Here is a 115,343-nt window from a genome sequence, read left to right on the forward strand (position 1 = left end):
CATAATTTCATTCGGCTTTCGTTCAGGTTCATATGGTAAATTCACTATATGAAAATACGATACCTTGCCCCCATTCTTGCCATTTCAACCCTGTTCTCAATTCCTGCACAGGCTGAAACAACTTTGGATTCTGCACAAAATTTGGTTGAAAATTATTATTCCGCCATAAATGCGCATAATTACAAAACTGCATTTGATCTTTGGCAAAAGGACGACAAGGGCAAAAATGCCAATGGGCAGAATTTAAAAAAATTCTCCCACGGGTTCGACAAAACCAAAAATGTAAGTGTGCAAATCCTTAATATCGAGCCAATCGATGCCGGCATGGGTCATGTTTACACTACGGTAAATGTGCAAATAACCGCCACCGATAAAAAGGGTAAAGTAAAAAACTTTGGCGGTTATTATAATCTAATCGCGTTGAACAATACTTTTGCGCCAACCGATTGGAAAATTATGACCGCCAAGCTAAGCGAGTATTAACCCGCCGCCTCAATTGCTTCGGCGATGGTGATGGTTTTTAATGCCATATCACGGTGCAGGATTTCCGCCATTTTCCCCTCAACCTTTAAAACGCCTTTACCAGCATTGGCAGGGTCGGCGAATGCGGCAACCACCGCACGGGCATAGGCGATTTCTTCTGGTTTTGGCGCAAAAATATTGTTGCAAACCTCAATTTGTGAAGGGTGAATAAGGGTTTTTCCATCAAAACCAAAATTTTTGCCCTGTATACATTGGCTTTCAAAACCCTCTGTGTTTTGGATTTCGTTAAATACGCCGTCAATCACGCTAAGGCCGAAACATTTACCACCATTAACCGCCGCCGATAATGCATAAAGGAATGGCGCACGCTCCACATCCAAAAGAGCACCGGTTTCTTTGGCAAGGTCGTTTGTGCCCATAACCAATGCTTTAAACGGCACGGTTTCCGCCGCCGAGCAGATGGAGAATATATCCAAAATTGCACGTGGAGTTTCAATCATTGCCCAAATATCAATTGGGTTGCCGCCGTTTAATTCGCGGATTTTGGCATCAATTTTCAAAACCTGATCTTTTGATGAAACTTTGGGAACAAGAATAGCGTCGGGTTTTGCCGCCACCGCACATTTCAAATCATCGTCAAAATATTCTGTATCTGTGCCATTGGTGCGGATGATAATTTCGCGTTTGCCATAGCCACCGCCAGCCAGTGCGGCAGTGATACAATCGCGCGCCTCTTGCTTCATTTCGGGGGCGACCGCATCTTCCATATCCATAATGATGGCATCACAAGCAAGGGTTTTTGCTTTTTCCAAAACTTTGGCATTTGCACCCGGCATATAAAGAACGGAACGGCGCGGTTTGATGGTCATAAAATCCCCCAATTATTAAAATTATGCTGCATGTGCTAATAAAATTTATTGGTGGCTTTATCAATAGGAATAATACCATTGTTTAATAGAAAATAATGAAAATCTTTGTCCCAATCGGGCTTAAAGGCATTGCGAAACTTTTGCAAAAGGTCTATTGCAACCGCAAATAAAATTTTAAAAGCACCTGTTTATTTCGGAGGTTTATTATGGCTCGTAAAAAAATCGCGCTTATAGGCGCAGGTATGATTGGTGGCACGCTTGCACACATTTGCGCACGCGAAGAATTGGGCGACGTTATTTTGTTCGACATCGCAGAAGGCACACCACAAGGTAAAGCGCTTGACCTTGCCGAAGCGTCAACCACTTTTGACAAAGACGTAAGCCTTAAAGGCGCAAATTCTTATGCCGATATCGCGGGCGCAGATGTTTGCATCGTAACCGCGGGCGTTCCTCGTAAACCTGGCATGAGCCGTGATGACCTTATTGGCATCAACCTAAAAGTTATGAAAGCCGTTGGCGAAGGCATCAAACAATATGCACCAAACGCATTTGTAATCTGCATCACCAACCCGCTTGACGCAATGGTTTGGGCACTTCGTGAATTCTCTGGCCTTCCACACAATATGGTGTGCGGTATGGCTGGCGTTCTTGATAGCGCGCGTTTCAACTGGTTCTTGGCTGAACATTTCGGCGTTTCTGTTGAAGATGTTCACGCATGGACCCTTGGCGGTCACGGCGATGACATGGTTCCAATGGTTCGTTATTCAACTGTTGGCGGTTTGCCGCTTCCTGTGCTTGTTGAAAAAGGCGAAATCACCCAAGAGAAACTTGACGCAATCGTTCAACGTACCCGTGGCGGTGGCGGCGAAATCGTTGCCCTTCTAAAAACTGGTTCTGCATTCTATGCACCTGCTGAATCTGCGGTTGTTATGGCAAAATCTTATTTGCAAGACAAAAAACGCGCGCTTCCGGTTGCGGCATATAACAAAGGCACTTATGGCCTTGACGGTCTTTATGTTGGCGTTCCGGTTGTTATCGGTGCGGGCGGCGTTGAGAAAATCATCGAATTCCCAATGGATGACGGCGAAAAAGCAATGTTCGCAAAATCTGTTGCGGCGGTTGAAGGTCTTCTTGTTGCTTGTAAAGAAATCGACCCAAGCCTTAAATAATTAAATCCCCTTTATTCCTCCCCAGTAAAACTGGGGGAGGTGTCACCGAAGGTGACGGAGGGGGCGTTTAAAACGAACAAATCAAAACAAAACCCCGTCACAATGTGGCGGGGTTTTTCTGTTTGCAATTTAAATTTGTTTCAATAATACTAAAATCATAATGATTTTTATGTTTTGAAATGGTTTAACATGGCTGAAATACCCGATGTGTTTTATTATTTTACCACAGTCGATAGTGCAAAAGATGATATAAAAAATCGACATATAAAAATTTCAGAAATAAGCAAATTAAATGACCCCTTTGAGTTTTATTGTGAAGACTTTTCTGATGAGAGAGTAAAAAACGGCTCATTATATTTAAAAAAATCCGTTAGTGAAAAATATGGAATAATTTGCTTCTCAGAGGATTGGCAACATCCTTTAATGTGGGCACACTATGCAAATAGAAGTACAGGAATTTGTTTAGGCTTTAAGTTTCAAGATAATTTAAAGCCTAGAAAAGTAAAATATGTTAAATCCAGAACTAGAGATACCATAGAAAGAATAAATAAAGGACAAAAGACAAAGCCAGAAGATCTTATAAAAATTTATTCTACAAAATTTGATGGTTGGTCATATGAAAAAGAATATCGCAGCTTAATTGAACTAGACCACAGTGACAAAAATGAAAACGGTTTATATTTTGTTGAATTTGGGACAGCAATTAAATTAGTTGAAGTAATCCTAGGTTTGGCTTGCAATATAACGCCTAGTGAGGTGCAAATTTGGCTAAATGATTATGAAGACCACATTAAGATAAGCGAGACTACAATTTCATTGAATGAATTTAAAATAATCAAAAAAAAACACTAACCCCTAACATCCCCCCAATGCCTTAATCCCGCCGATAAACCATCGACCGTCTTTTTGTGTGATGTTTACCTCTGCCTTGCCGTTGCATGTGCTTTTGGTGCCAGAATAATTATAGGTTACGCGGTATTTTGTGTCGGTGATTTTTTCTAAATTTTGAAGCAATATCGGGGTTTTAAGATTGCCGTAAAATTTATTCATACTGGTAATGCCAAATGCGCCCTTGTCACGCTTTTCGGGGGTTATGAATTCTTGTGCCAAATCCCCGCGCCCGACCTTAAGCGAATAATAAAAGGCGCGTATTAATGGCATTGGGGTTTCATATTCTTCGGTTATGTCATTGCCTTCGTCAAAAACCTTGCGTTTTTCGACATAATTTTTTGGTTTTATTGTCGTGCCATTTTGTGTGATGTTGACGATTGTTCCCAAAACCGGTGCGTGGTGGTGCCCGTTAAAACCAGCAAAAAGCCCGTCCAACTTTACCTTAACCACTGCCCCTTTAAACAAGGCATTGTTATAATCATAACCGTTCATAAGCTGAATATCGCTAAAACCCGTGCCATCAAAATCGCCACCCGTAAAACAAATGGGTTTTTCGAGTGATAAAAAATAGCCCCCTTCGTACCAATCGCCCTTATTAATATCCTCATAATTCGGTTGTGCCGGAAGAATGTGGAAAGATAATTTTCCCGTAAGCTCGATTTGGCTGTTGTCGGAAATTTGGGTGCAGGTAGCGGCATTGGCACTTGCCCCAAAAAACATCAAGAAAAACAATGGCGCAAATAGGTATTTTTTATTCATGGTGGCAGTTTCCTCAAATTCACCTACATATTACATGGAATTTTATAAGACATAAGCCCCATATTGATGTTTTTTTTGTGGCTTGGGGCAAATGTCCGATGAAACTATTTGTCAAAAACATTATCCGAACATCGATCGGAGGTTTTTATGACACAAAACGACCCTACCCCTAATAATGAATCAACAGAGATTAAAGTATTCGATATCCCAACGCGCATGTTCCATTGGGCATTTGCGATTTCAATTGTAATGGCGTTTTCAATCGGTAAATTTGCCGATGATGACAGCCCAATTTATCCATTCCACATGTTTTTTGGCGCAATGGCAATTACCGCAGTATTGTTCCGCATCGTTTGGGGCATAATTGGCACCAAATATGCACGTTTTTCAGCGTTTAATTTAAACCCGTTTGCGCTTCCTGCTTATTTGAAAAGTGCGTTTGATAAAAATGCCCCTTCAAGTGCGAAACGTAATCCGGCGTCATCAATTGCGGCAATTGCCATGATGATTTTCGGCATTATGATTCCGTTAAGCGGCTTTAAAATGCTTACTGCTGCAACCCGTGAACAGGGGCACCAATTCCACGAAATTCACGAAACTTTTGCAACCCTTATTATTCTTATCGCGCTTGTGCATATTGCGGGCGTAATTGTTTATAAAGTTGTAAAAGGTGAAAACCTTGGCCTTGCGATGCTTACTGGTAATAAAAAGGCCGCTGCGGGCGAAACCGGAATTTCCAATATTGCACCGGTTGCGGGCGTATTGCTTTTGACCCTTCTTGGTGGATCTGCATTTGCACTTGCATCAAATTATAATGCACAGGCTGGCACTGTGAACGTATTTGGTAAAACCCTTCAGGTTGCTGAAAACGAAAAAGGCGAAGGCGAAGAAGGTGACGAGGCCGAAGAAGCCGGCGAAAAAGGCGAACGCGGCGAATCCAAAGCCGAGGAAGCCCGTGAACGTGGCGAAAAAGGCTCAAACGAAGCCGAAGAAGCACGCGAACATGAAGGTAAATCTGCCGCCAGCAATGCCGTTGTTATCGACACACTTTCTGGTCCGGTAACACTAGATTCAAAAAATACTAAAGCTTATAAAGAATCAGAAGCCGAAGAGCGCGAAGAACGCGAACGCGGCGAAAAAGATGAACGTAATGAGAAAAAATCAAAATAGGCTTTGTAATGCAATTTAAAGAACGTATGGCAATTATTCTGGCACTTGCGATAATTGCCATATCGCTCTCCCTTGATATCTTTAGTGATGTCAAAATGGGGGCGGCATGGTGGCACGTCGCCACAGAGGTTGTGGTGGCAATTATTGCGATAGGCGGAATTTTTCTTTTGCTTCGTAATAGTTTGCTTCTTAAAAATCGCCTCGATAAAGCGAGCGTTGAACTTGCCGCCGAAAAAAAGGATGCCGCCATTTGGCGTGAACGCGCAAGCCTCCATATCGAGGGTTTGTCAAAGGCAATCGATGCGCAATTGAATGATTGGCAATTAACCCCAGCCGAAAAGGAAATCGCGCTTTTATTGCTAAAAGGTCTTAGCCTTAAAGAAATTGCTGGCATCCGCCATACAAATGAGAAAACCGTCCGCTCACAGGCGACGATTATTTATCAGAAATCAGGTCTTGGTGGTCGTGCCGATTTATCGGCATTTTTCCTAGAGGACCTATTGAAATAAACCCAAACTTTAACCCCCTCTTTGGTGTAGCGTTGAGGGGGATTTTTTTGTAAAAAAGCCCTGCAATGCAGGGCTTTTTATTTATACGTTGCAGGCAAGCTGATGGTGTTATCCGTGCAAATATTGCGTGCCGTTTACCGAAATGGTTGCACCATTAATAAAGCCCTGATCTTCGACCAAGAACACCACAACGCGTCCGATTTCTTCGGCTTCACCCAAACGGCCAACCGGAATTTGCGAAACGATTTTTTGCAAAACCTCGGGGGCAATTGCGGTTACCATATCGGTGGCAATATAGCCGGGGGCGATACAATTAACCGTAATGCCTTTGTTTGCACCCTCTTGTGCCAATGCTTTGGTAAAGCCAATAACACCTGCTTTGGCTGCGGAATAATTTACTTGTCCCGCTTGTCCTTTTTGCCCATTAATCGATGAAATATTGACAATGCGCCCAAACCCACGTTCGCGCATACCCTCGATAACCGGGCGGGTGCAGTTGAAAAGGCTGTCTAAATCTGTGGCGATAACTTCGCGCCATTGTTCAGGCTTCATTTTGTGAAAGAAGCTATCACGGGTTATGCCGGCATTATTCACCAACACCTCAACCGCACCGTGCTCTTCTGTGATTTTTGCCACCGCTTCGGCGCAAGATTGATGATCGGCAACGTCAAATTTAATAATATCGATGCCGGTTTTTTCTTTAAATGCTGCAGCTGCGTCATCGTTGCCGCCATAATTAGCGACCACTTTATAACCCGCATCACGCAGTGAGATTGATATTGCTTCCCCGATTCCACGGGTTCCGCCCGTTACCAGTGCCACTTTTGCCATTTTTTCCTCCAAGTTATTATTGTTGAAAAAATTGTGCAGTAGCGAAATAAAAAAATCAATTCGCCTAAAGTATGATTACGATACTTTTTAGGTAAGATTGATATTTAATATAATAGGTGTGTTATTTTGGTAACTTTTTTGCTAACCTTGCGTCAACGGATTTTTGGCTTTCAAGACCAAACACAACGGTTTGTTGTGGATTTAGTTCTTTTAGGCTTGTGACAAAGCATTCATTTTTGCCGCCCCCGCCCAAAAGGTAAAAGCGTGAAAACTTATCAATGCCCATACCATCGGTTTTAGTAGCAAGTGAAACTGCCGATTGTGGATCACCCATGCCAAAACAATTTAGCGGGCCACGATACCATTTTCCAAAGCCCTTGTTTAAATATAGAACATCCTGTCTGTCTTCACGGGTTACACGAAAACTATCAACCTGGCTTTCAAAAATTATGCGCGCTTCTGGTTGCTTATCAAGCTCTGCAACCGCCGCTTGGCGTTGGGCGATTGTTTCTGGTGTGGGCGGGGTTTGCGTTGTTGCGCATCCCGCACTTAATAATGCCAATGAAATAATTGCAAATGTACCGAATTTAAAAGATTGTTTCATTTTAAAATCTCTTTATTAAAACCATAAATTAAACTTAGTGGTTTTTGATAAAAAATCCATATGTAAACCAATATATTGCAAATATTTAATTGCACACCATATTGTGGCAAAGGGTTATCATGAGCGTGAATATACAAGGTTTTGTTGCAAACGGGTTTGAGGCGGTTTTAGAGCAATTTAAAGCCAATTTTGATCAGGGCCTTGAACATGGTGCAAGCCTTTGTGTGCAGCGGGCAGGCGAAACAATAGTTAACCTTTGGGGTGGTTATGCCGACCGTGCCAAAACCAATTTATGGCAAGAAAACTCGCTTGTACAATTCTTTTCGGCGACCAAGCCAATGTCGGCACTTGTACTTGGAATGCTGCAAGATAGGGGGTTCTTGAATTTTGACGACCCTATTTCCGATTTATGGTCAGAATTTACCCAACACGGTAAAGATATTACAATAGCCGAAGCTTTATCACATCAGTCTGGTGTTTGTGGTTTGGCAAAGCCAATGGAACAAACGGAATGGTTTGACCTTCACAAAATTGCCGAAAAAATCGCGGATGCCGAACCATTATGGGAACCAAAGACCGCATCTGGTTATCACCCTATGACGCATGGTTATATTGCCAACGAATTAGTTTATCGGGTTTTAGGGCAGGATTTAGCAGATGTTTTCGCGGCAGATATTGCCAGACCGCTTGATATTGAATTTTATATTGGCCTACCAGAAGAATTGCAAAACCGCTATGTACAATTCTTGCCGCCGCGCGAATTACCAGAAATGGGAAAAATAACCGAAATAAAGAAAATTGCCTTCCTTAAGAAATGGTCTGTTCCGCCACGTGTTGGTGTGGAGGCACTATCGGCAAAGATTCCATCCAACAATGGTTGCGGCACGACCAAGGCATTAGCAAGCCTTTACGGTGTTTATGCCAATGACGGCTATATAGAAGGGCAAGAAATTATTTCCAAATCAACCATGCAGGATATGACTAAAACCCGCATTCGTGGCGAAGATTTGGTTTTAAATCGCGAAATAGATTGGGCGGCCGGTGTAATGCGTAACACGACATTGACCTTTGGGCCTGAACCAAAAACGCTTGGTCATGCGGGGCGCGGTGGTGCTTGTGGATTTGGTGATCCGGTGCGCAATATCTCTTTTGCCTACGCCCCATCACAGCACTCAAACGCAATCGTTGGCGATGTGCGCGCTAATGCCCTTATTACGGCTTTATATGGCTGCTTGTAATAAAGCGCGCCAGTAATTTATCAAAGCAATATGGAAATTTAAAAACCCGCAAAACATGGCGGGTTTTGTTACCTATTAGTAAATCATAATTTCGCCATATTTATTACCAAAAATTAACACATTTACGCCAAAAATGGACGTAGTATTTTAAAAAATTAACGATTTAGCCCTTTATTTATTAAATTTCTCTTGAAAAAATTAACCAATTGTTCTATATACGTTCATAGAAATGACAAAATTGTAGTTTACTCTTCATTCAAGAATCAGGGAGTTCGTTATGAAAGCAGTGATCAACCCAAAATTTCCGCCAACGGATAAACAAATTTCATATCTTGGAAAATTGACCGGCATTCGCGGCAAGATGCAGCTTGGTCGCTTTGTTGCCCGTCGTCTTGGCAAAATCAGCCCTGAGATTGGTGGCCCACTTTTGACTAAATTCGACTTTTCGCGGGCGATTGATGCCGAATTAAAAGAACGTACTTTGGTCAATTAATAATCTAAACTCATATTGCCAAATTTTGTGTTCAAATTGGCAATTTGCGCTATAAAAAACTATGGGCGCAGCAAATTCAGAAAACCCCCACATAATCCGTGTTAAAGCCGGAACCGTATTATTTAGCCCTGGGCAAGAATGTCAGGGCTTTGTAAAGGTGCATTCTGGGCGTATAAAAGTGTTCTTAACTGCTGAAAACGGGCGTGAAATAATTCTCTATCGGGTTGAACGAGGTGATATTTGCCTGCAAACCTTTGGGTGTTTGGTAAATCAACAGCTATATTCCGCAGAAGGTCGTGCCGAAAATGATGTGGAAATTGAAATCATACCCCGTCCAGAATTTAATCGCCTTATTGTAAGCGATACGGCTTTTCGTGATCAGGTCTTTTCCGCTGTTGCCGCAAGGTTTAAATATTTTGAATTTTTGATTGAAACCGTCGCTTTATCATCGGTTGAGGTGCGTTTGGCGCGCATTTTACTTCGTCTTATGGATGATAATAAAAACGTACATGCCACACAAGAAATGCTGGCAAGTGAAATAGGCTCTGCGCGGGAGGTGGTAAGCCGACAATTAAATGTTTTTGCCGCCAAAGGGTTGGTAAAAATTATGCGCGGAAAAATTTTGCTAATTGCCCTTGAGAAAATTGAAAAAATCGCAAAGCAATCAGTTTGATTAATTATGTGTGACAAAGTCACAGACGGCGCGCTTTTTAATGTGTATCTTTATAACAGATTAAACGACATGAAAGGGAAATGTCATGAAGTGCAATGAAGGAACAATTGACCGCGCATTAAGAGTGATTGTTGGTTTGGCTTTAATTTCTTTGGTTTTTGTTGGCCCAAAAACCATGTGGGGATTAATCGGTATTGTGCCATTGTTAACCGGTGCAATTGGTTTTTGCCCAGCATATACACTTATAGGTTTGAATACTTGTAAGAAAAAATAATCTTGGATTGGCGGTTATTTTTTTGGTAAAATGACCGCCTGTGCCACGATATTGCAGCAAAGTGCCTGATTATAGGTTATAGATGGGCTTCCATAAAGTTCATAACCATCTTTAAGGGCTTGTGATACACGTTCACAAAAGTTTTTGTCGTCTTTTCCGGTTAAAAGGCGATATTGTAATTTTTCATCACTCATAATTAATGCCCCTTAAATTGTTGGAATGGTTTCAACCAAACCTGTTCCAAATCTGATAGGTTCAATGCGGGTACAAAGACCGGTTTTATTATCAATTTCGGCATAAACCCCACATGCCATACCGCGCCCCGTTGCAGGTTCATGACGCATAAAGGGAAGGCGCACTGATTGTCGTCTTACCGAAATTTCTTTGTTCATACCCAAAACACTATCATAATCGCCACACATGCCAAGATCGGTAATATACCCAGTGCCATGTTCCAAAATTCTTTGGTCTGCGGTGGGGACGTGGGTATGCGTACCTACTACAAGGCTAACGCGGCCATCAAGGAAATGACCAATGCCTTGTTTTTCACCAGTAGCTTCAGCATGGACATCAACAATAATGCAATCGGCGGCATCTTTTAACGGGCAGGCGGAAACTTCGCGTTCAAGCGCCGAATATGGGCAATCAAGGCTATCCATATAAAGGCGCCCCATGACGGAAACCACAAGGATGTTAAAGCCAGCGACATTAAATAATTGTGCGCCGCGTCCTGGTGGCTGGGTAAGTGGTGGGTAATTACATGCCCGAAGCATTCGGGTTTCGCGTTCAATCAAAGTAAGGTTTTCACGTTGATCCCATTCGTGATTGCCCAAAGTGATGCAATCAGCGCCGGCATCAAACAATTCGGTCGCAACTTTTTCATTGATACCAAAGCCGCCGGCAGAATTTTCGCCATTAATACAAACAAAATCGAGTTTTAAATTATCGCGGATGTTCTTTAGGCGGGATGATAAAATTTCCCGCCCCGAACGTCCAACAACATCACCAAAAAATGCAATCCGCAAAACTAAACACCAAATTTGAAACAGTTTTTGTCCGTAAGAACATAATCGAGTTTCTTATCATGCGCTTCAAACGGAATATTATCAATACTTTGTCCCGCAAAGCCCAAGCCAATTGTAATCAATTTACCTTTTTCTTTGCCAACGCTTATCGCCTTGTCATAATATCCGCCGCCATAGCCAAGACGATAACCATTTTTATCAAATGCCAAAAGCGGAACTAACATAATATTTGGGCGCACAATTTTGGCATCAAAGAGAGGTTCAAGCACCCCAAGAGAACCACTTTTTAATTCATCACCGAAATTATATTCATGGAAGTTAATTGAATTAGTAACCGTATTGAGGCGCGGCAAACAAAGCTGCGCCCCTTTTTCTTCTAAGAAACGCATAAGCGGTAAGGGGTCGATTTCGTTTTGAATTGGCAGATAGCCCGCAACCACGCACGACGAACCGATGAAAACCGGAAAGTTTTCAATCAAATTTTCGCCAGCTTTAGGCATTTCTTTATGTAAATCAGCACGCTTCTGTTTGTATAATTTACGCAGACCGGCTTTAAGTGTTTTTTGAGACATTAATAAAGTATTCATTTTTTATCGCCCGCTTAATAGGCTTTTTAAAATGATTAGTAAACCATTATATGCTTTTCTAGACTAAAAGATGAAACAAAACCCCGCAAATTGCTTGCGGGGTTTATTTGAAGTTGAATTTATTGATTAGGCTTTGGTATTCATCCCTTTACCGTCATCGCGTAGCGCGACATAAATTGCCGGAATAACCAAAACGGTCAAAAGGGTCGAAGACATCAAGCCAAACAATAATGAAATTGCAAGACCTTGGAAGATTGGGTCGGTCAAAATAACCGCTGCACCAATCATTGCCGCCACCGCAGTAAGCAAGATAGGTTTAAAACGAATTGCCCCTGCTTCTAACAATACTTCACGCAATGGTCGATGTTCATCGCTGGCATTACGGATAAAGTCGATAAGCAATATTGAGTTTCGCACAATAATACCCGCCAATGCGATAAAACCAATCATTGATGTTGCCGAGAATGGCGCACCAAATAATGCGTGGCCCAAGACAATACCGATTAATGTTAATGGAATTGGCGTTAAAACCACTAATGGAAGTTTGAACGACTTAAATTGTGCCACCACAAGGATATAAATCCCGATAATTGCCACGCCAAATGCCGCGCCCATATCACGGAATGTTACATAGGTAATTTCCCATTCACCATCCCATAAAAGAGTTGGTGTTGATTCAACGCTTGGTTGCCCGTGCCAACTAATATTTGGTTTTGGCAGATTGCCCCAATCATGATTTTTAATAGCATTGTTAGTATCAAAAATCCCGTAAATTGGCGCTTCATATTGCCCCGCAAGGTCGGCAGTTACCATTTCCGCCTCATGACCATCGCGACGGAAAATTGGATATGACGCTTTGGTTTCTTTGGCATTTACCACTTCGCCAAGGTCGACAAGGCGACCACCTGTTGGGGTTTGCACCATTGCCACCGGCATTGATGATAAGATACCACTCCAACTTCTGTCTTCCGTAGGTAGGCGAACATTTATTGAAAGTGGGTCACGGTTGCCATCGCGTTGCAATGTGCCAACTTCGGTTCCTGAAAGGGTTGCACCGATTGATTGCAATACCATGCCTTCATTGACACCCAAATAGTCCATCTGTTCACGGTTAGGAACAAGCAATGTATTAGGGCGCGGCACGCCATAATAATCGTCTATATCAACGACATATGGAATTTTTGCCATAAGTTTTTTTACTTCATCGGCAACCGCGCGACGGGTCTGCTGGTCTGGGCCGTAAATTTCTGCAAGAAGGGTCGAAATAACTGGCGGGCCAGGGGGAACTTCAACAACTTTTAAAGAGCCGCCTTGCGGAATTTGAATACCGCCAATTAATTTACGTGCCTCAAGCGCAATTTCATGACTTGCGCGTTTGCGATGTGATTTTTCTGATAAATTAACCTGTAAATCACCCATTTCGGCACGGTCACGCATGAAATAATGGCGAACCAAGCCATTAAAGTTAAATGGTGCAGAGGTTCCGGCATAGATTTCCATGCTTTCAACTTCTTTGATTGTGCCTAATTTATCTGCTGCTTCAATCAAAACCCGTTGTGTGGTTTCCAAAGAAGTACCTTCGGGTAAATCGGCAACCACTTGAAACTCTGATTTATTGTCAAATGGCAAAAGTTTTACGGTCACGGTTTTGGTATAGAAAAGCACACAGGCAAGAATAGTTGCCACACCAACCGCCAAAAGGAATGTCCATGCCGATTTTTTGGTGGCAATAATTGGGGTCGCAACCTTGCGATAAATTCGCCCCAATACACCTTCATCATGATCATTATGGGCATGAAGTGGGCCGTTTTTCGGTGCAAATTTAACCATCAACCACGGCGCAATTATCACTGCCACAAAGAATGAGAACAACATTGCCGCCGATGCGTTTGCTGGGATTGGTGCCATATATGGCCCCATTAAACCCGATACGAACATCATTGGCAAAAGTGCTACCACAACGGTAAGGGTTGCAACAATTGTTGGGTTGCCAACCTCTGCTACGGCCTCGATTGCGGTTTCTGTTTTTGGGCGATTGGGCGACATGGACCAATGTCGCGCGATATTTTCAATCATCACAATCGCATCATCCACCAAAATACCGATGGAGAAAATTAGCGCAAACAAGCTTACACGGTTAATTGTATAACCCATTGAATTTGACGCAAACATAGTAAGCAAAATCGTGGTTGGAATAACCACAAGGGTCACAAAACTTTCACGACGCCCGATGGTAAAGAATATCAATGCCACGATTGAAATTGTTGCCAATCCAAGGTGAAACAATAATTCATTGGCTTTTTCGTTTGCGGTTGCGCCATAATCACGAACCACATCGGCCCTAATACCAGTTGGGATAAGGTTTCCTTGTAGGCTTTCTAGTTTGGTATGTACTGCTTTGGTAAGGACAACGGCATTAACGCCAGGGCGCTTTGCAATTGCGATTGCAACGGTTGGGGTTTTATAGAAATTACCATTGTCATCGCGCTCGTAATGATAGGCGGCTGATTGATCATTTCGTGGCGCAAGGGTTACATCGGCAACATCCTGCACAAATACTTGTGAGCCAGAAATTGAGCGAACGACAAGTTTTTTAACATCCTCAACGCTTGAAAACTCGCGTCCGGCAATAACATCGCGTGATACCCCGCCTTGACGAATTGTGCCAAGTGGCATTGATGATGCACCAGACTTCAGGGTTTCAATCAATGAGCCAAGCGGCACGCCATATGATTTTAGTTTTGCCGGATTTGGTGTAATGCGCACCTCATTCGGGCGCCCACCAACCAAGAAGGTTGTACCGATATCTTTAACTTGGGTAAGTTCTGCTTGAACATCGACTGCAAGGTCATATAGCGCAGCGTCTGACCACCTGTCGGCAACCGCTTTTTCCGGTGACAATGTAACAACCACAATTGGCACATCATCAATCCCGCGTGCGGTGATAATCGGATCCATGGTGCCTGATTTTGGCAAAACATTTGGTTCACGCATTTTTTGTTGCACGCGTAAAATTGCGTCATCGCGCTTTGTGCCAACATAAAAACGTGCGGTAAGCATAACGCCATTGTCTTGTGTTTGTGAATAAACGTGTTCAACCCCATCAAGGCCGCGTAAAGAGGTTTCAACCGGATCTGTAACCTTGCGCTCAATGTCATAAGCGCTAAGACCAGGGGCGGGGATTTGCACCGTTACCATCGGTACAGAAATTTGCGGTTCTTCTTCGCGTGGAATTGCCAAAAGCGCCATAATGCCAACTGCAAACGCCGCCAAAAGCATCAAAAGTGTCAATGGGGAATTGATTGTTGCCTTGGTTAAAGCACCGGCAATTCCCAAATTTGTTTTTTTATCTTCTGTTTTATTGTCGTCTTGCATCATTTGCCACCAGAAGCCGGTTTAACATTTTGTGGGGCAACGATGATGTCACCTGCCTGAAGACCTGAAAGCACTTCAACAGCATTTGCGATTTTGTCGGTAGAGGTTTGAATCCCGCGCTGAATTGGAACTTCCAACGGTTTATTGTCTTTTAGAAGACGAACAAAATCAACGCCCTGACGGGTTATGACATAGCTTTGTGGAATAACTACCGCATCGCGGCGACCAAGTGGAACAATAAGATTAGTTCTTTCGCCAACAAAATGATCGCTGCTTGATGAGGTTAATTCAACTTCAACCTGTCCATTAACAACTTGCGGAAAAATTTTACTTATATTGGCAACACCAACCGCATTACCGGCATCATCGGTCATGGTCATTGATTGACCAATTTGTAATGATTTTGCGTCACGCTCTGGAACATATAGTTTTAAAACTGGTTGCCCAGCGGCGATAAATGCCACCACTTCACCCGGCATTAAAACTGCGCCTTGGGTAACTGGAACCGATACGACCCTACCAGAACGAGGGGCAACAATGCGTCCTTGATTTCGTACTGCAACCGCGACTTGCGCCTGTGATTGTGCGGCAACGCTTGCGGCTTGTGCCGCTTTGACTTGGGCATTTGTTGCCGCCATTTGTGCCTGCATGGCGTCAAGACGTGCTTTTGAATAAACACCCTGATCATAAAGGATTTTGGTGCGGTTATAATCGGCCATTGATTTATTGGCCATGGCACGCGCCGCTTCTAATTGTGCGGGACCCTGTTGTGCGTTTGCCATACCCGCCGCAACTTCGGCATTGTAACGGGCTTCGCTAATAACGCCAATGGTTTGCCCTTGGGAAACATAAGAACCTTCGGTAACATTCAGACTTACTAAAGTGCCGCCGATACGGGCGCGGGCATTGGTATCGTCTTTTGAGGTATAGGTTGCGCCCATTGGCTTGCTGTCAACAATGTTTACAACGCCAACCGCAAATTTGGTTGCCGGATCATATTGCGCAGCGGCGTTTTGTTCTTGTTTGCCCTTTTCATGTCCTGCTTCTTTTTTAGAGCAAGACACAAGCGGAAGCATTGCAACACCAATCAAAGCACCAAATACAAGTATGTTTTTATGTTTCATATTCTTATTGGATAAATCCAACCCCATTTTCCCAAGTTTTAAAGGCTTATAATCCTCTTATCTTCCAGATTTTATTGGTAAGCCGCTTTGCGACCAACCCATAATACCGCCTGAAAGGTTAGCAACATTTTCAATACCGGCTTTTTGCGCAATTTTTGCCGCCTGTGCCGAGCGCATTCCGCTTTGGCATTGGAATACGATGGTTTTACCCGCATCAACTTTTGGAAGGCTTGCAACATTGAATGAAGAAAGCGGAATATGTTTAGAGCCAGGGATGTGTGCAGCGGCGTATTCATGGTTCTCTCTTACGTCAATAAGAACAACATCACCTTGTTCTAAACCAACACTAACCTCACGTGGCGACATATTTTTTAATGGTTTTCCAAAAAACATTGGTAATCTCTTTCAATAGGTATTAATTGTAATATTAGGATTCACTGAACCTTACAAACAAATTGTGTAAATAATTACTTGCATATATGCAAATTTACTAATATATAGTTTATGCAAGGATTAAAAGTCAAGTGGGGCGCATGATTATTAAATATAATCTGCAGTTTCCACCCGCCAAAAGATTTTGAATTTTGGCGTGACATATAAAGGAGAGATATATGACGATTGATACAGCCGTTTTCCGTTTCGCGGGTGTTGTGGTTTTGGTTTCAGTTTTGCTTGGAATGTTTGTAAGCCCGCTTTTCTTCTGGTTAACCGCATTTGCCGGCGTGAATATGCTACAAGCGTCATTTACCGGTTTTTGTCCTGCGGCGATTGTTTTCAAAAAAATGGGCCTTAAAGAAGGAACACATTTTAAATGATCCGCGCATCTGTTTCCGGTCTTTTATCATTATTGATATTGGCGGCGGTTTCTCCGGCCACGGCAGGTGATGTAAGTGCGGACGAGGTTTCAATTGCAACCTATCAAGCAGCTATAAAAGTAAATTCACTTGATGAGGCCATTGCCGCAGCACTTGCCAATGAGCCACAATTACTTGCCAAGGATTCTATGGTTGGTCTTGCAGAGGCGCGTTTAAAGTCTGCAAAGGCTGATGGAAGATCACAAATTGGCATCAACGGTACATATGGCATTTCGCATGCGAAAATTGGCGTTGATGGCATGATACCATTCAAAGATTTTTCTGATATTTACCCACGTTCATTGGCGATTGCATGGGAACGGCGTCTTTACGATGGTGGCGCATCATTGGCCAAAGTTTCAGAGGCTGACTTTAATTTGGCTGCTGAAAATGGTGAGTATAAAAACGCCCGTAATCAATTGGTTGTTGATGTTGTTTCTGCTTATAGCGACGTTGCCGTTGCCTATCAGGGGCTTCAATTTGCCAAGGATAATCTAACCGCGGTTGAACGTTTTGCCCACGATGCAGGATTAATGTTTAAAGCCGGCGAAATTCCAGTTTCAGAAAAAGCGGGTGCCGATGCCCGCCTTGCACAAGCACAGGCACAATATGCAGGCGCCGAAGCCCAAGCATCTATGGCAAATGCCAATTTATTGCGCCTTACCAATCGTGCAATTGAAAACCCAGTTTTTGTGAACAAAGCCCCACAATTACCGGCATCTGAACAACATGCCCGTGAATTTGCGCTGGAAAACCATCCGCTTCTTGCGGCAGGTCGCGCACGTGTCGAGGCGGCAAAAGCAATGGTAAAGGCTGCAAACGCCAATTATTTACCGCAAGTTTCGGCGCAGGTACGTGGTGCAACAATCCGCGATCAATTCCTTCCTGGTTACAAACAGGATGAGGTTGGGGCGTATCTAAACTTCTCAATGCCTCTTTATACCAGTGGGAAAATTTCTTCTGGCGTCTCACAGGCAAGATATGGATTAGAAGCGGCAACAAGAGCCAATCAGGCAACGGAACGTGCCATTAATATGGGCATCTCGCAAAGTTATGCCGGTTTTTATGGTGCGATGGCACAGGTAAAGGCGGCAAATGCTGCGCTTGATGCCCGCCTTGTTGCAATGAAAAGCGTCGAAGCAGAAATGCGCGTTGGGGAGCGCCCAATGGCAGATGTGCTTGATGCACAAAAAAACCTTACCGAGGCAAAAATGGAAGTTGCCAAGGCCAATGCGGCACTTTTGGTCGCAAAATACAGAATAGTTGCCGCGATGGGTGGCGATATAATTAATTAATAGGGAAGGGAGTTAAATATGGCACATGTAGTTATTTTAGGTGCTGGTTTGGGCGGTGTTGTTGCCGCATATGAAATTAAGGATAAATTACGTTCACAGGATAAAATCACGGTTATTAACAAGGGCTCAGTTTACCACTTTGTACCTTCAAACCCGTGGGTTGCCGTAAAATGGCGCACGCGTGAAGATATTGAAATTAATTTGCCGCCAATTTTCAAAAAGCGTGGCATCGAATTTGAAGATGGTGGTGCAAAACGGGTTCATCCTGAAACCAATCAGGTTGAATTAAACGATGGTCGTATGATTGATTACGATTATCTTGTAATCGCAACCGGCCCAGAATTGGCATTTGACGAAATCGAAGGTCTTGGCCCACATGGTGGCTTTACACAATCGGTTTGCCACGTTGATCACGCAATTCCAGCTTCAGATGAATTTGAAGAGTTCTGCAAAAACCCTGGTCCAGTAATTATTGGTGCGGTGCAGGGTGCTTCTTGCTATGGTCCGGCATATGAATTTTTGATGATTGTTGAGACCGAGCTTAGAAAACGTAAAATTCGTGACAAAGTTCCAATGACATTTGTCACTTCTGAGCCATATGTTGGCCACCTTGGTCTTGATGGCGTGGGCGATACCAAAGGCTTGCTTGAAAGCGCAATGCGTGAACGCCACATCAAATGGGAAACCAATGCCAAAGTTCAAAAAGTTGAAAAAGGCAAAATGACCATTGAAGTCGTGAACGATGATGGCACGACCAAAGCGGTAAAAGAATTACCGTTTGGTTTCTCTATGATGCTTCCGGCATTCCGTGGTGTTGAAGCGGTGCGCGGTATTGAAAAACTTACCAACCCACGTGGCTTTATCATTGTTGATAAAAACCAACGTAACCCAACATATCAAAATATTTTTGCAATCGGCGTTTGCGTGGCAATTGCCCCACAAGCACCAACCCCGGTTCCATGTGGCGTGCCAAAAACGGGCTTCATGATTGAATCGATGGTTACTGCCACTGCCCACAATATTGGTGAGCTTTTGCGCGGTGGTGTTGCTGATGCCGAAGGTACATGGAATGCAGTTTGTCTTGCCGACTTTGGTGATAGTGGTGTTGCATTCATTGCCCAACCACAAATCCCGCCACGTAACCGTAACTGGTCAAGCTCTGGTAAATGGGTTCACATGGCGAAAATCGGCTTTGAAAAATATTTCATGAGCAAAATGAGATCTGGGGAATCTGAGCCATTCTATGAAAAAATGGTTATGGATATTTTCGGGATTAATAAATTAAAAGATTAATCCTTGGGCTGTTAGGCATCTTAAAACAAAAAGACCTTTGTGGATTTTCTGCAAAGGTCTTTTTTTGATTTTAGGCGATGATATCAGGTCGTAATTGGTCTTCAAAAAACTTGATTTGATCTTTTAATTGAAGTTTGCGACGTTTAAGACGCCCTAAAGAAATTTGGTCATTTGGGCTGGTTTGTGTTAAAGCATCAATGGCGGCATCAAGCGCGCGATGCTCTTCACGAAGTTCAAATAATTTTTTTCTGATTTCTAAATCCGCAACTTCTTCGGCAGGCGGTTGATAATCATTATCCATTTTGTAACCCAAACCCTTTTTGGAATTATTATAATTCAAATTATGTTTTTTTCATTAATTTTGTTGTTTTAATCTTTATATCTTCGCAATGCCTGTACATCTATATCAAATAGATCAAGTACGCGGGCAATTGATTGGGTAACCATATCATCAATATCTTTTAGATTGGAATAAAAATGGGGAACCGGTGGGTTAATTATCGCCCCCATTTGGGTAAGGTGGGTCATGGTGGTAAGATGACCATAATGTAGCGGGGTTTCACGCACCATTAGTACCAATTTACGTCGCTCTTTAAGGCAAACGTCTGCGGCGCGGCTCATTAAGCTTGAAGTTACACCCGTTGCAATTTCGCCCATGGTTTTAACCGAACATGGCGCAATTATCATACCCATTGTTTTAAAAGAACCGGAGGCAATAGATGCCCCAATATCTGAAACCTTGTGTGTAACATCGGCAAGGGCGGCAATATCCTTAGAGCTACCGATATTTTCACTTTGCATAGTTAGTTCGGCGGCTTTGGAAACCACTAGATGGGTTTCAATGTCGGTATCTTGCAAAAGTTCTAGCGCGCGTTTGCCATAAATCGCACCAGATGCCCCGCTTATACCGATGATAATTCTTTTTTTCATGAGTTTTGTTTAGCATTACGAAAAGAATTGGGGAAGTGGCTTATCATCACTTCCCCATTTAATTTAGTTTCTAATCAAATAATCAAATGCACCGAGTGATGCGGTTGCACCGGATCCCATTGCAATGATGATTTGTTTATAGGCTGAATTGGTGCAATCGCCGGCGGCAAAAATACCCGCGACATTGGTTGCGCCATGTCTATCAACCACAATTTCACCGAATTTGGTTTTTTCGACCAAATCGCCAAGGAATTCAGTATTTGGTACAAGCCCGATTTGTACGAAAACACCTTGTAATTCTATATGTTGCTCAGTGTTGGTGTCGCGCTCAATATAGGTCAAACCATTTACAACATCCGTGCCATGAATTTCTTTGGTGGCAACATTTTTAAGAACGGTAACATTTTTCAATGAATATAAACGTTCTTGCAAAACTGCATCCGCCTTTAATTCCGGCAAAAATTCAAGCACGGTTACATGACCAACAATTCCTGCAAGATCAATCGCCGCCTCAATACCGGAATTACCGCCACCAATAACCGCAACATGTTTCCCTTTGAAAAGTGGGCCATCACAATGCGGGCAATATGCAACACCCTTATTTTTGAATTCTTTTTCACCAGGGACGTTGATATTGCGCCAGCGCGCACCGGTTGAAACAATCAGGGTTTTTGATTTTAATTTTGCGCCATTTTCTAATTCGACTTCGATTAAATCACCCTTGGTAACACTTACCGCTTTTTGAAGGTTCATAACATCGACATCATAATCTTTGACGTGTTCTTCAAGACCCGCCACAAGTTTTGGACCTTCGGTCTTTTTAACCGAAATGAAGTTTTCAATTCCCAAAGTATCCATCACCTGCCCGCCAAAGCGTTCGGCAACCAAACCAGTTCTAATACCTTTGCGTGCCGCATAAATTGCCGCCGCAGAGCCAGCAGGACCACCACCTAAAACCAATACATCAAACGCATCTTTGGCGTTTAAATGTGCTGCTTCACGTGTGGCCGCACCGGTATCGATCTTGGAAATGATTTCTTCAATTGTCATGCGTCCTGCGCCAAATTCCTTACCATTAAGGAAAATGGTTGGAACCGCCATAATCTGTTTGGCATCAATTTCGGATTTAAATGCGCCACCTTCAATCATAACATGGCTGATACGTGGGTTTAAAACCGACATTGTATTTAACGCCTGCACCACGTCTGGACAATTGTGGCAGGTTAATGAGACATAGGTTTCAAAATGAAAATCACCTTGGATATTACGAATATTTTCAATTGCTTCGGCGCTTATTTTTGGCGCTCTCCCTGATACTTGCAATAATGCCAATACTAATGAGGTGAATTCATGCCCAAGTGGTACGCCCGCAAAAGTAACGCGCGGCGCTTCGCCTTTTTTGGCGATGGTAAAGCTTGGGGTGCGTTCCAATGTTTTGTGTTCAATCGCAACTTTGGACGAAATTTGTGCAAGCTCTTGAACCAATTCCACCATTTGTTTGGAGGTTTCATCATCACCAGCGCTTAGGCTAATGACGATGTCGTTTTCCATAAGGGTCATATATTGGCTTAATTGTGCGCGTGTGTCTGCGTCTAATGCCATGGTAATTCCTCCGATAAAGGTAATAAAAATCCTAAAGCGCATAGCAACCTTTGCACCTTGGGGTATTTATTATGTTGTACGGTGATTCTTGGGTGAAAAAGATGTGACGAAGTGGCGGGTGTTATTGGGGGGCAGGTGCCCACCACTTCGTCATCAAGTGTCATCCACTAAACGTGGATGTTCTTTTGGAAAGATTAGATTTTGCCAACCAAATCAAGGCTTGGTTTAAGGGTTTCTGAACCTTCTTGCCATTTTGCAGGGCAAACTTCACCAGGGTGAGAAGCAACATATTGTGCCGCTTTTACTTTGCGAAGAAGTTCTTTTGCATCGCGGCCAATACCACCAGCGTTGATTTCGATGATTTGGATTTTGCCATCTGGATCGATTACAAATGTACCACGTTCTGCAAGACCTGCTTCTTCAATCATAACGCCAAAGTTACGAGTGATTGTGCCGGTTGGGTCGCCAATCATTGGATATTTGATTTTACCAATAGCCGCAGAAGTATCAGCCCATGCTTTGTGGGTGAAATGAGTGTCAGTAGAAACAGAATAAATTTCTACGCCCAATTTTTGGAATTCAGCATATTCATCAGCCAAATCTTCAAGTTCGGTTGGGCAAACAAATGTGAAGTCAGCAGGGTAAAAGAATACAACAGACCATTTGCCTTTAAGGTCGGCATCGGTAACTTCAAAGAAGTCTTTACCAGCTTGGAAAGCGGTTGCTTTGAAAGGTTCAACTTCTGAACCGATAAGTGACATTGGTGTATAAACTACATCGCCAAAATTATTGAATGACATCTTGTTTCCTTTTCTGTGTTAAAAACATTCTCATCGACTTATGCCATTAGCCCGTGTCAGGGTTGTGACTGCAACGACAAAAAACCTTCTAAAGATTAAATGTATAAATGTCTAATCAATTGTTTTTGACTTTTGTATAGATTTTATCTATAATAGCGACATTAAAGAGGTTTTCATGCAATTACCATCAATGCGCCAATTACAATTTCTTGTTGCTCTTGCAGATAAAGGCAGTTTTGTTGCCGCCGCCGATTCGGTTTTTGTTACCCAACCATCATTATCGGCTGGTTTAAAAGAGCTTGAATATATTCTTGGCACGCAATTAGTGGAACGTGGACGCAAAGGCGGCGAATTTACACCGGCTGGCAAAGAGGCTGTGGCGCGCGCGCGGGTTATTCTATCCGAAGCGATAAATTTAAAAGAACAGGTTCGCGCCGCTTCAGAACCATTAACTGGCTCATTCCGTCTTGGCATAATTCCAACCATTGCGCCGTTTTTGCCGCCCGAAGCTGTGCCTATGGTTAAAAAGAAATACCCAAGCCTAAAACTTTATTTGCGCGAAGAACAAACCGCGAGGGTTATCGAGGGCATTAAAAACCATGAATTAGATGCGGGGCTTATCGCACTTCCCTATGAGGCATCTGGTATTGAATCCGAAGTTCTATTTGATGACGAATTCCTATTTATTTGTCCAAAGGGGCATGAATTATCTTATAAGAGAAATCTTACCCCCGCCGATATTGATTTGAATGAACTATTATTGCTCGAAGATGGTCATTGTTTACGCGATCACGCCCTTAGTGTTTGTGGATCTAGTGGAACAGGGGCGGAGGAAGTGCGCGCAACCTCATTATTCACAATGACACAAATGGTGGCGGGTGGTCTTGGGGTTTCATTGATTCCAAAATTGGCGATTGATGCGGGGCTGCCACTTGATGGGGTGACAATACGTGAATTTAACCCACCAATTTCGGGTCGCCAAATTGGTCTTGTTTGGCGCAAAGGCTCAAGCAGGATAAAAGAAGCCCGTATTTTGGCGGGGATTTTATGCCCGAAACCAGATTAATATTTTTTCCCCAATAATTGTTTTGAATTACCGGACATTTTATTTCACGAAATTCAGGTAAGACCCCAGTAAGACAATGGGATGCAAATCCACTATCACCAATCGATACTTTGCCCTTATAATAAATATGTCAGACATATTTGGTGAACTGATGCTTGGTTAATTGTCAGGAAATGTCAGGGTTTTGGGGCGGTATGTTAATTCACTTTTGAATTTTGCAAGCTTTGGAATGTCAACAAATGTCAACATTTCGCGGGAATTCGCGAAAATAAGTGCCTGTGATTAATATAACCAATTGATTAACAATGGTTTTATTGAAAAGGGCTTGTTGTTACACATTGTAAATATTGGTTAAAAGTGGTTACATTAAGCGCATTTTAGGCTTGAGCGATTTTCAAAAAAACGATGCTGGTGAAGGATCAAGAACCCTAATCTGTCTTACGTTCACTTGCACGTTTTTTCACGCTTTCTGAGCGTAATTGACCACAAGCCGCCAAAATATCCTGCCCACGTGTGCGGCGGATGGGGGCGGAATAGCCATTCGCAAATAAAAATTCCGAAAATGCTTTTACCTTGGCGCGGTCCGAACAAACATAATCCGAACCCGGCCACGGATTAAACGGAATAAGATTTACCTTGGACGGGATGCCTTTGATAAGTTTCAATAAATCTTTGGCGTCATCAATGCTGTCATTCACGTCCTTCAACATCACATATTCAAATGTAACGCGATTGGAATTTGACAAATCAGGATAGGCGCGAATTGCCGCAAATAATTCTTCTAATGGATATTTTTTATTAATCGGCACAAGTACATCACGTAATTTATCGTTACATGCGTGCAAAGACACCGCAAGCATTACCCCAATTTGCCCCAATCGGTTCATTTCCGGTACGATACCTGATGTTGAAACCGTAATACGGCGGCGACCAATCGCAATACCTTCCCCATCTGACAAGATTTCAATGGCGGTTTCAACATTATCGAAATTATATAATGGTTCACCCATACCCATAAAAACGATATTGGTAATTTGGCGGTTTTCAAACGGGGTTGGCCATTCGCCCAAATCATCACGTGCGACCATTAACTGCATTACAATTTCTTGGGCGGTCAAATTGCGCACCAAAACCTGTGTGCCAGTGTGGCAGAATGAACAATTTAGTGTGCAGCCAACTTGTGATGAAATGCACAATGCACCCGAACGCGCCACATCTGGAATATAAACAATCTCAACCTCAATGCCACGTTCCGGTCGGATAAGCCATTTGCGTGTGCCATCTTTGGAAACCAGACGTTCAACCACTTCGCAGCGTTCAAGTGTGAAGTTCTCTTTTAATTTGGCACGCAAATCCTTTGCCATGTCGGTAATGACGTCAAAATCCTTGATGCCATAATGATAAATCCAACGCCAAAGCTGTTTGGCGCGCATATTGCGCATTTTTTCAGGCACGCCAATTTCGCCCATTTTTTCTTTTAATTCAGAAAGCGAAAGCCCAACCAAAGACGGTTTATTATCAACCATCATTACTGGTTTTGATGTCGGCGTATTGTCAATTAATGTGTTCATTGCCGCGCAATATCAGAAAAACAGGAAAAATGTAAGGGGTGGGGATTTATTTACCCCCACTCGGCAAACAGTTTTGATAATTTAAGGCCTTGCCCTTGGTAATTATTACCCGATTGCCCGTATAATTTATCAGGCTTACCCGCAAGTTCTTCATAAACAAGTCGTGCCACCGGTTGCCCATGTTCCAAAACAAATGGCACATCGCGCCCGCGAACTTCCAACACGCCGCGCGCACCAGTTTTGCCATCTTTTGAACCAAAGCCGGGGTCAAAGAATCCCGCATAATGGGCGCGAAACTCGCCCAAATCTTCGGCACTTGCCACCATCTCGGCCGCCAAATTTTCCTCAATTGAAAGCCCCTGCTGGGAGGCAAGAATATAAAACTCACCGGGGTCGAGGATTAGTTTTTTTTCAGGCGCGTATAATGGCTCAAAAAACTTTTTGGGATCATGCCATGCAAGATTGCGAAGGTTTAAAAGTGGCGCATGGCGACGCGCACGATAGCCCACAATTTCCCCAATACTTGCAGGGTCAAGATCGAGTGCAAGATCAAGTTTTTTTACGGTTTGCGGGTTATTTTGCTTAAGGCGAAGTTGCGCCAGTTTTTCCCCTTCATGCACCAAAATTGGGAAGGTGCGCGGGCAAATTTCCATCCATAATGGGCCATGATAACCTGATTTAATGCGGTCAAATGCGGTGGCCTCATCACTTATGACGCGTACAAAAACATCAATCCGCCCTGTTGAAGATTTGGGGTTGGTGATGCCCGCAATATTTTCGGGCAATTCAAGATTTTCCATCAATGGCGCAAGGTAAACACAACCAGTTTCCAAAACCGCACCATCAGAAAGATTAACCTTGTGTAGCACAAGATCGCTGCTTTCAAGAACATTACGAACGCTTTTGCCAAGCCCCGGCAAAAAACTTGCACGCAGGCGATAGGCAAAAGAGCCAAGCCGTAAATCAAGGCTTGCGGGTTGGAATTGATTATCGCCAATCGGGCAATTGGCGGCAATGCCACCATTTTTCACCATTTGGCGCAACATATTATCAACGACTACGCCTGAGATTGCACCTGCTTGCGTATTATTATTGGACATTTAAATCACGCTTTCTGAATTCGTGGGCGGGGTAAACGCCAAGAATTTGTAAATCATCGCAAAAGAAGCTTAGTTCCTGCATCGCAAGCTGAACATTTGCTTGGTCGGTGTGTCCCTCAATATCGGCATAGAATTGGGTTGCATTGAAGCTGCCGCCGATTTGATAGGATTCCAATTTGGTCATATTCACGCTGTTGGTCGCAAAACCGCCCATTGCCTTATAAAGTGCCGCCGGAATATTGCGCACACGGAAAACAAAACTGGTGATATATTCCTTACCTTCCTCAAAAACGGCATCCATTGGTTTTGAAGAAACAATCACAAAACGGGTGGCGTTGTGTTTGGCGTCTTCGACATTTTCCATCAAAATTGGCAGGTCATAATTTTCAGCGGCAAGACGTGTGCCAAGTGCGGCATGATGCTTGTCACCTAATTCGGAAATTTCACGAACCGCACCTGCGGTATCGGCGGTTTTTATTGCTACCGCGCCCAATTTGGCGATAATTTCACGGCATTGGCCCAATGCCATTGGGTGTGAACGTATATATTTAATGTCTTCAAGCGTTGAATCTTTTGTGCCAACTAATTGGTGGGAAATTGGTGAAAAATACTCACCAACAATATAAAGATTTGATGCCGGCAAAAGATGGTGCACATCGCCAACGCGACCGGCAAGCGTGTTTTCAATTGCAATCATTCCACGTTCACATGTTCCGTCTTTTACCGCGTGGAATGCGTCTTCAAAGGTTTGGCATGGATATGGTTCATAATCAGGGCAGGCAATCAAAGATGCCATATGGGAATTTGCGCCAATTTCACCTTGAAAGGCAATTTTCTTATTAGACATTATTTTTCCTATAATATTCGCGCGCTATTTCAAGATGGTCTTGGGTATCAACCCCTTTTGGGAAGTCTTTTACCAAAGCGGCATAAATTTTCAAACCATTTTCCAAGGCGCGTAATTGTTCAAGCTTTTCACGCTTTTCAAGACTTGATGGCGGCAAAGAAACAAATTTTTCCAATGCTGCGCGGCGATAAACATAAAGACCGACATGGCGGTAAATTTCGCCATCGCCACTACCACACCATGGGGAATTGGCACGCGTGAAATATAAACATTCGCCACTTTTGTCGTCTTTTAATGAAATTATGCCTTTTACGACATTTTCATCGCGTTTTTCACCAGCATCATTCGATGGCGATAAAAGCGTTGCAATATCTGCTTGGGGGTATTTTTCCAAAACTTCTAGTGCATCATTAATTAAAGATGGTTCAAAGGTTGGCATATCACCCTGAAGGTTGATGATGGTATCGTATTTATAATCTTTATCAAAAATATCGATTGCCGCCTTTATGCGATCTGAACCAGATGGCAATGCGGGGTCGGTTAAAACCGCATCTGCGCCAAATTCTTTAACAACATCAACAATTTCTTCATCGCCGGCGGCAACCAAAACCTCATCAATGCCGCAAAGACGCGCGCGCTCTACCACGCGGACAATCATCGGTTTGCCGCCAATATCGGCAAGAGGTTTATTTGGAAGACGGGATGCCGCAAGACGGGCGGGAATCACAATAATGGGTTTCATATCAAGACCTGTTTTTGCCTTTATAAATTATGATTTAAGTGGGGCAAGTGCGGCAAATGTATTAAAGAATAACAAATTTAATGTAAGTTTCTACGATTTTAGGCTAAATGGGTAGGGTTTTTCACATTTATTACACTATTTTATTGAAATTCAATATTGCACGGGCATTAAAGCCATGCAATAAGGCGCAAATTAGCCAAACTTAATTTAGGGGAAGTTTGTCGGCATGAAAATTACAAAAATTCTAACTTTGGGCGGATTGTTCCTTGTTGGTACTGTCGCTGGTATTATTGGCATTAATTTATATTCAGGCGCATTATATGCCAGCAGTACAAAAGCTTCTGGCTTTCCGATTGACCCGAATGGTGGTTCTGCGGCGCCTGCTGCTGCAACACCTGACTTGCCACCTGATTGGGGCACATTGTTCGGCGACCCTGCTAAATTGGCGGAATTAACTACCAAAGGTGCAAATGCTGCAAAAGTTTGTGCGGCATGTCACGATATTACACCTGCTGGTGCAAATAAAACTGGTCCTGCTCTTGCGGGCGTTGTTGGTCGTACTGCTGGTACACACCCTGGCTTTGCATATTCTGATGCAATGAAAGGCTTTGGTAAACAATGGACTCTTGATGAGCTTAATACTTATCTAAAAGATCCAAAAGCAACTGTTCCTGGTAACAAAATGGCGTTTGCCGGCATCAAAAAACAAGATGACCGTGTTGCTGTTATTGCTTACCTTCGTTCAATTTCACCATCTGCACCTGCACTTCCTGCACCGGGCGCTAACGCTGCTCCTGCGGCTGATGCACCTGCTGATGCGGCGGCGAATGCAACTGCACCTGCTAAATAAGTTTATCGATATTAATATAAACAACCCCGCTTTTATGGCGGGGTTTTTTATTGCCTAATTTTCCGATACTGGCTAAAAGCTACCAAAACGCCAATAATAATCCGGAGTAAAAGATGACTTATTCTACCATTATCGCTGAAAAAGAAGATAATATCGCTATTATTACCCTTAACCGCCCCGAGGCTTTGAATGCGCTAAATTCAACCTTGATGAATGAATTAACTATGGCGGTTGAAGAATTTGAAAATGATGCCGAAATTGGTTGTATGATTATTACTGGCTCGCAAAAAGCATTTGCCGCCGGTGCGGACATTAAAGAGATGGCAGGATTTACTTTTGCCGATGCATATGGACAAGACTTTATTACCAAGAATTGGGAATCGGCAGCAAAAGCACGTAAACCAATTATTGCGGCGGTTGCTGGTTTTGCCTTGGGCGGTGGCTGTGAGCTTGCTATGATGTGCGACTATATAATTGCCGCAGACAATGCAAAATTTGGTCAGCCGGAAATTAAGCTTGGCGTAATTCCTGGTGCAGGCGGCACACAGCGCCTTGTTCGAGCTATTGGCAAGGCCAAGGCAATGGAATTAGTTTTAACTGGTGGCATGATGGATGCCGCAGAGGCCGAAAAGGCAGGGCTTGTGGCGCGTGTTGTTGCTCTTGAAGAATTGTTAGAAGTGGCAAAAAAATCGGCAAAAACAATTGCTTCTTATGGGCGGCTATCAGTGCTTGCTGCAAAAGAGGCCGTAAATAGCGCCTTTGAAAGCACCTTATCGCAAGGGCTTAAATTTGAACGCCGCCTTTTCCATGCCCTATTCGCGACCGAAGATCAAAAAGAGGGTATGGATGCTTTCGCAAATAAACGCAAAGCAGAATTTAAGGGTAAATAATATCTCGTGCTGTGCGGCTAAAGGTAAAATGTAGATTTCTTCTGATGAATCTTCACATGTTTGGGTGTTTTTGCCTTGACTATGGGCATTGTTTTAGGCATAGAGCCGCATTCAGATTAACTAGACCCCCAATGGCGGGGGCTTTTGGCGTGATTTAAACTGATGTTTTTACACTTTTGCCAAAAGACAATATTGAATGGATTATAAATGGCAAATACAACTTCGGCTAAAAAAGCAACTCGCAAAATTGCTCGCCGCACTGAAATCAATACTGCTCGTCGTTCACGCGTAAAAACTTTTGTTCGTAAACTTGAAGAAGCGGTTGCTGGCGGCGATAAAGAAGCTGCTAAAGTTGCTTTCACCAATGTTGAGCCTGAAATCATGCGTGCGGTTACCAAAGGCGTTATTGCTAAAAATACTGCTGCTCGTAAAGTTTCAAGACTTTCTGCTCGCGTAAAAGCAATGGCATAATTAAGTTTCACAAATTTGTAAAAGTTACCGCCTCAAAAGGGCGGTATTTTTTTGCCTAAAAATTATTCTGGTGGATAAGTGTGGGAATTAAGAAGTTTTTAAGACATTTTAATAGTGCTTACTATAAAAATGCGACACAATAACACTGTTTGTAACGCGCTGTTTTTATTATATTATTTTCAGTTAATATAATGGGCGGAATCTGCCGTTTTATTATGCAAAATTTTATCCACAGGTTTTATGACATTTTTTTCACAGGTGGAAAAAGCTAGAGTCTTGACGCCATTGGGATTCTTTTAGAGTCAATAAAATTTCTGCAAAAAAAGAATCATTTTAACTGTTGCAAGCGCGTTTTTAATGCGCTTAATTAAAATCGTTGCATGATGAGAGAGGCCAGTAATTGGCTTTTAAATCAGCGTTTAGCATAAATTTAAAATCTATTTGGGTGATGAATTAAGAATTTGATTTAGACTTTATCTTCTGGCGCCATAATGGTTCTGCTTAATTGATAAGTTTTCGATCTCTAAATTCTGATGCGGCAAATAGTTTTGGTTTTTGTGGGGCGCTATGGGTTTGTGAAATTATTTTGCAAACTTGTGATAGGGGGTAAGGAATTTGGGTTTTAAAATGGTTTACAAATCTCTTGTGGCCATAATTTAAAGTCCAACAATTAATTGATGTCTGAAATTTTTCTGGCAAAAATTAATTGCAAAATAGCTATTGGCGGGAAACAAAACTTCCATTGCTAATATCTAATCCAAAAATAAACATTCCTTTTGGAATGACGGGGGAATCGAAGTATCAAATATGTTTTCGACATAAGAGATACGGGCATAAGTGAATGATTTCTGATTGTTCATTATGTCTATAAATTGCAACATTCCGGATTGTAGAAATTTGATTGTTAATTCATTTTAGCAAGTAAATTTGTGCGCCCAAAATTACCATTTTTCGTTCTTATTATTAGGATAAGAAATGCGGAATGGATAATAGATTAAATTTATATGTGTGTATGTTTTGGATGCTTGGTGGGGTTAAATAATGGCAAACGATAAAGGCCAGTCAGTAGGAAAAAGACTTGTGGCAGAGTTCGTAAGTGAGAATATTGATCACGACGCACTTAATCATGATAATTTAGCTGAAAGCAATTTTTCGTCCCTGAAGAGCGGCGCCAATAATGAAACCAACCAATTGGCCGACAATCTTGCTGCGGCAAATAATATTTGGCAGAAACTTTCACCACGCCTCAGAAGTATTTTGGGCAATGGCGATTTCAAGGCATGGATTGCGCCTTTAACATTATACAAAGCAACCGAAAGCATCATTTGCTTTAATGCGCCAAATGACTTTGCGCGTTCACGTATTCGCACTGAATATTTGCATCGTTTACAGGCGGTTTGGAATGATTTTGATCCAATGCGCCGCCGTCTTGTTATAGATCACCATGCTACCAAAGAGGCAATCAGCCTTTCATATGATGAAGTGGTGAATATTACCAAAGAAGTTAAACACGAAGCGGTTGAAACAATTAATTCAACCCAACTTTTTGAACCAATAGACCTTAACCATTGTCCAAAAACTTTCGACAATTATGAAAAAGGTGCTTCAAACCAAATCGCAATTGCGGTGGCAAAGCGTATTGCCTGTGAAATGGGCGGTGGTGAAATTATTTATTTTCATGGCCTTAATGGGGTTGGTAAAACCCACCTTCTAAGCGCGATTGCCCATCATTCAATGGAATCTAATTCAAAACGCCGCGTAATTTCAATTACTGCACAGCGATTTTTAAATTTGTTCCAAAATGCTTTGCGCGATAAACAGCTTAATCCATTTAAAGAAGGATTGCGTGGTGCAGACCTTCTTTTGGTGGACGATATTCAAATGATTTGCGGCAAATCTGCCACCCAAGATGAGTTTTTTCAAACCATCATGGATTTGTTGAATATGGGTAAAACCGTGGTTTGTACTGCGGATGTTCCACCTGATGCTTTATTGGGCCTAACCTCACGGATGCAGGGTATTTTGATGGGTGGCTTCAATGTTCGTATCGAAGAACCGGACTTTGAGCTGCGACGAAAGATTGCATTGCGCAAGGCGCAAGAATTCGCAATAAAAAGACCGGACTTTAAACCACCGCAAGAGGCATTTGACATTCTTGCTGCGCGTATTATTGGTACTGGGCGTTCAATTGAAGGTGTGGTAAAGCAGATTTTTGCTTCATCGGCTTTGATTGGGCAGGAGGCAACAATGGAAGTGGTATTCGACACAATTGGCGACCGGTTCAAAGCACCGTCTAAAACTGTGCCTGTTGAAAATATCAAAAAGAAAGTTGCACAGCATTTTGATATCACCATAGAAGATTTGGTTGGTACACGCCGCCATATTTCTGTTGCGCGCCCGCGCCAGATTGCAATGTATTTCTGCAAGAAATTTACTAAACGCTCATTCCCTGATATTGCGGCGCGTATGGGTGGTCGTGATCACACAACTGTCATGCATGCAGTAAAACGTATCGAAGAATTGGCAAATAAAGACACCAAATTTGCTAATGAGCTTCAGATTATTGCCAATAAAATCTTGGGATAATCTTTTTGCAATTTAAAAATAATAAAGGCGTAATCGGTTTGGATTGCGCCTTTATTATTTTTAGTAATTTATTATGGCCTAATGAACCGCAACCGCATTGCCTTCGCGGCGTGAATCGGCAGCGCCAATAAGTTTGCCATCTTTAAACATAATCGCATGCAGGCCAGAATTTTCGGCACCGCCACCACCGGTAAATTTGTGCCCAAGTGCGGTTAAGCCGTCAAGTTTTGCCTTATCCATTCTTGAAAATTCCATGCTTACGGGTGTTGAACGGGCGATGATATTTGGTTGATCAAGCGCGTCTTGTAACGGCATGTTCCAATCTAAAATGCCAATCAATGCCTTGGTAACATATGCGATAATCGCATTGCCACCAGGTGAACCAATGCCCAATTCAAATTGCCCATCCTTGTCAAAAACAATAGTTGGTGACATTGATGAACGTGGCTTTTTGCCCGGTGCAACCGCATTAACAATTGGCACGCCATCGCTATCAACAGGAAGCATTGAAAAATCGGTCAACTGGTTATTTATGAAAAAGCCATCAACCATGGTTTGCGCACCAAAAAGATTTTCAACCGACGTGGTCATGGAAACCACGTTTCCTTCTTTATCAACGATTACGAAGTGTGATGTACCGTGTTCTTTGCCGGTTGCGTCTTTCCCGCGTTTTTGTGCGCCTTCTGGAGTTCCAGGCGATACGGTATCAAAAGAACTGCTATCAGAAAGAAGGTCCGCGCGGGACTTAAGATATTTCTTATCAAGCAAGCCTTTCACGGGAACGGCAACAAATTTATCATCGGCAACATAGGTGTCGCGGTCAATATAGCCAAGGCGTTGTGCCTCAATATAATGATGGATGCCTTCGATGCCATTGCCCATTTTTGGCATGTCAAAATTTTCAACAATGCCCATAATCATAAGCTCACCGATACCGCCTGATGATGGCATACCCATTCCGCAAATTAAATGTACACGGTAAGTTTGGCAAAGCGGTTCTTTGCGTTCAACCCGCACATTCGCCATGTCTTCCATGCTAAGGGTGCCAGGGATTGGTTTTGATTGAACTGCTTTTACAATATCTTGCGCGATATAACCTTTGTAGAAAACGTCAATGCCTTGGGTCGCAATATCATCCATAGTTTTGGCAAAAGCGGGGTTTTTCATCAATGTACCTGCCGCATATGGTTTGCCATCAGGGCCATAAAAATATTTTTTAACCCCTTCACCTGGTTCAGTCATTTTTGGAAGTACCTGCAATAATTCGGCGGTGCGCGGCGTTAATTGATAGCCATTTGTTGCAAGGGTTTTCGCATTTTGGAAACCCTGGTCCCATCCCAATTTGCCATGATCAGACCACGCAAGATGCAACATTTTTAAAACCGCAGGTGCCCCAGTTGATCTGCCAGATTTAACAGCGGTCCAAAATTCCATTGGCTTACCGGTCGCTTTATCCATAAACATATCGGGGGTTGCGCCCATTGGCGCTGCCTCACGGCCATCATAGGATTGGACATCACCTGTTTTGGCATCATAATAAAGCATGAATGCACCGCCACCGATACCCGATGATTGTGGCTCAATTAATGTTAGGACGGTTTGCACGGCAATTGCGGCATCAACCGCACTGCCACCTTTTTCCAAAATCTCAACACCAGCTTTTGTGGCAAGTGGGTTAGCAGATGCCACCATGCCGCCGCTACTCCAACTTTTTGCGGGTGCAGCCTCAAATTTGCGGGTGGTTGTGTTGGTGGCAGGTAAGGTTTGGCAAGCCACAAGTGATAGGCATGAAACAAGTGAAATTATACGGCGCATATTATTCTCCCGAGGACATAAGCTAATGTGCATATGCCAAACGGGCAATATCTTTATATGCTTTTTGCCGCTTTGAACCCCAATAGTACAATAAATATGGCAAATTGGGGTTTAATTGGTGAATTATGAATTTTCTTCGAGGTGTCGTCGTGCTTCACCGCGCGAAATAACAAATACCATTATTATTCCGAATATCCCCATAACCATAGTATAAAGGAAGAATGCACCATAACCCGCAGCTAGCGCTTGGGCGGTTACACCCATTTTTGCCGCCGCCAGCTCAAATGAACCTTTTCCAAGGTGGGTGAATTGGGGTGTCAATTTTGCCATAACGCCAGTGTGCGAAGAATGCGCCAAGCCTTCAACAATACGTCCCGAAAGCGCCATGATGATTTTACCAGGCAGGGCATAAAGCGAGGAGAACATTGCATATTGCATTGCCGTAAAGCCTTCATGTGTAAGGCGCGACATATAAACGATGAAAACTGTTCCTGCGAACGATGCCGAAATATTATCAATACCAATTGCTGCCCATAAGGATGGTTGAATTCCCATATTTGCAAAGAATGGAATATTTTGGTTGCCAAAATAGCAAATTGCCAAGAAACCAATGTGCGAAAGTGGCTGTGAAAACGCCCCGAATATAAGGCATTTGAAAATCCCAAATCGCATAATTCCCCATCCGGCAAGGCCTGCACCAACCGCATTAACAATCACACCAAAAATCTTTTGCGCATTGGCAATTTCTGCCTTGGTATAACCGGCATCAAGATACATTGCACCAGTTATATTAAGCAGGAATTCTGATAAGCGGTAAACACACATAAATACCAAAATCAGGGTTGCTGCATTTCCAAAACGTTTGAAATAATCTGCAATTGGCTCACCAAATGCGGATTTGAAATAGGCCGATGCTTTGGTTTTAAGATTTGGAAGCGGTTGGGCAATTAAATAAATAAAGAAAAGACCGGTTGCCGCAAATGCCACTTGTTGCCAAACCCCAAATGGTTTTGCCTCAAGTGATTTTTGCAATGCCTCAAGGCCACCATAAAATTCACCCAAAAACCATGCGACAGGTTCTGCACGTCCACCAAGACCCGCCGCCAAGAAACACGCCGCCAATACCAAAAGTAAAAGACGACCTCCCCATTCCAGTGCTTCAATTGCTGGATTTTGAATGGTATCATCGGGGGCACGCCAACGCGGCGCTGGTGCAACCTTTTCACGGTCGGCAACCAATGTTGCAATGATGGGAACAATCATGCACACACCCATCGTGGCATAGGCAACGCCCCAACCAAGATGTTGATAAACGTTACCGTTAAAATATTGGGCAATATACAAAGGCACCGCACCAGTTACCACAAAGGCAATACGATAGCCCCATTGATACATTGCGGTTAGAATTCCCAATTTATCATTGTTTTCAGCAACCTCAATCCGCCATGCGTCAACTGCAATGTCGTGGGTCGCACCAGTAAAGGCAAGAAAACCAGTTAATGTCGCAAATAATGCAAATTGTGAACCGGGGTCGAGCATTGATAAAATTATCAAAAACGCCATTGCCAATGATTGCGTTAGTAAGATCCAAGAACGACGTCTTCCAAGCCATTTATCAAGTATTGGCAAGGCGATTCTATCAACCAATGGTGCCCACAAAAATTTAAATGCATAAGAAAGTGTTGCAAGACCCAAAAGCGAAATAATGGTCAAAGAAACGCCTGCATCACGCATCCATGTTCCCATTGTAAAGCTGGTTCCGGCAAGTAAATTCGGCATACCTGCCGAAAATCCCAAACCAAACATAACTAATGAAGAACGCTCAAAAAATGCTTTAATATCGGTTTTCTTTTTTTCTTCTATTGTTGCTTCAGCCATCAAATGCCCCAAATAAAACCTCGAAATAAGTGGCAACCTTATTATGTTTGTGTAGCAAAGCAATATTTGAATTGTAAAAAATAACTGTCATTAAATTGAAAAATGCCCAGATTGCTATTGAAAACCCCCTGCCTTTGGGGCTAAAAGCCAACGCCAAAGCACTATTTTGCATTTGGTATAAATATTAATTTCGCATGAGAAAACGGAATCTAAATTATGGCAAATGTTGTGGTCGTGGGCGCTCAGTGGGGCGATGAAGGTAAAGGCAAGATTGTTGACTGGTTGTCCGATCGTGCTGATTTGGTTGTCCGCTTTCAAGGTGGTCACAATGCTGGTCACACCCTAGTTGTTGGCGAAAATGTTTATAAATTATCGCTTTTGCCATCTGGTGTGGTTCAAGGGAAATTATCATTAATTGGTAATGGTGTTGTGGTTGATCCCAATGCACTACTTGCCGAAATTGAACGTATTTCAAATCAAGGCGTCAAAATTGATCCGACCACTTTGGGTCTTGCCGAAAACGCGGCATTGATTTTGCCAATCCACCAAGATTTAGATGCCGCCCGTGAAAACGAAGCTGGTAAAAACAAAATCGGCACAACTGGTCGCGGTATTGGTCCTGCTTACGAAGACAAGGTTGGTCGCCGTGCAATTCGGGTTGCCGATTTATTTGACGAAGCATCATTAAAATCAAAAATCGAACGTTTAATGGCGCATCACCGCGCATTGCGTGCTGGTCTTGATTTGCCACCAATTGATGGCGAAAAATTATTTGCAGATTTAATGGCGCTTGCGCCGAAATTATTGCCTTATGTTCGTCCGGTTTGGCGTGACCTTGAACAAGCACGTAAAGATAATAAAAAAGTTTTATTCGAGGGTGCGCAAGGTATTTTGCTTGATGTTGATCATGGCACATATCCGTACGTTACTTCGTCATCAACTGTTGCAGGACAGGCGGCATCTGGTTCTGGTACTGGCCCTGGCAACCTTGACTATGTTCTTGGCATTGTAAAGGCATATACAACCCGTGTTGGCGAAGGTCCTTTCCCAACTGAATTATTTGACGATGTCGGCAAGGGCATTGGCGAACGTGGTCGCGAATTTGGTACGGTTACTGGGCGGGCGCGTCGTTGTGGTTGGTTTGATGCAATATTGGTGCATCAGGCATGTTGTGTGGGCGGTATAACTGGCCTTGCACTAACCAAATTGGATGTGCTTGATGGCGTTGAAACCATTAACATTTGCGTCGGTTATAAATTGGGCGACAAGGTTCTTGATTATTACCCATCTAATCTTCATGCCCAAGCAAATGTAGAGCCGATTTACGAAACTGTTGAAGGTTGGTCGGAAACTACATTTGGTGCGCGTTCATGGAAAGATCTTCCTGCCAATGCGATTAAATATATCCGTCGTATTGAGGAGTTGGTTGGTCGTCCAATCGCACTTGTATCAACTTCACCTGAGCGTGAGGATACAATTCTTGTAACTGACCCATTTGCAAAATAACAATATGCCACAAGATAACGATAATATCGAAGATATTGATGACGGAATGCGCACAATTTCCGATGAGGAATGGGACAATCCCAAGCCACTAGAAGGTAAGGCGTTACAAACTCACCAAGAGAATGTGATGAATGTGCGCAAACTTGTAATTTCGTTTGCGATATTCAAGGTTGGATTTCTTGTGCTTGTGGCGGCAATTCTATGGAAATTCTTTGGTCATGGCGCGCATCATTAAAACGCGTTTTTGATATGCTTTGGTAATTTCCAAGGGGCACAAGCAATTACGTCATAGCGCCATTGCTTCTGCCCTGCCCATTTGCGTGATTTACAAAAACCAATTGCCGCGTTTTTAATGCGTTCCATTTGTCTATGACTTATGGAAAATTGTGCGCTTTCGGTGGCTTTGCGTAATTTAACTTCGACAAAGACAAGTTTTTTACCACGCAATGCGATAATATCAATTTCGCCATAATTATTGCGATATCGGGTTCTTAAAACCAAATAGAATTTTAAGGTCAAAAGCAAAATTGCGGCAAATTCGGCAAGCCGTCCGTAAAATTCCGATTTTTGCCTTTTTTCACTCATTTTAGCTTTAGCGCCATTTCATATATATCGCGTGATTTTTGCCCGGTAATTTCAGCCACTTCTTTAGAAAGTGCTTTTAGAGGCATATTTTCAAGCCGCTCTTTAATCATGCTTTCAATATCTTTTTGTTCAAAACTTTGTTCGCTTTCATCGCGGGCAATGATTATAACAATTTCACCGCGTGGCGCACCGGCCTCATTATAATATTCAATCAGATTTTGAATATTACCGCGCCGCTTTTCTTCATATAATTTAGTTAGTTCACGGGTTACGGCAATTTTACGATTACCCAAAACCATTTTTAAATCTTTTAAACATTCCAAAAGCCTTGGCCCAGTTTCAAAAAAGGCGATAGCGGTTTTTAATTGTTTGAATTCGGTAAAGAATTTTTGTCTTGCCCCACTTTTATTAGGTGCAAAGCCCATGAATGAAAATTGCTTTATATCAAACCCTGATGCCACAAGCGCGGTTAAAACACTTGATGCCCCGGGGATTGCAAACACCTCATGGCCATTTTCAATTATGAAATCGGCAACCCTTTGTCCGGGGTCTGAAATGCTTGGGGTTCCAGCATCGGAAACCAAGACTACAATCTTTCCATCCTCAATTGCTGTTAGCGCAGCTTTGGCGGCATTTAATGCCACCTCTTCATCGGCACGGATAATTTTTTGCTTGATACCAAATTGTGAAAATAATTTTGCCGTAACACGTGTATCTTCGGCAAGTACTAAATCGCATTGTTTTAATATTTCGACTGCCCGATAGGTAATATCGCCAAGATTTCCAATAGGTGTTGCCACAAGATAAAGTGCGGGAATGTATTGGGATGTGCTTTTTGGATTTGTATTAATTTGCATTTTTCTAAATTCGGGCTTATCGATTTGTGTTTTTTATTTTATAGAATGTTTTATAACAATTCCAAGCCCATATTATTTGGGTAATAAAAATAACAAAAGCTGGTTGTGTTTTGGCTTAAACAAAAGAGGATTAAATGCCCCAATTTGATAAACGAACCCTTTTATTGGGTGGTTTTGCTGTTTTACTTAGTGCGTGTACAACACCAGGTGAAAATGACGGCGGTGGTGTGGTGCAAACCGGAAACACTGGTTCAAAATATTATGTTGCGCGTGGCACACCTTTTACGCCAGCAAACAAAAAGGGGCAAAAACTTGTACGTGTTGCATTGCTTGCGCCGTTTAATTCCCAAAACTCTGCAATACGTGCCGAAGCCGATACTTTAAAGGCCGCTGCCGAACTTGCGATAAATGAAAATGGTGATGGCTCAACAATTCTTATGCCGATTGATTCTGGCGATACTCCTGAAACTGCGGAAGCTAGTGCAAAACGTGCAATCTCAAGCGGCGCTGATTTCATTATGGGACCATTATTTTCAAGCGGGGTAAGTGCGGTTGCCCCTTATGCTCGTGCCAATAACGCAATGATGTTTTCATTTTCAACCGATACCCAAGACGCGGGGCGTGGTTTATTTGTAGTTTCATTCCTGCCGGAAGATGAGGCAAAGCGCATTGTAACTTATGCCGGAAAGCATGGCGTTAAAAAACTTGTCTTGCTTGTCCCGCAAAGCAAATATGGTGAGAAAATTGAATTAGCAGCAACCAAGGCCGCTGCCCGTAATGGCATTAAAATTCTTGGCACTGCGCGTTACGATTCAACCCAAAATGCTAGTGTGAATGGCGAAAATGCTGGCAAAATTGCTGCGCGCTATATTGCCGGATCAAACCGTGATGAAGTTGCGATTTTAATTCCTGAACGTGGTAATATGCTGCGCTATTTGGCAAAAGTTCTAAGCGTGAATGGTGCGTCAATGTCCAAAACCCGATATCTTGGAACCGGATTGTGGAATGATGACAATGTATTGCAAGATTCACGATTGTTGGGCGGCTGGTTCGTATCGCCCGACAATAGCGGTCGCAGTGCATTTGAAAACCGATTACAGGCAAAAAAAGGTAAAAGCGCAACCAGACTTGCCGGAATGGGATATGACACCGCGGCACTTATCGCGCGACTTGTAAAACAAGGCGATAAATCTGCAATAACCGCTCGTAGCCTTGAAAATGCGGATGGCTTTGACGGTGTTGATGGTCGTTTCCGCTTTGATGATGGTGTTATTGAACGCGGTATGAGCGTTATGGAAGTTTCACCAAATGGCGCAAAAACTCTAGAAGGCTCACAAAAAAAATTCTAAATTGGAATAATCATGAGTAAAGATAAAAACCTCCCCAATGATGCCCCACCCGCATGGATTGAAGCGGTGGGTGAACCAAAATCGGCAAAGTCTGTTACTGGTTGTCCGGTTCATAATGTTGAAAATGATGAAAAGTTTATAAAGGCCTATTCACTTGGTTATGACCCAACGCCGTCACGCCCTGCGCCGGCGCAACGCCCCTTTATGGACGAAACTTCAAGCCGTTTTGCGTACCGTTGCCTACCGCTTAATATTGCCAATCAATATGGGTGGGAGCTTTTAAGCCCATGTACTTTTGACGTGCAATGGAATGGTGGCTCGTCACCAGAAGATTTGGTGATTACAATTCTTGAAGATGGTTGGCCACAACCGGCAAGCCATTTTGGCCATGCGGTTATGACATATCATATTGCCCAGCTTTTCCGAACGCCACCGGGAATTCAACTAATGGTAACAGGCCCATTAAACCGCCCCAAAGATGGCATTTATGCCATGAGCGGGATTATCGAAACCGATTGGTCGCCTTATACGTTCACCATGAATTGGGTGGTAACACGCCCATTCTTTCCAATTCGCTTTGAAAAGGGGGAGCCATTCGCCCATATTATGCCGGTGAATTTGGCACAGATTGAACAATTCAAACCGGAATCCTTGCCGATGGCTTCGGATCCTGAGTTGAAAGAAAAGTTTGAAATGTTCCGCAATAGTCGCAATAATTTCAATGCCGAACTATATGATCCCGAATCCGAGGCATCAAAGGAGAGATGGCAAAAGGCATATTTCCGTGGCAACGCGCCGGATGGCTGCCCAGTTAATGCAACAGGCCTTGATCATTGGACAAAATTGGATGTTAAACCATTTCCAGATGGCAAAACCAAAAAAAAATAATTAAATAGTTTTTTTGTAAACCAAGAATTCAGTATCTTCGGCAACTTTATTATAAAGCGCCTGCGCGGTCTTATTGGTTTTATGGGTTTGCCAATAAACATGGCGACAATTGGTCTGTTTTGCGTATTCGGCGACTTTTTCAATCAAAGCGCGCCCAACACCTTTGCCGCGCGCCTCGGCGGCAGTGAATAAATCTTCTAGATAGCAAACTTTCTTATCCGACCAAGTATTGTCATGGATAATATAATGGACCAAACCTAATGCCACACCATTTTCATAGGCGATAAACCCACCCATTTGACCATAGTTTTTATCGCAAATACGGTCAAAAACATCGCGGGTAATTTCATCTTTCAGCGTGGTTTCATAAAAAACTAAATAGCCATCCCAAAGCGGCAACCAATCATCAAAATGTGTTGCTTCAATTGTTTTGATTTCCATTATTTTCCCCAATCATATTAAATATTTTGACATTATGGGGTTTTAGTCAAGCTATAAATTCCATACACAAAAACAAGGCATTAAATTAATTGCACAAAATTTTGTAACAATACTTACGTTTTTGTCATTTTCTGAATATTGCAATTGCAAAGTTTTTTGAAACCCTCTAAGTGTTATATTATAACATAACAAATTGAGAGAGTTTTATAATGTTTCTTTACGCCCCTCCCGAGCCTGTTGAGGCTACGCCAGAAGTCGTTGTCGTAACGGCATCATCCGTAAGCAAGAACAAAGATGCAATTAACCAAGGCGTTGTAATTATCACGCGTGATCACGCGCTTTTACATTCAATGGGTGGTGGCATTGGTGAATCATTACAAGGGCACGCTGGCATTCGTTCAAGCTTTTTTGGCCCAAATGCATCGCGTCCGATAATTCGTGGATTGGGTGAGGACAGAATTCGCCTTTTATCAAATAGCCTTGTCGGCATTGATGCATCAACAGTTTCACCGGATCATGCCCCTGCAGTTGATGGCCTAGCAGCGCAACAGATTGAGGTTTTAAAAGGTGCGGCCGCGCTTCGTTATGGTTCAAATGCAATCGGTGGGGTTGTGAACGTAATTGATGGTCGCCTTCCAACTACATTGCCAAAAAAGCCTTTGAATGCCGAAATTTTTGCTGGCTACTCAAGCGTAAATGATGGCAAAGTGGCATCAGGCAATGTTTCATATAATGTTGGCAATTTTGTTTTTCGCCTTGATGCCCTTACCCGTCAGACCGAAGATTATAAAATCCCTGGCTTTACTGAAACCGATCGCCAACGCGCAATTGATGGCAATGACACACGCGATAAAGTACCAAATTCATATGGTGATTTAAATGAATATGGTGCAGGTGTTGGCTATATTGGTGATAAGGCGCATATTGCGATTGCTTATAAAACCACGGATTCCAATTATGGTATTCCAAATGATGTAACACATATTGAACTAAATCAGGATCGTTACGACCTACAAGGTGGTTTCAAATTTGATGGCTTTGTTGAAAGCATTAATTATGCCGCATCATATGGAAAATATGAACACTCAGAAATCGAAGATGGCACAATAAACACCACTTTTAAATCTAGTGGCTATGACAGCCGTATTGAAGCCCGCCACAAGAAGATGGGTGACTGGGAAGGTGTTTGGGGTGTTGAATATACCGACAAAGACTTCTCGGCATTATCGCCAAGCGGTGAACAGGCATATATCCTTCCGGTTACTATTAAATCTGGCGGTGTATTTGCGATTGAACGTTATGAAAATGCGTTTTGGGGAACCGAATTTGGGGTTCGTTATGAAAATCACAAATATGATGGTGAGGCGGGCAACCGTGAATTTAACGGAACTTCATATTCTGCAAGTGGTTTTATTAAACCAATGGATGGTTTACGCTTTATCCTAACTTATGCCAAAACTGAACGTGCCCCAACCGAGGTTGAATTGTTTGCCAATGGTGGCCATGATGCGACCCAAACCTATGATGAAGGTAATCCAAACCTAAAAATTGAAACCGCAAATTCGCTCGAATTAGCAATGAATTATAAGCATTCTGGCGGCAATGTTGAAATTAACTTCTGGGATGCCAATTTTGATAATTTCATCAATTTTGTGCCAACTGATCGTACCCAAGACGACCTTCCAGTTTATGTAATTACCCAGAAAAACGCTGATCTTCGTGGTTTTGAAATCCAAGTTTCACAAGACCTTGGTAATATAAATGATTATTATTTTAAAGGCGATTTAGGTATTGATTATGTTCGTGGTCGTTATGAAGATGGCAATGTTGCAAAAATTCCGCCTATGAGTGCAAATTTGGGTATTGAAATGACGAAATCATTTGTTTCAACTCGCCTTGAACTTGAACTTATCGCAAAGCAAGAAAAAATTGCCGAATTTGAAACCCCAACCAATGGTGCAAATGTTGTAAACCTCGCGTTCACAATTAGCCCCCCTAAATTTGATGATAAATTGCAAATCGTCTTGAAGGGTGACAACCTCACCAATGAAGATGTTCGCGAGCATACATCACCATTAAAAGAGTTTTTGCCGCGTCCGGGCCGAAATATAAGCCTGTCAGTGCATTATCGTTATTAATAATTGAAAACATAAAATCTAAAGCCCGCCACAAGCGGGCTTTTTTTGCGGAAATTTGTGCGCATTTCGCTTTTAATCGAATAGAAATGAGACATATTGAAAAATTCAAAGCAGTGGGAATTTGATTTTTCCCTTGAAATGCTGCACCTGCGAATTAAAATGATTCCAAAAAGGGGGGGGGAATGTAATGAAGATTGCGATTCTCAAAGAAATAAGAGATGGGGAAACCCGCGTTGCCGCATCGGTTGAAAGTGTTAAAAAGCTGACCGCATTGGGGCATGAGATTGTTATTGAAAAAGATGCTGGCATTGGCGCAAGCATTAATGATTCCGATTATGAGGCGGTGGGCGCAAAAATTGCGGCAAAACCTGCTGATGTCTTAAAGGATGCGGAACTTTTGTTAAAAGTGCGCCGCCCAACCGAAGACGAATTAAAGATTATCCCAAAGGGTGCGGGTGTTGTTGCATTCTTTAACCCGCATGGCGACAAGGCGTTATTAGAGGCCTGTGCCAAAGCGGGGGTTATTGCCTTTTCAACCGAATTTACGCCACGTATTACCCGAGCGCAGTCGATGGATGCGTTGTCTTCACAGGCAAACCTTGCGGGTTATCGCACCGTTATTGAGGCAGCAGAACTTTATGGTCGTTCATTCCCGATGATGATGACTGCTGCGGGGACTGTTGCGGCGGCAAAATGCTTTGTTATGGGGGCGGGCGTTGCCGGTCTTCAAGCAATTGCGACCGCACGCCGTCTTGGCGCAATTGTAACGGCAACCGATGTTCGCCCGGCGGCAAAGGAGCAGGTTGGTTCATTGGGTGCAAAATTCATTGCCGTTGAGGATGATGAATTTAAAGCCGCAGAAACTGCCGCAGGTTATGCCAAACCAATGTCGGCCGAATATCAGGCAAAACAGGCCGAACTTGTAAAAGAACATATTGCAAAACAAGATGTTGTTATTACCACGGCCTTAATCCCTGGTCGTCCTGCACCGGTTCTTGTTACCGAAGAAATGGTGGCGGGCATGAAAACAGGATCCGTAATTATAGATATGGCGGTTGAGGCCGGTGGCAATTGCCCGCTTTCCAAAAAGGATGAAGTGGTAATTACCAAAAATGGTGTAAAAATCGCGGGCTTTAGTAATCTTCCAGGGCGCTTGGCGGCGGATTCATCAAATCTTTATGCCAAAAACCTGCTTAATTTGATGCCGCTTTTGACTGCGAAAGAAGGCAATGCCTTTGCGCCCGATTATGATGATGAAATCATCAAGGGAATGTTATTAACAAAAGATGGGGAAATTGTTCACCCCGCGCTAAATTCATAAGGGGAGGGTGATTATGGAAATGGTTGACCCGATTGTTTTTCGTCTTGCGATTTTCGTTTTGGCGATTTTTGTTGGTTATTATGTGGTGTGGTCGGTCACACCCGCACTTCATACGCCGTTGATGGCGGTAACAAATGCTATTTCATCCGTTGTTGTGGTTGGTGCCCTGGTTGCCGCAACCGCAACACTGCATGATGGTAGTGTGGACGGCAATACATGGCTTTCACGCGGCATGGGCGGCATTGCCGTTGCTTTGGCGATGGTAAATATTTTCGGTGGCTTTTTGGTAACCGAACGTATGTTGTCAATGTATAAGAAAAAAGACAAACCAGTAAATAAAGAAGGGGCAAAATAATGAACGCGTCTATTGCCTCTCTATTATATCTTGTATCGGGCGTATTGTTTATTCTTGCGCTACGTGGTCTTTCAAGCCCGGCAACTTCACGCCAAGGGAATTTCTTTGGTATCATTGGTATGGTGATTGCGATTATCACAACGCTTTTGATGGTGAAGCTTGATGGTATAAATCTATCAATTATTGCGGTTGCAACACTGATTGGCGGCGGTATTGGTGCGGTTCTTGCGCGCCGTATTGCCATGACATCAATGCCGCAATTGGTTGCGGCCTTCCACTCATTGGTTGGTTTGGCGGCGGTTTTAATTGCTGGTGCAGCCGTCTATTCGCCCGAGGCATTCCATATCGCGGTTGCCGGCGGTATTAAAACTGCATCTTGTATTGAAACTGGTCTTGGCGTTGCGATTGGTGCAATTACATTTACGGGGTCATTAATTGCCTTTGCCAAATTGAATGGGAATATGTCGGGTGCACCGATTTTATTGCCAATGCGCCACCTTTTAAACATCGCAATTTTGGTTGCAATTGTTGCGCTTATTGGTGTGATGATTGCCACACATGGTGATGCAAAATGGGCGTTTTGGGGCATTGTTGGTTTGTCACTATTGCTTGGTGTAACACTAATTATCCCAATTGGTGGTGCGGATATGCCGGTTGTGGTTTCAATGCTAAACTCCTATTCAGGATGGGCGGCGGCGGCACTTGGCTTCACGCTTGAAAATATCGCGCTTATTATCACTGGTGCATTGGTGGGTTCATCGGGTGCAATCCTTTCATATATTATGTGTAAAGGCATGAACCGTAGCTTTATTTCAGTTATTCTTGGTGGCTTTGGCGCGACAGATAGTGGCCCCGCAGCAGCCGGTGCAGTTGAGGCAAGACCAGTAAAACAAGGCTCTGCCGAAGATGCGGCATTCATTATGAAAAATGCATCCAAAGTTATCATCGTTCCTGGTTATGGTATGGCGGTGGCACAGGCACAACACGCGTTAAAAGAAATGGCTGATAAGCTTAAGGAAGAGGGCGTCGATGTTTCATACGCAATTCATCCGGTTGCAGGGCGTATGCCGGGGCATATGAACGTTTTACTTGCCGAGGCGCAGGTTCCATATGATGAAGTGTTTGAGCTTGAAGACATCAATAGTGAATTTGGGCAGGCAGATGTGGCATTCGTGATTGGTGCAAATGACGTTACCAATCCGGCGGCAAAAACCGACCCTGCGTCACCGATTTTTGGGATGCCGATTTTGGATGTTGAAAAAGCCAAAACCGTCTTGTTTATTAAACGCGGTATGAGCGCGGGCTACGCCGGCGTTGAAAACGAACTATTCTTTAGACCAAATACCATGATGCTTTTCGGCGATGCGAAGAAAGTGACTGAGGCGGTTGTGAAATCGCTTTAAAGGCATCGCGGGAGCGACCAATAATTATCCAACCAAAAAACCCGCGCAGATTTTGCGCGGGTTTTTGCTTTTGTTAGAGGGTAAATCTACGCGGCTCTTACATTTGATAAGAAGCGGCTAACCTCATTTTGTAATGCCTCAGCTTGCATAGAAAGACCATCAGAAGCACTTAACAATTGGGTTGCGGCTTCGCCGGTTTGTTCGGCGGCATTGGCAACATCAACAATATTACGTGAAACTTCATCGGTGCCTTGTGATGCTTGGCTTACTGCCTCAACAATTTCTCTGGTTGCAGAAGATTGTTGTGTGATTGCCGATGCAATTGAATTGTTAGATTCACTAACTTGCTGAATGATTTCAGTAATAGATCTAATCGCCTTTGCCGCATCTTCGGTGGCACGTTGGATTTGATTTACTTTTTCTGAAATGTCTTCGGTTGCTTTACCGGTTTGCGATGCCAATTCTTTAACTTCGGAAGCCACAACGGCAAAGCCTTTACCAGCCTCACCAGCACGTGCCGATTCGATGGTCGCATTAAGTGCCAATAGGTTGGTTTGCGCTGCAAGGTCAGAGATTAGGTAAACTACGCTTGAGATACTTTCAGCATTGGCATTAAGCTCATTAACAACGCGAACCGCATCTTCGGCTTGTTCAACCGCATTTGCCGCAATTTTGGTCGAAGTTTCAACCTGGCGGGCAATCTCATCAACCGATGCGCCAAGCTCTTCAGCAGAGGCAGCAACAGAGGTAACGTTGGTTCCGGCTTCTTCTGCTGCGGCAGCAACAGTATTAGATTGAGCCGAGGTTTCCTGCGCAGTTGAGGTCAGTTGGGTTGCCGATGCCTGCATTTCGGTTGCGGCAGAAGATACAATTGCAACAATGCCACCAACAGATTGTTCAAAACTATTTGCAAGCTCAAGCATTTGTTTTTTACGCTCTTGTTCAGCGATAATTTTTTGTTGCTCGGCATTTTTGCGGAGATCCTCGGTTTCCATAAGGCCGATGCGGAATGATTCTGTGGCACGTGCCACTTGGCCAATTTCGTCTTTGCGATCTTGTTCATTAATTGTAATATTGAACTGCCCATGAGACATTGAATTCATATTTTCAATCAATTTTTTAAGCGGGTTGGCAATTGTTTTCATGGTAAGTGTAAAGGCAACGATAATTGTTACTACACTACCGATAAGAACGGCCAAAATAGAAACTAAACGTGCAAAGTCTGCATCTTTACCAAGTTTGACTTTTTCATCTTCGAAACTCTTTAGAATTTTATTGTTTTGATCAACCATATGCTGACGAACTACATCGATTGCAGGCTGGCATTTGCCATCATATTCATCAAGTGCCTTTTGTGCATCAGCAGGATCGGTTGATTTGCCATATACAATAACCTGATCGCAACCTTGGCTAATTTTCAATTTGGCTTCATTTGATAGCGATTTATAAATATCTGCGTGAACAGGGTCATTGGAGGCGGCAAGCTCTAATTGCTTAATAACGTTATCAAATGCGTCATTGGCATCTTTTTCACGTGCCGCAATTCTTTCAGGGTTTGTTGAAAGCGCCATACGCAACATATTCGTTGAATATTCTGCTAATGCTCTGCTTGATCTAACGGTATTGGCAACCGAAATTTCGCGCTGTAACGCATCAGAATATGTAGCGTTAATTTTTTCCAATTGAAATGTTGCGAAAAAAGTTGATGCAAGACTTACTAAACCAAGTGCAACCAACAAGCTTGTTATCTTAACAAAGATAGGCCAATTTCTATAATTCATTTATGTCCCCTGCCGCGACAATATTTGCGCCCATAATTTGCGTATAAAATACACGCTTTGAAAAATTATGAACCAATGCGAATTAGCCTATGTTTATTTGGTAAATTGAGCGTTAAATAATTCCTATAACGAAAAAAAGAAACTTCAAATTATGGAACTTTTTTCTAATTATTAACCAAAAACTCGCCAATAATCCTTTAGAATAAGGTGTTCTTATACTTTATGGTAACAAGTGAAAAAAATGATTAAATATTTAAAAACAAGCCTTGTTTTTAATATTCTCAACATTTTTATTTAGAGACTTTAATGTTGAAGTTGTTTTCTTAAATGGTTTGTTGCTATAAATAGTAATTAATAAACAACAAAACCCGCGCAGATTTTGCGCGGGTTTTTGCTTTTGTTAGAGGGTAAATCTACGCGGCTCTTACATTTGATAAGAAGCGGCTAACCTCATTTTGTAATGCCTCAGCTTGCATAGAAAGACCATCAGAAGCACTTAACAATTGGGTTGCGGCCTCGCCAGTTTGTTCGGCGGCATTGGCAACATCAACAATATTACGTGAAACTTCATCGGTGCCTTGTGATGCTTGGCTTACTGCTTCAACAATTTCTCTGGTTGCAGAAGATTGTTGTGTGATTGCCGATGCAATTGAATTGTTAGATTCACTAACTTGCTGAATGATTTCAGTAATAGATCTAATCGCCTTTGCCGCATCTTCGGTGGCACGTTGGATTTGATTTACTTTTTCTGAAATGTCTTCGGTTGCTTTACCGGTTTGCGACGCCAATTCTTTAACTTCGGAAGCCACAACGGCAAAGCCTTTACCAGCCTCACCAGCACGTGCCGATTCGATGGTCGCATTAAGTGCCAATAGGTTGGTTTGTGCTGCAAGGTCAGAGATTAGGTAAACAACGCTTGAGATACTTTCAGCATTAGCATTAAGCTCATTAACAACGCGAACCGCATCTTCGGCTTGTTCAACCGCATTTGCAGTAATTTTGGTCGAAGTTTCAACCTGGCGGGCAATCTCATCAACCGATGCACCAAGCTCTTCAGCAGAGGCAGCAACAGATGTAACGTTGGTTCCGGCTTCTTCAGCTGCGGCGGCAACAGTATTAGATTGAGCCGAGGTTTCTTGGGCAGTTGAGGTCAGTTGGGTTGCCGATGCCTGCATTTCGGTTGCGGCAGAAGATACAATTGCAACAATGCCGCCAACAGATTGTTCAAAACTATTTGCAAGCTCAAGCATTTGTTTTTTACGCTCTTGTTCAGCGATGACTTTTTGTTCTTCTGCGCTTTTACGAAGACCTTCGGCCTCAATAAGTTCTTTGCGGAAGATTTCGGTTGCATCGGCAACTTGCCCGATTTCGTCTTTACGTCCTTGTTCTTCGATTACAATATCAAATTTGCCGTGCGCCATTGATCCCATATTATCAATCAATTTTTTAAGCGGGTTGGCAATTGTTTTCATGGTAAGGATGAATGCGGTGATAATTGTTACCACGCTACCGATGATAACCACCAAAATAGAAACTAAACGAGCAAAGTCTGCATCTTTACCAAGTTTGACTTTTTCATCTTCGAAACTTTTAACAATTTTATTGTTTTCATCAACAATATGTTGGCGGTATTCATCGATTGCAGGTTGGCATTTGCTATCATATTCGGCAATTGCATTTTGTGCATCAGCAGGATCGGTAGATTTACCATATTCAACAACTTTATCGCAGCCATTTTTAATCTTTACATTTGCCTCTGTTGCTAATGCTTTGAAAACTTCTGCGTGAACAGGGTCATTGGTTGCCGCTAGTTCTAATTGCTTATGCATGTTTTCTTCTGCTTGATTTACTTCTTTTTCCCTCGCAGCAATCTTTTCGGGATTTGTTGTAAGAGCTAGTCTTAACATGTTTGTTGAATATTCGCCTAGAAATCTGCTCGCCCTAACGGCATTGGCAACCGAAAGTTCACGCTCCAAGGCATAGGAATACGTATCGTTTATGTTTTTTAATTGAAATGTTGTGAACACCGTTGCAGCAAGGCTTACTAAACCAAGTGCAACCAGCAAGCTCGTTATCTTAACAAATATAGGCCAATTTCTATAATTCATATTTCATGTCCCCCGTCGTGACAATCGTTTGCGTTCACAAAGCCCCCCACAAAAGCCTATGCTTTTGGAATTATGAACTACTGTTTGGTAACGTAAATATAGAAGGTAAACCATGTGTTAATTTTATCAAAAAAATACAATGAAACGCATTGATATCATTGTGAATTTTTTTTGATGACCGGATGCATGCTGACACAAATAATTTAATATTTAGGAAGACATACTGATGAGTATTCTGCCGATGAGAAATTTATATTATTAAAAACTCGACCTGTTCGGGGTGGTCAAGCCATATTGATGGGCCATGTGCCGGAAGGTTGCGCCCTTTTTTAGTAATTCTCGCGATTTGTGGCCCATTAATTCGCCCGCGCACCCTTATATTTAGCCCTGTGAAATCATCTAAATTATTGTCACCCCACAACTTCCATGACTGTCTTGGAATTATCGCGCAAACATCCTTGGTTTCATCATTACCAAAGCATAGTTTTACAAGGGTTTCGCCATGAAGCACCTTTTCAATCTTTCCCTCAACTAATTGAAAGCTGCCCTCGCTGCCGCTTAATGCCTCTGTTGTGGCAAAGCGTGCTTGAAACATCGGATCAGACCAGACTCCGCGCCCATTGCGCCTTGCTTCGCGTTCGACAAGCCAAAAATCTTGGATATGACTTCGATTATCAATATAGGTGTGAACGCGGGCATAGCCGGCTTTTAATATTTCTCCCTGCACCCAGATTTCGTTAGCTATATATACTTGCGCCAATGCGCGCCCCATTTTATCGCGCCTTAAACCACCGTATTTTAATTTTACTTTTTTATCTTTTACAAGATTTGCCAAAAAATCGCGGGCTTTTTGCGAAATTGGCACGTCATCCCGTAATCTTGGTGCTTCGATTTGTGCAAGGCGCACCACAAGACCACTTTCAAGAATAAAACTATCGCCATCGATAATTTCTTTTACAATTCCGCTTTCGCCATCTTCCCAAAATGGCGATGCAGCCATTAATGGAAAACATAAACCGATTAAAATGGCGCGGCGATTAAGCATTATTTATTATAAATCCGCCTTGAATGGTGTGAAGTTTGTTCCTTCATCATAAACGTCTAGCCCTTCGGCAGTTTTTAGATGGTTTACAACAAAATAGGTAAGCGGGGTTAATAGTGCCTCCCACATAACTTTTAAAAACCAATTGGTTATCATCACTTGTACCACTGCTTCATTACTCCAACCTGTTGCTCCCCAAAATGCAAGTGGATAGAAAATCATACTATCAACGGCTTGACCAAAAACGGTTGAACCAATGGTGCGCGTCCATAATGCCCGGCCATTTGTGAAAATCTTCATCCTTGCGAGTACAAAGCTATTTACAAATTCACCCGCCCAAAATGCGGCAATGGATGCAAAAACAATACGTGGTACTTGTCCAAAAACTGCCTCATATGCTGCTTGCCCACTCCAGGATGCGGCGGGTGGTAATGCCACAACAACAAACGACATGATTGCCATAAAAACGAGCGCTACAAAACCTGCCCAAATTGTGCGTCGTGCGTGGGCATAGCCATAAACTTCGGTCAAGACATCGCCAATAATATATGAAAGCGGGAAAAACATTATTCCCGCACCAAATACCCATTTGCCAATGACGGGCAATTCAATAACCGCCAGTTTGCCTGCACCTATAACATTGGAAAGAACAAGGATAACAACAAATGCTGTCATTATGAAGTCATAATATTTCATAGGTTTATCGTGCAACGAATTTGCCGTTATTTTATGAATATCACTATTGTTTTTGTGTATCATTGCCCTGCTCATTAATTATAAGATTATATTTTCCCAATTGATTATCGGTTGATGAGGTGATGCGTACCAAAACCTTGCCACTAATTGGTGAAACATAATCAAGATTATTATCTTTTGTGCCGCTAACGACTGGTGGCGAAATTGGCGTGTTATCAACGCTTTGCGTAAATTTTGCATCCGACATATCAAATGGACGCACCATTATATTGGCAAAGAAATCATCGCTTTTAAGGGATAATTTGTATTTGGTGTCTTTGGTTGCCGTAAAAATATAATCGGCAAATTTCACATCATCATCGCCATAAAGCGGTGATGAATTACTTAATTCACCTTTGATTTCTTGTCCGATTGCTATTTCAATTGGTGGCGGCGGTGTTTGTGGCTCAATAGTTGGGATAATATTCAAATAAAAATTATCTTCATGTGCAATATTGGTTGCCGAGGCACGTATATAATATTCACCATTTTGTGGCGCGGTGAAACGAATTTTTGCGTTATTACCACTGCCGCTATCCTCATCTTGCGCCAGAATATTTAAATTATCAGGGCTTCCGGTACCAATTTCAAGATACGTATCAGCAGAAATATATTGGTATTCATCGGTGAAAATGGTCGCTTTTTCACCCGCCTTAAGGTTTATGCGATATATTTCATAGAGTGCATCAAGTTGATTGCGATAACCACCATCTTTTAATTGCACCAAGACTTTGTCACCTATTTTAATACTTTTGCCATTAAATGGTGTTGGCGCGCGGGTCATTTCTTTGATTGAAAATGAATATTCCGCCAAATTTTTCTTTTGATATTCCGGATACCCGTAATTGCTGAAAAGACGAATATCAAGGGGGGCATTGCTTTTACTTTGATACAAAAGCTTGGCGCCAGTTCCACCTGCATTATCATCATCCGATTGGTATAATTCAAACTCACCCAAATTGGATTTTTTACCAATCCAGATTGAGACATCTGTATCTTTGCTTTGGGCGGTTATCCAATAATTCTTCCCCGCTGTTGGCGTAAAAATATAATCCTTTGCAATCAAATTACCTCGTCGTGATGGAATTAAATCAAGATTTTTGTCAAATGTCGAATTGGTTTCATATCCGGTTTTAATATGTGGAATAATTTTAGGTGCGCGCGCCGAAGTATTGTTTACCAAAAGACTATAATTAATTTTGCCTTCAATTGTGGGGTCGGCAATTGATATGTCTTTAATCGGATTATTTGAGATATTAAAATAATATCTGCCAGCAAATGGTGTCATGAACCTTGCGCTAATGGCATCACCATCGCCCTTTGCATTTCCAATAAATTCCCAATTAAGATGGTATGGATCGTGACCGAGACGGTAAAATTTAACCTCTGGTATATCAGTGTTTGAAGCGGCATAAATTTCAATATTTTGCCCCGTTTTTAAATCGACATAATATTTGTCAATATTGCCCCAAAATGTTGCGTCATATGAAATTTCATTGGGATTTAGGCCGTCATCAGCACTTATGGAATCATTAATTTGTTTGCCAATAACCAAAGGCTTTGCCACAAGTGGTTTAGTATCAATAACTTTATAAAAGACTTTAAACTTGCCAATATCACCTGCGTGCACACTGCTGGCCCGAATTTGCAATGGCATATTTTCTTTGACATAAAAAATTGTTGCTACGCTATTTTCGTCTATTTTATGCCCCGTTGCGCATTTGCTGCACCATTTACCACCGTTAATGTATCCAACTTCAAAGGCGGGTTTGAAACCTTCACCGGTCATTTTAACAAGAGCTTTTTGCCCTACTTTGGCATTTATGGGGAAATTTTCATATAATGCGCCATCTTCATCGGTAGTTTTGTTTGTTTTGGCTATTTCGCCCTCAATAATTTGCACTCCGCTTGCTGTTGCGGTTTGGGCAAAGGCATGATTTGCAAACAAAACAGTAAAGCCAAGTGATAAACACAAAAAGTTTGAATAGTAATTTTTAGGCAAAATAACCCCACAATTTTACGGCAATATGATAATAATATCCGCAAAATATATTATTCACTTGAAAACATATTTGTCAAAACCTATCTTGCAAGCATAGTGGGCAAATTTAAGGAAATATTATGAGCGATATTCAATCCCAAATCGACAATCTGGTAAAAACCACAGATGTAGTTTTGTTTATGAAAGGCGATGCCGATCAGCCAATGTGCGGCTTTTCTGGTACTGTTGTACGAATTTTGGATTTAGTTGGCGTGCCGTTTAAAGATGTGAACGTGCTTTTAAACGGTGATGTTCGTGAAGGTATCAAGGAATATTCAAACTGGCCAACCATTCCACAGCTTTATGTTAAAGGTGAATTTATCGGCGGCTGCGACATTATTCGTGAAATGTATGAAAGCGGTGAGCTAAGCCAATTATTCAAGGATAAAGGTCTGGTTTAAGATCCAGGGCTTAATATTTAAAAATAAAGGGACGGTATTAATTTGCCGTCCCTTTATTTTTGTGATTTTGCCAGTTATTTTTTCTTTTTAAGGTATTCAGATGCCGTTCCATAAATCCGTACACGGAACGGCCCCCCCCAAAAAACTTTTCCAAGCCCACGTAATGCTTTGTCATATGCCCATGCGCGTTTTTCATGGCCAATCATCCATAAAACTGCTGCCAAGCCACCAAGTGCAACTGCCTGTACTGCGCCAAATGCCATCCGATAAAGACCGGTTAAATAACGTGGATTGCGTTTGTCAAAACATTGCGACGTTGTATTGTGACCGTAAGCAAAGGCACGCATAGTGGTATATTTAAGATTGGCGCGTGATTTTGGAACATCTTCATAAACCCACGCATCTTTTGCCCAACCAAATTTATAATTATTGGCAATTACATCGCGCCACAATAAATCATCCTCGCCACCCGTTTCATTGGTGTCTATATTAAAAGGAGCTTCTCCAGAAAGCACTTTTAAACGATGCATTAATGTATTTCCGCAACCCCATGGCTGTTCAATAATTCGGGTTTCACCGTCAAATTTGCGTGAGAAGAAATCGCTGTAATAAGATATTGGCTTGTCACAGCCTTCGTTGAATCTTGCCTCAATTGGTCCGAATATTACTTCTGCTCCAATTTCCATGTGTGCTTGATAAAGTTTAAAAAGCCAGTCTTCAAATGCCACTTCATCATCATCCAAAAACGCAACAAATTCGCCCTTTGCGAATTTCAATGATGTATTGCGGGCATTTGCAACTCCGGGGCGCGGTTCTATTTGATAAATGAAATTTATATTTTTGCTTTCCGCTTCTTTGGCAAGCTCTTTTGCAACCTCTCTTGCCGAAGCTTCTGCATCATTATCAATTAATATTATTTCAAATTCAGGCGCGTTTTTTTGCGCAAATAATGACTGCACAGCAGCCTTTGCCCCATCTGGGCGATGAAAAGTTGGAATAATTACACTTATTATTGGCGTCATATTTTTCTTTTTTTATGTCTAATCTTACTGTGCTTAATTTACATGTAACAATACAATAAAAGTTTTAACTAAAAACGAATATCGCCTGTTATTCATTGGAAATAATTTTTTTAATGCTTTAAAAGGCAGTGATTTATATTTGAAACATTACAAAAGTTTAATTTTTTGCCTCGTGTCTGCCACAATTTAGTCTTTTATGCACCATTTTACGGGGGCATAAAGACATCATTGGTTCTCGGAGATTGCTGTTGCCCAGTTTCTCTATATAGCCCCCCAGCCCCAACCAAGGCGATGGCTTCTCTTTGAACCAGTAAAATTCTCCCAAAGTGCATACAAATTGCCCGTAAAGGCGCCGCCCCTCTGGAAACAGAGGGGCTTTATTTTTCTGTAACCATCGGTGATTTAATCAAGCTTAGCATTATCTTAAATATTTTCTGCTTTATTTTCGCGAACTTAATAAGATAAATACGGGTTATATGATGTTTAAAGGGTTGGCAGAGACGACATCGGGCAAACGTAATTTGCCGAAAGAAATAATAACAAAAATTCGGGGCGCAACTGCAGTTGTATTCGCATTGGTGGTTGGCGCTTTGATACTTATTGCGGCCTCTGCCATTGAGCTTTTGCGTATTAGCGAAGTAAAATCAAGGTTGGATTCAGTTACTGATGCCGCGGCCCTTGCTGGTAAACGGGCGGAAATTGAAGCGACCGGCAGCCAGACTGACAGAAGAGCAACTGCCGAAGACGCGGCAAAGGCATCATTCGAGGTTAATAAGAAACAATTTGGTGTGACCGCAGAAAATTTTGGGGTTTCATTCTCATGGGACGCGGATGGGTCAATTCGTGTAAAAAGTAATACTGATGCCAAGCTTGTATTTGGTAGTGTTTTTAGTTTGGGCGGAATGGTTGGCCTCGATCATTTCACCATCAAAAGTGTTTCCGTGGTGGGTGCAGGTGAAAACCAATTTGTTGAAATTGCCATGGTGCTTGATAACACTGGTTCAATGTTTTCCAAAGATGGTCGCCCTGAAACCCGTTTTACTTTGTTGCGTAATGCGGCGACCAATTTCGTAAATGGTGCATTTGATAAGGCGTCACCAAGCAGTGATATTCGGGTTTCTGTTGTTCCGTGGGCCACAACGGTAAACATAAAAAGTGAAGCACCGGCAACAACCAATGCGGCCGCTGTATCTGTTGCAACACCAGAAGATTTTGGTTCACGCTCTTTGCCGTCTTCGCCAATTGATAGAAGTGCAAATGTGAATCAATCTGCAGCTCAATTAGCAAGTGATTTTGCACCAGTTGGTTGGCGCGGTTGCGTTTCGGGTGCTGGCGAAAGCCTTACTGCATCTGATGATGCAAAAGCATCAATGAAATGGGATGCGCTTTTGGTGCCTTCAAATGTCCATAAGAAAAACTATCAACAATCAAAAAATTCGCACCAAATGTGCACCTATTGCCCACCCGGCGGTGGCGGTGGCGGTGGTGGTGGCGGTGGCGGCGGAAGCCCCCCTGACCCGGGTCTTGATGGATATTGGGTTCCAAAAGATCAGCGTAACCGTGGGTATGCGAACTTTACAACGCCTATGAATCGCGGTGTGAAAAATGTTGCCAATGGTTGCTATAATTATGGTTGTACAGTTGCGATTTGTGATGCATCAAAGCCACTGCTAACCGGTACAAATTGCGATCAAAACACAATCAAATATTATGGTAGCGTTGGCCCATATCAGGCAGGTCGTAGAAATGCCTTTATGCCAATTGCGCAAGAATGCTTTAATAATGCAAGCCAGTGTCAGCCAACATTGCCAAAAGGCAATCACGTTGCGTGTGTTGCGGATCCAAATGAAATCACATGGAATAATGGTGGTGGTGCATGGTGTGCGTGGGTTCCTACATCAGATTGGCGCCAGTTTGATATTACCGTAGGTCCAAATATGAATTGCCCGATGCCAATGTTAGGCTTATCTGGCAATCGTGGTCAGGTTCTTGAAACCCTTAATCGTATGTCGCCAGTGGGCGGCGGTACGCATGCCGATGTTGGCCTTCGTTGGGGGCTTAGAACCCTTTCGCCACGTGCAGAATGGACCGGTTTCTTTAAAACTGATGCCGCAAATCCACCTGCTGCATTTGGTCTTGCCGGCGGTAAAAAGGTTATGGTTCTTATCACCGATGGGCAAAACGAGCGGGCGAACGACTTCCCTGGTTATTGGGGATGTTCAGAAACAGGTTCCCCAGGGTGTTCGGGTGCGCCTGATACTGCTGAACTGAATACAAGAATGCTAAATTGGTGTCAGTCTATCCGTGATACTTATAAGGTTGAAATTTATACGGTTGCGGTAAACGTAAGTAATGCAAGTGCAGTAAGCCTGTTGCAGCAATGTTCGGGTGATACAAGCCACTCATTCTCTGTGGATGCTTCAGAATTGAATAATGCCTTTGATGCGATTTCAAAAAGCATTTTTGCGTTGCGGGTAAAAGAATAGATTTAAAACAATCTATGCAGGTTTGATAAAGCTGGCGATAAGTTTTTTAACGCCGGCTTTTTCAAATGCAATCTCAACCTTGTCACCGTCAATAACACGGATACGGCCATAACCGAATTTATCATGAAAAATTCGTTGCCCAATTTCAAAATCATGGCTTCGGCTTTTGGTTTCGAAAACAGTGCGTGGTTTCACGTCAATTGCAGGGCGATATTTATTTTCATGGGCAAAGGTTTGCGCCCGCATAAAACCTGCACCTCGTGTACCCTGTTCATAGGCATCAAGGTTTGATGATCCACCAAAGGCAGGGCGGTTGAAATAGCCAGTATCCGAAACTGCTTCGACATGGTCTTCAGGCAATTCATCAATAAAACGTGACGGTAAAACTGATTGCCATTTGCCAAAAATTTGGCGATTAGCGGCAAAAGAAATTCGGCAAATTTCCCGCGCTCTTGTAATGCCAACATAGGCAAGGCGCCGTTCTTCTTCTAGTGATTTTAAACCACCTTCATTAATCGATTTAGGCGATGGAAAAACCTCTTCTTCCCAGCCAGGTAAGAAAACCACATTCCATTCCAACCCTTTTGCACCGTGTAACGTCATAATATTAACGGCATCGCCATCGGATGAATTATCCATATCCATAACTAATTCGATATGCTCAAGGAAGGTTTCGAGATTATCAAATTGCGCCATCGAGCGCACAAGTTCCTGCAGGTTTTCAAGACGGGTTTGTGCCTGTGGGGTTTTATCGGCCTTTAACATATCAGTGTAGCCGGATTCATCTAGAATAAGTTCCGCAAGTTCGATATGGGATATTTCTTCACGTTTCTTGCGCCAAACCTTCAAGCTTTCAGAAAAACGCAAAAGACCATTTTTTGCGGGGCCTTTAAGGGCGTCTTTGTCCAATAATGTCTCAACCATTAACCCCAAAGAAACACCGTTTTCACGTGCGGCAACCATGATTTTCTTTAATGAAGTATCGCCAACACCGCGTTTAGGCTGATTGACTACGCGCTCATATGCAAGGTCATCATCAGGTGAACGAATAAGGCGTAAATAGGCAATGGCATCACGAATTTCGGCGCGTTCAAAGAAGCGTGGGCCGCCAATAACCTTGTATGGCACGCCAATCATCATGAAACGATCTTCAAAAGCGCGCATCTGCCACGATGCCCGCACCAAAATCGCCATATCTTGGTAGTTAACGCCTTGCGCCCGTAGGCTTTCAATATCATCGGATATAAGTCTTGCTTCGGCTTCGCCGTCCCAGACGCCGCGAACTTTTACGGTTTCACCATGTTCGTCATCCGTCCAAAGGGTTTTCCCAAGGCGTTCAGAGTTTGTGGCAATAATTTTTGATGCCGCACCAAGAATATGGCGTGTTGAGCGGTAATTGCGTTCAAGACGTATTACCTTTGCATTTGGAAAATCTTTTTCAAAGCGCAGGATGTTTTCAACTTCTGCACCGCGCCAGCCATAAATTGACTGGTCATCATCACCAACCACACAAAGGTTTTTATGCGCCATTGCAAGAAGTCTCAGCCATAGATATTGCGCAATATTAGTGTCTTGATATTCGTCAACCAAAATATAGCGGAATTTATTTTGATATTGGCGCAAAATATCCGGGTTATTTTGAAATAAATCTATACAAAGCAATAATAAGTCACCAAAATCAGCGCAATTCAGTGTTTTTAGGCGATTTTGATATTCGGCATATAGTTCAATTCCCTTGCCCTCGGCAAATAAAAAGGCATCACCCTTTGGCACTGCATCAGGTTTTAAAGCGCGATTTTTCCAGCCATCAATCAAACTTGCCAAATAACGCGGTGAATGGCGTTTGGGGTCAATATTATGCGCCTCGATAATTTGTTTTAAAAGCCGAATTTGGTCATCGGTATCAATGATTGTAAAGGTTGGCTTTAGCCCAACCATTTCGGCATGCATCCGCAATATTTTGGCACTTAAAGAGTGAAAAGTTCCAAGCCATGAAAGTGCGCCACCTTCATGACCAATCAAATTTTCGGTACGTTCGCGCATTTCACGCGCTGCCTTATTGGTAAAGGTAACAGTCAAAATCTGTGACGGAAAAGCACGACGGCTAAAGACTAAATTGGCAAGTCGGGTGGTCAGAACCCGTGTTTTACCTGTACCTGCACCGGCAAGTACTAATACGGGGCCATCAAGCGCATTTACGGCCTCAAGCTGCTTATCATTTAACCCTTTTAAGAATGGTGCGTTTGCTTGTGTAGAATTGATGCCAGCCATTGCGCGCTGGGAAAGTGATAATTTATTTTGATTCTCTGATGTTTCACCCATTTGATTCGTATAGAACAATATATGAACGATTGCACCCGGCTTGTTCATAATTTTTGTTATAGAAAAAAACTATAATAAATATGCAGATTTTTAATTTTCCAATATTTTAATTGCGAGTTATTATCAATAAACATATTGGAGATAATCATGAAAAAAACAAATGATATAGATAGGGTGCTTGCATTTGGATTTGGTGTACCGTTTACAATAATTGGCTTTATGCCTGAATTGCTTGGCATTAGCGGCGGGTTACAATTTGTTTTACTCGGTGCGGGTATATTAATGCTTACAAGTGTCGCATTTGGGCAAAATGCAAAAACTTTTTAAATATTCATACTAAAGGTTTGAAAACACACTAACCAAAAGCCATATTATGTTTTTTAGGAATAATAAAATGAACTTTGCCAAATTGGATGATACTTTAACCGTTGCCCCGCAAATAACCACTGCCGAAGTTGCTGAAATTGCGGCACTTGGTTACAAAACCATTATTTGTAACCGCCCAGACTTTGAACAGGCCGAACAGCCAGAGTTTAAAGAAATTGAGGCGGCGGCAAAGCAAAATGGCATTGAAATTGTTTATCAACCAATTGTTGGCGGTAAGCTAGGCATTAAAGATGCCGAAGAATTTTTGGAAATATTACGAAACGCCCAAAAGCCAGTGTTTGCTTATTGCCGGACAGGAACCCGTTGCATCACGCTTTGGTCACTTGCCGAACGCAGCAAGGGACGTGATATAAATGAGCTTGCAAGTCTTGCGGCATCACATGGCTATGATGTCAGTGGGGCATTGGCAAACCTTTAACAGACAAAAATCCTTTAATTTTAGGCCCTAAAGATATAAAGCACGGGCATGAGTGATAAAACCTATATCCTTGGAATTGAATCGTCATGTGATGAAACTGCGGCGGCAGTTTTGGAATATGATGGTGTGCGCCCCGTGGTTTTATCAAATGTCATTGCATCGCAAATTTCCGAGCATAAGCCATATGGTGGCGTTGTGCCGGAAATTGCCGCCCGTTCGCATGTTGAAAAAATTGATGAAGTTATCGAACATGCATTGCTGCAGTCTGGCATTAAGCTCGATGAAATTGATGCGGTGGCGGCAACCTCTGGCCCTGGTCTTATTGGCGGGGTAATTGTGGGGATGCTTGCGGCAAAGGGGATATGTATTGGTGCAAACAAACCATTTGTTGCCGTAAATCATCTTGAGGGGCACGCATTATCGCCGCGCCTTAATAATGATGTGGCGTTTCCATATCTATTGCTTTTGGTATCTGGCGGTCATTGCCAGATTTTGCGGGTTGATGGTGTTGGGCAATATTCGCGCCTTGGTTCAACTATTGATGACGCCCTTGGTGAGGCATTTGACAAGGTCGCCAAAATCCTTGGGCTTGGTTATCCTGGTGGCCCATTGGTTGAGGCACGTGCAAAATTGGGAAATGCAAAAGCATTTGAACTACCGCGTCCATTGATTGGGCGTGCGGGGTGTGATTTTTCTTTTGCGGGTTTGAAAACTGCGGTTTTACGCCTTTGCGAAAAAATTTATGACGAAAAGGGCGCTTTAAGTGATGATGACATCAATGATATTTGTGCTTCTTTTCAATATACGATTATTAGGGTTTTAAAAGACCGCCTTAAAAATGCATTTGCTGCGTGCGAATTTGCCGAAAATAATCGCCGTTTGGTAATTGCTGGCGGTGTTGCTGCCAACCAAAAAATTCGCGGTGAACTAAGTGATTTTTGTGGTGATATGGGGTGGCAAATTTTTTATCCAGAATTGAAATATTGCGGTGATAATGGCGCGATGATTGCACTTGTTGGCCTTGAATATTTTAATTCAGGTATAAGCCACCCACTTGCTACCAAACCAAAACCGCGTTGGCCACTGGATGCAGATGCCGCGCCATTACAAATAAAAAATGGTTACGGAAAAAAGGGTGCAAAAGCCTAAAAAAGCCGGAGATTATGAATGTCAGGGAATACGGCAACAAAATTTATAAATAGCGAAGAAAGTAACTTTTTTGCCAAATTGGTGGTTTTTGCAATTGCGTTACCGCTCATTCTTATGACTTATGGCATCATAAGCCGTTACGATAATTTTGATGTTACACGCAGCATTCAAGCCCAAGAGATGCAGCTTCAGAATGTTAAAGATCGTCTAGAGCAAAGCAAAAATTCCAAAGGCAAATACAGCAATTCAATCAAAACCGAAATTGATGGCAAACAATTCGCGGGCGATAAGGCAATGGCAAAGGTAAGTTCCCACCTCATTGAATTGAAATTTGCCGAAATATTTCAGTTTGCGCGCGGCGTGGTTCCGCCAATTACCGCCATTGCTGGTGGTGTGTCTGCACTGATTGCACTTTTGCTTTTGGCGGGGGGAAATTTAATCGGATTATCTGGTCGTTTAAAACTCCGCAATGAGTTATTTTTAAATAATTTTTGGCTTTTAAAATTGATTTTGCCGCCGGCATTTATGGTGCAAATTGTCGGGCTTGGAATTGCTGTCATTGGTGCATTTGTGATTTTTGGCACTGGCTTTATTGCCATGAACCCTTGGGTTAATATTTATATTCAGACTGCAATAATAATTCCGTTGGTTTTTGTCTTTGCAATTTGGATGTGGCGCAGCATGTTGCGCCAGTTAAAAAGCATCAAGAACCTTTTCGTAATTGAAACCCAAACCGTAATTGGGCAATTGGTTTTGCGTGATGAGGCCCCATCGTTATGGGCAAAAATCGATGAATTTGCACAAAAACTAAATACTACAAAGCCCGAAAATATTATCATTGGCGTTGATGGCAGTTTCTTTGCCATGTCTGGTAAAATATCGATGGAACCATTAGGTGAAATTGTTACTGGGCATAGTCTATATATACCACTTACCCAATCCGCCCTTTTGAACGAGGATGAATTTTGGGCAATTATCGCCCATGAAATGGCGCATTTTTCGGGTGATGATTTGGAATATAGCCGTGATTATGTTCCACTTTACAATAGTCTGAACCATCGTTTCAATTCATTGGCGCAAAAGAAAAACTCACTATTTTTCTTGCTAAAGCCTTGCGCGTGGCTTGGGATTTATTTGCTGGAACAATTTGATGAAGCTGCGGAGAACTTTAAACAAAGCCGCGAATTTATTGCCGATAAAAATGCGGCAAAACTAACCTCAACATTGTCATTGGCACGTGGTATTTTGCGACTTTCGGCAAATATTGACCCCATTGAAACCGCTTTATCGCAGGTTAATCTTTTAAATAAAAACCTGCCACCAAATATGGTTTTAGCTGCCGCAAATATAGCAAAGCAGGACAAGGTCCAAAACCCACAAGCTTATTTGTCCGCGGTGCAAACCCATCGTTTTTATCTGCATCCAACCAATGGGGAGCGTTTGGATAATTTGCGGGTTGCGGTTTTAAATCTTGATACGGATATTGTTCCCTTTGGTGAAAAATACTTTCCGCAATATTCAATTCTTTGCCAACGTCTAAGCACGGCATTTTATAACTTTGTGCAACGGGATGCGGCGGGTTATCAAAAACACCTAATTAAACAGGCGCAAATTGTGGGTGATACGCAAAAGCGCTTTTATAATTATTCAAAATTACGTGGAATTATTTTGCTTTTATTTGGGGCAACTTGTTTGGGCGCAATTTATCCAATTCTGAAATTTATGCGTGGTCATAATGAAAAGACCATGATTATGGGTGCGGAAATTGCGGGTGGGGTTTTGATCCTGCTTGGGGTATATTATCTTTTAATGGCAATAAAACCCTTTATGGTGGTTGAACCCGATTTCATTTTTATAAAAGGCTTAAATAACAAAATAAATTGGGGTGATATTGACGATTTTAAGATTAGTAAAGGTTATGGAATTAATACCCGTTTTTATCTTAACGAGGCGGCACAATTGCCAAGCAAGAAATACAATGGCCGCATTCGGATAGATGCCAAAAAGCACATGATTTCAGTGTTTAGTAATGTTCCAAAGGGGCTAAATACCCAAAAGTTCACCGCCATTTTAAAACGATATCACAAGGCATATTTGGCGCGCAAAACGCTTGAAAAATATGATTTAAAAATAAGCGAAAATTAATTGTGCGTTTAAGGGGTGGTATTTCTTCTAATTTTGCGATATTGGCGCGTTTATTGTTGTTTTAAATTGTGAGGCTTGAAGAAAATGGTGGCGATGTCCCCCCTTTTAACTATTATGACTAATGCTGCTTTAAAAGCGGGTAAAGCAATCAAGCGCGACTTTGGCGAAGTTGAACATCTTCAGGTTTCTAAAAAAGGCCCTTCCGACTTTGTTTCGGCGGCAGATCTTAAATGTGAAGAAATCCTTTTTGAAGAATTGACCAAAGCCCGCCCTGGTTACAGCTTTTTGGGTGAAGAGCGCGGCCTTGTTGAAGGTACAGATAAGACCCATAAATTTATCGTTGACCCAATTGATGGTACAACCAATTTCATTCACGCAATTCCACATTTTGCAATTTCAATTGCTTTGGAACGTGAAGGTCGTCTTGTAGCCGGCGTGGTTTATAACCCAATTACCGAAGAATTATATCATGCAGAAACCGGAAAAGGTGCATGGCGTAATGAATTCCGCCTAAAAGTATCGGGTCGCCGCGTATTGTCGGAATCACTACTTGCAACTGGTATTCCATTCAAAGGTACGCCAGGGCATGGACAGTTTTTAAAAGAGCTTCATGGCTTTACACAAAAAGTTTCTGGCGTTCGTCGTTATGGTTCGGCATCACTTGACTTGGCATGGGTTGCCTGCGGTCGTTATGATGGCTATTGGGAACGCAATCTTAAAATTTGGGATTATGCGGCCGGCGTGGTTTTGGTTCGCGAAGCAGGTGGTTTCTGTGAAGAGATTGACGGTAAAGATTTTACCGAAACCGGAAACCTTTTGGCGGGCAACCAAAAAATTGCCCTTGAAATGAAGGCGATTTTGAAAGAAATCAAACCTTAATTCAAATCACCATTTTGGTAATAAAGAATTAAAGAAGCCCCGCATTAATTGCGGGGCTTCTTTTTATTACGCAAAAAAAGACCCCGCGAAAAACGCGGGGTGCAATTTTGTTTGAATTTAAATTTCTATTCCGCTTTTGGTTTGCGTTTACGGAATGATGCATTCAAAATTTGTTTACGTAGGCGGATGGCGTTTGGTGTTACTTCAACCAATTCGTCATCTTCAATCCAAGAGATTGCCGCCTCTAGTGTTAAACGACGTGGCGGGGTAAGGCGCATTGCCTCATCTTTACCGCTTGAACGAACGTTAGAAAGTTTTTTCTCTTTTAATGGGTTAACTTCCATATCTTCTGGTTTTGCGTTTTCGCCGATAATCATGCCTTCATAGACATCTTCACCGCCGCCAATCATCAAAACGCCACGTTCTTCAAGATACCAAAGCGCATAAGTAACAGACTTACCGGTATCAGTTGAAACCATTGCACCGTTACGACGACCCGCAATTGGACCCTTCCAAGGTGCCCAACCGTGGAAAATACGGTTCATAATACCAGAACCACGAGTATCGGTTAGGAATTCAGAGTGATAGCCAATCAAGCCACGTGATGGCGCATAGAAGGTAAGGCGGGTTTTGCCACCACCTGACGGGCGCATATCATGAAGTTCAGCTTTGCGAAGTGACATTTTCTCAACTACTGAGCCAGAGAATTCGTCATCAACATCGATGATAACTTCTTCGATAGGCTCAAGAGTTTCACCATTTTCATCTTTTTGAGTAACAACGCGCGGACGAGAGATCGAAAGTTCGAAACCTTCGCGGCGCATGTTTTCAATCAAAACACCAATTTGCAATTCGCCACGACCTTGAAGTTCGTATGCATCGCGGTCATGGGTTTCAGATACGCGGATTGCAACATCTGACTCCGCCTGTTTCCACAAACGGTCACGGATAACACGTGATTGTACTTTGTCGCCATCACGACCCGCAAGCGGTGATGAGTTAACCATCACAGTTACTGAAAGGGTTGGTGGATCAATTGGTGTTGATGGAATTGGGGTTTCAATCAACGGATCACAAATTGTGTGTGAAACTGTTGCATCGGTAAGACCAGCAATTGAAACGATATCACCTGCGATTGCCTCATCAATTGGTTGGCGTTTAAGACCACGGAATGCAAGAACTTTTGAAACGCGGCCTTTTTCAATTACTTCACCATCAAGTGAAATTGCTTTGATTGGCTGACCCGCTTTTGCAATGCCTGATTGCACGCGTCCGGTCAAAATACGACCAAGGAACGGGTCGGCATCAATCATGGTCACAAGCATAGAGAATGGCTCTTCGGTATGCTTTTCTGCTTCTGGTGCAGGAACGTGTTTAATGATGGTTTCAAAAAGCGCGTTAAGGTTTTCAGTTGGGCCGTTATTTTCATGTGATGCCCAGCCGTCACGACCAGATGCATAAACAACTGGGAAGTCGAATTGTTCTTCAGATGCGCCTAGTGCCATGAAAAGCTCATAAACTTCGTCAAGAACTTCTGCTGGGCGTGCATTTGGACGGTCAATCTTGTTCAAAACCACAATTGGTCTTAGGCCTTGTGCCAATGCTTTTGAAAGCACGAATTTGGTTTGTGGCATTGGGCCTTCCATGGCGTCAACCAATAGCAAGCAGCCGTCAACCATTGAAAGAACGCGTTCCACTTCGCCGCCGAAATCGGCGTGTCCTGGGGTGTCAACAACGTTAATACGGGTTGGGTGTTCTTCGTCCCCCCATTCAATAGAAGTACATTTGGCAAGAATGGTAATGCCGCGTTCTTTTTCTTGTGGGTTGGAATCCATTGCACGTTCGGCGCGTGCTTCGTTTTCACGGTATGCGCCGCCTTGGGCAAGCATGCCGTCCATAAGTGTGGTTTTGCCGTGGTCAACGTGGGCAATAATAGCAATATTGCGCATTGACGGCGCATGTAGATTAGTCAATTTGGTGTCCTTTAAAATGCGGGGAGCTGTTCTTTTGCGCGCCCAATATAGGTTTTGCGTTAAAAGGTCAATCCCTAACGGCGCGGGCAGCGTTTATTACTTGCTCAACTTTGATGTCTTTAAAGTCACGAGCAACCACAGAAACCGTTAATTTGCCGCGTGGTGCGACTTGTCTTATGTTCGCGGCCTCTGGATTTATTATGGAAACGGTTGGTGCACCCACAAGACCCGCCAAAACCACCAACTCACTATTTGAGCCGACAACAAGTGATGCCGCACGGGCAAGTGATAAATATTCAAAAACATCAACACGCCCGATTAAATCATCAATTCCACGTAATTGTGCGCGTATTTCATTGCCCACGGCAATGGCGCGATGTGTTCCCATCAAAACGGGCTTAATATCATGCGATATTAGTTCCCCTGCAAGTTCAACAAATCTTGCAACCGACCAAATATCACCGGGGCGCCCCACGGCGGCCTCTGGTACTAGGATGGCATAGTTACCATCAATTCCAAACTTTTCGGGAATTGTATGGTAATCATTCAGTTCCAATGCCCATTTTAAATTTGGCAAAGGCGCCGCCCCAATGGGATAGCCTTCTTTTGGACCAATACCACATAGCCACAATTGTTCGGCAATTCTATCGAGTGGGTGCATATTGGTTCGCGCGCGATCAACAAATGGGTGTGAACAGCCCATGGCAATGCCAGACCACATCGGTTTTTTAAGCCAATATTTTTTATAAATCCCTTCGGATTCTTCGGTCTGGGCCAAATCATATACCATTTCAAAAGATGCACGTTGCAAATTATTGGTAAAGTTTAACTCTTGTCGGAGGCCATTAGTTCGCCAATTTGTAACCACCTCGTCAACGAATGGGCAGGCAGACATAAAACGATTATATTCTGGCTCGGTAATTAATGTGATGTGTGCATTGGTGTGATATTTTCTTATTGCCTCTAATGCAGCAATATTGTGGGCAATATCAATCAAGCTACCCAAAGATATTACCAAAACCCGCGTCAGATCTTGTCTTACAATATCCTGTTGCATGACTTGCCCTTTATTTCATTATTTCTTTATAAACGCCCAATGTCTTTTCTTGCAACTGTGCGGCTGAAAACAAAGACTTAACACGCTTTTGGGCTAATTTGGTCAAATTTGCAATCTCCATCGGCGGCATTGCCAAAATCTGGCTGATTTTTTGTGCCAATTGTGTTGCATTGCCAACATCAATTAAAAAGCCAGTTTCATTATCAACCACAGTTTCCATTGCCCCGCCAAGACGCGATGCAATGATTGGTTTCGCCATTGCCTGCGCCTCGGCGGCGGTGCGCCCGAATGCTTCTGGTTCTATTGATGGTGTGGTAACAATATCTGCAATTGCAAAAGCGGTTGGCATATCATTACATTGCCCAACAAAATGAAAATATTCATCAAGCCCATACGAATTTACTAGTGATTTTAATTCAGAAACATATTCATCGCGTCCCTGTGCCGAGCCAACAAAAATATAATCGGCAAATATGTTTTGTGCTTTCAAAATATTTGCGGCCTCAATCAAAACCTTTTGCCCCTTCCACGCCGTAAGACGGGCAGGAAGTAGGACTTTGGGCAAAGTTTTTGCCGACAATCCCCATTTCTTAATAAGTGCATCTTTTGTGTTTTGATCAACTTTTTCTGGGGTAAATTTTTCTAAATCAACGCCACGATAAACCACACGGATTTTGACTGGGTCTGGGTGGTGTTGGTCAATAATATGTGCCTTGGTATATTCGGAATTGGCAATAACCAATTCGCCACGCGCCATAAAACCATTATACCAGCGTTTTAGTGATGACTTAGCGTTATAAATCCCGTGATAAGTGGTAACAAAATGCACACCCATTGCCTTTGCCGCAAGATATGCCGAAACCGCCGGCGCGCGTGAACGGGCGTGAACAATATCAATATTGTTTTCGGCGATAATCTTTTTGATTAGTGCCACATTGCTAACAAGGATTTTAAACGGGTTTTTGGTTTTGACGTCTGCCTTTATAAAGGTCGCCCCATGTTTCTTTAACTCACCCTCCAAAATACCGCCGTTTGACAAAACAAATGCCTTGCCGCCATCTTTTACAATCGCTTCGGCAACTTCAACAGCAGTTCGCTCTGCACCGCCAATGTCAAGTTCAGGAATTATTTGCAGGATATTATAGCTCATATAATTTCAATAGTTTATTTATAACAAAATTCAAAGTCATAAAGATTTGGAATAATGAATCATTGTAATTATTCCCAAAATTTGGAATAAGTTCGCCATGACCAATAATATTCAATTCATTACCAATCCACGTGGGCAAAATCTAGGATTTGTTAAAAACGAAATCTCGTCATTAAACTGTGTTTGGCTTTGTGGTTATCATTCAGACTTTTTTGGTTCAAAAGCGCAAACTGTTGCCGAAACCGCCAAAGAAAATGGTGCTTCATCATTATTATTCGATTATTCTGGAACTGGCGTTTCAGAAGGTGATTTTGAAGATGGCACGCTTTCAAAATGGCTTGAAGACGCCGAATTTATGATTGAACAGCAAACAAAGGGTGACTTAATCCTTTTGGGTTCGTCAATGGGTGGTTGGTTGTCATTGAGTTACGCTATTAAACATCCAGAACGGGTCAAGGCATTAATATTGCTTGCCCCTGCACCAGATTTTACCAAGGATTTGATGTGGGATAAATTTCCCCAAGAAGTAAAAGACGAAATTACCAATAATGGATTTTGGCTGCGCCCATCTGAATATGATGACAATGGTTATCGGGTAACACGTGAATTAATTGAGGATGGGGAAACGCATTTAATACTGCACAACAAAATCAAAATTAATGTGCCTGTGACCATTATACATGGTCTGAAGGATGCGGATGTGCCATTTGCCCGCTCATTAGAACTTGTGGAGAATTTAACAACACCTGATGTAAGGCTTTGCTATATTAAGGAAGGGGATCATCGCCTTTCCAGTGATGATGATCTTGCATTTTTAAAGCAAATATTGACCAATCAAATAAAAAATTTGGTCAAATAAAACGATTAGCATGAAAAAGCCCCCAATATGGGGGCTTTATAATTTATATTTGCTTTGGAATATTGTTTTTGTTCAATATTTCATGTGCATCATAGGCATTAATATATTTATCAATTAATTCCAAATAAGTTTTAAAATTAAGACCCTTTGGCAGCATCCCCATAATAGTTATGGTCTTTTTCTTTTTATTGATACGCACGCGTCCCTTACCTTTGGTTTTTTGTGGCAATGGTGCAGCATCATTTAAGTGCAAAGTTGTGATAAGTTGATGGTTGGCAAGGCTTACATCATATTTCATGACGTGCCCCCACGAAATAGGGGCATCGAGACCCGTAACACCAATTTCATGTGCCTTTAAAACCATGAATGGGTATCTGGAATGAACAAACATTATTGAGGCCGCCCAAAGTAGGAATGCTCCAAAACCAAGAAAGACCAAAGACACAATAAATAAATCTTTGTCTGCCTTTGCAGTAAAGGCAAAGAACAATGCAACACCACCGGCAAGACATAAAATGGCAAAAATACTAATTAACCACATTATAATACCAGGATTGGCGGTAAGTGGCCTATCTTCATTGCTTATTTCTGCAACCCTGCTTTCAAGTTGTTTGCGGTATTCTACTGCATTGGTGCGCACAATTTTATAAAGCTCGTCAGTGAGTGTGCGTGATAATTGCCCAAAATCTTTGAAATATTCATCCATATTCTTAATGGCATCTTGGGTTGGTGCTTCTTTGGCAATTGCAATTAAATTCGTATCCGTTTTAATCCCCATTGCTTCGATACGTTGTGAAGTTGGTGGGTGGGTATCGGTTGGGTGCGGGATTTTATCTTCAAGATGGGTTGATGGATCCCCCATGCCATCATCAATTGCCGCTTTTAAAACTTCGGCAACTAAATCATCATATTTGCTGTCCGATAGTACCGTAACTTGGGACATTACTTTGCCAAGTGGTTTATCGGTTGCAACACTGCGCAATAAGGCGCGCGCCGATGCTTCGTTTGATGTTACTTTTGCGCCGCCTTTATCGGCCTCAAACTCACGCAGTCTGCTCCAGTGTAGGACCGCAAGGTCAAATTGTTCCATCACAAACAATCCAAGATAAAGCGTTGGCTTTAGCAAGAACCTATCATAAGAATTAACACCATCATCAAGCGCATATAAAGAGCGACTAATGCTTGCATAAATCGGCACAAAACGTTGGCTATATTCGGTATCACCACCAGAAAAGTGTGATAATTCGTGGCCAATGATTGCCCTTAATTCATCTTTTTTCAAAAATGGCATTAATGGTAATGGCAAATATAATGTATGCCCGTTTAGGGTTTCCTTTGCGGGCTCAAGAGTTTTTTCACCAGAAATTACAAAAAAACCTTGCTCAATCCCTGCAACAATATGATCGGGTTTAATGGCATTAAGCTTTTCAGCAAGTTCATCAACAAAATGCCAAATGCCTGGTGCATCGTCACGCGATAATTGTCGTCCAATAATTGGATATGGATTTGGTTTAAATGCAGCAAGTGCATGACGTAATTGTACAATCGTTTTTAAAGCGACCCAAAGAATAACGCCAATTAACATTATCCCGAAAACCACCAATTTCATTTCCGAATTTGATAATGAACCGGGGTGGAAAACCGCCAAAACAAAGTATGCAATTACTGCGACACCTGCAATTGTGGTTGCCACCACCTGCACCGCCATCGCCATGGGCAACAACATTCGCAAAATTGAAAATGAATGTGCCAATGCCGCACGCGATTGCCGTCCAATCGCACTTAAAAAAATCCCAGCGCCAAGGACGATGATAGAAATAATAAGACTTATACCCGCTGAAGTTATAATAAATGGCACTGCCTTGGTGCGAACATCAGACATTTTATTGGCATTTTGTAAATCCTCAAGATCTCTTTTTGCTTGGGTAAGTGCCATTGGGCCGCCATATGTCGTGCCCCCACTTTCATATTGAATGGTAAAATCTGGCTTGCCTGCTTTTTCAAAACGCGCGCTTATTTCATCGACAATTTTCTGTTGTTCGGTAATCGCATATTGTAGTTCCGGTGATTGGGTGGTTTTATTGGCCTGTGCCCAAATACCGAATATCATAATCGCCAATGGCAATAATAATGTTATTCCAATCAGTTTTAAAAAATATTGCCCTTTTTTAGGTTGCGAATTTACCATTATATTTCCCTCTTATTTTCAAATTATAATTTGTTTTATAAGATTATTTCAGATTGCAGAATCGAAATGAATACCATGGGGAAATATAATTTCCATACTTTTTTAAAGGTTTTTTGTCGAAACACCTCTAAAGCGCTATGACATATTGTCATAGGGTTATTTGTTGTGTCGTATTAATATAATGATTTTCTATTTTTGGGGTTTTGATTTCGGCTTTACGTTGGTTTGCTTTTGATTTTGCGAATTATTGCCCTTTAATTTTTCATAATTTAAAATTTGCTGATAAAGTCTTTCTGCGTCTGGAACTTCACCTTTAGCAATTTCGGCATATTTCTTCGCCGTAGGAATATCTTGTTTTACGCCTTCGCCCTTGGCGTTAACCAGTGCCCAATAAAAAGCCCCAGTTTTATCACCCGCTTCGGCAGATTTTTTAAACCATTCTGCGGCTTGGGCAAGGTTTTTGTCGCCCCCACGTCCTTGATAAATTAATAAACCATAATCGGCCATTGCCGCCGGAATTCCGCCATCTGCCGCCTGCTTAAGTAGGGTGCGCGCCTTTGCAAAATCATCGGGAATATTTTCATCGCCATCATCAAGCAAGATTGCAAGTGAATAAGCGGCATTAACATCGCCCTTTTGTGCGCCAATATCATATTGCGCGGCAGCAAGTTGAAAACGGCTTTGCGCCATTAAAAAGTCACCATAAGGCGTATAAGCATCATTTCTTTTGGCCTTGATTGCTGATTTATAGGCGTTATCAACCTCTTCCGAGGTAACTACGTTATTATCTAGCACCCAAATACGACCCATGCCCATCATGGCGTCTGATGAGTTTTGCAATGATCCTTGGCGGTAATATTTCGCGGCCATTTCATAGGATTTTTCAACCCCCATGCCATTTTCATATAAAAAACCAACTAATGCGGCGGCATTGGCATCGCCGCGTTTTGCTAAATCATCACTAATTTTAAGGGCATTTTCATAATCACCAGCCCGATAGGCAAGAACCGCTTTATTAAGTTCACCAATGGTTGGAACCTTTAATGGTTCAACACGAATGTCTTTGTTTTCTGGTGTTGGGCCGTTTGGCATACGGGGCAAAACCTGTGCCATTGCTGAGGTGGTAATCAGGGTAAAGAATAGCGGTAGTAATTTTTTCATTTAGTTTCGCAAATTTGTTTAAGTTCATTCAATGCTGTTTTAACCCCGCCCAAATGTGACCATACACCAGAAGAAACCGCAATAAAATCCGCCCCTGCATTAATTATCGGCAAGGAATTTTCTGCTACAATGCCGCCTATTGCAACACACGGAATTTCCATTAAATCTTGCCACCATGTTAAAATCTCAGGCTCGGCCATATGTTTAACTTCTTTGGTTTGGGTCGGGTAAAATGCGCCAAAGGCAACGTAATCTGCGCCTTCTTCTGCGGCCATCATTGCGAGGTGACGCGAATTATGACAAGTGCGCCCGATAATTCTATCATTACCCAAAATTTTGCGCGCTTCGGCAATTGTGCCATCTGACTGCCCTAAATGCACGCCATCTGCCTTTACATCGCGGGCAATTTTAGGGTTATCATTTATTATACATGCAATGCCAGCATCTTGAAGCGGCGGTAAAATTTCTTTTGCCAAAAGAACGAAATCACGATTTTCAAGATTTTTTAGACGCAATTGAAAAACCGATATCGCTTTTGATGAAATTACATCATCCAACTGCTTCTGGAATGTCTTTAAATCGTCAATTTTTGGTGGGCTAATGAGATAAATTTGTGTTTTTGTCATTCATTACCAATATCATTTATTGCATTATTAAAGCAATAAGGTCACAAGAATTTATGCCTTCTTTTGTATCTATTGATGTTGAAACCGCGAATAATTCACCCGCGTCAATCTGCCAAATTGGTATGGTTAAATTTGCAGACGGTAAAGTGGTTGATAAATATAATTGCCTTATAAATCCGGATGAAGGTTTTTTACCCGCAAACATTATGGTGCATGGCATCAAGCCCGTTATGGTGAAATCTGCACCAAAATTCTTTGAAGTCTTTGAAGAAGTGAATGCTTGGCTATCTGATACAATTGTAACTTCGCATTCTTATTTTGACCGTTCAGCGATTTTTGGGGCAATAAAGCGCGATATCTTACCAGAGCCACAATATCTTTGGCTTGATGCAACAACAATTATTCGTCGTACATGGGCGCAATATCAAAAACGTGGTTATGGGCTTGCCAATTTGTCATCTGACTTTAAAATCAAGTTCAAACACCATGATGCGTGTGAAGACGCGCGCGTATCAGGGGAAATATTGGTTATGGCAATCCGTGACAGTGGCAAAACACTTGATGAATGGTTTGAAGTCCTTAAAAAGAATAAAAAGAGTTAGAAATGACAATAGACACCACTTCAGACATTGGCGAAAACTCAATCCTTACCCTTATTGATGGCTCGGGTTATATTTTTCGTGCCTTTTATGCCATCAAAGGTTTGAACCGCAAATCAGATGGTTTGCCGGTTAATGCTGTTTCTGGCTTTTGCAATATGCTTTATAAATTTTTGGCGGATGGCAAAAACAATGGTGATACCCCGACCCATTTGGCGGTGATTTTTGATGCCTCATCAAAAACTTTCCGCAATGAAATCTACCCAGAATATAAGGCACAAAGACCGCCACCACCAGAGGATCTTATTCCGCAATTCCCATTAATACGTGAGGCAACGCGGGCCTTTGGTGTTCCTGCGATTGAAATGCTTGGGTTTGAGGCCGATGATTTGATTGCCACTTATGCCAAAATGGCGACTGAAAAGGGTGCAAAGGTGCGCATTGTATCGTCTGATAAAGACTTGATGCAATTGGTTGGTGGCAATATTGAGCTTTATGACCCGATGAAAGATAAGCCTCTGGGCCTTGATGCGGTTAATGACAAATTTGGCGTCACCCCAGATAAAGTGATTGATGTTCAGGCATTGGCAGGTGACAGCTCTGATAATGTTCCTGGTGCACCAGGGATTGGCATTAAAACCGCCGCCGAACTTATCAATACTTTTGGTTCATTAGAAGAATTATTAAACCGCGCCGAAGAAATTAAACAACCAAAACGCCGCGAAACCTTGGTAAACTTCCGTGAACAAATCGAGGTTTCAAAAAAGCTTGTTACCTTAAAAGATGATGTTCCTGATGTAATTCCATTAAATGAATTCCGAGTAAAAGAACCTGATGCGGCGGTATTGATGAAATTCCTTGAAGAAATGGAGTTTTCACAGCTTACCTCACGTGTTCGTAAACATTTGGATGTTGAAGGGCATATTGCAGATAATGCAATGGTTGGTGAAATTGCGTCTGATGCACCGAAAAATAGTGTTACTCGTACAAATACTAACCCTATAAAAATCGAAAAATTTGAAACCATTTCGGATTTGGATAGACTTAAAGAAATACTCGAAATTGGTAAGTCACAGGGTTATATTGCGATTGATACGGAAACCGATGCGCTTGATAATGTTGGCGGTAATTTGGTTGGGGTTTGTTTATCAATTGGCGAAAACAAATCATATTATGTACCTTTGGCGCATGTGTCGGCGGCGGATTCACTTTTTGTCGAAAAATTAGATGGCCAACCTGATTTTGATAAAACCATAAGGCTTTTGAAACCATATTTTGAAGATGCGGCGATTTTAAAAATCGGTCATAATCTTAAATATGATTGGGCAATTTTAAAAAAATACGGCATAGAAACCGCACCAATTGATGACACAATGCTTATTAGCTTCGTTCTTGATTCTGGCAAAGAAAGACAGGGGCATGGGCTTGATGAATTATCAATTCTTCACCTTGATCACCGCGCGATTGCCTTCAAAGATGTTTGTGGAACTGGTAAAGCACAAATTACATTTGACCAAGTGCCAATACCTGATGCAACCAAATATGCCGCCGAAGATGCCGAGATTACATTGCGCCTTTGGAAAATGTTAAAACCACGCCTTGTTCACGAGCGGGTAACACGGGTTTATGAAAACATCGAGCGCCCATTGGTTGCGCCAATTGCCAAAATGGAAATGGCGGGCATAAAAGTTGATTTGAATGAATTAAACCGCCTGTCACAAGATTTTGGCGCGCGCATGGCGGAATATGAACAACAGGCATATTCACTTGCGGGTGAAACATTCAATGTTCAAAGCCCAAAGCAATTAGGCGAAATTTTCTATGAAAAGATGGGGCTTTCGGGGGGTAAAAAAACCAAAAGTGGGCAGTGGCAGGTTGATTCTGATGTTCTTGATCAGCTTGCAGCAAATGGGCAAGAATTGGCAAATGTCATTCTTGAATACCGCACACTTGCCAAGCTGAAATCAACCTATACCGATAGCTTAAAGGCGGCAATAAAACCGCAAACTGGTCGTGTACACACCTCTTTTAATATGGTTGGGGCAATTACTGGGCGCTTATCATCAACCGATCCAAATTTGCAAAACATCCCAATTCGTACAGAAGAAGGGCGTAAAATTCGCCATTGTTTTATTTCTGAAAACGGCAAGTCACTAATTTCTGCCGATTATTCGCAAATTGAATTACGCCTTTTGGCACATGTTGGCGATATTCCACAGCTTAAGCAGGCGTTTATTGATAAATTGGATATTCACGCCGCCACTGCATCGGAAATGTTTAACGTACCAATGTCGGAAATGACCTCTGAAATCAGGCGCCGTGCCAAAGCTATTAATTTCGGTATTATTTATGGTCAATCGGCATGGGCTTTTGCCCGCCAATTGGGTATTTCCCAAGCACAAGCCAAGGATTATATTGAAACCTATTTTGCTCGTTTTCCTGGCATCAAGCAATATATGGAAGAAAAAAAGGATTTTGCGCGTAAAAACGGTTATGCTGAAACTCTATTTGGGCGACGTATCTATCTTGAAGGTATTAATTCCAAGGGCGGGGCAGAGCGTGCATATGCCGAACGTCAATCAATTAACGCGCCACTTCAAGGTGCCGCAGCAGATATAATAAAACGTGCGATGGCGCGCCTTGATGAAGTTTTAAAAACTAATAATCTCGGTGTTAAAATGCTGTTACAGGTGCATGATGAATTGATTTTTGAAGTGCCAGAAAATAATGCCCAAGATGCGATTGCAATCATCAAACCAATAATGGAAAAAGCGGCACTTCCTGCGGTGGATTTATCTGTGCCATTGGTGGTTGAAGCTGGTATTGGCAAAAATTGGAATGATGCGCATTAATCGAGAATTTGTGAGACTATATAATTCGCGAATTTGCGTCCATTATCGGTGATTTTGATAATATTTCCGTCTTTGGCGATATAGCCATCATCGATAAGGGTGCTTAATTTTTCGTGGTTTAAAACCCCGTCATTCATAAGCAATGCACATCCATTGTTAAGGCGCAAACCCATAAGATAATATTCACGTGCGGCATCGCTTCCAGACAGTTTCTCATATTCTATTGTGGCGGTGGCAGTTTTATTAATTGCCGTAATATATTCATCGGGGCGAAGGTGGTTTAGGGTTGCAATGCGGTCTTCAACGCCGCCCAAGCGTCCATGAGCCCCCGGGCCAATTCCTATAAAATCCTGCGATTGCCAATAAATTAAATTATGTTTTGAAAATTTATCTGGGCTTTTGGCATGATTTGAAATTTCATATTGCTTATAGCCTAATTCATCAAGAATTTTCCCAGCAAGATCATAAAATTCACCGGCTTCATCATCGGGCTTTGGAATTAATGCGCCGCGTGCCGCCTTGCGCGCAAATGCTGTTTCGGGTTCAATAGTAAGTTGATAAGGCGATATATGGTCAACGTCAAATTCGGACGCAATGATGAAGTCTTGTTGCATTTCATCAAGGTTTTGATTGGGGCGTGCATAGATTATATCAATTGAAACATTATCAAAAATTTTGCGGGCATTTTCTGTTGCGTTAAAAGAGTCTGCAGCACTATGAAAGCGCCCCAATTCTTTTAGGCCATTGTCAGAAAAGCACTGTACCCCAAGGGATAATCGGTTGATACCAACTTTTTTAAACCATTTTAATTTATCAATTGCGGCATCATCGGGGTTGGTTTCAAGCGTGATTTCAACATCATCTTCAAACCCCCACAATTTTTCACAAAGTGTTATTATCTCACCGATTTTTGATGGCAAAAGTAATGAAGGTGTTCCGCCACCAAAAAATATTGATGTTAATTTACGTGACGGCATTTTACTATGCCATTTTAGAATTTCGGTTTTTATTGCGGCAACCAAACCATCAACATCACGCCCACGCGCGCGGTAAATATTGAAATCACAATATGGGCAGATTTTGGCGCAATAGGGCCAGTGGATATATAGCCCTAGCTTCCTCAAGATTTAAACACCGAATTTACTAGCTTTTTAAAGGCATCAGCACGGTGGGACATTTCATGTTTTTTTGCAGGATCCATTTCGCCAAAGGTTATGGTTTCACCATTTGCGACAAAGATTGGATCGTAGCCAAAGCCATTTTCACCACGTGGTGGAAATTCCAAATGCCCTCGTACTTCACCTTCAAAAATCTGTTCTTCACCATCTGGTGTTACAAGCGCCAAAACGCAAACAAAACGCGCACTATAATCACTGGTTTTTAGTGCTTCTAGGCGGTTTTTAACTTTGTTCATGGCAAAAGCAAAATCGCGGATTTTGGTTTCTGGGTTTTCTGCCCAGCGTGCCGAATATATTCCAGGTTCACCACCTAATGCAAAAACTTCAAGGCCCGAATCATCTGCAAGTGCGGTCATGCCAGAAACGGACGCAGCAGCTCGAGCTTTTAGTAATGCGTTACCCGCAAAACTATTTTCGGTTTCTTCAGGTTCTGGCAAATCCATATCCAAAGCACTTTTAACTTTAACGCCAAAAGGTGCAAGCAAATCATTAATTTCGCGGACTTTGCCTTTATTATGGGTGGCAATTACAAGGTTTTGCAAATTCATTTAGTTTATTTATCGCTTTTAATTTACTGGTCTTACGGGTTTCATGCCATATGGTGGCTCGGGTGTGCGTTTTGGAATTGGTGCACCCCATGTCCATCCTGCGGCGGCAAAAGATGCGGCGGCTGCGCGGGCGCATTCACGAATTCCGCCTGATGGCTCGCGTCCAACAAGCCAGCGTAAGCCAGCAAGAAAGGCGTCATCATCTTCGTTTTGTGCCGCAGACATAACGTTTAAAAGCGTTCTTTCATCCGGCGTGGGGTCGATTGCACCAACTTCGCCAAGGTTTAGCTTGCGACCTGCTTCAAGTAAAATTTGCGCAAACGCGCGCATTGAAAGTTGCGCTGCAATTACCCGCTCGGTATTAACTGGGCACGACGCACCGTCCTTCAGACTGGCACGTCTGATGGCATGAATTGCTAGTTGTGCTCCGGGTTCAAGGGTTTTAACCATATTTCCATTCTACGCGGAAACTGAAAAATCGCAATGTTTTATTACAAATTATTCTTATATTTTAGAACTTTTCTTTGTTGCGTATTTCAAACGGCAAGTCCTGTTTTAATGATTGATCAAGTAATTTTATATCAATATCAATCGAACGGACATCTTCACCATGCATACGCGCCGCAAAATCCCTAAATGCTGCTTCAAGGCGGGCAATCATATTGTCAATATCATGTGTTTTGGCTTCGTCATTGCCAATCATTGCCTTACCGCGTGCAGTCAAAAGATCGGCAGTGGCGGGAATATAATAGGTAAATACCCGCTGCACTTCAGATAGTTTTGAAGCATCGCGCAATAATTCATGTTGCATCATTTCGGCATTTTTAACGATAGAGCGCAAATTTTCACCAACTGCACCAGAAGCAACCGCCGCCGCTGCTCTAATTTCATTAAAATCTGGTTTGGCGTCCTCAATTACTTTTTTATGTATTGCGGGGTCTTCTGGTTCTGGCTGAATTGGCGGAACAGAAGTAGTGTTTTGGTTGTATTTATAGAGCATGAATTCTTGTTCTTGCGCGCTCCTTTTGCGGGCATAAGAGGTTGCGGCGCCAATAATACCCATAGTTAGTCCAAAAAACACCCATGGGTTTTCAATCATAATAGCAATTATGGAAAAGCCAACAATCATGCCAATGCCTTTGGGGCTAATTAGCCATTCTTTGACATATTTCCATTGACCTAAATTATGTTCGTCATCGTCCCCCTTGGCCATATTTTACCGTCTTTCCGCCTCGATAAGTGCTTGGCGTAATTCTTCGGTCATTTGTCCCATGCGCACCTCAATTTCGGCACGTTTGACGCGTCCTTCTTGTTGCTTTTGGATAACGCCATTTATGGTTTCGATAAGGTCACGATTAGCCTGTTCAAGGGTTTCAAGGTCAACAATACCGCGTTGGGATTGTTCTTCAATTGAAATTGCTTGATTCTTCATCATTGCAGAAGTTTCACGCAACATGGCATTGGTGGCATCGGTTACCGCTTTTTGCATCTCAAGCGCGTCTTGCTGACGATTAAGCCCCAAAACCAAAACCATTTTCTGCTTCCAAAGTGGAATAGTAAGGCGCGTTGATGCCTGTAATGATTCGATTAATGTCTCATCACCGGACTGCACAATACGAATTTGTGGTAATTGTTGAATACCAATCTGGCGCGCTTGCTTTAAATAAAACACTCGCTTTTCAAGGCGATCTAGCGCCTGTTCAGCGTCTTTATAATTTTGCGCCTCAATTAAGCCGTCACCATTAAGTGTAGCCTGCTCGGCAATTGTTTTAAGTTCCGGAAGGCGGGTTTGCTTCATTTCAATTGCAAATGCTTCACCGGCCTCAATATAGGTGGTTAATTGTGCAATTGATTGGGCGGTTTGTTCATGTAAATCATCTAAAACCGCAATGTCACGACGCAGACCATCTTTTCTTTTATCAAGTTCGATTGAAATTGCATCAATTTGTCCAGCAACATCATCATAACGACCCTTAAACTTTTCTACTTCGGCGCGGACGTTGCCGAACATTTTTTCAAAAAAACCTTTTTTCTGAATTGATTGCGGGTCAAGACCTTTGGCCTTTGCAATAATATCAGTAAGTAATTTTCCGGTTTCACCCAATTCCTTATTGCGGGTTTGCGCGAGAATTTTGTCGGCATATGCGACAACTTTTTTCTGTGCGGCATCACCAAATGTGGCGATTGATGCACGATCTTCCAATGAAATCTGTGCCCGTATTATATCAAGTTCTTGCTTATTGACGGTGATTTCAGGCAAAGTGCTCTTTTCTGTCACCTTGTTGTCAAGACTTGCAACCTCTTGAATATTTACTGTTTCAGCTTGCGGGGCTGCATCTTTTTCATCGCTCATTTGGGCTATTCTCCGAAAAACCGTAATTCATTTAAGATAATATCAGTTTGGAGATTTTAAAGCCAATTAAAGCAGTAACCTGCAATAAATTTTCCCCAACCTGCAAAAATTAAAGGGTTATGCCTTTACCATTGTCAGGCTGGTTGGAATATTTGGCAGTTTTTTGCCATCAAGCGCGACCAATTGTTCATAAGCCTCTTTTTGACCTTTTAATGTCCAATCAAAGAATAAATTCCCAGCCGCACATGCTGCAGCAAGAATTTCTCTTTGGTTTGGTTCACTATTCTTGCCACGCTTTTTGCCCAATAATCCACCAAAAGCCGTTGATTGGGTTGGTAATCCAAGACCTAATAGACCAGAACCCTTTGGCGGTGGTGGTAAAGTGGTCAAATCACCAGCAATAAAGCCTTGTCCATAAATTCTATCAGTATTTATAAGCGATGGTGCCATTGAAATATTCGTTATTGGCGTCGGCATCAGTGCAAAACTAGAGCTTATGCGACCGTCAGCAAATGACGAATTATTTTTAAGACCACGACCATAGCCAATTAGTTCAAGTGCCGTCCATGCGCCTTCACCATGACCGGCAACCCCAATTTTTTCACGGTCAACCATGCGCTTATCAACGCCATAAGCGTTAAGGATATCAGGAAGACGATCTAGCATGAATTGCAAATATTGCGCACGTCTAGTGCTTGTAAACATGCTGCCTTCAGATAGTTTGGCATTGGCATAAGAAAGGGTAAGTATGAGATAACCTTTTTGTGCAATTGCACCCGTCATCAAATCGTAATCGGGACCAGGGGCATCATCAGTGCAGCAGGCAATAATTGGCATTCGTGCTGACGGTGCCTCAGCAGGGGCAGCAATTCTCACATCAATGTGTGAACCATCAAATGATTGAATTTGAACGTTTTTATAAACTGCAAGCGGAACTCCCAAACAATCGCGGTAAGATGTCTCGAAGTTTTTGTTCGTGCTGCTGCCAAATAAATTTGAAAGCCCAAGTGAAAGTCCGCGCGCATTTGCACTGTTTGAACAAGCAAGAATAGGTGCGCACATGCAGGCACCCAAAATATTGCGCCGACTTAACAATGTTTTATTAATCATATCTCGCTGCATTTTTTTAATCCAGTCTGCATAATGACCCTCCCGTTTTATAAATTATGAGCCGTCATACATTTAACGCAAATTCATTAAATTGCCGTACAGCTTATAATGAATTTTGCGTTTGTCCAATTAAAAAGCAGTTTCGCTTAACACAATATGAACATTAGATACTTCTAAGGTTAAATTTATGTCACCCGTATTACAGCTATGATAAGATTTTAATCAAATTAGCAGTAGATGGGTCGCGTTTTTCACATGCGCCATTGGTTAAATCTTCATTGATTTCAAGGGCAATCACTTTTCCAAGCTCAACCCCCCATTGGTCAAATGAGTTAATGTCCCACAAAAGACCTTCAACCAACGTGCGGTGTTCGTAAAAGGCAATTAATGCACCAATTTCATATGCGCCAAGTTTTGGAAGAACTACACATATATTAGGGCGATTGCCGGTAAACACGCGGTGCGGTGCGATTTTTTCAATCTCTTCATCAGATTTACCGGCTTTGCGCATGTCTTCTTTTACCATCTCAAGGCTTTTGCCGCGCATTAGTGCTTCTGATTGGGCAAGGGCATTGGCAAGCGTTAATTGATTCGATGCCGCATATTTAGTGCCGCCATCTTTAATGATAATAAATTCAACCGGTGTGATTTGTGGGCTTTGGTGCAAGTGTTGGAAAAAGGCATGCTGTGCATTGGTTCCCTCTGCACCCCAAACCACTGGGCCAGAAATGGCAATCGGGTTATTGTTTTTGTCAATACCCTTGCCATTTGATTCCATATCAAGTTGTTGCAAAAATTGTGGTAGCAGTTTTAAGCGTGCCGCATATGGAATAATTGCCCGTGTCGTATAGCCCAAATACGTATGGTTCCAATAACCAATCAGCCCACCCAAAAGCGGAATGTTTTGCCCAATATCAGTGGTTTCAAAATGTTCGTCCATTGCTTTGGCACCATCTAAAAATGCCTTAGCGATTTCAGAACCCAAAGACATTTCCAATGATAAGCCAACGGTTGACCATACCGAATAACGACCGCCAACCCATTCATCAAAACCAAAAATTCTGTCTTCTTTGATGCCGTATTTCATTGCCTTGTCTGGGGCGGATGAAATTGCAACCAAATGTTCTTTATCATCTGTTCCAATTGCCGCCTGCAACCAGTCGCGAGCAAGCGCAAAATTGGTAAGGGTTTCAATAGTGGTAAAAGTTTTCGATACACAAACAATTAAAGTGGTCTCTGGGTCAATTCCTGCAACCGCTTGTGCAAATTCTGTTGGTTCTACATTTGCGCAAAACCGCAAAATAGGCCCAGTTGCATCGATTGGTCTTAAAGCCTCATAAACCATACGCGGACCAAGATCAGAACCGCCAATGCCAATATGCAAAATTGCCGAAAATGGCTTGCCGTTCTTTGCCTTCACACTGCCGTCAAAAACTTTTTGGGCAAATTCACTGGCGCGTTTCATAACTTCTTTATATTCGTTTGCGTCTTCACCTTTTGCATGCCAATTGCGTGAATGATTACGAAGTGCAACATGCAAGACCGCCCGATTTTCAGTGGTGTTAATGGCATCACCACTAAACATTGCCTTGATTTTATCGCCAAGGTTTTTCTCTTTTGCATATGCAATTAATGTCACAAGTTCGTCTTCAGACATTTGGGATTTTGAGAAATCAAAAAAGCATTCGCCAAACTGCAAACATAGTTTATCAAGACGGGTTCCTGTCTTGAATAATTCCTCAATCTTACGGGTTTTTGCAATTGTGGCCATTTGTTCTAATTCGTTTTTCATGGGAAAAATGCCTTAATCGATAAAATTTTAATTTAATTTTGAAATAAATTTAACTGATTTATGCGATGCTTCTAGCATGAAAAATATTACAGTTTCAATCGACGACATTCCAGAGGCAACAGTTGTTGCCGGAAAAAACAGCCGAATCCTATTTTCGAACCAACTTGCACAAAATCGGTTCAAAGAAAATGCCAAATTAGGAAGGCTTGCGCCATGGCTTGAAAGTCGTCATGGCTGGACCTGTAATGAATGTGAAGATGGCACAATTGTTGGTGTTTTCCGCCCTGATGCCGACGAAACTGCACGCGCAAAAACCATGCTTTTTGCCACCCTTAGTCATGAAATACGCACACCTTTAAACGGCATTATCGGCATGGCCGGTCTTTTGGGTATGAGTGAGCTTACATCTGCGCAGCGTTCATGGCTTGGGTCGGTTCAAGACTCTGGCCAGCACCTTTTGGGGCTTTTAAATGACATTCTCGATTATGCTAAACTTGAAAGCGGCAAAATCGATTTGGAAACCGTGAATTTTGACCCTGTTCATACATTGCAATCAATTGCTGAGATTTGCTCACCGCGCGCCCATGAAAAGGGTTTGGACATAATGGTGGCAATTGGCAAAAATATTCCCAAGAAAGTTTCTGGTGACGATGGCCGCTTACGTCAAATCATCCTAAATCTTGCGTCCAATGCGGTTAAGTTTACGCATGAAGGCGGCATTGTTTTGCGCATTGATGTCCGCAATAGTGAACACTTATGTTTTTGTGTTGAAGATAGCGGGATTGGTGTTCCACAAGACAAGATTGAAACCATTTTTGATGAGTTTGCCCAGGCAGATTCATCACACACACGCCAATATGGTGGCACGGGCCTTGGTCTTGCGATTGTGAAACGTTTATCAAAGGCAATGGGTGGCGATGTTAAAATTATGCAAAACCCAAGAGGCGGCACAATTTTCAGCGTGGAATTGCCGTTTAAAACCGTCGAACCCGCAACAAATGAATATAATTTCAAAAACAAGAAAATTGCAATCGCCACCAAGTCAGACGTTCTTTACGATGTGCTATCGTGTAATCTTGGTGTTTATGGCGCAAATGTCATTCGTTTTAACAGCACAAAAGATTTAAGAGGTGTCAAAACCATATTGCTTGATGATGGTTTTGAAAGCGATGCCATTGATACAATTTTAAAAGGCCCGCCACCATGTATCGCCATGATTGGGCAAGAAAAACGTGAATTAATCGAGACCTATCGGGAAAAGGGTGCATTTGGATATTTAATTAAACCATTGCGCCTTGGTTCATTGTTGGAACGGGTTAAACTTGCGCTTGATAATATAGTTGATGACATGATTGAAGTCAGCAATGATGAACGCGCCGATAATACTAAAAAGCTTTCTGGTGTACGGGTGCTTTTGGCCGAAGACAACCGAATTAATGCGCTTTTGGCGAAATCATTACTTGAGCGAATGGGCTGCGATGTTGTCACTGTTGGCAATGGTGAAGAAGCGGTGCAATCGGTTCAAACCACCCCATATGATCTTGTGTTCATGGATTTTCATATGCCGGTTATGGATGGGCTTGCGGCAACACAACAAATTCGTGCCTTAGGGCTTAAGGCATTACCAATAATTGCCTTAACTGCCGCCGCAATGGAAGAAGATCGTCGTGCCTGTTCAGCCGCTGGTATGGATGATTTTATAACCAAACCACTGGAATTAAATGCGCTTGAAACCATTTTACAAAAATGGGTCAGTGGTAATGCGCAAAAAACATTAAACGCGGCGTAAATATTATTTAGCGATGAGCTCCGAAAAGTGTGAAACGGTTTTCGGAACAGGCGAAGAGACAAAATTTGCTACGCAAATTTTTTATAAAAACGTTGGGCGGGTTTAATGCCCGCCGTTTACATTCTTCTTGCGCTGTAAAATATTTATCATCTCTACGCCGCGATGAGCCCCGAAAAGTGTGAAACGGTTTTCGGAACAGGCGAAGAGACAAAATTTGCTACGCAAATTTTTTATAAAAACGTTGGGCGGGTTTAATGCCCGCCGTTTACATTCTTCTTGCGTTGTAAAATATTTATCATCTCTACGCCCAACGAGAATGCGAGTGAGAAATATAAGAAGCCACGCGGAATATGTACGCCTGCACCGTCTGCAATCAATGCCACGCCAACCAGAAGGATAAAGGCAAGGGCAAGGGTTTTAACGGTTGGGTGGGCATCAACAAATGTGGTCAATGGTTTTGCCGCCACCGCCATAACAAAGGTTGATAAAATAACCGCCAAAATCATAATACCCAAAACATCAGTCATACCCACCGCTGTAATCACGCTATCCATTGAGAATACAATATTGATGGTAATAAGTTGAATAATAACCGAATTAAAGTTTGTGGCGGCTTTGCCTTCTTCATGACCAGTTCCTTCAACCGAGGCATGGATTTCTTCGGTTGCTTTGTACAAAAGAAACAATCCGCCGCCGATTAAAATTAGGTCTTTTATGGTAACTTCAACAGCTTCTTTGATTGCTTCTTCATTGCCATGTCCAACCAACTCACCATAGGCATGGGGAAGGGTGAAAAGGGCATTTGCGCCCAACGAAATAATCCAAAAAATCCCGCCAAGCATTAGAATGCGTAAAACCATTGCGCCCCAAACCCCAATATTAGAGGCAAGGTCGCGCTGTTTCCCTTGTAATTTGGAGACGCCAATTGAAATGAATAATAAATTGTCGATGCCCAAAACCACCTCAAGGAAGGTAAGGGTTATTAAAGACATCCAGTGTGCGGGATCTGCAATCCAGTGAAACAAGTTTTCCATAATATTTGAATGCCAAAATTTGAATATTAGGGCAATATTCATTCTGTAAATTTTACAAGAAACTGTATGGGTCGATATCAATTATAACCCGAACTTCGGGTGGAAGCTTAAATTTTTTGCGCCATGCCAACATAAAAGCGGAAATATCAACATTACGATCGGCACGCACCAAATAACGCCGCCGCCGCCAACCGCGTACAAGGGCAATTGGCGGTGGTGCGGGCCCCCAAACTTCCACCCCCTCGGCGGCAATCAGGGCATTTGAAACAATTTCACATGCCTTTTCAATTGCTGCATCTGACTTTGCCATTAATTGCAAATTGGCAAGCCGTCCAAATGGTGGAAAGCCGGTTGCGGCGCGCATTTCAGTTTCAATTTGTAAAAAGCCATCTCTGTCTTGGTTTAAAAGTGCTTGGAAGGCCTCATTTTCGGGGTAATAGGTTTGGATAATTGCTTTGCCACGTAATTCGGCGCGTCCGGCGCGCCCCGCAACCTGTGTCAAAAGTTGATAAGTGCGTTCTGATGCACGCGGATCGCCACCTTTTAATCCCAAATCGCCATCAACCACACCAACAAGTGTAAGGAATGGGAAATTATGACCCTTTGCGGTAATTTGTGTGCCGATTAGAATATCAATCTCATGGTTTTCCATTTTATCGATTAGCTCGCGCAGCTTTTTTGGGTCGTTTGCAGTGTCGGATGACAAAACTTCAATGACTTTTTTGGGGAAGAGTTCTTTTGCTTCTTCTGCAATGCGTTCAACGCCTGGGCCAATTGAAACAAGGGTCTGAAAACCATGACATTCGGGGCAATTATCGGGTTTCGGAATTGTATAACCCGTAAGGTGGCAAACAAGGGTATTATTATATTTATGTTCAACCAACCACGAATCGGTTTCTGGGCTGGTCATTTTATGGCCGCATCTACTGCACAAAACTACCGGTGCAAAACCACGGCGGTTTAAAAACAATAAAACCTGTTCATTGCGATGAAGGGTATTGGCAATTTCTTCACGTAAAATCGGTGAAATCCAATGGTCTTTTGGCGGCGGATAATCTTTTAAATTTACTAACTCAATATTGGGCAAAACCGCAGATCCAAAACGGTTGGCAAGTACCAAATGCCGATATTTTTGGGTAAGTGCATTATTGCGGGTTTCCAAAGATGGTGTTGCCGATGCCATAACAATTGCCGCATTTGCAAATTTGGCGCGCACAATTGCCATATCGCGTGCATGATAACGCAACCCATCTTCTTGTTTATAAGATGTATCATGTTCCTCATCAATTATGATAAGGCGTAGGTTTTTAAACGGTAAAAATACGCTTGAGCGTGCGCCAATTATTATTTGTGCATTACCGTCATTTATTCTGCGCCAGACGCGGCGCTTTTGCGATGCGCCCAAATCATGATGCCATTCGGCGGGAATAATGCCAAACCGTTCTGAAATGCGGGAAATAATAGTTTGGGTTAAAGCAATCTCGGGAAGCATAATAAGGATTTGTGCCTGTGTATCCTTGGCAAGAATATCGGCAATTGCCTCAAGATACACTTCGGTCTTGCCCGAACCCGTAACCCCATCAAGCAGAAATGGCGTAAACTTTTTTTCAATTGCCGCCGCCGCAATTTCATTCTTTGCCGCTAATTGGGCAGGGTTTAATTCAGTTTTGCTCGGCAACGCTTTTGGCGTTGCGAATGGCGCATCAACACTTACCGAAATTTCCGCCAATATTTCTTTTTTAATAAGTGTCGCGATGATTGCCACCGAAACACCGGCACATTGTGCCAATTCTGTTCGCGTTAATGGCATATAATCGTCTTGCCATAAAATTAGGACGACTTTTTCCTGACTTTCTGTAAGTCTGGTGCGCGTGATTGGGCCGCGGATAACTTTTTTGATAAACGGTCCATCGGCTTGGGCATCTTGTGGGCGCAGGACATGCCCCAAAATACTTCCACGATATGTAACCAGATATTTTGCCGCCCAATCAACAAATTTTAATACATCAGGCGCAAGTGGTGGCGTGCTGCTTTTGGAAATTATGTCTTTTAGGGCGATATCTTTTGGTGGAATATTACCCAACCCCCAAACCACGCCGATTCGTGTGGTTTTTCCAAAAGGCACATAAACAAAATCGCCAATCCCTAATTCCATGCCTTGTGGGATTTGGTAATCAAACCCTTCTGAAATTGGCATTGGAAACAAGATATTGGCGATATTTGTCATTTTCTCACAAAATTGTCGTTACGTATAATTACGCAATAACAATATTATTCCGCGCTTGCGGCAGATTCGGGCACACCAACAGCATGGAAGCCAGCGTCAACATGCACAACCTCAGCAGTGGTTGATGCACCAAGATCAGACAATAGCCATAATGCACAGCCGGCAATACCCTCCATTGTGGTATCTTCTTTTAACAATGACCATTCACGACCGGTTCCAACCAAATCACGACCACCTTTAATGCCCGCAAGGGCAAGGGTGCGCATTGGGCCCGCAGAAATTGCATTAACGCGAATGCCAGATGGACCAAGGTCACGCGCAATATAACGGGTTGATGCTTCAAGTGCTGCTTTGGCAACGCCCATAACATTATATGATGGAATGGTGCGCTCTGCACCCAAATAAGATAGGGTAATCATTGAGCCACCATCGGTCATAAGTTTTGATGCGCGTTTGGCAACCGCAACCCATGAATAAACCGAAACATCCATTGATTTAAGGAAGTTATCGCGTGATGTATTTTCAACAAATGAACCTTTAAGCTCATTTTTATCAGAGAAGGCAATCGCATGAACCAAAAAGTCAATCTTGCCCCATTTTGCCTCTAATTCGGCAAAGGTTTTGTCCATTGCTTCGTCATTTGTAACATCACATTCAAGGATAATGTTTGAACCAACGCTTTCAGCCAATGGGCGCATACGTTTTTCCAATGCCTCACCTTGATAAGTGAAGGCAAGCTCTGCACCTTGTGCCGCCAATTGTTCGGCAATGCCCCATGCGATTGATTTATCATTGGCAACGCCCATAACAAGACCGCGTTTTCCTGCCATAATGTTTCCAGTCGGATAAGCCATTTCATATTCCTTCCGTGAATTGACTGTTTATTTGTTACAATTCCCTTTCGCAATTTTACGGTCAATGGTCAAGAAAAAGCCGCAACGAAACTAGAATTAAGGATTAAAAATTAAAAATTACGGATTTTGTCCGGCATCTGGTTGAATAACCAATGCCTCGCATAGATATTTAGTTCTATTCTACTCATTTGTAACAATATTTATTCCCAATAAAACCAATATTAATCAAACCTTTGCGTATGCAAAAAAGTCACATTTTTATCATTCCTAGAAATGTTGACATTTGTTGACATTTCAACGTGTGAACAATTTCAAATGCAAAGAATGCAAACCACGCAAAACCCTGACATTTCCTGACATTGGTTTGACCACATTATGTAAAATAACGGATTTCATTTTTTGGATTTTTCGGCAAATTATTTTAAAAAAAATCTATTCTACTATTACCGATGAACATATGGATAATATGCCCCCAATCCCCTGAATGATGCAATTAATCCATATATTATAACTTATTATCACTGTGACGTAATTTTAAAGTTCCATACAATAATCCCTGAATTACCTTATAAAAATTGTGCAAATGCGACAAGCTGTCGCGTGGCAACAGGTCGCGCGACAAGGTGACTAATTGAAGAGCAGCTAAAAAAGTAACAAAAGGCAACCTTCAAATGTTGGCACGTTGGAGAGTTTGGTTCTCAAAACAATGGGGCGTGCCGCGATTTTGAGGGGATTAAAATGAAAAAAATACTTTTGGCTTCTGCTGCTTTGATTGCTTTCGGCGCTACTGCTGCTAATGCACAAGATTTGGTAACTGCTAAAGCTGGTACTATCAAATTAGACGTTCGCGTAACCGGTATCCTTCCTGATGAAGATGCTCCTTTGCGTGTTGGTAATGGTCTTAGCGGTGTTCTTGCACCAACTTTGACAACTGACAAACAAACTGGCCTAAAAGCAGAAGTTGACGATTCATATGTACCTACTATTGGTCTTGAATATTACCTAACTGATAATATTTCTGTTGAAGCAATCGCAGGTACCGGCGTTCACGAAGTTACCGTTCCTGGTGCAAAAGCTGCTCTTGGCGCACTTGTTCCAATGACAAGCGACAAAGTTGCTAAAGTTGCTCACCTTCCACCAACTGTAACTGCTAAATACCACTTCAACTCTAAAGGCAAATTCTCTCCTTATGTTGGTGCTGGTGTAACTTACATTTGGTTCTATTCTGAAGACAGCAAAAACAATGTTGACCTTAACCTAAAAGATGGTTTCGGATATGCTGTTCAACTTGGTCTTGACGTGAACACGGCTTCTAAATGGTCTTATAACGTTGACGTTAAGAAAATTTTCTTTGAAACAGACGCTTATGTTGGCGCAACTACTGCTGGTGGCGCATACGTAGCAGACGCTTTGAGATCAAAAGTAACTCTTGATCCATTGGTTGTTTCTGTAGGTTTCGGTTATAAATTCTAATTTATAGCCAAAAACTCTCCCTGATAGGCAATTTGGTGCCTCTCATAACTTTTCAGCCTAAACCGCATGGTTTAGGCTGATTTTTTATTTGGCTGTATGAAAACTATGGCACGCATAATATACGTTGCCGTGCAATATACGCCAACTTTTATGAGAAAAATAAAATAAGAAATTAGATTTTTATAAAATCAAAGAAATGCGGCGCACAATCGCCCAGGCCCTTTAATTGATAGCGGGTAGTAAAATGGTCTTGTGGTGGCGTTAACCAGTCCTCTGGGCCTTCTGCAAGCCATTTAAGCGATGGATTCTTGGTAAGTGCCAATAGCGCAGTTTCTGCATAATTTGCCCAATCGGTGGCAAACCTTAACTTCCCATCATTTTTTAAAAGCCGTGTTATTTCGTGCGCAAAGGCATCGTTTACAAGACGACGTTTACGGTGGCGAAGTTTTTGCCACGGATCAGGAAACATAATAAAAATTCTATCAATTGAATTGTCTTGAAAGTTTGCAAGGTATTTTCTGGCGTCATCATTAATCAGGCGCACATTTTCAAGCTTGTTTTCAATTATGCCATCCAGTGCTTTGGCAACGCCATCAAAGAATGGTTCAGCACCGATAATAAGTGTATCTGGATTGGCTTTTGCCTGGGCAATCAAATGCTCGCTACCACCGAAACCAATCTCAAACCAAACGGCTTTGGCATTTGGCATAAGGCCTTTTGGGTCAAAGTTATTTGAACCTTCATTTGAAATTTCAACAGGCAATAAAAAATCTGCAAGCCTTGCATCCACAAGACTTGCTTTTCTAAATGACAATGGTCTGCCACGGGTGCGACCAAAGGTTTTTATATTTTGCAATTTAACAATCCGAACAAATTAGTGATTAATTTGCCAGAACGCGCACCAATTCCACGATTTTTTTACGCTGTGCCGGCGAGGTAACTTTAGCATATTCTGTCAAAAGCTCCATAGCACCAGGTGCGGCTAGTAATTCTGCCACTTGTAAAGGTTGTGGTCCATCATTTTCTGCCAAACCGCCGCGTCCGCTTGGTTCAACACCTTCAAAGAAAAATGCAGTCGGAACGCCAAGTGCTTCACCAATTTGGAAAAGACGGCTTGCACCAACACGGTTAAATCCTCTTTCGTATTTTTGCACTTGTTGGAAGGAAATTCCTAAAAAGTCTGCTAATTTTTCTTGGCTCAATCCCAGCTCTTCACGTCTTTGTTTAAGACGACGTCCAACATAAGCGTCAATAGCTGTTGAGCTTCTTTCGTTACTCATAAATTACCTCGTTCTATTTAGTGTTTTTGTTAATAAACTACATAACAGCTTTTTTATCAATTAAAATAGCTGCAACAAAGAAACAGAGCAAAAAAGCCGCAAAGATACTGTTACCAAGCCTTGAATAAGGCGTAGATTCGATTTTTGAAGGCAGTAACGCGGAAATTAGGCGACTACCGCTTCTAAATTGTACAACAGGCTCCCCGAAAGAATCAGTAATCGATGACCAACCACCAGAGGCTGCACGAATCAAGGGCTTGCCTTGCTCAATTGCGCGCCACCTTGCTTGGTTATAATGCTGGTCTGGGCCAAGAAGATCGCCATACCATGCATCCACCGAAACATTGACTATCCAGTCTGCTTTTATACTCTCTTTATTTGTATAATTAGGGAATATTATCTCATAACAAATGCGAGGTTCTATTAACGGAATATCTGCAATTTTAATTAATTGTGGGCCAGTGCCACTATTAAAGTCTGTGCCGTATGAAACTAGGCTAGTTATTCCCAATGCGTTGAAAACAGATTTGAATGGCAAATACTCCCCAAATGGTACAAGATGCCCTTTGTCATATAGCTTTAGAAGCGCTGGTGCCTTTGGGGTTCCACCAATAAAAGCGATGGAATTATAATATATATCTTCATTGTTGAAATCGCGGCGTGGCGCACCAACAATCAATAATTTATTTTGGATATATTTGTTGATTTCAAATAAAACATAAGGTTCTTCTAATAATAAAAAAGGAAAAGTTCCTTCGGGCAAAACAATTATTTTTGATTTCTTTGCGTCTTCGCTTTGTAAAAGCCCAAGATAGGTTTCAACCACGTGTAATTCATTGCCGGTTTGGTATAATTCTTTTTGGCTAAAACCACCTTGTCCAGTGGCAATTATTGGCGGGTTGTTGCGCGCGACCAAATGGGTGAAGTTCTTATGATAAAACCCATAAGCAAAGCCAATGCCGCAAACCGCAACCATACATGCAAAAATTTGCTTGCCCCATTTTTTATCGATTACAGCAATCGCGGCAAAAACGAAAATTGTGAACAGGGTTACGCCATATGGCCCAAGCCATGCCGCATTTTGCGATATTAAACCGCCTGCATTAAAGATATAGGCCGGGAGATTCCACGGTAAACCGGTGAATAATGTGCCACGCAAATATTCAATCAGGGTAAAAGTTGCGGCGAATAATAATGATTTAGTTGCCGATTGTGGGCGGAATTTAAAATAAACCAGACCGCCAACGCCCCAAAACAATGCCAAAACCGCCGGCAATAGGGTTATCGCAAATGGCATAAGCCAAAAAAACTTTTCGGCATCAACCAAAAATGCAGCCCCAAGCCAAAACATAGATGCCGCAAACATTATAAAGGCAAAAAACCACGCCCGCCAAAATGCCGCCTTTAAACTCGGTGCGTTTTCAAGGGCGAAAAATAGTAAAATAATTCCCAAACCATAAAGCGGGGCAATAAAAAATGGCGCAAAACCAAAAACCGCACCAATCCCGCCGAGGGTAAGCCATAAATAGACAAAACGTGTCTTACCCGAAAACAAAGAATTTAGTTTTTGCAAAATTTGGTTCAATCTGCGCCTTTTTCATCTTTTTTATTGTCGGTTTTGCGAATTATAAGACGGTTGATACGGCGCGGGTCGGCATCGATAATTTCCATCTCAAACCCGTCAAGATCGCTAATAATCTCGCCACGAAGTGGAACGCGACCCAAAACCGCAAATGCAAGACCGCCCATTGTATCAACTTCTAATTCCGCATCCTCGGTATTAAAAATTATGCCGGTTTCTTCTTCAAATTCTTTAATCGGAAGCCTTGCATCAACTTCCCATTTATCTGGACCACGTTCGATTAGGGCGTTGGTGATTTCATCATCATATTCATCGTCAATCTCGCCGATAATTTCTTCGACCAAATCTTCGATTGTAACCAAACCATCGGTTCCGCCATACTCATCAATCACAAGCGCCATATGGCATCTCTGGGCGCGCATCAGAAGCAAAAGATTAGGTAGGCGCATGGATACCGGCGCATAAACCAAATCCCGCTTGATGCGGCTTATAGGCTTGTCATCAAAGCCTGCCTCAACCACACCGTCACTATTGGGGGTTAAAAGTGAAAGAATATCTTTTACGTGAACAAAACCAATCGGATTATCAAGATTTTCGCGGTAAACCGGCATGCGTGAATGTTGATTTTCGGCAAAGATTTGTGCCAATTCGCCCAATGTGGTTTCGGCCTCCACGGCCTCTATATCCGCGCGCGGAACCATAACATCGCCAACATTTAACCGGTCGAATGATGCCACTTTGAACAACATTTCGCGCTTGTTTTGGGAATAGGTGTCCTTGTTCGCCTGTTCAAGGGTTTCAATAATTTCTTGCGATTCTGAATCAATGGTCTTACGAGCCATTACCGAACGTAAACGACCGAATAAACTCTTCTTCTCACTACTGCCATCATCAGAGCTTGGCATCATCAACCCCTATTAAATCCCCTTCATTAGCGTCATAAGGGTTATTAATTCCCAATTTGGATAAAATTTCAACCTCCAAGGCTTCCATTTCCTGCGCTTCATCATCTTCAATATGGTCAAAACCAATTAAATGAAGCACACCATGCACAATCATATGCGCAATATGGTCTTTGAATGCCTTGTTTTGCGTATTTGCTTCGTTTTGGCAATAATTATGGGCAATCGCTATATTGCCCAAAATATCATCATCAACAGACTCAAAAGATAAAACATTGGTTGGCTTATCATGGCCACGCCATAATTTATTCAATTCATGGATGCGATCATCATTGCAAAGCAAAATATCGATATTGCCAAAAGGTGGCTCGAATTCATCTAAAACCGATTTTACAATTTCAATTGTAAAAGTTTCAGTATCGGGCAGGCTGGTTTCCCAAACCGTATCTTCGATTAGTATTTCAATACTCTGGTCTTCGCTATTGTCGTCATCATTAGGCATTTGCATCGGCCTTTAATAATTCACCCGCCAAAGAGTTAAGGCCCGCACCAACGGCCTTCACGCGAACGGTTTTATTAATCATGCTTTCGTCGCCAGCAAAAAATACCGATTGTTGCCAAGGTGCTTTGCCAAGCATCTGACCCGGGTTGCGGCCTTTGCCAGTTACCAAAACATCGACCTCTTGCCCGATTTTTGACGCGTTAAACGCAGTTTGTTGTTCGGCCAATAATGCCTGTAATGCCTGAAGGCGCTCATCCTTAATGTTTTCAGCAATTTGATACATCATTGCCGAAGCCGGCGTTCCCGGGCGGCGTGAGTATTTGAAACTATATGCACTTGCATATTTAATTTCACGGACAAGCGCCATGGTTTCTTCAAAATCCTTATCGCTTTCACCAGGGAAACCAACAATGAAATCAGACGCAATAGCAATATCAGGGCGCATTTTGCGAACTTGTGCAATGGTTTCGGCATAGGATTCGACCGTATGCTTACGGTTCATTGCTTTTAGAACCTTGTTAGAACCCGCCTGTACCGGAAGGTGAAGATAAGGCATTAATTTGGCAATGCTGCCGTGTGCGGCGATTAAATCATCGCGCATATCGCATGGGTGGGAAGTAGTGTAACGAATACGCTCAACCCCATTTAATTCGGCAATCTTTTCAATTAATTGCGCAAGGCCGATATTATTGCCGCCATCATAGGCATTAACATTTTGCCCCAAAAGAATGATTTCTTTTACGCCATTATCAACAAGTGATTTTGCCTCATCCATAACTTTGGCAAACGGGCGTGAGAATTCTTCGCCGCGCGTATATGGCACAACACAGAAAGAACAGAATTTGTCGCAACCTTCCTGAACCGATAAAAATGCAGAAACGCCGGTGTTTTCGCGCTTGATAGGAAGGGCATCAAATTTATCAATCGCATCAAATGAAGTGTCCAAAACTTCACCAGATTTACGGGCGGCCCGCGCAATAAGCTCTGGTAAATGGTGATATGCCTGTGGACCAACCACAAGCTCGACTACGGGCGCGCGGTTCATGATTTCCGCACCTTCGGCCTGTGCAACGCATCCGGCAACGGCAATCATCATATCGCCATTACCTGCCTTTTGCTTGGCTTCTTTTTGCATTTTAAGGCGGCCAATTTCTGAATAAACTTTTTCGGTTGCTTTTTCACGAATGTGGCAAGTGTTTAACACCACTAAATCGGCATCTTCGGGTTTTTCAACCGGCGCGTACCCAAGCGGCGCAAGGACATCGACCATACGCTCACTATCATAGACGTTCATTTGGCAACCATAAGATTGCACGAAAAGCCCTTTTTTGGCCTTTGTGTTTGTTTTATTATTTTCTGACATAAACCTTTGTTGCCTTATTTATTTAAAGGCACCCCATATAATTCTAAGCGGTGATCAACCAGCCGATAGCCAAGTTTTTCCGCGATTTTTCTTTGTAGCTCTTCAATTTCTGGATCTGAGAATTCAAGAACTTTGCCACTTTGCAAATCGATTAAATGGTCGTGATGGTCGTCGCCAATTTCTTCATAGCGTGAACGACCATTACGGAAATCATGACGCTCCACAATGCCAGATTCTTCAAGCAAAGAGACGGTGCGATAAACGGTGGCGATAGAAATACCTTTATCAATCGCCGATGCACGGCGATGTAATTCTTCGACATCTGGATGGTCTTTGGCACTTGATAAAACGCGGGCAATAATGCGGCGCTGTTCTGTCATGCGCAGACCTTTTTCAGCGCAAAGTTTCTCGATTCTATCTTCCATCATGTGTCAAATCCGTACGAATTGTGTTTTGCCCTAAATAACAGGCAACACCAGTATTTTACAAGTAATTATTTCAATTCAGCAATTCAAATTCATTGTAATTGCATCAATCAAACAATTATCATCGGTCTTATAATAGTCTTTACGGCGTCCAATTTCAATAAAGCCTGATTTTTGGTATAATTTTATTGCATTTTGGTTGTTTTCGGCGACTTCTAAAAACAGGTTTTTAATTCCATGTTTTTGTAGTTCATTAATCGCATATTCAAGCAATTTTACCCCATGCCCCATGCCGCGCATTGTGGGGGAAATCCAGATCATTATTATTTCGGCCTCATCAAGGACTTTTTGCAAAAGAATAAAGCCAGTGTTTTCCATTAAATAACAAATTTGGTTTTCACTATTTAAGGCGCTTTCAAAATCCTTTTGCCCCCATGAATGGGCTGATGCATCACCGGAAATAAGTGCCACTAGCTGCGGAATATCATCTGTGCAAATTTCCCTAATGACCTGCAAATTTGCCTCCTTGCCATAAAACAGCATCCGCACCACGCATATATTGCGGAACAGGCGGTCTTGTTTGCTGATTTTCATTTTTGGCAATTTCGCAAAGCCTTAAAGGGTGAATAAAATCATCCAATGATGCGCCCAATTCTTTGGGAATGGCGTGGCCAACTAGGGTAAAGCCTTTATAGTCATTTATTGTTGTAAAGTCTTCAAAACGGGTTGGTGGCAAAATCCAGTTATCACCGTCTTTTGCCGCCATAAAAACGCTTCCGGCGACATTTATTGCACAAATCGTTTTAGGTGCATTGGCTTGTTTAACGAATGCCTCAAAGCTATTGATGCCCAATAATTCGCTGCCCAAAGAAATTGCCAAACCTTTGGCAAATGCCAAACCAACCCTAACACCGGTGAATGAACCCGGGCCAATGGTAACGGCAATCTTTTCGATATCAGAATTTTTAATGCCGGTTTTAAGAAGCGCGTCCGACAACATTTGTGGCAAGATTTCCGCCTGATTAGACGGCGCGGGAACACATTGCTCATAATTTATTCCATCACCCAAAATGGCGATTGAGCAATGTTTCAACGCGGTATCAATGCCAATGATTGCCATTAAATTTCCATTTCAATAGTTATTGGAACATGGTCAGACGGTTTTACCCAACTGCGGGCATGGGTATGGATTTTGTAGGATTCAGGCACAAATTTATCGCCAATTGCTTTTGAAACCCAAATATGATCAAGGCGGCGACCACGGTTATTTTTTGTCCAATCCGCAGAACGATAAGACCACCATGAATAAAGCTTTTCATCCATATTATGCGCAATGCGTGCAATATCCAAAAGGTCGCCATCAATACGCAATTTTTCCAAGGTTTCGGTTTCAATTGGGGTATGTGATACCACATCCAAAAGCGCCTTGTGTGACCAAACGTCATGCTCATGCGGGGCAATGTTTAAATCGCCAACCACAATATATTGCCCCATTTTTTGTTTATAATACGCATCCATTTGCGCCAAGAAATCTAGTTTGTGGGCAAATTTATCATTTTGCGCGGCATCGGGAATATCACCACCTGCAGGGACATAAAGGTTATGAATTATAATATCACTATCGCCAATTTTTGCCGCCGCCACGCGGGCATGGTCGTGCATACAAAATTTAGGTTCTTCAACTTCGGTTAGTGGAATTTTGGAGGCAATCGCAACACCGTGCCAGCCCTTTTGCCCGCGAATTACAAAATGATTATAGCCCAAATCCTTGAAGACTTTGGATGGGAATTCAGCGGTTTGGCATTTGATTTCTTGAAGGCATAAAATATCTGGTGCGGCCTCATTGATAAAGTCCGCAACGATGGGCGCGCGCAGGCGTACCGAATTAATGTTCCAAGTGGCAATTTTAATTTTTGTCATATGCCCCGTCTAAAGATTTTAGACGGGTTTGGCAAGGTTGCTATTCTTCGTCTGAAACGCTGGTTTCGTCACCAACTTCGATGCGTGGCTCATCATATTTAACGTGAGATAGTTTGCCCAATGCCGCTTTTTCCATGCGGTTGCGGGCAATGATGTTTAGCGCCTCAAGGATGGTACAGAAAATAATAACCGCATAAATATAGGTGCGTGAAATATGGTGCCCCAAACCATCGGAAACCAAAATCCCACCAACAAATACCAAGAATGCAAGCGCGAGCATTTTTGTGGTTGGGTGTTTTTCAACAAAGTGTGAAACGATTGCGGTCGCATACATCATGATAATTACTGCAATTACAACCGCACTAATCATGATTGGTAAGTGGTTGGTCATGCCAACAGCGGTGATGATTGAATCAATTGCAAAGACAACGTCAACGACGGCAATTTGTGCCACAACCATGAAAAATGCGCTTTTGCCGGTATTGTTTTCGGCCTTCTCATGTTCTTCTTCGGGGTTTAACATTTCCCAAATTTCGGCACTGGCCTTGTAAATAAGATATAGACCACCACCAAGCAGGATTAAATCACGCTTTGAAAAACCGTGTCCAAAAACGCTAAACCAAACATCGGTAAGGCCGGCAAGCCATGTTAAGAGTGTTAAAAGCGCAATTCGCAAAAACATTGCCAGAAACAAACCAATGCGGCGCGCACTATCGCGCGTCTCAATCGGCAGTTTTGATGCCGCAATTGATACAAAGATCACATTGTCGATACCCAAAACAATTTCTAATGCCGTAAGGGTAAACAAAGAGACCCATCCCTCTACTGTATATACCCATGAGAAAAGCTCTGCCAATTTCTGCCCCGATAAATTTCGCTATTTTTTTAATTTTTGCGACTTAATTGTTGAAATGATTATTACGTTGATTTGCAGCTTTTAAAATAAAATGTCAAACGATGCACCGCAAAATCTATAAAAACTATACCAAAGATGGGTGGTTTATTCCCCACTAAAGCTGACCTTTCGTTTTTCACGAAAGGCCTTGACCCCTTCAACAAAGTCTTTGGTGCGCGACGCCGCACATTGATAGTGACGTTCGGCCTGAAGGTGTTCAAAAAAGCCATTATCAAGTGCATCCCACGCAATCTTTCTAATATAGCCCAAGGATTTAGTTGGCCCTTTTGCGATTTCGTGGGCGATTTCATTTACGCTTTTATCAAAATCGTGCTTGCGGTAAACGCGCGTAAAAAGACCATTATCAAGCGCTTCTTTCGCACCCACTTTATGCCCCATCAACATCATTTCCATTGCCCGAACTCGACCAATTGCCCGCGCCAAAAGATATGCAGAGCCACCATCGGGAACAAGTGCAATATTTTTGAATGATTGCATAATATAGGTATCATCACGGGCAAGGATTAAATCACCCATTAATGCCACAGAACAACCAATGCCAACCACTGCACCCTTTAATGCGGTGATAATTGGCGTATCCATATTTCTTAATTGCTCAATCACCGGGTTATAAGTGGTTTCAAGAATTAGACCTAAATCACGATTGTCATCCTCAAGATCAAAACCAGTATCAAGTAAATTTGCACCAGAGCAGAAGTTGTCACCCTCGGATGAAATGATGACAACCCGTGCGGCATTATCGGCATTTGTTAATGCATCAAGCAGTTCATTTGCCATATTTTGTGAAATGGCATTAAAGTTTTTCGGGCTGTTGAGATTTATGCGCGCAATATCGTCTTCGATTTTGTAGGTAATTTCACTATAAACCATTTTGTTCTCTTTTATTTTGCCGTGAATTTATTAATCTGCGCCGTTATAATTGTCATCAAGAAAAATGGGAAATAACATATTGGCGGCTTTATTTATCTCATTGTAGATATTATATTAAATTTGTCTGGTCGCACCAGACTATGGCGATAAACGCGCATATAATAAGCAGGCTTATGGGTCAAATTTCCACCCTCCTCGCTTTGCTCGTCACTCAGAAATTTGGAAATTTGCGAAAATAAAAACCCAAAAACGCGGTTTTAGGTTTTTATTTGCATTTTTGCTGCGAGATTTTCATTGTTGGCACTTTAATTCTTAAGCTTCCTTACTTATACTAATACTGTCTGGTCGCACCAGACTATGGCGATAAACGCGCATATAATAAGCAGGCTGGACCGGGGTGCGATTCCCCGCGGCTCCACCATATATCTCAACTCGCCGCCTTCGGCACTTTGTGCCTCACTTAGCGAGTTGAGGAATAAGGACAGAATTTTTACGGAAGTAAATTCCGCAAAAATTACGGCATTTATGCTTGTTCTTATTTTGTTATGGGGCCGATATAGGATCGACAGATGTCTAAAAATGTTGCTTTTGCCCGCATGGGTTACGTTAAAAACCCGTTTTTACAAATGCAAACGATAATTTTGCACAGGATTATGCTTTGGCTGCGTAAGCAGTTACGGTTAAATCCGACTAAGTCCTGACACTACGCGTCTCAGGCGGGGTTTGGCAGTTTTCCTGGCAACAGAAAAAACTGCCTCTTCATTTATCGTTTTCCCGTTTCCGTTTTTTACGGAAAACCTTTTCACACTTTTCCTAACTTGTCGCGATAATTGACTTGAAGTAGGTTATTTTCAGTAATTTACGAGCCGTATTTTTTCATCATTTGTTAAATTGTAAAAATCGATAAATTTACTCTTGCAAAATATATCATATGATATTATATAAGAGCTATCATATAGAAATAAAGGAATAAAAATATGAGATTTGGAAAAAAATTTGGTTTTGGTCGTTGTGATGACGATGATGGTTTTGGTCATCACCATAGATTTGCATTTGGCGGCCGTGGACGTGGTCGTGGAATGTTTGGCGAAGGTGGCCCTTTTGGCGGCCGCGGTTTTGGTGGCACTGATATGGGGCGGATGCGCGGCAAGCTTTTAAGCTCTGAGGAGGTGCATCTTATTATTCTTGAGTTGATGAGTGAAACTGAAATCTACGGTTATGAAATTATGAAAGCGATTGAAGCCATGACATCGGGCGTTTATACCCCATCACCTGGCATGATTTATCCGCTTTTGAACTATATTACCGAATTGGGTCATGCAACATCAGAAGCAGATGGCAACCGCAAACGCTTTAAAATCACTGATGAAGGTAAGCAATTCTTAGAAGAAAATCGCGAACAACTCGCGAAAATACTTGATAAGATCAAGGCCTTTTCGGAGCGCTTTGCAACAATGAACACCCGCTTTAATGAAGACGAATCTGCAGAAGAGGCATGGGGTCGTGAAGATGGCGGTCGCCATAATTTTGATATGCGCCGCGAATTTCACGAAATCCGCCATCAATTGCGCAAAGCATTATTTTCAAAACGTATGGCGTCTAAAGAAGAAAAAGCCCGTGTGCTTGAAATCTTGCGCCGCGCAATCGATGAGATAATAGGCGAATAATCATGAGCATTTTCATAAACCGCATTCGTCATGAAATTAAAAAACGCAAACTGGTGGTAAAGGAAAATAAAAGCCTTACCCCAAATATGCGGCGGGTTGTTTTTGAGGGGGATGATTTGGCGGATTTTCCTTTTCTGTCCCCTGATGACCATGTAAAATTATTTTTTAATACTGAAAATGGCTATGAAATGCGTGATTATACGCCGCGTGCAATTGATAAAATTGCAAAAGAATTGGTGATTGACTTTGCGATGCATGAAAATGGAATCGCTACTGATTGGGCGCGATATGCAAAAATTGGTGATACCATTGAAATTGGTGGCCCGCGCGGTTCATCGGTGGTCGAAGGTTCAGAGTGGTGGGTTTTAATTGGTGATGAAACCGCAATTCCTGCAATTGCCCGCCGTCTTGAAGAATTACCAAACGGCACGAATGTTACCGCAATTATAGCAATTACTGACCCCGCAGAGCGGCATGAGTTTAAAACCAATGCCAAACTAAATTTAAAATGGATTATCCGCCCCGAAAGTGAGAAAACCAATCCACAAGAACTGCTATTTGCCCTCGAAAATACAAATTTTCCAGAGGGGGAGGGTTATGTTTGGGTTGCGTGTGAAGCGCATGTCACCCGTAAAATCCGTGAATATCTTTTGACAACACGCAAACACCCGCCCAAAAACCTAAAGGCTAGTGGTTATTGGGTTAAAGGGCAAATGGGTGCGCATGAAAAATTTGAATAATTAACCGAATTCGTCAAAAACTTCTTTTGCCGCAAAAATGGCATTTAATGCCTTTGGAAACCCGCAATATAACGCCATTTGTATAAATATCTCGATGATTTCTTCGCGTGTTATACCGATATTAAGACTGGCGGCGATGTGGACTTTTAATTGCGGGATGGTGCCAAGCGCGCAAAGTGCCGATATAGTTGCAATCTCGCGGGCGCGTAATTCAAGCCCTTTTCGGGCATATATTTCACCAAAGCCAAACCCAATAACATATTGCGCCATATCGGGCGCAATATCTTTTAGTGCGTCAATAACTCTTTGCCCTTGTTCGCCATCAATTTTGGCAAGGTTTTCAAGACCGATTGCAAAGCGTTGTTCAAGTGTCTGATTTTGGTTCATCATCATCTATATCCTTTTCAATTTGGCGATAGATGGTGATTTTGGTTTTCAATGTGCTGATATTATCTTTGAGGCGTGCTTGCTTTTCCGTTAGTTCTTGCAAATGCTTTTCCAAAAGTATGCGGCGCAATGCGGCGGTTTCATTACCCATGGCGCGCAGTTTTGCGTATTCGATTTGCTTTTTAAGCGGCATATCAGTTTCTTTTAAACGCGCCAAAAACCCAAGCCATTGCATGATTTCGGGGTCATAAACCCGATGCCCACCACCGTCACGTAGGGGCTTTTCAAGCAAGCCAATCTTTTCATAGAAACGCAAAGTATCTATTGAAAGCCCGCATTTTTTTGATAATTCACCAATTTTCATAATTACCCATATCACGAAATCTATCGTGATAATATCATCTAAATGCTGGAGTATACTCTAGGTCAAGTGATGTTTATTGATTATGATGACTTTTTTAATGGGTTTTTGAAATTTCCTGAACAGCACGTTCAAGGATTTCGTCACGCCCTTGTTTTATGCCTTCGAGAGTTGGGTGAACGATTATATCAGGCGTAACTCCAATTCCTTCGATTGGATTTTTGTTGGCATCGAGATAATTTTCTATTGGAATATGCTGTTTTCCCCAAAAACCTAATCGATAAAACCTGGAAGCAAGGACTGAACCATTTGAATTTTCACCAATAACCACACCGCGCTTATAATGCATTATGCAAGAAGAAAAAACTTCTGATGCGCTTGCGGAGTTAGAATTAATCAAAATAATTAGTTGTCCTTCATAATGTTGAAAAATGCCATTTGTAGAAAATTTATTTGTTTTATTTCTTGAAACTCGATACCCGCAAATTGTATCGGGCGGTAAAAAAAGACTGATAAGTTTATTTTCGTATTTGATGCTCCCCCCGCGATTTTCCCGTAAATCTAAAATTATCCCGTTGGGGCTAGTTTTAGCTATTTCAAATACTTGATTAATGTTTTCTATTTTGTCGAAACTTTGCAGCTTTATGTATGAAACTGAAGGCGGTATTTGGATTAAATTAGAATATTTTGCAACACGCGGTATATTTGTTTGAAACTTTATCATTATGGGTTGGACATAGTTGATATCAGGAATTTTTTGCCTGTTATCTCCGGGCGAATTTATTACACGGTCATCATAATATTCGGTTTGTAAAATATAACCGTAATCATAAAAAACCTTATTGCCTTTTGCATCAACCTCTATTGTGGCATCTTTAACATAAAGGGGATAATTGGGTTTGACGGCAGCTTCAAATGCTGGGGTATTGGGATAAACCCAAGTAATGACCGTTCTGGGTTTACCACGGATATTTATGGATGAATATTCAATCCCTGAAATATCAATGGCGTCTTTATATTTTTCTTTGAGCTTTGATAAAACATTAGGTTGGGTGCTATTACTACTTAGCTGTTCAGCATAAAGTGGGTTTATTCGTTTTTTTAATGTTAAAGATTGGTGCGATGATTTCAAAATTTCAAAATCTTTAGCCATTATCATAGCAAGCTCAACATTGGTTTTTGCTAATTTTGCTTTTTGCCTTCCATCAAGACAGATTTTATTCCAATCATTGCCACCAAAATTGGGGTCATAATATTTTTTTCGTATGTTGTCACAAAACTTGTCGTAAATAATTACGTTCTGTTCGGCAAATGGCATTTTTTTTTGCTTTTGAAATTCCAAATATCGTGTTGTGAAAACACCCAATAATATGGCGGCGGCAAGAATAATTATTACAATTATTCCTAAGACTATTTTTCCCAAATGTTTCAGCATTTACCTACCTGTATACAACCTTTAATCAATATTTGATAAAAAATGCAATGCGTGTTTTACGCAATAATACACAAAAAAGCCCAAGCATTGCTTGGGCTTTTGAAGTTGTTATTAAAGTGGAAGATTTTATTCCGCCGGTGTTGGTGCCGGATCGCCACCTTTGGAAACGGTTGGCACGGTTGGCGTTACATCACGACCGTCGTCATTGTCCTTGTCTTCGCGAATTGGCTTGATACCTTTAATAAGGTCTTTCAATTCGTCACCAGAAAGGGTTTCATATTCCAACAAGCCTTTGGCAACCGATTCCAAATCTTCACGGCGCTCGGTTAAAATGCGTGTGGCTTCTTGATAGCCCCAATCAACCAAACGGCGCACTTCGGCATCAATGATTTGTGCGGTGGCTTCAGAGATATTTTGGGTGCGTGAAACGCTGTGACCCAAGAAAACTTCTTCTTGGTTTTCGCCATAAGCAACTTTACCGAGTTTGTCAGAGAAGCCCCAACGGGTTACCATATTTCTAGCAAGTCTTGTTCCCGCCTCGATATCAGAGCTTGCGCCCGATGTAATGGCATCTTTACCGAATACCAATTCCTCGGCAACGCGACCACCCATGATAACGGCAAGACGGCTCATCATTTGTTGGTAAGAGAACGACAATTTATCCGATTCCGGTAATTGCATCACCATACCAAGCGCGCGACCACGTGGAATAATGGTTGCTTTATGCACGGGGTCGGTGTTTGGCACGGTCAAGGCAACAAGTGCGTGACCACCTTCATGATATGCCGTAAGTTTCTTTTCTTCCTGCGACATTGCCATGGTTTTACGTTCAACGCCCATCATAACCTTGTCTTTGGCGTCTTCAAATTCTTTCATGGTTACAAGGCGCATTCCACGGCGTGCCGCCAATAATGCCGCCTCGTTCACAAGGTTCATAAGATCCGCACCCGAAAAGCCAGGGGTTCCGCGTGCGATAACTTTGGCATCAACATCTGATGCAAGTGGGGTTTTGCGCATATGAACTTTAAGGATTTTTTCGCGTCCATTAATGTCAGGAAGCCCTACAACAACTTGGCGGTCAAAACGACCTGGGCGAAGTAATGCAGGGTCAAGAACATCTGGGCGGTTAGTTGCGGCAATGATGATAATACCTTCATTGGCCTCAAAACCATCCATCTCAACAAGTAATTGGTTTAGGGTCTGTTCGCGTTCATCGTTTCCGCCGCCAAGACCTGCGCCACGGTGACGACCAACTGCGTCAATCTCATCGATAAAGATAATGCATGGCGCGTTTTTCTTGGCTTGTTCAAACATATCGCGTACGCGGGATGCACCAACACCAACAAACATTTCCACAAAGTCAGAGCCAGAAATTGTAAAGAACGGAACGTTTGCTTCGCCGGCAACGGCGCGCGCAGTTAAGGTTTTACCTGTACCCGGAGGACCAACAAGCAATGCACCTTTAGGAATTTTTCCGCCTAAACGTTGGAATTTTTGTGGATCTTTTAGGAAATCAACGATTTCTTGCAATTCTTCGCGGGCTTCATCAATACCGGCCACATCTTCAAATGTTACACGACCTTTGGCTTCGTTTAAAAGTTTGGCTTTTGACTTCCCAAAGCCCATTGCGCCGCCGCCTTTGCCGCCAGACATTTGGCGCATAACCAAAAACCAAAGCCCAAGCATAAGTAATAATGGCAATAAATTACCCAAAACAGTCATCAAGAATGATGGGCGGCCTGGTTCATCTTCAATTGAAACCTGAACCCCAGCTTTTAAAAGCATATCAGACGCAGAATCTTTGCTTGGTGCCACACTTACATATGGTGAGCCATCTTTCTTTTCACCGTGCACTTTATCGCCGGAAATAGTGGCATTTTTAATTTGCCCGCCATTAACCTCGGCAACAAAGGTTGAATAAGGTAGAGAGGTTGCGGCTTGTGGCTGGGCAACCGGATGTTTATTCAGCGAAAAAATCGTTATAAATACAAGGACAAAAAAGCCCCAAATTGCAAGATCGCGTATCTTCATTTCAAACCTTCTAGAGCATCGTGAAGTTAATCGATTTGATTAACGGCTCGCACGATGCGACAAAATAAAGGATCTAGTGCATTTTCGTCTAGTGGTTACTAAACGCAAAATGCGCTAGGCGGCAAAAACATTTAGCAACTTCTAATGTTTCGCCAGACATATATAAATAGTCCCAAATTCACAAGTTAAAAGGGGCATTGGCAAATTATTGCACAAAATATGCTATAATTATACTTAAGAAAATGGGACAATATTGCACATCACCATTGCTTTTTGAATAAGACTTTTTGCTTCAAATGGTTTTTGTTGTGCAATAATATCGCTGTCTTGCTGATTTTTCCGTTTATTTTCACGTTTAATAATCAGTGATTCCTTGCGTATTTTAACAGTGAAATGGTGTAAATTAACCCCTTTAAAATCTGGCGTTAATTTATCAATCATAGCTTCAATTTTTTTTCTTTGTGGTGGGTAATTGCTGTTACCCATTACTTGCAACAGCTTGCTAATAATAAAAATTTGCATTTCTTTGCTGTGCCAGAATAAATCCTTAAGCTTGATTGAAACATAGTCTGGCAGAACGCGAACCTTCTCTGCAATAAATGCAAAGCAAACAACCTCATAATATTCACGGATTTTTTGGCAGTTTTTAGCGATAGACAAAATTTTATTTTCATTAATATTATTGGACAAAAGCCATTTTCGTAATTTTACACGCGAAAATAAAAGGCTTTCATTGGCGGGATCGTCATAATATTCAATGTGGTGTTCGACGCATATTTTACGCAAGTCGTCACGTGTAATATCAAGAACTGGTCGTAATAAATGCCCAATTTGCCCTTTAAATCTATAAAGACTGATTTCACGCATTGCCCCAAGCCCAAAAATATCAGATTGGCGCATCATGCGAAACATAATGGTTTCGATATTATCGCCATAATTATGGGCAAGAAGAATATTGTTGGCACCAGTTTCATGCGCCGCCTGTTTCAATAATTCATAGCGAAAATGCCGCGCATTTTCTTGTATTGAGTTTTCAATTTTGTTTGTGATTTTTAGGATTTTGGCATCAAAGCCAAGGCGGCGCGCCAAAACCAATGCAACTTGGGCAACCGTATAGGAATTTTTCGCAATATTATGGTCAATAATTATGGGGTGGATTTTGGCATTAAATTCCCTCGCAAATGGGGTTTTTAACCATTCATAACATATATATAGCAGGGCAGAAGAATCCCCACCACCAGAAAGCCCAAGGACAAATTCTGCCCCGAATTCCCGTGACCACGCATTTAATTTTTCAAAAACGCCCCGAAATACAATATTATCACTGCCCATAAGTGCGTATTAGACCAAAGGCAGCCATTTAACAATTACGAATTATCCAAAAACAGAAATTTCAATAATTTGATAATATTATGGACAAGGTGCCTTTGCCATTTCGGCATCGGCGCGTGCTTTTAAGATTGCCGATGGATTTGGCGCGCGGCGTTTATACTCATTCAAGGCTTTACAACGTTGGCCATTGTCACCTAATTCGCGGAATGCACCAGCAATGCGCACCAGAACATCAGGAACTTTGGGTCCAGTTGGCGCTTTGTTTAAATAGGCAACATATGCCTGCGCCGCCGGGGCCCATGCCTGCTGGACATAGCGGGTTTCACCCAAAAGCCAGAATGCCTCCGGTGCATTGGAATCATCGGCATGATTATCGGTGAAATCGGTTAGGATAGCTTCTGCGTTTTGATATTCACCAGCTTGTATTTTGGTTTTTGCGGTTTGCAAGACTTTGTTTGCATCAAAAACTGCTGGCTTTGGCGCCGCAGACGCCGCTGGAGATATTATAGGGGCAGATGTGGCGGGCGCAGGGGTGGTGGGTGCAACGCTATTTGGTGCGGGTTGCTTAATAACACTTGCCGCCTGATTATTGGTTTGTATCGCCGGAGTTGCCTCATTTGTCTGTGCCGCTGCGGGGGCATCCATTGGCGGTTGAGATACTTCTTGTGCAACGTTGTTTGCAACGGTTGGAGCAGTATCTGGCGTTGCTTTACGCTGTTCTAATTCACCTTTTAGGGCCTGATTTTGTGCCTCAAGAATTTCGACACGATTGGTCAAATCGCGAATCTGTGTCTCTAATTCGTCAAGGCGAACCAAGGCACGTGATGCCTCGGTTTCTTTCATGCCTTGTGCATGTGCCATTAAAGGCGCAGAAAGCGCCCCAAGGCACACACCCGCCATTATCAGTGATTTTCCAATTAGTTTTGCCATATCAAGCCCTGATAATATCTGTCTCGTATTAATATAATGATTTAGTTTTGTTGTGCCGCAGTGTGGGCATTACGGTTCTTTGCCCAACCATCAGCGTTGGAGCGTTCATCAATTGGGCGTTCTTTACCATATGAAACGGTATCGATTTGGTTTGAATTAATACCCAATGAAACCAAATAATCCTTAACCGCACCGGCGCGGCGCGCACCAAGCGCAAGGTTATATTCACGGGTTCCACGTTCATCGGCGTTACCATCAACCAAAACTTTTACTTTTGGATATTTTTGTAAAACCTTGGCTTGTTTTGACAAAATAGCACGTGCATCAGTAGAAAGCGTATATGAATCAGTGTCGAAATACACGCGCTCACCGGCGATTACGATTTCGTTATTAACCTTGGCAACCAATTCCGCAGATGCCGAATAGCCACCATTCATATCACTATCGCTTGGTGCGGTAATGGGTGCAGAAGTCACAGAATCTGCCGTTGATGTAGTTGGCGCAGCAACAACTGCACTATCATTAGTTTTTGGTTTGGTCGCACAAGCGCCCAAGGCCGTCAAAAGGGCAAGGCTGATTATGGTTAGCTTTTTGGTTTCCAATATTTTCATCACAAAATTCCTTTTGATAAATATAATCTAATTCAAGGGTGACCATGCCGGATCTGAACCCGATGCCGAAAATGATAATTTCCGAAGATTTGCACCGGAAATATCTATTGTCCAAAGGCTTGGGTTTTGCCCTGGGCCTTCTTCACGTTGAAATACAATTGCGCGTCCGTTCGGGCTGAAACTTGGCCCTTCAACCAGATACGCAGAGGTTAAAAGACGTTCGTTGCCGCCATTTGCATCCATGATGCCAATATAAAATCTGCCGTCAACATATTTCGTAAAAGCAATTGTGCTTCCACTTGGTGAAAACACAGGTGTTGAATATTGCCCGCGCCCAAATGAAATGCGCTTTTCGTTACCACCATCGGCATTCATTATGTAAATTTGCGGGCTACCAGAACGGTCGGATGTAAAGACAACCTTGTCCATACCTTCTGAAAATGATGGTGATGTATCAATTGACGGATTTTGTGTAAGTTGTTTCAAGCTACCGGTGCGAAGGTTTTTCACATAAATATCGGTATTGCCGCCTTTATCGATTGAATAAATCACGCTTTGCCCATCTGGTGAAAAGCGCGGTGCGAATACAAGGTTGGAAACACCAGAAACCATTTCTTTGCGACCGGTTTCGATATCAAGAACCCAAATGCGCAAACCCTTGTCTGAAAGTGCGGTATAAACCACTTGTTTGCCATCTCTTGAAAAGCGCGGGTTCAAAATCTGTTCACTGCCATCGGTAAGATAGCTTGGGTTGGCACCATCCTGATCCATTAAAGCAAGGCGTTTTACACGTTTGGTTTTGGGGCCAGATTCCGCAACGAAAATTACACGACTGTCAAACATGCCGCCAGTTCCGGTAAGGCGTCCATAAATTGCATCAGAGATTTTATGCGCAATTCGGCGCCAGTTTTCTTGTGCCGATGAAAACTCCAAACCTAAAACTTGGCTTTCGCCATAAATATCCCATAGGCGGAATTCAACACGGATTTTATTGCCAATTGCTTGTGATTTACCGACCACAAGACCTTGTGACGCGATATAGCGCCAATCAGAAAATTTTGGCGTTAAGTTTACATCATTGTTTTTGGCAATAAATGTTGCGGGATCTTGGACAGTAAAAAGGCCAGAACGGTCAAGGTCTTCACGAACAACGCGGGCAATGTTTTCGCCCATTGGCCCTGAAAAATTGGTGATTGCAATTGGTTTTGGTTGCTTAAAGCCTTCGTTAATATCAATAACAAGATCTTTTTTATCGGTTTGTGGGGCATCGGCCTGAGCATAGGCATTTGACGAAACGCCAAAACAAAGCGCGCCCAAAAGCATCGCAAAAGCTGGTTTCAGAATTTTATCATTTTTAAGCATCAGCTCTTCCCTTTTAAATTCCTTAATTCGTAAGAATGACATTTTTTAGGCAATAAAATTAATTCCTACTTATTTTAATTGTTTGGTATTAAATTGCATCGTGCTTAGATTACCCCATTCATTAAAACGGTTTGCGGGCAAATTAAACGGTGAACAGTCACGAATGGCCTTCATGGCGTTATCAATTGCAATTTTCTGCGCGCTATTTGCGCCAACGCCATTTGGTGAAATCAATTTTGTTGATACAACGGCGCCATTCTGATTAAATTTAATTCCAACTACAACGGTAACAGATGCTGCGCCGCCTGCTGGCTCGGCCCAGCAGCGCTTCATTTGTGATTTTATTTGGGCTTGTAAATCATTTGCAAGTTTGCCACCTGATGATGAAACGCTGCTGGCAGATGTTCCTAAATTCGGTGCTTTGCGCCCTTTGGCATCAACCCCGCTTGCACTTTTCATGGCGGCAGAAAGATCAAATTCTGCACCAAAGGGTGTGCTGCTGGGCTTGGCTTGTGATGGTGCTTTAGCCGCAAGTTTGGCTTGGGCTTGGGTTGCCCTTTGCATTGGTGCAGGAGTAGGGGCGGGCGTTGGTGGCGCTTGTTTGGTTATTTGTTTTGCCGGTGCCGTTGATGGTGCGGGTGTGGGTTTTGCAACGGGTTGCGCCATTGGTTGTGTTTGTTGTGGTGCGGCTTCCATTGGTGCCGCTTGTGGTGCTTGCTGTGGTGTGGTTTCTGGTACGGGCGGTGGTGGCAATGGTATGTTGTTGCCATCTGGATTGCCGCTATCAATTTTTGAATCGGCTTTTGATTCAAGTGATGAAATCACTGCATCGCTATTGGCATCGGTGACGATATCAACAGTAATTGCTGGCGGCTCGATTTTAAATGGCCTTGCTTGCCACATGAAAATTAACGCAAGCAAAAATAGGGCATGTAGCCCAAAAGAAGAAATTATTGCAGCTGAGAATCTGCCTTTCATAATACTTCCGCTTTTAAATCCTATTTAGTGCCGTCTGTTTTGGTGGTTGGATCGGTAACAAGACCAAGATTACGGTATCCGGCGGCATTTATATTTGCCATTACCTGCATCACAATCCCATATTGCGAGGTGGAATCCCCGCGAATAAAAATTCGGCGTTCAAAATCGTTTTTAGTAATAGCGTTAAGGCGTGCCAAAACCTCTTGTTGAGAAACAGGATCTTGTTGCAAATAAATCTGCCCATTGTTTAAAATGGTTATGCTTACTGGCTCTTGCTCATTAGGTAATGATTTTGCATCGGTTTTCGGTAAATCAACTGGCACACCAACGGTTAAGAGTGGTGCGGCAACCATGAAAATAATCAAAAGCACAAGGGTTACGTCCACAAATGGCGTAACGTTTATTTCGCCCATAAGACGCCTACCGCGCCGCGCCTTTCGTCTTCCTGCTGCAATTGCCATTATTGTCCCCCATCGGTAAGGCGACGTGATGCGCGGGCAATA

The 115,343-nt window shown here is 42.4% G+C and carries 109 protein-coding genes and 1 other RNA gene (2 of these 110 only partly in view); 41 read left to right on the forward strand and 69 right to left on the reverse strand.

Features of this window, described 5'->3' with window-relative positions:
• Both KXV15_RS01290 and KXV15_RS01295 read left to right on the forward strand, forming a co-directional pair.
• Positions 1-5 carry the final stretch of a L,D-transpeptidase family protein gene (locus KXV15_RS01290; protein WP_240006348.1) on the forward strand. Its footprint begins 523 nt before the window's first position, so 5 of the gene's 528 nt are visible here — the last part of the coding sequence; its start codon lies beyond the left edge, outside the window; the stop codon is at positions 3-5.
• Between the two features lie 43 nt (positions 6-48).
• Positions 49-483 carry a TcaA NTF2-like domain-containing protein gene (locus tag KXV15_RS01295; protein WP_240006349.1) on the forward strand — a complete coding sequence of 145 codons (435 nt, stop codon included), beginning with the start codon at positions 49-51 and terminating at the stop codon, positions 481-483.
• Here the strand turns inward: KXV15_RS01295 and KXV15_RS01300 are convergent.
• Positions 480-1,352, reverse strand: coding sequence for an HpcH/HpaI aldolase/citrate lyase family protein (locus KXV15_RS01300; protein WP_240006350.1), 873 nt, complete (start codon positions 1,350-1,352; stop codon positions 480-482). The two genes, KXV15_RS01295 and KXV15_RS01300, sit on opposite strands and share 4 nt — an antisense overlap.
• A gap of 206 nt (positions 1,353-1,558) precedes the next feature.
• On the opposite strand from KXV15_RS01300, the gene mdh reads away from it, so the two are divergent.
• The gene (gene mdh / locus KXV15_RS01305) at positions 1,559-2,521 is read left to right on the forward strand and encodes a malate dehydrogenase (RefSeq protein WP_240006351.1); all 963 of its coding nucleotides are present in this window, start codon (positions 1,559-1,561) and stop codon (positions 2,519-2,521) included.
• Positions 2,522-2,710: 189 nt separating this feature from the next.
• Positions 2,711-3,373 carry a DUF2971 domain-containing protein gene (locus KXV15_RS01310; protein ID WP_240006352.1) on the forward strand — a complete coding sequence of 221 codons (663 nt, stop codon included), beginning with the start codon at positions 2,711-2,713 and terminating at the stop codon, positions 3,371-3,373.
• A 3-nt stretch (positions 3,374-3,376) separates the two neighbouring features.
• Here KXV15_RS01310 and KXV15_RS01315 read toward each other — a convergent pair whose 3' ends face one another.
• Entirely contained in the window at positions 3,377-4,171 is a 795-nt protein-coding gene (locus tag KXV15_RS01315) for a DUF4431 domain-containing protein (RefSeq protein WP_240006353.1), read from the reverse strand.
• A gap of 147 nt (positions 4,172-4,318) precedes the next feature.
• Here KXV15_RS01315 and KXV15_RS01320 point away from each other — a divergent pair, with 147 nt between their 5' ends.
• Together KXV15_RS01320 and KXV15_RS01325 are read left to right on the forward strand one after the other, a co-directional pair.
• Positions 4,319-5,341, forward strand: coding sequence for a cytochrome b/b6 domain-containing protein (locus KXV15_RS01320; RefSeq protein ID WP_240006354.1), 1,023 nt, complete (start codon positions 4,319-4,321; stop codon positions 5,339-5,341).
• Between the two features lie 8 nt (positions 5,342-5,349).
• Entirely contained in the window at positions 5,350-5,850 is a 501-nt protein-coding gene (locus KXV15_RS01325; RefSeq protein ID WP_240006355.1) for a helix-turn-helix transcriptional regulator, read from the forward strand.
• A gap of 108 nt (positions 5,851-5,958) precedes the next feature.
• On the opposite strand, the gene phbB is transcribed toward KXV15_RS01325, so the two are convergent.
• Positions 5,959-6,681 carry an acetoacetyl-CoA reductase gene (gene phbB, locus KXV15_RS01330; RefSeq protein WP_240006356.1) on the reverse strand — a complete coding sequence of 241 codons (723 nt, stop codon included), beginning with the start codon at positions 6,679-6,681 and terminating at the stop codon, positions 5,959-5,961.
• A gap of 121 nt (positions 6,682-6,802) precedes the next feature.
• The gene (locus tag KXV15_RS01335; protein WP_240006357.1) at positions 6,803-7,285 is read right to left on the reverse strand and encodes a hypothetical protein; all 483 of its coding nucleotides are present in this window, start codon (positions 7,283-7,285) and stop codon (positions 6,803-6,805) included.
• Between the two features lie 119 nt (positions 7,286-7,404).
• Between KXV15_RS01335 and KXV15_RS01340 the strand changes: the two genes are divergently transcribed.
• The 4 genes from KXV15_RS01340 to KXV15_RS01355 all read left to right on the forward strand — a co-directional run bounded on the left by KXV15_RS01340 (position 7,405) and on the right by KXV15_RS01355 (position 9,963).
• A complete protein-coding gene (locus KXV15_RS01340; RefSeq protein WP_240006358.1) occupies positions 7,405-8,523 on the forward strand; it encodes a serine hydrolase domain-containing protein in 1,119 nt (372 codons plus the stop codon).
• Between the two features lie 277 nt (positions 8,524-8,800).
• Positions 8,801-9,016: a hypothetical protein gene (locus tag KXV15_RS01345; protein WP_240006359.1), complete on the forward strand. Its 216-nt coding sequence runs from the start codon at positions 8,801-8,803 to the stop codon at positions 9,014-9,016.
• Positions 9,017-9,077: 61 nt separating this feature from the next.
• The gene (locus KXV15_RS01350; protein WP_240006360.1) at positions 9,078-9,689 is read left to right on the forward strand and encodes a Crp/Fnr family transcriptional regulator; all 612 of its coding nucleotides are present in this window, start codon (positions 9,078-9,080) and stop codon (positions 9,687-9,689) included.
• Positions 9,690-9,774: 85 nt separating this feature from the next.
• On the forward strand, positions 9,775-9,963 hold the full coding sequence (locus tag KXV15_RS01355) for a YgaP family membrane protein (protein WP_240006361.1): 189 nt from the start codon (positions 9,775-9,777) through the stop codon (positions 9,961-9,963).
• 14 nt (positions 9,964-9,977) lie between these two features.
• On the opposite strand, the gene KXV15_RS01360 is transcribed toward KXV15_RS01355, so the two are convergent.
• The 6 genes from KXV15_RS01360 to KXV15_RS01385 all read right to left on the reverse strand — a co-directional run bounded on the left by KXV15_RS01360 (position 9,978) and on the right by KXV15_RS01385 (position 16,467).
• Entirely contained in the window at positions 9,978-10,157 is a 180-nt protein-coding gene (locus KXV15_RS01360; protein ID WP_240006362.1) for a DUF1737 domain-containing protein, read from the reverse strand.
• A 12-nt stretch (positions 10,158-10,169) separates the two neighbouring features.
• Positions 10,170-10,988, reverse strand: coding sequence for a TIGR00282 family metallophosphoesterase (locus KXV15_RS01365; RefSeq protein WP_240006363.1), 819 nt, complete (start codon positions 10,986-10,988; stop codon positions 10,170-10,172).
• Positions 10,989-10,990: 2 nt separating this feature from the next.
• Positions 10,991-11,575 carry a 5-formyltetrahydrofolate cyclo-ligase gene (locus KXV15_RS01370; RefSeq protein WP_240006364.1) on the reverse strand — a complete coding sequence of 195 codons (585 nt, stop codon included), beginning with the start codon at positions 11,573-11,575 and terminating at the stop codon, positions 10,991-10,993.
• Between the two features lie 126 nt (positions 11,576-11,701).
• Positions 11,702-14,953 (reverse strand): efflux RND transporter permease subunit, encoded by a 3,252-nt coding sequence (locus KXV15_RS01375; RefSeq protein ID WP_240006365.1) that lies wholly within the window; start codon positions 14,951-14,953, stop codon positions 11,702-11,704.
• Positions 14,950-16,074, reverse strand: coding sequence for an efflux RND transporter periplasmic adaptor subunit (locus KXV15_RS01380; RefSeq protein ID WP_240006366.1), 1,125 nt, complete (start codon positions 16,072-16,074; stop codon positions 14,950-14,952). Before KXV15_RS01380 ends, KXV15_RS01375 begins: the two co-directional genes overlap by 4 nt.
• Positions 16,075-16,131: 57 nt before the next feature.
• On the reverse strand, positions 16,132-16,467 hold the full coding sequence (locus KXV15_RS01385) for a rhodanese-like domain-containing protein (protein WP_240006367.1): 336 nt from the start codon (positions 16,465-16,467) through the stop codon (positions 16,132-16,134).
• 218 nt (positions 16,468-16,685) lie between these two features.
• Here KXV15_RS01385 and KXV15_RS01390 point away from each other — a divergent pair, with 218 nt between their 5' ends.
• From KXV15_RS01390 to KXV15_RS01400, 3 genes are read left to right on the forward strand one after another with little or no spacing between them, the layout of a single operon-like run.
• Positions 16,686-16,889 (forward strand): YgaP family membrane protein, encoded by a 204-nt coding sequence (locus KXV15_RS01390; protein ID WP_240006368.1) that lies wholly within the window; start codon positions 16,686-16,688, stop codon positions 16,887-16,889.
• Positions 16,886-18,223, forward strand: coding sequence for a TolC family protein (locus tag KXV15_RS01395; RefSeq protein WP_240006369.1), 1,338 nt, complete (start codon positions 16,886-16,888; stop codon positions 18,221-18,223). The genes KXV15_RS01390 and KXV15_RS01395 overlap by 4 nt, the downstream gene beginning before the upstream one ends.
• Before the next feature lie 18 nt (positions 18,224-18,241).
• Positions 18,242-19,516: an NAD(P)/FAD-dependent oxidoreductase gene (locus tag KXV15_RS01400; RefSeq protein ID WP_240006370.1), complete on the forward strand. Its 1,275-nt coding sequence runs from the start codon at positions 18,242-18,244 to the stop codon at positions 19,514-19,516.
• 70 nt (positions 19,517-19,586) lie between these two features.
• Here the strand turns inward: KXV15_RS01400 and KXV15_RS01405 are convergent, their stop codons facing one another.
• The 4 genes from KXV15_RS01405 to ahpC all read right to left on the reverse strand — a co-directional run bounded on the left by KXV15_RS01405 (position 19,587) and on the right by ahpC (position 22,809).
• Complete coding sequence (locus tag KXV15_RS01405) at positions 19,587-19,817, reverse strand: YdcH family protein (RefSeq protein WP_240006371.1); 231 nt, start codon at positions 19,815-19,817, stop codon at positions 19,587-19,589.
• A 68-nt stretch (positions 19,818-19,885) separates the two neighbouring features.
• Entirely contained in the window at positions 19,886-20,446 is a 561-nt protein-coding gene (locus KXV15_RS01410) for a UbiX family flavin prenyltransferase (RefSeq protein WP_240006372.1), read from the reverse strand.
• Between the two features lie 63 nt (positions 20,447-20,509).
• Positions 20,510-22,048: an alkyl hydroperoxide reductase subunit F gene (gene ahpF / locus KXV15_RS01415; protein WP_275671520.1), complete on the reverse strand. Its 1,539-nt coding sequence runs from the start codon at positions 22,046-22,048 to the stop codon at positions 20,510-20,512.
• 194 nt (positions 22,049-22,242) lie between these two features.
• On the reverse strand, positions 22,243-22,809 hold the full coding sequence (ahpC, locus tag KXV15_RS01420) for an alkyl hydroperoxide reductase subunit C (RefSeq protein WP_240007185.1): 567 nt from the start codon (positions 22,807-22,809) through the stop codon (positions 22,243-22,245).
• A 214-nt stretch (positions 22,810-23,023) separates the two neighbouring features.
• On the opposite strand from ahpC, the gene KXV15_RS01425 reads away from it, so the two are divergent.
• Positions 23,024-23,914 (forward strand): hydrogen peroxide-inducible genes activator, encoded by an 891-nt coding sequence (locus tag KXV15_RS01425; protein ID WP_240006373.1) that lies wholly within the window; start codon positions 23,024-23,026, stop codon positions 23,912-23,914.
• Between the two features lie 428 nt (positions 23,915-24,342).
• On the opposite strand, the gene rlmN is transcribed toward KXV15_RS01425, so the two are convergent.
• The 4 genes from rlmN to KXV15_RS01445 form a co-directional block, all read right to left on the reverse strand.
• Complete coding sequence (gene rlmN / locus KXV15_RS01430) at positions 24,343-25,443, reverse strand: dual-specificity RNA methyltransferase RlmN (protein ID WP_240007186.1); 1,101 nt, start codon at positions 25,441-25,443, stop codon at positions 24,343-24,345.
• Positions 25,444-25,535: 92 nt separating this feature from the next.
• Positions 25,536-26,585, reverse strand: a complete 1,050-nt coding sequence (locus KXV15_RS01435; RefSeq protein WP_240006374.1) for a 2'-deoxycytidine 5'-triphosphate deaminase — start codon at positions 26,583-26,585, stop codon at positions 25,536-25,538.
• The gene (locus KXV15_RS01440; protein ID WP_275671521.1) at positions 26,575-27,432 is read right to left on the reverse strand and encodes a prephenate dehydratase; all 858 of its coding nucleotides are present in this window, start codon (positions 27,430-27,432) and stop codon (positions 26,575-26,577) included. The genes KXV15_RS01435 and KXV15_RS01440 overlap by 11 nt, the downstream gene beginning before the upstream one ends.
• Entirely contained in the window at positions 27,425-28,174 is a 750-nt protein-coding gene (locus KXV15_RS01445; RefSeq protein WP_240006375.1) for a 3-deoxy-manno-octulosonate cytidylyltransferase, read from the reverse strand. Before KXV15_RS01445 ends, KXV15_RS01440 begins: the two co-directional genes overlap by 8 nt.
• Positions 28,175-28,400: 226 nt before the next feature.
• On the opposite strand from KXV15_RS01445, the gene KXV15_RS01450 reads away from it, so the two are divergent.
• From KXV15_RS01450 to dnaA, 4 genes are all read left to right on the forward strand, one after another.
• A complete protein-coding gene (locus KXV15_RS01450) occupies positions 28,401-29,024 on the forward strand; it encodes a c-type cytochrome (RefSeq protein ID WP_240006376.1) in 624 nt (207 codons plus the stop codon).
• Between the two features lie 113 nt (positions 29,025-29,137).
• Positions 29,138-29,914, forward strand: coding sequence for an enoyl-CoA hydratase (locus KXV15_RS01455; protein WP_240006377.1), 777 nt, complete (start codon positions 29,138-29,140; stop codon positions 29,912-29,914).
• A 207-nt stretch (positions 29,915-30,121) separates the two neighbouring features.
• On the forward strand, positions 30,122-30,385 hold the full coding sequence (gene rpsT, locus KXV15_RS01460) for a 30S ribosomal protein S20 (protein WP_240006378.1): 264 nt from the start codon (positions 30,122-30,124) through the stop codon (positions 30,383-30,385).
• Positions 30,386-31,426: 1,041 nt separating this feature from the next.
• On the forward strand, positions 31,427-32,971 hold the full coding sequence (dnaA, locus tag KXV15_RS01465) for a chromosomal replication initiator protein DnaA (RefSeq protein WP_240006379.1): 1,545 nt from the start codon (positions 31,427-31,429) through the stop codon (positions 32,969-32,971).
• 78 nt (positions 32,972-33,049) lie between these two features.
• On the opposite strand, the gene ggt is transcribed toward dnaA, so the two are convergent.
• On the reverse strand, positions 33,050-34,786 hold the full coding sequence (gene ggt, locus KXV15_RS01470; RefSeq protein WP_240006380.1) for a gamma-glutamyltransferase: 1,737 nt from the start codon (positions 34,784-34,786) through the stop codon (positions 33,050-33,052).
• A 123-nt stretch (positions 34,787-34,909) separates the two neighbouring features.
• Positions 34,910-36,664 carry an AmpG family muropeptide MFS transporter gene (locus KXV15_RS01475; RefSeq protein ID WP_240006381.1) on the reverse strand — a complete coding sequence of 585 codons (1,755 nt, stop codon included), beginning with the start codon at positions 36,662-36,664 and terminating at the stop codon, positions 34,910-34,912.
• A 216-nt stretch (positions 36,665-36,880) separates the two neighbouring features.
• On the opposite strand from KXV15_RS01475, the gene KXV15_RS01480 reads away from it, so the two are divergent.
• Entirely contained in the window at positions 36,881-38,170 is a 1,290-nt protein-coding gene (locus KXV15_RS01480; protein ID WP_240006382.1) for an adenylosuccinate synthase, read from the forward strand.
• Positions 38,171-38,174: 4 nt separating this feature from the next.
• Positions 38,175-38,405 (forward strand): hypothetical protein, encoded by a 231-nt coding sequence (locus KXV15_RS01485; protein ID WP_240006383.1) that lies wholly within the window; start codon positions 38,175-38,177, stop codon positions 38,403-38,405.
• Here KXV15_RS01485 and KXV15_RS01490 read toward each other — a convergent pair.
• Together KXV15_RS01490 and rsmI are read right to left on the reverse strand one after the other, a co-directional pair.
• Positions 38,402-38,755: a YraN family protein gene (locus KXV15_RS01490; protein WP_240006384.1), complete on the reverse strand. Its 354-nt coding sequence runs from the start codon at positions 38,753-38,755 to the stop codon at positions 38,402-38,404. The genes KXV15_RS01485 and KXV15_RS01490 overlap by 4 nt on opposite strands.
• Positions 38,752-39,612, reverse strand: coding sequence for a 16S rRNA (cytidine(1402)-2'-O)-methyltransferase (gene rsmI / locus KXV15_RS01495; protein WP_240006385.1), 861 nt, complete (start codon positions 39,610-39,612; stop codon positions 38,752-38,754). Before rsmI ends, KXV15_RS01490 begins: the two co-directional genes overlap by 4 nt.
• Positions 39,613-39,746: 134 nt before the next feature.
• On the opposite strand from rsmI, the gene KXV15_RS01500 reads away from it, so the two are divergent.
• Both KXV15_RS01500 and KXV15_RS01505 read left to right on the forward strand, forming a co-directional pair.
• The gene (locus tag KXV15_RS01500) at positions 39,747-40,961 is read left to right on the forward strand and encodes a penicillin-binding protein activator (protein ID WP_240006386.1); all 1,215 of its coding nucleotides are present in this window, start codon (positions 39,747-39,749) and stop codon (positions 40,959-40,961) included.
• Between the two features lie 12 nt (positions 40,962-40,973).
• Entirely contained in the window at positions 40,974-41,849 is an 876-nt protein-coding gene (locus KXV15_RS01505; RefSeq protein ID WP_240006387.1) for a DUF6065 family protein, read from the forward strand.
• On the opposite strand, the gene KXV15_RS01510 is transcribed toward KXV15_RS01505, so the two are convergent.
• A complete protein-coding gene (locus KXV15_RS01510; protein WP_240006388.1) occupies positions 41,850-42,290 on the reverse strand; it encodes a GNAT family N-acetyltransferase in 441 nt (146 codons plus the stop codon).
• A gap of 209 nt (positions 42,291-42,499) precedes the next feature.
• Between KXV15_RS01510 and KXV15_RS01515 the strand changes: the two genes are divergently transcribed.
• From KXV15_RS01515 to KXV15_RS01530, 4 genes are all read left to right on the forward strand, one after another.
• Entirely contained in the window at positions 42,500-44,428 is a 1,929-nt protein-coding gene (locus tag KXV15_RS01515; protein ID WP_240006389.1) for a TonB-dependent receptor, read from the forward strand.
• A gap of 187 nt (positions 44,429-44,615) precedes the next feature.
• Positions 44,616-45,749, forward strand: a complete 1,134-nt coding sequence (locus KXV15_RS01520) for a Re/Si-specific NAD(P)(+) transhydrogenase subunit alpha (RefSeq protein ID WP_240006390.1) — start codon at positions 44,616-44,618, stop codon at positions 45,747-45,749.
• 13 nt (positions 45,750-45,762) lie between these two features.
• On the forward strand, positions 45,763-46,104 hold the full coding sequence (locus tag KXV15_RS01525; protein ID WP_240006391.1) for an NAD(P) transhydrogenase subunit alpha part 2: 342 nt from the start codon (positions 45,763-45,765) through the stop codon (positions 46,102-46,104).
• Positions 46,104-47,507 (forward strand): NAD(P)(+) transhydrogenase (Re/Si-specific) subunit beta, encoded by a 1,404-nt coding sequence (locus tag KXV15_RS01530; protein WP_240006392.1) that lies wholly within the window; start codon positions 46,104-46,106, stop codon positions 47,505-47,507. The genes KXV15_RS01525 and KXV15_RS01530 overlap by 1 nt, the downstream gene beginning before the upstream one ends.
• 86 nt (positions 47,508-47,593) lie before the next feature.
• On the opposite strand, the gene KXV15_RS01535 is transcribed toward KXV15_RS01530, so the two are convergent.
• The 5 genes from KXV15_RS01535 to KXV15_RS01555 all read right to left on the reverse strand — a co-directional run bounded on the left by KXV15_RS01535 (position 47,594) and on the right by KXV15_RS01555 (position 55,175).
• Complete coding sequence (locus KXV15_RS01535; protein WP_240006393.1) at positions 47,594-49,288, reverse strand: methyl-accepting chemotaxis protein; 1,695 nt, start codon at positions 49,286-49,288, stop codon at positions 47,594-47,596.
• 413 nt (positions 49,289-49,701) lie between these two features.
• Positions 49,702-51,396 (reverse strand): methyl-accepting chemotaxis protein, encoded by a 1,695-nt coding sequence (locus tag KXV15_RS01540; RefSeq protein ID WP_240006394.1) that lies wholly within the window; start codon positions 51,394-51,396, stop codon positions 49,702-49,704.
• Between the two features lie 250 nt (positions 51,397-51,646).
• Complete coding sequence (locus KXV15_RS01545) at positions 51,647-52,396, reverse strand: thermonuclease family protein (RefSeq protein WP_240006395.1); 750 nt, start codon at positions 52,394-52,396, stop codon at positions 51,647-51,649.
• 51 nt (positions 52,397-52,447) lie between these two features.
• Positions 52,448-53,197 carry a queuosine precursor transporter gene (locus KXV15_RS01550; RefSeq protein WP_240006396.1) on the reverse strand — a complete coding sequence of 250 codons (750 nt, stop codon included), beginning with the start codon at positions 53,195-53,197 and terminating at the stop codon, positions 52,448-52,450.
• Entirely contained in the window at positions 53,178-55,175 is a 1,998-nt protein-coding gene (locus tag KXV15_RS01555) for a PPC domain-containing protein (RefSeq protein WP_240006397.1), read from the reverse strand. The genes KXV15_RS01550 and KXV15_RS01555 overlap by 20 nt, the downstream gene beginning before the upstream one ends.
• Positions 55,176-55,294: 119 nt before the next feature.
• On the opposite strand from KXV15_RS01555, the gene grxD reads away from it, so the two are divergent.
• Positions 55,295-55,615: a Grx4 family monothiol glutaredoxin gene (grxD, locus tag KXV15_RS01560; RefSeq protein ID WP_240006398.1), complete on the forward strand. Its 321-nt coding sequence runs from the start codon at positions 55,295-55,297 to the stop codon at positions 55,613-55,615.
• A 74-nt stretch (positions 55,616-55,689) separates the two neighbouring features.
• Here the strand turns inward: grxD and KXV15_RS01565 are convergent, their stop codons facing one another.
• Positions 55,690-56,637: a glycosyltransferase family 2 protein gene (locus KXV15_RS01565; protein WP_240006399.1), complete on the reverse strand. Its 948-nt coding sequence runs from the start codon at positions 56,635-56,637 to the stop codon at positions 55,690-55,692.
• Positions 56,638-57,116: 479 nt separating this feature from the next.
• Here KXV15_RS01565 and KXV15_RS01570 point away from each other — a divergent pair, with 479 nt between their 5' ends.
• The gene (locus KXV15_RS01570; RefSeq protein WP_240006400.1) at positions 57,117-59,123 is read left to right on the forward strand and encodes a TadE/TadG family type IV pilus assembly protein; all 2,007 of its coding nucleotides are present in this window, start codon (positions 57,117-57,119) and stop codon (positions 59,121-59,123) included.
• A 12-nt stretch (positions 59,124-59,135) separates the two neighbouring features.
• On the opposite strand, the gene KXV15_RS01575 is transcribed toward KXV15_RS01570, so the two are convergent.
• Positions 59,136-61,394 (reverse strand): ATP-dependent helicase, encoded by a 2,259-nt coding sequence (locus KXV15_RS01575; protein WP_240007188.1) that lies wholly within the window; start codon positions 61,392-61,394, stop codon positions 59,136-59,138.
• A gap of 198 nt (positions 61,395-61,592) precedes the next feature.
• Between KXV15_RS01575 and KXV15_RS01580 the strand changes: the two genes are divergently transcribed.
• From KXV15_RS01580 to KXV15_RS01600, 5 genes are all read left to right on the forward strand, one after another.
• On the forward strand, positions 61,593-61,772 hold the full coding sequence (locus tag KXV15_RS01580; protein ID WP_240006401.1) for a hypothetical protein: 180 nt from the start codon (positions 61,593-61,595) through the stop codon (positions 61,770-61,772).
• 67 nt (positions 61,773-61,839) lie between these two features.
• Entirely contained in the window at positions 61,840-62,250 is a 411-nt protein-coding gene (locus KXV15_RS01585) for a protein tyrosine phosphatase family protein (RefSeq protein WP_240006402.1), read from the forward strand.
• Positions 62,251-62,298: 48 nt separating this feature from the next.
• A complete protein-coding gene (tsaD, locus tag KXV15_RS01590; protein ID WP_240006403.1) occupies positions 62,299-63,399 on the forward strand; it encodes a tRNA (adenosine(37)-N6)-threonylcarbamoyltransferase complex transferase subunit TsaD in 1,101 nt (366 codons plus the stop codon).
• 18 nt (positions 63,400-63,417) lie between these two features.
• Positions 63,418-65,544, forward strand: coding sequence for a M48 family metallopeptidase (locus KXV15_RS01595; protein WP_240006404.1), 2,127 nt, complete (start codon positions 63,418-63,420; stop codon positions 65,542-65,544).
• Between the two features lie 84 nt (positions 65,545-65,628).
• Positions 65,629-66,423 carry an inositol monophosphatase family protein gene (locus tag KXV15_RS01600; protein WP_240007189.1) on the forward strand — a complete coding sequence of 265 codons (795 nt, stop codon included), beginning with the start codon at positions 65,629-65,631 and terminating at the stop codon, positions 66,421-66,423.
• Positions 66,424-66,548: 125 nt separating this feature from the next.
• Here KXV15_RS01600 and typA read toward each other — a convergent pair whose 3' ends face one another.
• From typA to KXV15_RS01615, 3 genes are all read right to left on the reverse strand, one after another.
• Entirely contained in the window at positions 66,549-68,372 is a 1,824-nt protein-coding gene (typA, locus tag KXV15_RS01605) for a translational GTPase TypA (protein WP_240007190.1), read from the reverse strand.
• Between the two features lie 91 nt (positions 68,373-68,463).
• Positions 68,464-69,453, reverse strand: a complete 990-nt coding sequence (locus KXV15_RS01610) for a glycosyltransferase family 9 protein (protein WP_240006405.1) — start codon at positions 69,451-69,453, stop codon at positions 68,464-68,466.
• Positions 69,454-69,463: 10 nt separating this feature from the next.
• Positions 69,464-70,603 (reverse strand): glycosyltransferase family 4 protein, encoded by a 1,140-nt coding sequence (locus KXV15_RS01615; protein ID WP_240006406.1) that lies wholly within the window; start codon positions 70,601-70,603, stop codon positions 69,464-69,466.
• Between the two features lie 97 nt (positions 70,604-70,700).
• On the opposite strand from KXV15_RS01615, the gene KXV15_RS01620 reads away from it, so the two are divergent.
• Entirely contained in the window at positions 70,701-71,462 is a 762-nt protein-coding gene (locus KXV15_RS01620) for an alpha/beta hydrolase (RefSeq protein ID WP_240006407.1), read from the forward strand.
• 43 nt (positions 71,463-71,505) lie between these two features.
• Here KXV15_RS01620 and KXV15_RS01625 read toward each other — a convergent pair whose 3' ends face one another.
• The 3 genes from KXV15_RS01625 to thiE form a co-directional block, all read right to left on the reverse strand.
• A complete protein-coding gene (locus KXV15_RS01625; RefSeq protein ID WP_240006408.1) occupies positions 71,506-73,650 on the reverse strand; it encodes a M48 family metallopeptidase in 2,145 nt (714 codons plus the stop codon).
• 189 nt (positions 73,651-73,839) lie between these two features.
• Positions 73,840-74,811 carry a tetratricopeptide repeat protein gene (locus KXV15_RS01630; protein WP_240006409.1) on the reverse strand — a complete coding sequence of 324 codons (972 nt, stop codon included), beginning with the start codon at positions 74,809-74,811 and terminating at the stop codon, positions 73,840-73,842.
• Entirely contained in the window at positions 74,808-75,437 is a 630-nt protein-coding gene (thiE, locus tag KXV15_RS01635) for a thiamine phosphate synthase (RefSeq protein ID WP_240006410.1), read from the reverse strand. The genes KXV15_RS01630 and thiE overlap by 4 nt, the downstream gene beginning before the upstream one ends.
• A 53-nt stretch (positions 75,438-75,490) precedes the next feature.
• On the opposite strand from thiE, the gene KXV15_RS01640 reads away from it, so the two are divergent.
• Both KXV15_RS01640 and polA read left to right on the forward strand, forming a co-directional pair.
• On the forward strand, positions 75,491-76,039 hold the full coding sequence (locus KXV15_RS01640; protein ID WP_240006411.1) for an exonuclease domain-containing protein: 549 nt from the start codon (positions 75,491-75,493) through the stop codon (positions 76,037-76,039).
• Between the two features lie 2 nt (positions 76,040-76,041).
• The gene (gene polA / locus KXV15_RS01645; RefSeq protein WP_240006412.1) at positions 76,042-78,888 is read left to right on the forward strand and encodes a DNA polymerase I; all 2,847 of its coding nucleotides are present in this window, start codon (positions 76,042-76,044) and stop codon (positions 78,886-78,888) included.
• Here the strand turns inward: polA and hemW are convergent.
• From hemW to pgi, 7 genes are all read right to left on the reverse strand, one after another.
• On the reverse strand, positions 78,885-80,012 hold the full coding sequence (hemW, locus tag KXV15_RS01650) for a radical SAM family heme chaperone HemW (protein ID WP_240006413.1): 1,128 nt from the start codon (positions 80,010-80,012) through the stop codon (positions 78,885-78,887). The two genes, polA and hemW, sit on opposite strands and share 4 nt — an antisense overlap.
• Positions 80,009-80,614, reverse strand: coding sequence for an RdgB/HAM1 family non-canonical purine NTP pyrophosphatase (rdgB, locus tag KXV15_RS01655; protein WP_240006414.1), 606 nt, complete (start codon positions 80,612-80,614; stop codon positions 80,009-80,011). The genes hemW and rdgB overlap by 4 nt, the downstream gene beginning before the upstream one ends.
• Positions 80,615-80,632: 18 nt before the next feature.
• Positions 80,633-81,064 carry a hypothetical protein gene (locus tag KXV15_RS01660; RefSeq protein WP_240006415.1) on the reverse strand — a complete coding sequence of 144 codons (432 nt, stop codon included), beginning with the start codon at positions 81,062-81,064 and terminating at the stop codon, positions 80,633-80,635.
• A gap of 61 nt (positions 81,065-81,125) precedes the next feature.
• Positions 81,126-81,827, reverse strand: coding sequence for a 5-bromo-4-chloroindolyl phosphate hydrolysis family protein (locus KXV15_RS01665; RefSeq protein ID WP_240006416.1), 702 nt, complete (start codon positions 81,825-81,827; stop codon positions 81,126-81,128).
• A 3-nt stretch (positions 81,828-81,830) separates the two neighbouring features.
• A complete protein-coding gene (locus KXV15_RS01670; RefSeq protein ID WP_240006417.1) occupies positions 81,831-82,967 on the reverse strand; it encodes a toxic anion resistance protein in 1,137 nt (378 codons plus the stop codon).
• 117 nt (positions 82,968-83,084) lie between these two features.
• Entirely contained in the window at positions 83,085-84,029 is a 945-nt protein-coding gene (locus tag KXV15_RS01675; protein ID WP_240006418.1) for an alpha/beta hydrolase, read from the reverse strand.
• Between the two features lie 253 nt (positions 84,030-84,282).
• Positions 84,283-85,869 carry a glucose-6-phosphate isomerase gene (gene pgi, locus KXV15_RS01680; RefSeq protein WP_240006419.1) on the reverse strand — a complete coding sequence of 529 codons (1,587 nt, stop codon included), beginning with the start codon at positions 85,867-85,869 and terminating at the stop codon, positions 84,283-84,285.
• Positions 85,870-85,945: 76 nt separating this feature from the next.
• Here pgi and KXV15_RS01685 point away from each other — a divergent pair, with 76 nt between their 5' ends.
• Positions 85,946-87,658 carry a response regulator gene (locus KXV15_RS01685; RefSeq protein ID WP_240006420.1) on the forward strand — a complete coding sequence of 571 codons (1,713 nt, stop codon included), beginning with the start codon at positions 85,946-85,948 and terminating at the stop codon, positions 87,656-87,658.
• 251 nt (positions 87,659-87,909) lie between these two features.
• On the opposite strand, the gene KXV15_RS01690 is transcribed toward KXV15_RS01685, so the two are convergent.
• The 3 genes from KXV15_RS01690 to KXV15_RS01700 are packed head-to-tail and all read right to left on the reverse strand — an operon-like array spanning position 87,910 to position 91,773.
• Positions 87,910-88,692 carry a TerC family protein gene (locus tag KXV15_RS01690; protein WP_240006421.1) on the reverse strand — a complete coding sequence of 261 codons (783 nt, stop codon included), beginning with the start codon at positions 88,690-88,692 and terminating at the stop codon, positions 87,910-87,912.
• A 52-nt stretch (positions 88,693-88,744) separates the two neighbouring features.
• Entirely contained in the window at positions 88,745-90,919 is a 2,175-nt protein-coding gene (locus KXV15_RS01695; protein ID WP_240006422.1) for a primosomal protein N', read from the reverse strand.
• A 44-nt stretch (positions 90,920-90,963) separates the two neighbouring features.
• On the reverse strand, positions 90,964-91,773 hold the full coding sequence (locus KXV15_RS01700) for an enoyl-ACP reductase FabI (RefSeq protein WP_240006423.1): 810 nt from the start codon (positions 91,771-91,773) through the stop codon (positions 90,964-90,966).
• 738 nt (positions 91,774-92,511) lie between these two features.
• Here KXV15_RS01700 and KXV15_RS01705 point away from each other — a divergent pair.
• Complete coding sequence (locus tag KXV15_RS01705; RefSeq protein WP_240006424.1) at positions 92,512-93,246, forward strand: OmpW/AlkL family protein; 735 nt, start codon at positions 92,512-92,514, stop codon at positions 93,244-93,246.
• 172 nt (positions 93,247-93,418) lie between these two features.
• On the opposite strand, the gene trmB is transcribed toward KXV15_RS01705, so the two are convergent.
• The 12 genes from trmB to KXV15_RS01765 all read right to left on the reverse strand — a co-directional run bounded on the left by trmB (position 93,419) and on the right by KXV15_RS01765 (position 103,006).
• Positions 93,419-94,102 carry a tRNA (guanosine(46)-N7)-methyltransferase TrmB gene (gene trmB / locus KXV15_RS01710; protein WP_240006425.1) on the reverse strand — a complete coding sequence of 228 codons (684 nt, stop codon included), beginning with the start codon at positions 94,100-94,102 and terminating at the stop codon, positions 93,419-93,421.
• Positions 94,103-94,127: 25 nt separating this feature from the next.
• Complete coding sequence (locus KXV15_RS01715) at positions 94,128-94,526, reverse strand: helix-turn-helix domain-containing protein (RefSeq protein ID WP_240006426.1); 399 nt, start codon at positions 94,524-94,526, stop codon at positions 94,128-94,130.
• A 37-nt stretch (positions 94,527-94,563) separates the two neighbouring features.
• On the reverse strand, positions 94,564-96,111 hold the full coding sequence (gene lnt, locus KXV15_RS01720; RefSeq protein ID WP_240006427.1) for an apolipoprotein N-acyltransferase: 1,548 nt from the start codon (positions 96,109-96,111) through the stop codon (positions 94,564-94,566).
• The gene (locus KXV15_RS01725) at positions 96,108-97,013 is read right to left on the reverse strand and encodes a hemolysin family protein (protein WP_240006428.1); all 906 of its coding nucleotides are present in this window, start codon (positions 97,011-97,013) and stop codon (positions 96,108-96,110) included. The genes lnt and KXV15_RS01725 overlap by 4 nt, the downstream gene beginning before the upstream one ends.
• Complete coding sequence (gene ybeY, locus KXV15_RS01730; RefSeq protein ID WP_240006429.1) at positions 97,000-97,512, reverse strand: rRNA maturation RNase YbeY; 513 nt, start codon at positions 97,510-97,512, stop codon at positions 97,000-97,002. The genes KXV15_RS01725 and ybeY overlap by 14 nt, the downstream gene beginning before the upstream one ends.
• Entirely contained in the window at positions 97,505-98,875 is a 1,371-nt protein-coding gene (miaB, locus tag KXV15_RS01735) for a tRNA (N6-isopentenyl adenosine(37)-C2)-methylthiotransferase MiaB (RefSeq protein WP_240006430.1), read from the reverse strand. Before miaB ends, ybeY begins: the two co-directional genes overlap by 8 nt.
• 14 nt (positions 98,876-98,889) lie before the next feature.
• The gene (locus KXV15_RS01740; protein ID WP_240006431.1) at positions 98,890-99,300 is read right to left on the reverse strand and encodes a Fur family transcriptional regulator; all 411 of its coding nucleotides are present in this window, start codon (positions 99,298-99,300) and stop codon (positions 98,890-98,892) included.
• A gap of 78 nt (positions 99,301-99,378) precedes the next feature.
• Positions 99,379-99,816: a ribosomal protein S18-alanine N-acetyltransferase gene (gene rimI, locus KXV15_RS01745; RefSeq protein ID WP_240006432.1), complete on the reverse strand. Its 438-nt coding sequence runs from the start codon at positions 99,814-99,816 to the stop codon at positions 99,379-99,381.
• Positions 99,803-100,420 carry a tRNA (adenosine(37)-N6)-threonylcarbamoyltransferase complex dimerization subunit type 1 TsaB gene (gene tsaB / locus KXV15_RS01750; RefSeq protein WP_240006433.1) on the reverse strand — a complete coding sequence of 206 codons (618 nt, stop codon included), beginning with the start codon at positions 100,418-100,420 and terminating at the stop codon, positions 99,803-99,805. Before tsaB ends, rimI begins: the two co-directional genes overlap by 14 nt.
• A complete protein-coding gene (locus KXV15_RS01755) occupies positions 100,420-101,220 on the reverse strand; it encodes an exodeoxyribonuclease III (RefSeq protein ID WP_240006434.1) in 801 nt (266 codons plus the stop codon). The genes tsaB and KXV15_RS01755 overlap by 1 nt, the downstream gene beginning before the upstream one ends.
• Before the next feature lie 40 nt (positions 101,221-101,260).
• Positions 101,261-102,076 (reverse strand): TerC family protein, encoded by an 816-nt coding sequence (locus KXV15_RS01760; protein ID WP_240006435.1) that lies wholly within the window; start codon positions 102,074-102,076, stop codon positions 101,261-101,263.
• Positions 102,077-102,220: 144 nt separating this feature from the next.
• On the reverse strand, positions 102,221-103,006 hold the full coding sequence (locus tag KXV15_RS01765) for an enoyl-CoA hydratase-related protein (RefSeq protein ID WP_240006436.1): 786 nt from the start codon (positions 103,004-103,006) through the stop codon (positions 102,221-102,223).
• A 300-nt stretch (positions 103,007-103,306) separates the two neighbouring features.
• Between KXV15_RS01765 and ssrA the strand changes: the two genes are divergently transcribed.
• From ssrA to KXV15_RS01780, 3 genes are all read left to right on the forward strand, one after another.
• Positions 103,307-103,762: a transfer-messenger RNA gene (gene ssrA, locus KXV15_RS01770) on the forward strand.
• 221 nt (positions 103,763-103,983) lie between these two features.
• The gene (locus KXV15_RS01775) at positions 103,984-104,673 is read left to right on the forward strand and encodes a PadR family transcriptional regulator (protein ID WP_240006437.1); all 690 of its coding nucleotides are present in this window, start codon (positions 103,984-103,986) and stop codon (positions 104,671-104,673) included.
• Positions 104,674-104,675: 2 nt separating this feature from the next.
• Positions 104,676-105,413, forward strand: coding sequence for a siderophore-interacting protein (locus KXV15_RS01780; protein ID WP_240006438.1), 738 nt, complete (start codon positions 104,676-104,678; stop codon positions 105,411-105,413).
• Here the strand turns inward: KXV15_RS01780 and KXV15_RS01785 are convergent, their stop codons facing one another.
• The 11 genes from KXV15_RS01785 to KXV15_RS01835 all read right to left on the reverse strand — a co-directional run.
• A complete protein-coding gene (locus KXV15_RS01785) occupies positions 105,414-105,803 on the reverse strand; it encodes a carboxymuconolactone decarboxylase family protein (RefSeq protein WP_240006439.1) in 390 nt (129 codons plus the stop codon).
• Positions 105,778-106,164 carry a MerR family transcriptional regulator gene (locus KXV15_RS01790; RefSeq protein ID WP_240006440.1) on the reverse strand — a complete coding sequence of 129 codons (387 nt, stop codon included), beginning with the start codon at positions 106,162-106,164 and terminating at the stop codon, positions 105,778-105,780. The genes KXV15_RS01785 and KXV15_RS01790 overlap by 26 nt, the downstream gene beginning before the upstream one ends.
• Before the next feature lie 94 nt (positions 106,165-106,258).
• Positions 106,259-107,479, reverse strand: coding sequence for a S41 family peptidase (locus KXV15_RS01795; RefSeq protein WP_240006441.1), 1,221 nt, complete (start codon positions 107,477-107,479; stop codon positions 106,259-106,261).
• A 243-nt stretch (positions 107,480-107,722) separates the two neighbouring features.
• The gene (gene ftsH / locus KXV15_RS01800; protein ID WP_240006442.1) at positions 107,723-109,627 is read right to left on the reverse strand and encodes an ATP-dependent zinc metalloprotease FtsH; all 1,905 of its coding nucleotides are present in this window, start codon (positions 109,625-109,627) and stop codon (positions 107,723-107,725) included.
• 234 nt (positions 109,628-109,861) lie between these two features.
• Entirely contained in the window at positions 109,862-110,959 is a 1,098-nt protein-coding gene (gene tilS, locus KXV15_RS01805; RefSeq protein WP_240006443.1) for a tRNA lysidine(34) synthetase TilS, read from the reverse strand.
• 78 nt (positions 110,960-111,037) lie between these two features.
• Positions 111,038-111,889, reverse strand: a complete 852-nt coding sequence (locus KXV15_RS01810) for a tol-pal system YbgF family protein (protein ID WP_240006444.1) — start codon at positions 111,887-111,889, stop codon at positions 111,038-111,040.
• Positions 111,890-111,930: 41 nt separating this feature from the next.
• Positions 111,931-112,500 carry a peptidoglycan-associated lipoprotein Pal gene (pal, locus tag KXV15_RS01815; protein WP_240006445.1) on the reverse strand — a complete coding sequence of 190 codons (570 nt, stop codon included), beginning with the start codon at positions 112,498-112,500 and terminating at the stop codon, positions 111,931-111,933.
• 27 nt (positions 112,501-112,527) lie between these two features.
• The gene (tolB, locus tag KXV15_RS01820; RefSeq protein WP_420830569.1) at positions 112,528-113,823 is read right to left on the reverse strand and encodes a Tol-Pal system beta propeller repeat protein TolB; all 1,296 of its coding nucleotides are present in this window, start codon (positions 113,821-113,823) and stop codon (positions 112,528-112,530) included.
• Between the two features lie 108 nt (positions 113,824-113,931).
• The gene (locus tag KXV15_RS01825; protein WP_240006447.1) at positions 113,932-114,840 is read right to left on the reverse strand and encodes an energy transducer TonB; all 909 of its coding nucleotides are present in this window, start codon (positions 114,838-114,840) and stop codon (positions 113,932-113,934) included.
• Between the two features lie 20 nt (positions 114,841-114,860).
• Positions 114,861-115,301 (reverse strand): ExbD/TolR family protein, encoded by a 441-nt coding sequence (locus KXV15_RS01830; RefSeq protein ID WP_240006448.1) that lies wholly within the window; start codon positions 115,299-115,301, stop codon positions 114,861-114,863.
• Positions 115,301-115,343, reverse strand: the end of a protein-coding gene (locus tag KXV15_RS01835; RefSeq protein ID WP_240006449.1) for a MotA/TolQ/ExbB proton channel family protein. The gene runs 653 nt beyond the window's last position; the window shows 43 of its 696 coding nt (coding positions 654-696); its start codon lies off the right edge, out of view; its stop codon occupies positions 115,301-115,303. Before KXV15_RS01835 ends, KXV15_RS01830 begins: the two co-directional genes overlap by 1 nt.

The sequence above is a fragment of the Pseudaquidulcibacter saccharophilus genome, from assembly GCF_019455445.1.
In the GTDB taxonomy this organism is placed as follows: domain Bacteria; phylum Pseudomonadota; class Alphaproteobacteria; order Caulobacterales; family Aquidulcibacteraceae; genus Pseudaquidulcibacter; species Pseudaquidulcibacter saccharophilus.

Bases quoted from the DNA above. Each gene is read 5' to 3' on its own strand.
- KXV15_RS01295 (WP_240006349.1), top strand. From the start codon at position 49: ATGAAAATACGATACCTTGCCCCCATTCTTGCCATTTCAACCCTGTTC.
- KXV15_RS01300 (WP_240006350.1), bottom strand. From the start codon at position 1,352: ATGACCATCAAACCGCGCCGTTCCGTTCTTTATATGCCGGGTGCAAAT.
- mdh (WP_240006351.1), top strand. From the start codon at position 1,559: ATGGCTCGTAAAAAAATCGCGCTTATAGGCGCAGGTATGATTGGTGGC.
- KXV15_RS01310 (WP_240006352.1), top strand. From the start codon at position 2,711: ATGGCTGAAATACCCGATGTGTTTTATTATTTTACCACAGTCGATAGT.
- KXV15_RS01315 (WP_240006353.1), bottom strand. From the start codon at position 4,171: ATGAATAAAAAATACCTATTTGCGCCATTGTTTTTCTTGATGTTTTTT.
- KXV15_RS01320 (WP_240006354.1), top strand. From the start codon at position 4,319: ATGACACAAAACGACCCTACCCCTAATAATGAATCAACAGAGATTAAA.
- KXV15_RS01325 (WP_240006355.1), top strand. From the start codon at position 5,350: ATGCAATTTAAAGAACGTATGGCAATTATTCTGGCACTTGCGATAATT.
- phbB (WP_240006356.1), bottom strand. From the start codon at position 6,681: ATGGCAAAAGTGGCACTGGTAACGGGCGGAACCCGTGGAATCGGGGAA.
- KXV15_RS01335 (WP_240006357.1), bottom strand. From the start codon at position 7,285: ATGAAACAATCTTTTAAATTCGGTACATTTGCAATTATTTCATTGGCA.
- KXV15_RS01340 (WP_240006358.1), top strand. From the start codon at position 7,405: ATGAGCGTGAATATACAAGGTTTTGTTGCAAACGGGTTTGAGGCGGTT.
- KXV15_RS01345 (WP_240006359.1), top strand. From the start codon at position 8,801: ATGAAAGCAGTGATCAACCCAAAATTTCCGCCAACGGATAAACAAATT.
- KXV15_RS01350 (WP_240006360.1), top strand. From the start codon at position 9,078: ATGGGCGCAGCAAATTCAGAAAACCCCCACATAATCCGTGTTAAAGCC.
- KXV15_RS01355 (WP_240006361.1), top strand. From the start codon at position 9,775: ATGAAGTGCAATGAAGGAACAATTGACCGCGCATTAAGAGTGATTGTT.
- KXV15_RS01360 (WP_240006362.1), bottom strand. From the start codon at position 10,157: ATGAGTGATGAAAAATTACAATATCGCCTTTTAACCGGAAAAGACGAC.
- KXV15_RS01370 (WP_240006364.1), bottom strand. From the start codon at position 11,575: ATGAATACTTTATTAATGTCTCAAAAAACACTTAAAGCCGGTCTGCGT.
- KXV15_RS01375 (WP_240006365.1), bottom strand. From the start codon at position 14,953: ATGATGCAAGACGACAATAAAACAGAAGATAAAAAAACAAATTTGGGA.
- KXV15_RS01380 (WP_240006366.1), bottom strand. From the start codon at position 16,074: ATGAAACATAAAAACATACTTGTATTTGGTGCTTTGATTGGTGTTGCA.
- KXV15_RS01385 (WP_240006367.1), bottom strand. From the start codon at position 16,467: ATGTTTTTTGGAAAACCATTAAAAAATATGTCGCCACGTGAGGTTAGT.
- KXV15_RS01390 (WP_240006368.1), top strand. From the start codon at position 16,686: ATGACGATTGATACAGCCGTTTTCCGTTTCGCGGGTGTTGTGGTTTTG.
- KXV15_RS01395 (WP_240006369.1), top strand. From the start codon at position 16,886: ATGATCCGCGCATCTGTTTCCGGTCTTTTATCATTATTGATATTGGCG.
- KXV15_RS01400 (WP_240006370.1), top strand. From the start codon at position 18,242: ATGGCACATGTAGTTATTTTAGGTGCTGGTTTGGGCGGTGTTGTTGCC.
- KXV15_RS01405 (WP_240006371.1), bottom strand. From the start codon at position 19,817: ATGGATAATGATTATCAACCGCCTGCCGAAGAAGTTGCGGATTTAGAA.
- KXV15_RS01410 (WP_240006372.1), bottom strand. From the start codon at position 20,446: ATGAAAAAAAGAATTATCATCGGTATAAGCGGGGCATCTGGTGCGATT.
- ahpF (WP_275671520.1), bottom strand. From the start codon at position 22,048: ATGGCATTAGACGCAGACACACGCGCACAATTAAGCCAATATATGACC.
- ahpC (WP_240007185.1), bottom strand. From the start codon at position 22,809: ATGTCACTTATCGGTTCAGAAGTTGAACCTTTCAAAGCAACCGCTTTC.
- KXV15_RS01425 (WP_240006373.1), top strand. From the start codon at position 23,024: ATGCAATTACCATCAATGCGCCAATTACAATTTCTTGTTGCTCTTGCA.
- rlmN (WP_240007186.1), bottom strand. From the start codon at position 25,443: ATGATGGTTGATAATAAACCGTCTTTGGTTGGGCTTTCGCTTTCTGAA.
- KXV15_RS01435 (WP_240006374.1), bottom strand. From the start codon at position 26,585: ATGTCCAATAATAATACGCAAGCAGGTGCAATCTCAGGCGTAGTCGTT.
- KXV15_RS01440 (WP_275671521.1), bottom strand. From the start codon at position 27,432: ATGTCTAATAAGAAAATTGCCTTTCAAGGTGAAATTGGCGCAAATTCC.
- KXV15_RS01445 (WP_240006375.1), bottom strand. From the start codon at position 28,174: ATGAAACCCATTATTGTGATTCCCGCCCGTCTTGCGGCATCCCGTCTT.
- KXV15_RS01450 (WP_240006376.1), top strand. From the start codon at position 28,401: ATGAAAATTACAAAAATTCTAACTTTGGGCGGATTGTTCCTTGTTGGT.
- KXV15_RS01455 (WP_240006377.1), top strand. From the start codon at position 29,138: ATGACTTATTCTACCATTATCGCTGAAAAAGAAGATAATATCGCTATT.
- rpsT (WP_240006378.1), top strand. From the start codon at position 30,122: ATGGCAAATACAACTTCGGCTAAAAAAGCAACTCGCAAAATTGCTCGC.
- dnaA (WP_240006379.1), top strand. From the start codon at position 31,427: ATGGCAAACGATAAAGGCCAGTCAGTAGGAAAAAGACTTGTGGCAGAG.
- ggt (WP_240006380.1), bottom strand. From the start codon at position 34,786: ATGCGCCGTATAATTTCACTTGTTTCATGCCTATCACTTGTGGCTTGC.
- KXV15_RS01475 (WP_240006381.1), bottom strand. From the start codon at position 36,664: ATGGCTGAAGCAACAATAGAAGAAAAAAAGAAAACCGATATTAAAGCA.
- KXV15_RS01480 (WP_240006382.1), top strand. From the start codon at position 36,881: ATGGCAAATGTTGTGGTCGTGGGCGCTCAGTGGGGCGATGAAGGTAAA.
- KXV15_RS01485 (WP_240006383.1), top strand. From the start codon at position 38,175: ATGCCACAAGATAACGATAATATCGAAGATATTGATGACGGAATGCGC.
- KXV15_RS01490 (WP_240006384.1), bottom strand. From the start codon at position 38,755: ATGAGTGAAAAAAGGCAAAAATCGGAATTTTACGGACGGCTTGCCGAA.
- rsmI (WP_240006385.1), bottom strand. From the start codon at position 39,612: ATGCAAATTAATACAAATCCAAAAAGCACATCCCAATACATTCCCGCA.
- KXV15_RS01500 (WP_240006386.1), top strand. From the start codon at position 39,747: ATGCCCCAATTTGATAAACGAACCCTTTTATTGGGTGGTTTTGCTGTT.
- KXV15_RS01505 (WP_240006387.1), top strand. From the start codon at position 40,974: ATGAGTAAAGATAAAAACCTCCCCAATGATGCCCCACCCGCATGGATT.
- KXV15_RS01510 (WP_240006388.1), bottom strand. From the start codon at position 42,290: ATGGAAATCAAAACAATTGAAGCAACACATTTTGATGATTGGTTGCCG.
- KXV15_RS01515 (WP_240006389.1), top strand. From the start codon at position 42,500: ATGTTTCTTTACGCCCCTCCCGAGCCTGTTGAGGCTACGCCAGAAGTC.
- KXV15_RS01520 (WP_240006390.1), top strand. From the start codon at position 44,616: ATGAAGATTGCGATTCTCAAAGAAATAAGAGATGGGGAAACCCGCGTT.
- KXV15_RS01525 (WP_240006391.1), top strand. From the start codon at position 45,763: ATGGAAATGGTTGACCCGATTGTTTTTCGTCTTGCGATTTTCGTTTTG.
- KXV15_RS01530 (WP_240006392.1), top strand. From the start codon at position 46,104: ATGAACGCGTCTATTGCCTCTCTATTATATCTTGTATCGGGCGTATTG.
- KXV15_RS01535 (WP_240006393.1), bottom strand. From the start codon at position 49,288: ATGAATTATAGAAATTGGCCTATCTTTGTTAAGATAACAAGCTTGTTG.
- KXV15_RS01540 (WP_240006394.1), bottom strand. From the start codon at position 51,396: ATGAATTATAGAAATTGGCCTATATTTGTTAAGATAACGAGCTTGCTG.
- KXV15_RS01545 (WP_240006395.1), bottom strand. From the start codon at position 52,396: ATGGCTGCATCGCCATTTTGGGAAGATGGCGAAAGCGGAATTGTAAAA.
- KXV15_RS01550 (WP_240006396.1), bottom strand. From the start codon at position 53,197: ATGATACACAAAAACAATAGTGATATTCATAAAATAACGGCAAATTCG.
- grxD (WP_240006398.1), top strand. From the start codon at position 55,295: ATGAGCGATATTCAATCCCAAATCGACAATCTGGTAAAAACCACAGAT.
- KXV15_RS01565 (WP_240006399.1), bottom strand. From the start codon at position 56,637: ATGACGCCAATAATAAGTGTAATTATTCCAACTTTTCATCGCCCAGAT.
- KXV15_RS01570 (WP_240006400.1), top strand. From the start codon at position 57,117: ATGTTTAAAGGGTTGGCAGAGACGACATCGGGCAAACGTAATTTGCCG.
- KXV15_RS01575 (WP_240007188.1), bottom strand. From the start codon at position 61,394: ATGGCTGGCATCAATTCTACACAAGCAAACGCACCATTCTTAAAAGGG.
- KXV15_RS01580 (WP_240006401.1), top strand. From the start codon at position 61,593: ATGAAAAAAACAAATGATATAGATAGGGTGCTTGCATTTGGATTTGGT.
- KXV15_RS01585 (WP_240006402.1), top strand. From the start codon at position 61,840: ATGAACTTTGCCAAATTGGATGATACTTTAACCGTTGCCCCGCAAATA.
- tsaD (WP_240006403.1), top strand. From the start codon at position 62,299: ATGAGTGATAAAACCTATATCCTTGGAATTGAATCGTCATGTGATGAA.
- KXV15_RS01595 (WP_240006404.1), top strand. From the start codon at position 63,418: ATGTCAGGGAATACGGCAACAAAATTTATAAATAGCGAAGAAAGTAAC.
- KXV15_RS01600 (WP_240007189.1), top strand. From the start codon at position 65,629: ATGGTGGCGATGTCCCCCCTTTTAACTATTATGACTAATGCTGCTTTA.
- typA (WP_240007190.1), bottom strand. From the start codon at position 68,372: ATGCGCAATATTGCTATTATTGCCCACGTTGACCACGGCAAAACCACA.
- KXV15_RS01610 (WP_240006405.1), bottom strand. From the start codon at position 69,453: ATGCAACAGGATATTGTAAGACAAGATCTGACGCGGGTTTTGGTAATA.
- KXV15_RS01615 (WP_240006406.1), bottom strand. From the start codon at position 70,603: ATGAGCTATAATATCCTGCAAATAATTCCTGAACTTGACATTGGCGGT.
- KXV15_RS01620 (WP_240006407.1), top strand. From the start codon at position 70,701: ATGACCAATAATATTCAATTCATTACCAATCCACGTGGGCAAAATCTA.
- KXV15_RS01625 (WP_240006408.1), bottom strand. From the start codon at position 73,650: ATGGTAAATTCGCAACCTAAAAAAGGGCAATATTTTTTAAAACTGATT.
- KXV15_RS01630 (WP_240006409.1), bottom strand. From the start codon at position 74,811: ATGAAAAAATTACTACCGCTATTCTTTACCCTGATTACCACCTCAGCA.
- thiE (WP_240006410.1), bottom strand. From the start codon at position 75,437: ATGACAAAAACACAAATTTATCTCATTAGCCCACCAAAAATTGACGAT.
- KXV15_RS01640 (WP_240006411.1), top strand. From the start codon at position 75,491: ATGCCTTCTTTTGTATCTATTGATGTTGAAACCGCGAATAATTCACCC.
- polA (WP_240006412.1), top strand. From the start codon at position 76,042: ATGACAATAGACACCACTTCAGACATTGGCGAAAACTCAATCCTTACC.
- rdgB (WP_240006414.1), bottom strand. From the start codon at position 80,614: ATGAATTTGCAAAACCTTGTAATTGCCACCCATAATAAAGGCAAAGTC.
- KXV15_RS01660 (WP_240006415.1), bottom strand. From the start codon at position 81,064: ATGGTTAAAACCCTTGAACCCGGAGCACAACTAGCAATTCATGCCATC.
- KXV15_RS01665 (WP_240006416.1), bottom strand. From the start codon at position 81,827: ATGGCCAAGGGGGACGATGACGAACATAATTTAGGTCAATGGAAATAT.
- KXV15_RS01670 (WP_240006417.1), bottom strand. From the start codon at position 82,967: ATGAGCGATGAAAAAGATGCAGCCCCGCAAGCTGAAACAGTAAATATT.
- KXV15_RS01675 (WP_240006418.1), bottom strand. From the start codon at position 84,029: ATGTGCGCACCTATTCTTGCTTGTTCAAACAGTGCAAATGCGCGCGGA.
- pgi (WP_240006419.1), bottom strand. From the start codon at position 85,869: ATGAAAAACGAATTAGAACAAATGGCCACAATTGCAAAAACCCGTAAG.
- KXV15_RS01685 (WP_240006420.1), top strand. From the start codon at position 85,946: ATGAAAAATATTACAGTTTCAATCGACGACATTCCAGAGGCAACAGTT.
- KXV15_RS01690 (WP_240006421.1), bottom strand. From the start codon at position 88,692: ATGGAAAACTTGTTTCACTGGATTGCAGATCCCGCACACTGGATGTCT.
- KXV15_RS01695 (WP_240006422.1), bottom strand. From the start codon at position 90,919: ATGACAAATATCGCCAATATCTTGTTTCCAATGCCAATTTCAGAAGGG.
- KXV15_RS01700 (WP_240006423.1), bottom strand. From the start codon at position 91,773: ATGGCTTATCCGACTGGAAACATTATGGCAGGAAAACGCGGTCTTGTT.
- KXV15_RS01705 (WP_240006424.1), top strand. From the start codon at position 92,512: ATGAAAAAAATACTTTTGGCTTCTGCTGCTTTGATTGCTTTCGGCGCT.
- KXV15_RS01715 (WP_240006426.1), bottom strand. From the start codon at position 94,526: ATGAGTAACGAAAGAAGCTCAACAGCTATTGACGCTTATGTTGGACGT.
- KXV15_RS01725 (WP_240006428.1), bottom strand. From the start codon at position 97,013: ATGCCAAGCTCTGATGATGGCAGTAGTGAGAAGAAGAGTTTATTCGGT.
- ybeY (WP_240006429.1), bottom strand. From the start codon at position 97,512: ATGCCTAATGATGACGACAATAGCGAAGACCAGAGTATTGAAATACTA.
- miaB (WP_240006430.1), bottom strand. From the start codon at position 98,875: ATGTCAGAAAATAATAAAACAAACACAAAGGCCAAAAAAGGGCTTTTC.
- KXV15_RS01740 (WP_240006431.1), bottom strand. From the start codon at position 99,300: ATGGAAGATAGAATCGAGAAACTTTGCGCTGAAAAAGGTCTGCGCATG.
- tsaB (WP_240006433.1), bottom strand. From the start codon at position 100,420: ATGGCAATCATTGGCATTGATACCGCGTTGAAACATTGCTCAATCGCC.
- KXV15_RS01755 (WP_240006434.1), bottom strand. From the start codon at position 101,220: ATGACAAAAATTAAAATTGCCACTTGGAACATTAATTCGGTACGCCTG.
- KXV15_RS01765 (WP_240006436.1), bottom strand. From the start codon at position 103,006: ATGGTTTATAGTGAAATTACCTACAAAATCGAAGACGATATTGCGCGC.
- KXV15_RS01775 (WP_240006437.1), top strand. From the start codon at position 103,984: ATGAGATTTGGAAAAAAATTTGGTTTTGGTCGTTGTGATGACGATGAT.
- KXV15_RS01780 (WP_240006438.1), top strand. From the start codon at position 104,676: ATGAGCATTTTCATAAACCGCATTCGTCATGAAATTAAAAAACGCAAA.
- KXV15_RS01785 (WP_240006439.1), bottom strand. From the start codon at position 105,803: ATGATGAACCAAAATCAGACACTTGAACAACGCTTTGCAATCGGTCTT.
- KXV15_RS01790 (WP_240006440.1), bottom strand. From the start codon at position 106,164: ATGAAAATTGGTGAATTATCAAAAAAATGCGGGCTTTCAATAGATACT.
- KXV15_RS01795 (WP_240006441.1), bottom strand. From the start codon at position 107,479: ATGCCATTTGCCGAACAGAACGTAATTATTTACGACAAGTTTTGTGAC.
- ftsH (WP_240006442.1), bottom strand. From the start codon at position 109,627: ATGAAGATACGCGATCTTGCAATTTGGGGCTTTTTTGTCCTTGTATTT.
- tilS (WP_240006443.1), bottom strand. From the start codon at position 110,959: ATGGGCAGTGATAATATTGTATTTCGGGGCGTTTTTGAAAAATTAAAT.
- KXV15_RS01810 (WP_240006444.1), bottom strand. From the start codon at position 111,889: ATGGCAAAACTAATTGGAAAATCACTGATAATGGCGGGTGTGTGCCTT.
- pal (WP_240006445.1), bottom strand. From the start codon at position 112,500: ATGAAAATATTGGAAACCAAAAAGCTAACCATAATCAGCCTTGCCCTT.
- tolB (WP_420830569.1), bottom strand. From the start codon at position 113,823: ATGCTTTTGGGCGCGCTTTGTTTTGGCGTTTCGTCAAATGCCTATGCT.
- KXV15_RS01825 (WP_240006447.1), bottom strand. From the start codon at position 114,840: ATGAAAGGCAGATTCTCAGCTGCAATAATTTCTTCTTTTGGGCTACAT.
- KXV15_RS01830 (WP_240006448.1), bottom strand. From the start codon at position 115,301: ATGGCAATTGCAGCAGGAAGACGAAAGGCGCGGCGCGGTAGGCGTCTT.